This is a genomic window from Aeromonas sp. S9(2024) (genome assembly GCF_041403185.1).
GTDB lineage: Bacteria > Pseudomonadota > Gammaproteobacteria > Enterobacterales > Aeromonadaceae > Aeromonas > Aeromonas enteropelogenes.
This window is the reverse complement of the sequence record NZ_JBGLRE010000002.1, coordinates 113,592-228,934: the sequence shown is the minus strand read 5'-3', so window position 1 is coordinate 228,934 and position 115,343 is coordinate 113,592. Positions and strand designations below refer to the sequence as shown.

Annotated in this window: 100 protein-coding genes, 3 tRNA genes and 1 other annotated feature; of the genes, 56 read left to right on the top strand and 47 right to left on the bottom strand. The window is 56.4% G+C overall.

The features are described 5' to 3' along the window. Positions 1–132 precede the first annotated feature (132 nt). The gene (locus ACB028_RS04325; protein ID WP_223378539.1) at positions 133–612 is read left to right on the top strand and encodes a polymer-forming cytoskeletal protein; all 480 of its coding nucleotides are present in this window, start codon (positions 133–135) and stop codon (positions 610–612) included. A gap of 63 nt (positions 613–675) precedes the next feature. On the opposite strand, the gene ACB028_RS04320 is transcribed toward ACB028_RS04325, so the two are convergent. Continuing rightward, positions 676–1,224: a cytochrome b gene (locus tag ACB028_RS04320; RefSeq protein WP_042027676.1), complete on the bottom strand. Its 549-nt coding sequence runs from the start codon at positions 1,222–1,224 to the stop codon at positions 676–678. Positions 1,225–1,435: 211 nt separating this feature from the next. After that, entirely contained in the window at positions 1,436–2,140 is a 705-nt protein-coding gene (gene tsaA / locus ACB028_RS04315; RefSeq protein WP_371143599.1) for a tRNA (N6-threonylcarbamoyladenosine(37)-N6)-methyltransferase TrmO, read from the bottom strand. A gap of 269 nt (positions 2,141–2,409) precedes the next feature. Here tsaA and ACB028_RS04310 point away from each other — a divergent pair, with 269 nt between their 5' ends. Next, positions 2,410–3,396, top strand: a complete 987-nt coding sequence (locus ACB028_RS04310; RefSeq protein ID WP_042072957.1) for an NAD-dependent epimerase/dehydratase family protein — start codon at positions 2,410–2,412, stop codon at positions 3,394–3,396. Positions 3,397–3,489: 93 nt separating this feature from the next. On the opposite strand, the gene ACB028_RS04305 is transcribed toward ACB028_RS04310, so the two are convergent. The 4 genes from ACB028_RS04305 to cydD form a co-directional block, all read right to left on the bottom strand. Next, on the bottom strand, positions 3,490–3,879 hold the full coding sequence (locus ACB028_RS04305; RefSeq protein WP_042027672.1) for a DUF488 domain-containing protein: 390 nt from the start codon (positions 3,877–3,879) through the stop codon (positions 3,490–3,492). 3 nt (positions 3,880–3,882) lie between these two features. Beyond that, positions 3,883–4,251 carry an Rcs stress response system protein RcsF gene (gene rcsF, locus ACB028_RS04300; RefSeq protein ID WP_371143598.1) on the bottom strand — a complete coding sequence of 123 codons (369 nt, stop codon included), beginning with the start codon at positions 4,249–4,251 and terminating at the stop codon, positions 3,883–3,885. Positions 4,252–4,348: 97 nt separating this feature from the next. Next, on the bottom strand, positions 4,349–6,094 hold the full coding sequence (gene cydC, locus ACB028_RS04295; RefSeq protein WP_042072956.1) for a cysteine/glutathione ABC transporter ATP-binding protein/permease CydC: 1,746 nt from the start codon (positions 6,092–6,094) through the stop codon (positions 4,349–4,351). Continuing rightward, positions 6,087–7,856, bottom strand: a complete 1,770-nt coding sequence (cydD, locus tag ACB028_RS04290; RefSeq protein ID WP_371143597.1) for a cysteine/glutathione ABC transporter permease/ATP-binding protein CydD — start codon at positions 7,854–7,856, stop codon at positions 6,087–6,089. Before cydD ends, cydC begins: the two co-directional genes overlap by 8 nt. A gap of 201 nt (positions 7,857–8,057) precedes the next feature. On the opposite strand from cydD, the gene ACB028_RS04285 reads away from it, so the two are divergent. Together ACB028_RS04285 and ACB028_RS04280 are read left to right on the top strand one after the other, a co-directional pair. Then, positions 8,058–8,131: transfer RNA gene (locus ACB028_RS04285), tRNA-Gly, on the top strand. Positions 8,132–8,223: 92 nt separating this feature from the next. Next, positions 8,224–8,298 (top strand) — tRNA-Gly (locus ACB028_RS04280). Positions 8,299–8,490: 192 nt separating this feature from the next. Here the strand turns inward: ACB028_RS04280 and arcA are convergent. Then, complete coding sequence (gene arcA / locus ACB028_RS04275) at positions 8,491–9,210, bottom strand: two-component system response regulator ArcA (RefSeq protein ID WP_026456262.1); 720 nt, start codon at positions 9,208–9,210, stop codon at positions 8,491–8,493. Positions 9,211–9,607: 397 nt separating this feature from the next. On the opposite strand from arcA, the gene ACB028_RS04270 reads away from it, so the two are divergent. Then, positions 9,608–10,009 carry a DUF3293 domain-containing protein gene (locus ACB028_RS04270; protein ID WP_082043468.1) on the top strand — a complete coding sequence of 134 codons (402 nt, stop codon included), beginning with the start codon at positions 9,608–9,610 and terminating at the stop codon, positions 10,007–10,009. Between the two features lie 39 nt (positions 10,010–10,048). Next, complete coding sequence (locus ACB028_RS04265; RefSeq protein ID WP_042027665.1) at positions 10,049–10,528, top strand: putative 4-hydroxy-4-methyl-2-oxoglutarate aldolase; 480 nt, start codon at positions 10,049–10,051, stop codon at positions 10,526–10,528. 3 nt (positions 10,529–10,531) lie between these two features. Here ACB028_RS04265 and ACB028_RS04260 read toward each other — a convergent pair whose 3' ends face one another. Continuing rightward, the gene (locus ACB028_RS04260) at positions 10,532–11,011 is read right to left on the bottom strand and encodes a hypothetical protein (RefSeq protein ID WP_042027664.1); all 480 of its coding nucleotides are present in this window, start codon (positions 11,009–11,011) and stop codon (positions 10,532–10,534) included. A gap of 158 nt (positions 11,012–11,169) precedes the next feature. On the opposite strand from ACB028_RS04260, the gene ACB028_RS04255 reads away from it, so the two are divergent. From ACB028_RS04255 to ACB028_RS04225, 7 genes are all read left to right on the top strand, one after another. Continuing rightward, positions 11,170–11,565 (top strand): META domain-containing protein, encoded by a 396-nt coding sequence (locus ACB028_RS04255; protein ID WP_042027662.1) that lies wholly within the window; start codon positions 11,170–11,172, stop codon positions 11,563–11,565. A gap of 183 nt (positions 11,566–11,748) precedes the next feature. Then, positions 11,749–12,117: a helix-turn-helix domain-containing protein gene (locus tag ACB028_RS04250; RefSeq protein ID WP_342010112.1), complete on the top strand. Its 369-nt coding sequence runs from the start codon at positions 11,749–11,751 to the stop codon at positions 12,115–12,117. Positions 12,118–12,121: 4 nt separating this feature from the next. Then, complete coding sequence (gene arsD, locus ACB028_RS04245) at positions 12,122–12,490, top strand: arsenite efflux transporter metallochaperone ArsD (RefSeq protein ID WP_371143596.1); 369 nt, start codon at positions 12,122–12,124, stop codon at positions 12,488–12,490. A 46-nt stretch (positions 12,491–12,536) separates the two neighbouring features. Beyond that, positions 12,537–14,300 (top strand): arsenical pump-driving ATPase, encoded by a 1,764-nt coding sequence (arsA, locus tag ACB028_RS04240; RefSeq protein WP_371143595.1) that lies wholly within the window; start codon positions 12,537–12,539, stop codon positions 14,298–14,300. 101 nt (positions 14,301–14,401) lie between these two features. After that, complete coding sequence (gene arsB, locus ACB028_RS04235) at positions 14,402–15,466, top strand: ACR3 family arsenite efflux transporter (RefSeq protein WP_371143594.1); 1,065 nt, start codon at positions 14,402–14,404, stop codon at positions 15,464–15,466. Between the two features lie 61 nt (positions 15,467–15,527). Further along, positions 15,528–15,953: a glutaredoxin-dependent arsenate reductase gene (arsC, locus tag ACB028_RS04230; RefSeq protein WP_371143593.1), complete on the top strand. Its 426-nt coding sequence runs from the start codon at positions 15,528–15,530 to the stop codon at positions 15,951–15,953. Positions 15,954–16,301: 348 nt separating this feature from the next. Then, entirely contained in the window at positions 16,302–17,513 is a 1,212-nt protein-coding gene (locus ACB028_RS04225) for a NupC/NupG family nucleoside CNT transporter (protein WP_371143592.1), read from the top strand. 157 nt (positions 17,514–17,670) lie between these two features. Here the strand turns inward: ACB028_RS04225 and ACB028_RS04220 are convergent, their stop codons facing one another. The 5 genes from ACB028_RS04220 to ACB028_RS04200 all read right to left on the bottom strand — a co-directional run bounded on the left by ACB028_RS04220 (position 17,671) and on the right by ACB028_RS04200 (position 23,819). Then, complete coding sequence (locus ACB028_RS04220) at positions 17,671–19,305, bottom strand: FGGY-family carbohydrate kinase (protein ID WP_371143591.1); 1,635 nt, start codon at positions 19,303–19,305, stop codon at positions 17,671–17,673. 9 nt (positions 19,306–19,314) lie between these two features. Further along, on the bottom strand, positions 19,315–20,262 hold the full coding sequence (locus ACB028_RS04215; protein ID WP_342026214.1) for an ABC transporter permease: 948 nt from the start codon (positions 20,260–20,262) through the stop codon (positions 19,315–19,317). An 11-nt stretch (positions 20,263–20,273) separates the two neighbouring features. Next, a complete protein-coding gene (locus tag ACB028_RS04210; protein WP_026458385.1) occupies positions 20,274–21,257 on the bottom strand; it encodes an ABC transporter permease in 984 nt (327 codons plus the stop codon). Continuing rightward, positions 21,250–22,746, bottom strand: coding sequence for a sugar ABC transporter ATP-binding protein (locus ACB028_RS04205; protein WP_371143590.1), 1,497 nt, complete (start codon positions 22,744–22,746; stop codon positions 21,250–21,252). Before ACB028_RS04205 ends, ACB028_RS04210 begins: the two co-directional genes overlap by 8 nt. A gap of 98 nt (positions 22,747–22,844) precedes the next feature. Beyond that, complete coding sequence (locus ACB028_RS04200; RefSeq protein WP_042072935.1) at positions 22,845–23,819, bottom strand: autoinducer 2 ABC transporter substrate-binding protein; 975 nt, start codon at positions 23,817–23,819, stop codon at positions 22,845–22,847. 564 nt (positions 23,820–24,383) lie between these two features. Here ACB028_RS04200 and ACB028_RS04195 point away from each other — a divergent pair. Then, the gene (locus ACB028_RS04195; RefSeq protein WP_371143589.1) at positions 24,384–24,827 is read left to right on the top strand and encodes an inhibitor of vertebrate lysozyme family protein; all 444 of its coding nucleotides are present in this window, start codon (positions 24,384–24,386) and stop codon (positions 24,825–24,827) included. Between the two features lie 73 nt (positions 24,828–24,900). On the opposite strand, the gene ACB028_RS04190 is transcribed toward ACB028_RS04195, so the two are convergent. After that, positions 24,901–25,449, bottom strand: a complete 549-nt coding sequence (locus ACB028_RS04190; RefSeq protein ID WP_371143588.1) for a beta/gamma crystallin-related protein — start codon at positions 25,447–25,449, stop codon at positions 24,901–24,903. A gap of 198 nt (positions 25,450–25,647) precedes the next feature. Continuing rightward, positions 25,648–25,890 carry a DUF3297 family protein gene (locus ACB028_RS04185; RefSeq protein WP_005302916.1) on the bottom strand — a complete coding sequence of 81 codons (243 nt, stop codon included), beginning with the start codon at positions 25,888–25,890 and terminating at the stop codon, positions 25,648–25,650. Positions 25,891–26,031: 141 nt separating this feature from the next. Between ACB028_RS04185 and ACB028_RS04180 the strand changes: the two genes are divergently transcribed. Next, entirely contained in the window at positions 26,032–26,559 is a 528-nt protein-coding gene (locus ACB028_RS04180) for a metal-dependent hydrolase (protein ID WP_371143587.1), read from the top strand. A gap of 158 nt (positions 26,560–26,717) precedes the next feature. Here ACB028_RS04180 and ACB028_RS04175 read toward each other — a convergent pair whose 3' ends face one another. From ACB028_RS04175 to ACB028_RS04140, 8 genes are all read right to left on the bottom strand, one after another. Further along, entirely contained in the window at positions 26,718–27,770 is a 1,053-nt protein-coding gene (locus ACB028_RS04175; protein ID WP_371143586.1) for a hypothetical protein, read from the bottom strand. A gap of 330 nt (positions 27,771–28,100) precedes the next feature. Then, positions 28,101–28,976 (bottom strand): restriction endonuclease, encoded by an 876-nt coding sequence (locus ACB028_RS04170; protein WP_371143585.1) that lies wholly within the window; start codon positions 28,974–28,976, stop codon positions 28,101–28,103. 1,151 nt (positions 28,977–30,127) lie between these two features. After that, positions 30,128–30,934: a tryptophan synthase subunit alpha gene (gene trpA, locus ACB028_RS04165; RefSeq protein WP_371143584.1), complete on the bottom strand. Its 807-nt coding sequence runs from the start codon at positions 30,932–30,934 to the stop codon at positions 30,128–30,130. Beyond that, positions 30,931–32,139: a tryptophan synthase subunit beta gene (gene trpB, locus ACB028_RS04160; RefSeq protein WP_371143583.1), complete on the bottom strand. Its 1,209-nt coding sequence runs from the start codon at positions 32,137–32,139 to the stop codon at positions 30,931–30,933. Before trpB ends, trpA begins: the two co-directional genes overlap by 4 nt. A 48-nt stretch (positions 32,140–32,187) precedes the next feature. Further along, entirely contained in the window at positions 32,188–33,654 is a 1,467-nt protein-coding gene (gene trpCF, locus ACB028_RS04155; protein ID WP_371143582.1) for a bifunctional indole-3-glycerol-phosphate synthase TrpC/phosphoribosylanthranilate isomerase TrpF, read from the bottom strand. Positions 33,655–33,668: 14 nt separating this feature from the next. Then, a complete protein-coding gene (trpD, locus tag ACB028_RS04150) occupies positions 33,669–34,688 on the bottom strand; it encodes an anthranilate phosphoribosyltransferase (RefSeq protein ID WP_371143581.1) in 1,020 nt (339 codons plus the stop codon). A 14-nt stretch (positions 34,689–34,702) separates the two neighbouring features. Further along, positions 34,703–35,302: an aminodeoxychorismate/anthranilate synthase component II gene (locus ACB028_RS04145; RefSeq protein ID WP_042027643.1), complete on the bottom strand. Its 600-nt coding sequence runs from the start codon at positions 35,300–35,302 to the stop codon at positions 34,703–34,705. Continuing rightward, positions 35,295–36,941: an anthranilate synthase component 1 gene (locus ACB028_RS04140; protein WP_371143580.1), complete on the bottom strand. Its 1,647-nt coding sequence runs from the start codon at positions 36,939–36,941 to the stop codon at positions 35,295–35,297. The genes ACB028_RS04145 and ACB028_RS04140 overlap by 8 nt, the downstream gene beginning before the upstream one ends. Before the next feature lie 447 nt (positions 36,942–37,388). Between ACB028_RS04140 and ACB028_RS04135 the strand changes: the two genes are divergently transcribed. The 15 genes from ACB028_RS04135 to tesB all read left to right on the top strand — a co-directional run bounded on the left by ACB028_RS04135 (position 37,389) and on the right by tesB (position 47,759). Further along, positions 37,389–38,270 carry a PHP domain-containing protein gene (locus ACB028_RS04135; protein WP_371143579.1) on the top strand — a complete coding sequence of 294 codons (882 nt, stop codon included), beginning with the start codon at positions 37,389–37,391 and terminating at the stop codon, positions 38,268–38,270. Between the two features lie 104 nt (positions 38,271–38,374). Further along, positions 38,375–38,995, top strand: coding sequence for an L-threonylcarbamoyladenylate synthase (locus tag ACB028_RS04130; RefSeq protein ID WP_268855756.1), 621 nt, complete (start codon positions 38,375–38,377; stop codon positions 38,993–38,995). After that, the gene (locus ACB028_RS04125) at positions 38,988–39,872 is read left to right on the top strand and encodes a ScpA family protein (RefSeq protein WP_042072916.1); all 885 of its coding nucleotides are present in this window, start codon (positions 38,988–38,990) and stop codon (positions 39,870–39,872) included. Before ACB028_RS04130 ends, ACB028_RS04125 begins: the two co-directional genes overlap by 8 nt. An 86-nt stretch (positions 39,873–39,958) precedes the next feature. Beyond that, positions 39,959–40,561 (top strand): SMC-Scp complex subunit ScpB, encoded by a 603-nt coding sequence (scpB, locus tag ACB028_RS04120; protein ID WP_042027635.1) that lies wholly within the window; start codon positions 39,959–39,961, stop codon positions 40,559–40,561. 96 nt (positions 40,562–40,657) lie between these two features. Beyond that, positions 40,658–41,581 carry a 23S rRNA pseudouridine(2605) synthase RluB gene (rluB, locus tag ACB028_RS04115; protein WP_042072915.1) on the top strand — a complete coding sequence of 308 codons (924 nt, stop codon included), beginning with the start codon at positions 40,658–40,660 and terminating at the stop codon, positions 41,579–41,581. Positions 41,582–41,828: 247 nt separating this feature from the next. Then, on the top strand, positions 41,829–42,155 hold the full coding sequence (locus tag ACB028_RS04110) for a hypothetical protein (protein WP_223378488.1): 327 nt from the start codon (positions 41,829–41,831) through the stop codon (positions 42,153–42,155). 231 nt (positions 42,156–42,386) lie between these two features. Next, entirely contained in the window at positions 42,387–42,677 is a 291-nt protein-coding gene (locus ACB028_RS04105; RefSeq protein ID WP_223378485.1) for a hypothetical protein, read from the top strand. Between the two features lie 65 nt (positions 42,678–42,742). Beyond that, positions 42,743–42,871: a DUF6883 domain-containing protein gene (locus ACB028_RS04100; RefSeq protein ID WP_371143775.1), complete on the top strand. Its 129-nt coding sequence runs from the start codon at positions 42,743–42,745 to the stop codon at positions 42,869–42,871. Between the two features lie 10 nt (positions 42,872–42,881). Further along, positions 42,882–43,079 carry a DUF4926 domain-containing protein gene (locus ACB028_RS04095; RefSeq protein WP_216994070.1) on the top strand — a complete coding sequence of 66 codons (198 nt, stop codon included), beginning with the start codon at positions 42,882–42,884 and terminating at the stop codon, positions 43,077–43,079. Between the two features lie 30 nt (positions 43,080–43,109). Further along, positions 43,110–43,307, top strand: a complete 198-nt coding sequence (locus ACB028_RS04090) for a hypothetical protein (protein ID WP_216994071.1) — start codon at positions 43,110–43,112, stop codon at positions 43,305–43,307. Next, the gene (locus tag ACB028_RS04085; protein WP_371143578.1) at positions 43,294–44,478 is read left to right on the top strand and encodes a DUF637 domain-containing protein; all 1,185 of its coding nucleotides are present in this window, start codon (positions 43,294–43,296) and stop codon (positions 44,476–44,478) included. The genes ACB028_RS04090 and ACB028_RS04085 overlap by 14 nt, the downstream gene beginning before the upstream one ends. A 36-nt stretch (positions 44,479–44,514) precedes the next feature. Further along, positions 44,515–44,796 carry a CdiA family toxin C-terminal domain-containing protein gene (locus ACB028_RS04080; protein WP_371143577.1) on the top strand — a complete coding sequence of 94 codons (282 nt, stop codon included), beginning with the start codon at positions 44,515–44,517 and terminating at the stop codon, positions 44,794–44,796. Positions 44,797–44,814: 18 nt separating this feature from the next. After that, positions 44,815–45,198 (top strand): ribonuclease toxin immunity protein CdiI, encoded by a 384-nt coding sequence (gene cdiI / locus ACB028_RS04075; protein ID WP_268855759.1) that lies wholly within the window; start codon positions 44,815–44,817, stop codon positions 45,196–45,198. Between the two features lie 342 nt (positions 45,199–45,540). Then, a complete protein-coding gene (locus ACB028_RS04070) occupies positions 45,541–46,491 on the top strand; it encodes a transposase (protein ID WP_371143576.1) in 951 nt (316 codons plus the stop codon). 401 nt (positions 46,492–46,892) lie between these two features. Continuing rightward, positions 46,893–47,759, top strand: coding sequence for an acyl-CoA thioesterase II (tesB, locus tag ACB028_RS04065; RefSeq protein WP_042072908.1), 867 nt, complete (start codon positions 46,893–46,895; stop codon positions 47,757–47,759). 84 nt (positions 47,760–47,843) lie between these two features. Here the strand turns inward: tesB and aceK are convergent, their stop codons facing one another. Next, positions 47,844–49,571 (bottom strand): bifunctional isocitrate dehydrogenase kinase/phosphatase, encoded by a 1,728-nt coding sequence (gene aceK, locus ACB028_RS04060; RefSeq protein ID WP_225634435.1) that lies wholly within the window; start codon positions 49,569–49,571, stop codon positions 47,844–47,846. Positions 49,572–49,768: 197 nt separating this feature from the next. Between aceK and ACB028_RS04055 the strand changes: the two genes are divergently transcribed. From ACB028_RS04055 to thrC, 4 genes are all read left to right on the top strand, one after another. Next, complete coding sequence (locus tag ACB028_RS04055; RefSeq protein ID WP_371143575.1) at positions 49,769–50,461, top strand: tRNA/rRNA methyltransferase; 693 nt, start codon at positions 49,769–49,771, stop codon at positions 50,459–50,461. Between the two features lie 66 nt (positions 50,462–50,527). Further along, positions 50,528–50,660: a sequence feature (Thr leader region), on the top strand. Positions 50,661–50,708: 48 nt separating this feature from the next. Beyond that, positions 50,709–53,168 carry a bifunctional aspartate kinase/homoserine dehydrogenase I gene (thrA, locus tag ACB028_RS04050; RefSeq protein ID WP_371143574.1) on the top strand — a complete coding sequence of 820 codons (2,460 nt, stop codon included), beginning with the start codon at positions 50,709–50,711 and terminating at the stop codon, positions 53,166–53,168. A gap of 14 nt (positions 53,169–53,182) precedes the next feature. Then, the gene (gene thrB / locus ACB028_RS04045) at positions 53,183–54,151 is read left to right on the top strand and encodes a homoserine kinase (protein WP_371143774.1); all 969 of its coding nucleotides are present in this window, start codon (positions 53,183–53,185) and stop codon (positions 54,149–54,151) included. Then, entirely contained in the window at positions 54,148–55,422 is a 1,275-nt protein-coding gene (gene thrC / locus ACB028_RS04040; protein WP_371143573.1) for a threonine synthase, read from the top strand. The genes thrB and thrC overlap by 4 nt, the downstream gene beginning before the upstream one ends. 176 nt (positions 55,423–55,598) lie before the next feature. Here thrC and ACB028_RS04035 read toward each other — a convergent pair whose 3' ends face one another. After that, positions 55,599–59,375 (bottom strand): hypothetical protein, encoded by a 3,777-nt coding sequence (locus ACB028_RS04035; protein ID WP_156130596.1) that lies wholly within the window; start codon positions 59,373–59,375, stop codon positions 55,599–55,601. A 570-nt stretch (positions 59,376–59,945) separates the two neighbouring features. Here ACB028_RS04035 and ACB028_RS04030 point away from each other — a divergent pair. Next, entirely contained in the window at positions 59,946–60,299 is a 354-nt protein-coding gene (locus tag ACB028_RS04030; RefSeq protein ID WP_371143773.1) for a hypothetical protein, read from the top strand. A 145-nt stretch (positions 60,300–60,444) separates the two neighbouring features. Here ACB028_RS04030 and ACB028_RS04025 read toward each other — a convergent pair whose 3' ends face one another. From ACB028_RS04025 to ACB028_RS04005, 5 genes are all read right to left on the bottom strand, one after another. Then, positions 60,445–61,398, bottom strand: coding sequence for a DUF1848 domain-containing protein (locus tag ACB028_RS04025; RefSeq protein ID WP_371143572.1), 954 nt, complete (start codon positions 61,396–61,398; stop codon positions 60,445–60,447). Between the two features lie 75 nt (positions 61,399–61,473). Then, on the bottom strand, positions 61,474–63,489 hold the full coding sequence (locus tag ACB028_RS04020) for a BCCT family transporter (RefSeq protein ID WP_061475809.1): 2,016 nt from the start codon (positions 63,487–63,489) through the stop codon (positions 61,474–61,476). A gap of 276 nt (positions 63,490–63,765) precedes the next feature. Beyond that, entirely contained in the window at positions 63,766–64,812 is a 1,047-nt protein-coding gene (locus ACB028_RS04015) for an NADP-dependent oxidoreductase (protein WP_371143571.1), read from the bottom strand. Positions 64,813–64,987: 175 nt separating this feature from the next. Next, complete coding sequence (locus ACB028_RS04010) at positions 64,988–65,554, bottom strand: TetR/AcrR family transcriptional regulator (RefSeq protein WP_371143570.1); 567 nt, start codon at positions 65,552–65,554, stop codon at positions 64,988–64,990. Between the two features lie 184 nt (positions 65,555–65,738). Then, positions 65,739–66,776 (bottom strand): Mal regulon transcriptional regulator MalI, encoded by a 1,038-nt coding sequence (locus ACB028_RS04005; RefSeq protein ID WP_371143569.1) that lies wholly within the window; start codon positions 66,774–66,776, stop codon positions 65,739–65,741. A 287-nt stretch (positions 66,777–67,063) separates the two neighbouring features. On the opposite strand from ACB028_RS04005, the gene malX reads away from it, so the two are divergent. After that, complete coding sequence (gene malX, locus ACB028_RS04000; RefSeq protein ID WP_371143568.1) at positions 67,064–68,635, top strand: maltose/glucose-specific PTS transporter subunit IIBC; 1,572 nt, start codon at positions 67,064–67,066, stop codon at positions 68,633–68,635. A gap of 81 nt (positions 68,636–68,716) precedes the next feature. Beyond that, on the top strand, positions 68,717–69,919 hold the full coding sequence (locus ACB028_RS03995) for a MalY/PatB family protein (protein WP_371143567.1): 1,203 nt from the start codon (positions 68,717–68,719) through the stop codon (positions 69,917–69,919). Positions 69,920–69,947: 28 nt separating this feature from the next. Here the strand turns inward: ACB028_RS03995 and ruvC are convergent, their stop codons facing one another. The 5 genes from ruvC to ACB028_RS03970 form a co-directional block, all read right to left on the bottom strand. Further along, positions 69,948–70,469 (bottom strand): crossover junction endodeoxyribonuclease RuvC, encoded by a 522-nt coding sequence (gene ruvC, locus ACB028_RS03990; RefSeq protein ID WP_042027609.1) that lies wholly within the window; start codon positions 70,467–70,469, stop codon positions 69,948–69,950. Between the two features lie 131 nt (positions 70,470–70,600). Beyond that, positions 70,601–71,620 carry an efflux RND transporter periplasmic adaptor subunit gene (locus ACB028_RS03985; protein ID WP_371143566.1) on the bottom strand — a complete coding sequence of 340 codons (1,020 nt, stop codon included), beginning with the start codon at positions 71,618–71,620 and terminating at the stop codon, positions 70,601–70,603. A 54-nt stretch (positions 71,621–71,674) separates the two neighbouring features. Next, a complete protein-coding gene (locus ACB028_RS03980; protein WP_371143565.1) occupies positions 71,675–74,737 on the bottom strand; it encodes an efflux RND transporter permease subunit in 3,063 nt (1,020 codons plus the stop codon). 165 nt (positions 74,738–74,902) lie between these two features. After that, positions 74,903–77,227 carry an acyl-CoA dehydrogenase gene (locus tag ACB028_RS03975; RefSeq protein ID WP_371143564.1) on the bottom strand — a complete coding sequence of 775 codons (2,325 nt, stop codon included), beginning with the start codon at positions 77,225–77,227 and terminating at the stop codon, positions 74,903–74,905. 48 nt (positions 77,228–77,275) lie between these two features. Next, positions 77,276–77,929, bottom strand: coding sequence for a TetR/AcrR family transcriptional regulator (locus ACB028_RS03970; RefSeq protein WP_026456593.1), 654 nt, complete (start codon positions 77,927–77,929; stop codon positions 77,276–77,278). A 466-nt stretch (positions 77,930–78,395) separates the two neighbouring features. Between ACB028_RS03970 and ACB028_RS03965 the strand changes: the two genes are divergently transcribed. The 10 genes from ACB028_RS03965 to ACB028_RS03920 all read left to right on the top strand — a co-directional run bounded on the left by ACB028_RS03965 (position 78,396) and on the right by ACB028_RS03920 (position 85,522). Beyond that, positions 78,396–79,136 (top strand): phosphatase, encoded by a 741-nt coding sequence (locus tag ACB028_RS03965; protein ID WP_371143563.1) that lies wholly within the window; start codon positions 78,396–78,398, stop codon positions 79,134–79,136. Between the two features lie 87 nt (positions 79,137–79,223). Next, positions 79,224–79,299: transfer RNA gene (locus ACB028_RS03960), tRNA-Thr, on the top strand. 254 nt (positions 79,300–79,553) lie between these two features. Further along, the gene (locus tag ACB028_RS03955; protein WP_371143562.1) at positions 79,554–80,504 is read left to right on the top strand and encodes a DUF932 domain-containing protein; all 951 of its coding nucleotides are present in this window, start codon (positions 79,554–79,556) and stop codon (positions 80,502–80,504) included. A gap of 94 nt (positions 80,505–80,598) precedes the next feature. Further along, on the top strand, positions 80,599–81,588 hold the full coding sequence (locus tag ACB028_RS03950; RefSeq protein WP_371143561.1) for a YqaJ viral recombinase family protein: 990 nt from the start codon (positions 80,599–80,601) through the stop codon (positions 81,586–81,588). Next, on the top strand, positions 81,585–82,553 hold the full coding sequence (locus ACB028_RS03945) for a hypothetical protein (protein ID WP_371143560.1): 969 nt from the start codon (positions 81,585–81,587) through the stop codon (positions 82,551–82,553). Before ACB028_RS03950 ends, ACB028_RS03945 begins: the two co-directional genes overlap by 4 nt. Positions 82,554–82,815: 262 nt before the next feature. Further along, positions 82,816–83,364 (top strand): recombinase family protein, encoded by a 549-nt coding sequence (locus ACB028_RS03940; RefSeq protein ID WP_231721767.1) that lies wholly within the window; start codon positions 82,816–82,818, stop codon positions 83,362–83,364. A 75-nt stretch (positions 83,365–83,439) separates the two neighbouring features. After that, entirely contained in the window at positions 83,440–83,883 is a 444-nt protein-coding gene (locus tag ACB028_RS03935) for a hypothetical protein (RefSeq protein ID WP_082044144.1), read from the top strand. 42 nt (positions 83,884–83,925) lie between these two features. After that, complete coding sequence (locus ACB028_RS03930) at positions 83,926–84,369, top strand: IrmA family protein (RefSeq protein WP_371143559.1); 444 nt, start codon at positions 83,926–83,928, stop codon at positions 84,367–84,369. 87 nt (positions 84,370–84,456) lie between these two features. After that, positions 84,457–85,035, top strand: coding sequence for a lecithin retinol acyltransferase family protein (locus ACB028_RS03925; RefSeq protein WP_371143558.1), 579 nt, complete (start codon positions 84,457–84,459; stop codon positions 85,033–85,035). A 61-nt stretch (positions 85,036–85,096) separates the two neighbouring features. Next, a complete protein-coding gene (locus tag ACB028_RS03920; RefSeq protein ID WP_371143557.1) occupies positions 85,097–85,522 on the top strand; it encodes a DUF2787 domain-containing protein in 426 nt (141 codons plus the stop codon). Between the two features lie 412 nt (positions 85,523–85,934). Here ACB028_RS03920 and dcm (ACB028_RS03915) read toward each other — a convergent pair whose 3' ends face one another. The 6 genes from dcm (ACB028_RS03915) to ACB028_RS03890 form a co-directional block, all read right to left on the bottom strand. Then, a complete protein-coding gene (gene dcm / locus ACB028_RS03915; protein ID WP_279499818.1) occupies positions 85,935–87,215 on the bottom strand; it encodes a DNA (cytosine-5-)-methyltransferase in 1,281 nt (426 codons plus the stop codon). A 132-nt stretch (positions 87,216–87,347) separates the two neighbouring features. Beyond that, entirely contained in the window at positions 87,348–88,670 is a 1,323-nt protein-coding gene (locus ACB028_RS03910; RefSeq protein ID WP_371143556.1) for an LlaJI family restriction endonuclease, read from the bottom strand. Beyond that, entirely contained in the window at positions 88,657–90,600 is a 1,944-nt protein-coding gene (locus ACB028_RS03905; protein ID WP_371143555.1) for an AAA family ATPase, read from the bottom strand. The genes ACB028_RS03910 and ACB028_RS03905 overlap by 14 nt, the downstream gene beginning before the upstream one ends. Before the next feature lie 22 nt (positions 90,601–90,622). Then, the gene (locus tag ACB028_RS03900) at positions 90,623–91,546 is read right to left on the bottom strand and encodes a hypothetical protein (protein ID WP_371143554.1); all 924 of its coding nucleotides are present in this window, start codon (positions 91,544–91,546) and stop codon (positions 90,623–90,625) included. After that, complete coding sequence (locus ACB028_RS03895; protein WP_371143553.1) at positions 91,543–93,135, bottom strand: ATP-binding protein; 1,593 nt, start codon at positions 93,133–93,135, stop codon at positions 91,543–91,545. The genes ACB028_RS03900 and ACB028_RS03895 overlap by 4 nt, the downstream gene beginning before the upstream one ends. A gap of 5 nt (positions 93,136–93,140) precedes the next feature. After that, positions 93,141–94,931: a DEAD/DEAH box helicase gene (locus ACB028_RS03890; protein ID WP_371143552.1), complete on the bottom strand. Its 1,791-nt coding sequence runs from the start codon at positions 94,929–94,931 to the stop codon at positions 93,141–93,143. 495 nt (positions 94,932–95,426) lie between these two features. On the opposite strand from ACB028_RS03890, the gene dcm (ACB028_RS03885) reads away from it, so the two are divergent. The 5 genes from dcm (ACB028_RS03885) to ACB028_RS03865 all read left to right on the top strand — a co-directional run bounded on the left by dcm (ACB028_RS03885) (position 95,427) and on the right by ACB028_RS03865 (position 101,379). After that, a complete protein-coding gene (gene dcm, locus ACB028_RS03885; RefSeq protein WP_371143551.1) occupies positions 95,427–96,833 on the top strand; it encodes a DNA (cytosine-5-)-methyltransferase in 1,407 nt (468 codons plus the stop codon). A gap of 127 nt (positions 96,834–96,960) precedes the next feature. Continuing rightward, entirely contained in the window at positions 96,961–97,209 is a 249-nt protein-coding gene (locus ACB028_RS03880) for a hypothetical protein (protein WP_371143550.1), read from the top strand. A 459-nt stretch (positions 97,210–97,668) separates the two neighbouring features. Next, on the top strand, positions 97,669–98,112 hold the full coding sequence (gene umuD, locus ACB028_RS03875) for a translesion error-prone DNA polymerase V autoproteolytic subunit (protein ID WP_025327594.1): 444 nt from the start codon (positions 97,669–97,671) through the stop codon (positions 98,110–98,112). Further along, on the top strand, positions 98,093–99,352 hold the full coding sequence (umuC, locus tag ACB028_RS03870) for a translesion error-prone DNA polymerase V subunit UmuC (RefSeq protein ID WP_371143549.1): 1,260 nt from the start codon (positions 98,093–98,095) through the stop codon (positions 99,350–99,352). Before umuD ends, umuC begins: the two co-directional genes overlap by 20 nt. A gap of 455 nt (positions 99,353–99,807) precedes the next feature. Then, positions 99,808–101,379, top strand: coding sequence for a hypothetical protein (locus ACB028_RS03865; protein ID WP_224159573.1), 1,572 nt, complete (start codon positions 99,808–99,810; stop codon positions 101,377–101,379). 69 nt (positions 101,380–101,448) lie between these two features. Here the strand turns inward: ACB028_RS03865 and ACB028_RS03860 are convergent, their stop codons facing one another. From ACB028_RS03860 to ACB028_RS03850, 3 genes are all read right to left on the bottom strand, one after another. Then, a complete protein-coding gene (locus ACB028_RS03860) occupies positions 101,449–102,150 on the bottom strand; it encodes a Fic family protein (RefSeq protein WP_371143548.1) in 702 nt (233 codons plus the stop codon). A gap of 567 nt (positions 102,151–102,717) precedes the next feature. Next, positions 102,718–103,386: an inovirus Gp2 family protein gene (locus ACB028_RS03855; RefSeq protein ID WP_265776113.1), complete on the bottom strand. Its 669-nt coding sequence runs from the start codon at positions 103,384–103,386 to the stop codon at positions 102,718–102,720. A 428-nt stretch (positions 103,387–103,814) separates the two neighbouring features. Continuing rightward, positions 103,815–103,991, bottom strand: a complete 177-nt coding sequence (locus ACB028_RS03850; protein WP_081298732.1) for an AlpA family transcriptional regulator — start codon at positions 103,989–103,991, stop codon at positions 103,815–103,817. Positions 103,992–104,584: 593 nt separating this feature from the next. Here ACB028_RS03850 and ACB028_RS03845 point away from each other — a divergent pair. Then, on the top strand, positions 104,585–105,421 hold the full coding sequence (locus tag ACB028_RS03845; RefSeq protein ID WP_198505938.1) for a hypothetical protein: 837 nt from the start codon (positions 104,585–104,587) through the stop codon (positions 105,419–105,421). A 384-nt stretch (positions 105,422–105,805) separates the two neighbouring features. Here the strand turns inward: ACB028_RS03845 and ACB028_RS03840 are convergent, their stop codons facing one another. Then, positions 105,806–107,122, bottom strand: coding sequence for a tyrosine-type recombinase/integrase (locus ACB028_RS03840; RefSeq protein ID WP_371143547.1), 1,317 nt, complete (start codon positions 107,120–107,122; stop codon positions 105,806–105,808). A gap of 243 nt (positions 107,123–107,365) precedes the next feature. After that, positions 107,366–108,550 (bottom strand): ROK family protein, encoded by a 1,185-nt coding sequence (locus ACB028_RS03835; protein ID WP_371143546.1) that lies wholly within the window; start codon positions 108,548–108,550, stop codon positions 107,366–107,368. Between the two features lie 131 nt (positions 108,551–108,681). Between ACB028_RS03835 and ACB028_RS03830 the strand changes: the two genes are divergently transcribed. From ACB028_RS03830 to ACB028_RS03820, 3 genes are all read left to right on the top strand, one after another. Further along, positions 108,682–111,960: a DUF5107 domain-containing protein gene (locus ACB028_RS03830; protein WP_371143545.1), complete on the top strand. Its 3,279-nt coding sequence runs from the start codon at positions 108,682–108,684 to the stop codon at positions 111,958–111,960. A 73-nt stretch (positions 111,961–112,033) separates the two neighbouring features. Continuing rightward, positions 112,034–113,488 (top strand): sugar porter family MFS transporter, encoded by a 1,455-nt coding sequence (locus tag ACB028_RS03825; RefSeq protein ID WP_371143544.1) that lies wholly within the window; start codon positions 112,034–112,036, stop codon positions 113,486–113,488. After that, positions 113,485–114,342 (top strand): aldose 1-epimerase, encoded by an 858-nt coding sequence (locus ACB028_RS03820; protein ID WP_371143543.1) that lies wholly within the window; start codon positions 113,485–113,487, stop codon positions 114,340–114,342. The genes ACB028_RS03825 and ACB028_RS03820 overlap by 4 nt, the downstream gene beginning before the upstream one ends. 14 nt (positions 114,343–114,356) lie before the next feature. Here the strand turns inward: ACB028_RS03820 and ACB028_RS03815 are convergent, their stop codons facing one another. Beyond that, a complete protein-coding gene (locus tag ACB028_RS03815) occupies positions 114,357–115,169 on the bottom strand; it encodes a DeoR family transcriptional regulator (protein ID WP_042027597.1) in 813 nt (270 codons plus the stop codon). Positions 115,170–115,343: the final 174 nt, after the last annotated feature.

The following is a 115,343-nucleotide window of genomic DNA, read 5'->3' as shown; positions in this document are numbered from 1 at the left end:
GACCTTCTATATATCGTCTGGTTCTGCTGGGGGGCGGCCCTGCTGCTCTATGTGTTGGGGTCGGATAACTATTTATGGCCGGTGGCACCCATGCCGCTGGTTTTGCTCATTTGGTTGATGGAGAGAGTCAGGATGTTTGGACGAAAACGTGCGAGTCAGTCCGGTGACAGCGCATCGGCGGGCACTACCGTGATCGCGGCGGGAGCCCGCTTCAAGGGAGATCTGCTGCTTGACGGTGACCTGGAGGTGCAGGGGCACGTCAACGGTACCATCGAAATTGGCAAGGGGGTGCTGCGCATCATGCAGGGAGGCTTTGTCGAAGGGGAGGTGAGTGCACCCAGGGTCGTCATCAACGGCCTGCTGGACGGCACCTGCAGCTCGCAAGAGGTGGAGATCCTGGAAAATGGCCGGATGCAGGGCGTATTCAAGGGAGGCACCCTCTCCATCTGCAAGGGAGGCAATTTTATTGGCCACTCCCAACCGGCGGAGAGGGCGACCATCGAGCCGCCAAATAACCCGCTGCCCGATAGCAAAAGCGGTAAGCCCAAGGCAAAAGAGCAGGCCCGGGGAGCCGGGGATAAAGTGGCTGAGACGCTTGTCGCGCAGGCTTGAACCGGTTTGCCAGAAAGAGAGAGGGGGCCTTGTTGGCCCCCTCTCTCGTCTGTGCTGATGATGTCAGTCGCGCTGCTGCGGCAGCATCATGGTCAGGGTGTTGTCCTTGCGCACATGGTGGTGATAGAGGGTCGCCGCCGCATGCAGGGCGATCAGGGCATAGCCGATATTGCCCAGGGTCTCGTGTATCTCCTTGAACCACTTCTTGAGTTCGGGATCCGGGGCGACCAGCGCCGGGAGCGTCATGCCGAAGAAGGGGACGGGTTTGCCGCCGGCGCTCAGCAGCAGCCAGCCAAACAGCGGGGTGAGGATGATAAAGCCGTAGAGCGCGATGGGCGCCAGCTTGGCCAGCAGGCTCAGCATGGGTGGCAACTCGGGCACGATGCGGGGCGTCGGGCTGATGGCGCGCAGAAAGAGGCGGACCCACACCAGGGCGAAGATGAGCAGCCCCAGCATGAAGTGCCACTGTTTCATCAGGTCCCGTCCCGGATCTCCCTTGGGGAAGATGTCACGAAATTCGATCAGGGCGTAGACGGCGATCATCAGCAACAGGGTCAGCCAGTGCAGCCCGATATTGAGGGCGCCGTAGCGTTGTTCGGTATTCATCAGCATGATTGGTTTCCTTCAGTGAGAGCGTCACATCCGTGTGGCATAGCCGGGCGCGAGGTCGGGCCGGTTCCATGGGCGGCAAACGGCGGGTGGGTACTGCAGCCGTGGGCGGCCGGGGAGAGGGTAGCACCTGACCACACCGTTTGCAGGGCCATTAGGCGCCCGGGTGCGTGAAATGTTCGTGAAACCGGGCGCTGATGGGGCTCTGTTAGCCTCAGGCGGCTTCGATGGCCAACACCTGGCAAGCGGGTTCGCTGATGCTAAAGCGCACGTTGCAGTCAAACAGTCGCACCCCGTACACCTTGTCATCCGGCTTGCCTTTCTTGTAGGCGGGGCGCGGATCCTGGGCCAGCACCTCGCTCACCAGCTGGCGCAGCTCGGGATGGGCCTTGAGCCAGGGCTGCAACTGCTGCTCCGCCTCTGGCGTGAAGCTCACGCACAGGGGCGGGGTGGGGGCATCCGGGGCGAAACCGCCACGGGCATCCGGCAGGCTGTCGGCATAGGGGATGTAGGGCTTGATGTCGACGATGGGGGTGCCATCGAGCAAGTCCACCGCCCCCAGCTCCAGCCACAGCTTGCCGCGCGAGCGGCCAACCCCGTGCAACTCGACCACGGAGAGGCCGAGGGGGTTGGGGCGGAAGGTGGAGCGGGTGGCAAACACCCCGACCCGCTCGTTGCCGCCGAGGCGCGGTGGGCGCACCGTCGGGTGCCAGCCCTGATCCATCGTCTGGTGAAACACGAAGCTGAGCCACAGGTGGGAGAACTGCTCGATGCCGCGCAGCACGTCCGGCTGATCGTAGGGGGGCAGCAGCTCGAGGCGGGCGCGGGCCGATTTGACCAGACCGGGCTGGCGCGGGATGGCGAACTTCTCCTTGTAGGGAGAGCGGATGATACCCAGGGTGTCGATTTCGAACTTCATGGCGGATCCTGACTGAAAACCCCGGCAATTTAGCACAACCGGCCCCAAAACGCAGGCATGACCCGATAGCATCCCTGCGCGTCTGCTGCCGTGATCCCCGTCCCATCCCGGCGCTGCGCAGGCTGTGTCTGGCTGCCAAGTTGCGTAGGGTAGGGGCAGACAAGGAGCCGGCAGGATGGCGGCGCGGTCAGTTTGCGCAACATCAGCCGCAGAGGATGAACAGATCGGTGGGGAGACGGGAGCGCCTGTGCCGATCAGGAGGGACATGGATGAAATTGCTGATCATCGGCGGCACCGGGTTTCTCGGCCGCCATCTCACCGCGCTGGCACTGGACTGGGGGCACGAGGTGACCCTGTTCAATCGCGGCCACTACCAGCATCCGGACTGGCGGGATCTGGTTCAGCTCACCGGCGATCGGGACCGGGATTTGAGTGCGCTGCAAGGGGATGGTCTCTACTGGGATCTTGTCATCGACACCTGCTGCTATCACCCGGAGCAGGCAGCGCGCCTCTCGGCGGCACTGCTCGGTCGCTGCGAGCGGCTGATCTTTATCTCCACCATCAGTGTCTATCGCGACTTTGCCCAACCAGAGATGGATGAGTCGGCGCCCCTGCACGAGATCAGCGAGGATGAATTCCCCACCGACTATGGCCCGCTCAAGGTATTGTGCGAAGCCGAATATCGCGCTCGCTGGGGGGCACGACTCTGCATCCTGCGCCCCGGTGTGCTGTGCGGCCCCTTTGATCCCACTGGGCGCATGGCCTGGTGGGTAAAACGGGTGCAGCAGGGGGGGGCCTGGCTGCTGCCGGGGGATGGTCAGGATCGACTGCAATATCTCGACGTGCGCGATTGCGCCGAGTTTGTCCTGCGGGCCGCCGAGCGCCAGTTGGGGGGAGTCTTCAACCTGGTCAAGCCCGGCATCACGCTGGCGGACTGGGTGGAGCGGCTGGCCGCGAGACTGATACCGGCCAAGGTGCTACAGCCCGAGTGGATGCCCTGGCAAGAGATGCTGGCGGCCGGGGTTGAGCCCTGGCAGAGCTATCCCACGCTTTTGCCCAACGGGCTGGCTGAGTATGCCGGCTATGGCCGCATCAGCGCCGAGGCGGCCATCGTGCAGGGGCTCAACTTCCGTCCGCTGGAGGAGACCGCCATCGATCTGGCCCATTGGCTCGCCGACAATGGGGCTGTGCCTTTGGACGGGATGACGACAGCAGAGGAGGCGGCGCTGCGCCAGCGCCTCAGCGTGACGCAATAGCGCTTGCCATGAAACCGGACCCATGCAAAAGAGGGCATCCTGCGGGATGCCCTCTTTATTTCGGGATGCTGATGATGGTGCCCAGGAGCTTGCTTATGGGCGCAAGCTGGCGCCAGCGGCGACCAGCAGCTCCTTCAAGATGGTGCGATGGCAGCGGGACTCCTGCTCGCAGTAGCAGCCCACCGACAGGTTGGTGGTGTGGGAGAGGGCGGCCAGGAGCGCCAGATCGTGTCTGGCGGCGGGCGTTGCCATCTCGGCCTTGTACTGCTTGCAAAACGCCGCCCACTGGGCCTGTGTCTCGGCGCCCTGGCCCAGCTTCATGGTCTCGCTGCTGGGGGCAAGGTTGGGGAACCAGACGTCATACCAGTTCTGGCTGGCAAACTTGTCTTTGGGCACCCCGCGAGGGGGGCGGCGCACGGTACCCACCCGCAACCCCTCATCAGGGAGGCGGGGAGTGCCGAGGCGGACGATAGCCAGCGCCATGGCTTACTCCTCGGCGACTTTCAGTGCCTGGCCGTAGCAGATCACCTGCTTCAGGCAGCCCGGGGTGTCGCTGAATTCGGCGCACTTGTCGATGGTCACGCCATTGCCACCCATGTCGGCGGCGTGGCGGCGGGCCTGGGTACGGGCATCGCCAGCATTGGGCGGCGGCTGGTTGGTATCGGCCTGGCAGGACTCCCCCTCGACGGTGCCAAGGTAGAGATAGTTGAGGTCGGCCAGCTCGTTTTGTTCGTAAATACGAACACCGCCTGGCTTGAAATAGTCGTCGAAGTTCTCTTTATCCAGATTGCTGTTGAAGGCGTAGTTGGCACAGCCGGAGGCAATCAGGGGCATCATCAGGATCAGGCGTTTCATATCAGCATCTTGTCGAATAAGGAGAGGACATTATAGGGGCCAGTCGTCGGTGGCGACCAGCCCCCTCTCGCGCCATGGCGTCAGGGTGTGACCCCGGTCAGACCGGCGCCAGCCGCTGGTGCAGGCTGCGGTAGTAATCGTCGGCCAGCAGGGCCTGATGGGGGGCACACAGGCGGATCTGGCCCTCTTCCATCAGGGCGATCCTGTCCATCCGCTCCAGCCCCAGCAGGCGGTGGGAGATGAGCAGCAGGGTGCGATCCGCCCCCAGCTCGAACAGCAGCGCCATGATCTCCCGCTCGGTCTGGCTGTCGAGCCCTTCGGTCGGCTCGTCCAGCAACCAGAGCGGGGCGTCGTGCAGCAGGGCGCGGGCGATGCCGATGCGGCGCCGCTCACCGCCGGAGAGCGGTCGGCCGCCATCCCCGAGCCAGGCATTGAGGCCGGTATCGCTCAGATCTTCATCATCCTCCAGCAGGTTGCCAAGGCCTACCCGGTTCAGTACCTCGACCAGCTGTTCGTCGCTCGCGTCGGGGGCGGCGAGCTTGAGGTTGCCGCGCAGGGTATCGGCAAACAGGTGCACCCGCTGGCTCACCACCGAGATGGAGGCGCGCAGCGCCCCTTCGCTGTAAGCGGTCAGCGGCTTGCCATCAAGCAGGATCTTGCCCGCCTGCGGGCTCCATTCGCGGGTCAGCAGCCCCATCAGGGTGGACTTGCCGCAGCCGGTCTGGCCCAGCAGCGCCAGCTTCTCGCCAGCATGCAGTTGCAGGGTGCAGCCACGCAGCACCGGATGGGGGTTGCCGGGGTAGCCGAAATAGAGGTCGTTGATCTGCAGGGCGCCCTGGGGAGCGTGACGCTCCTCCTCCCCCCACTCGGGAGCCTTGGCCTCCTGCAGGACCTCGTTGAGGCGGCGGGCTGAGGTGAGGCTGGTGGAGAGGTGCTGGAAGGCGCCGGCCAGCGGCATCAGGGCCTCGAAGCTCGCCAGGGTGGCAAACACCATCAGCGCCGTGATGGGATCCGGCGTCGCTCCTGCCACGCCATGGCCTGCCAGCCACAGCATCAGGGTCAGGGTCCAGCCGCTGAGCAGCTGCACCGAGGCGTTGGCCAGTCCGCTCACCCTGGCCATGCGGGCCTGGGCGCGCAGCAGGGCCTGTTCTGCCTGTTGCAGCTCGCCAAGGGCCTTGGGGGCGGCGGCGAACATCTGCAGCTCGGCCTGACCGTCCAGATAGTCCACCATGCGGGTGCGCAGACTCGATTTTTCGGCGATCAGCGCCTGCCCGGGTTTGCGGCCGAGGAAGTAGAACACCAGCGGCAGGGCGATCATGCCAAACAGCAGGATAGCGCCCAGAGTGAGGGCCAGCTCGCTGTCAAAAAAGGAGAGGAAGAGCACCAGGCCGGCGCTGCTGAGCAGGGCCGCCCCTATGGGGGTGAGCAGGCGCAGGTAGACGTGGTCCATCGCATCGATGTCGGCCACCAGGCGGTTGAGCAGATCTGCCTGGCGAAACCCGGCCAGGGCGCCGGTGGCAAGGGGCGAGAGCTTTTGCCAGAACCAGACTCGCAGCCGGGTCAGTACCCGGAAGGTGGCATCGTGGCTGACTACCCGCTCACCCCAGCGTCCGGCGGTGCGGATGATGGAGAAGAAGCGCACCCCGCCTGCCGGCGTCATGTAGTTGAAGTGATCGCGGGTGGCGGCCGCCATCCCCGCCACGGCGGCGGCGGAGAGGAACCAGCCGGAGAGTGACAAGAGCCCCATCCCGGCCGCCAGGGTCACCAGTGCCAGCAGCAGACCGATGGATAGGCTGAGCCAGTGCTGGCGGTAGAGGCGCAGAAACGGCAAGAGATCAGTCATCGAGAGAACCCTCGTTACGTTGGGACAGCAGGCGGGCAAAGGGCCCCTGCGCGGTACTGAGTTGCTGGAAGCTGCCTTCTTCCACCAGCTTGCCGCGCTCCAGCACCAGGATCTTGTCCATCTTGGTGAGCTGATCGAGGCGGTGGGTGATCATCAACAGGGTCTGATCGGCCATGGCCTGCTCCAGCGTGGTCATGATGGCGCGCTCGGAGTGGCGATCCAGGCTGGCGGTGGGTTCATCCAGCACCATCAGCTGGGTGGATTTGAGCAGGGTACGGGCCAGCGCCAGGCGCTGGGCCTGACCGACGGAGAGGCCACCTGCCTGATCCCCCACCGGATAGTCGAGCCCCTTCTCCATGGCAAATTCCCACGCCTGGGCCCGTTTCAGGGCATCTTCCAGCTCGGCGTCGCTGGCCGATGGCTTGGCCAGCAACAGGTTGTCCCGCAAGGAGGCGTGGAACAGCTGGGGGTTCTGGGAGAGCCAGCCCAGCTGCAGGCGCCACTGGCTCATGTCGAGGGTAGCCAGCTCCTGACCGTTGACCTTGAGCTCGCCTCGATAGGGGGCAAAGCCGAGCAGGGCGTTGACCAGCGAGCTCTTGCCTGCGCCGCTGACACCGATAAGGGAGGTGCGTGAACCAGCTTCCAGGGTGAAGTCGAGGGGGCCGACCAGCACCTTGCCCTCGGCGCTCAACACCTCGAGGGCGCGTGCTTCCACCCGGATGGGGCTGTCTGCTTGAAAAGGCGCGTTGCCAGAGGCCGGTTCACTCACCTCGGCCTCGAGAAATTCCAGCAACTGTTCGGCGGCGCCGATGGCCTGCGCCTTGGCGTGATAGTGGGCGCCGAGCTCGCGCAGGGGCGCGTAGAACTCGGGGGCGAGGAACAGTACGAACAGGCCGGTAAAGAGGGTCACCTTGCTGCCATAGTGGCCGAAGTTCAGGTGATCGATATAGGAGAAGCCAAAGTAGACGGCTACCAGAGCCACCGAGAGGGCGGCAAAGAACTCCAGCACGGCGGTGCTGAGAAACGCCAGGCGCAGCACTTCCATGGTGCGCTCGCGAAAATCTTCCGAGGCATCGCGAATGGCTTCCCCTTCCGCCTGGGTGCGCATGAAGAGTTGCAGGGTGCGCAAGCCCTTGAGGCGATCGAGGAAGTGGCCGGAGAGACGGGCCAGTGCCTGGAAGTTGCGGCGGTTGGCATCGGCGGCGCCGACCCCCACCAGGATCATGAAGACCGGAATAAGCGGCGCCGTACCCAGCAGAATAAGGCCCGCGGCCCAGTTGACCGGGAACACGGCCACCAGGATCACTAAAGGTATAAAGACGGCGATGGCCATCTGCGGCAGATAGCGGGAGAAGAAATCCTGCATGTTTTCAATCTGTTCCAGCAGCAAGCTGGCCCAGCTGCCGGCCGGGCGGCGCTGGATATAGGCAGGGCCGAGCCGGCCGAGGCGGGTGAGCACCAGCTCGCGGATGGTCTGGCGCACCGCGCTGCCCGCCTGAAAACTGGTCACTTCGCGGCCATAGGCCAGCACTGCCTTGCCGAGGGTCACCAGCAGCAGGGTAATAAAGAGCGGGATGGATTGCTCCGGAGTCGACCCTTCGATGATGAAGCCATGCAGCAGGGTCGCCAGCAGCCAGGCCTGCGCCACCATCAGCACGCCCTGGCCCAGGCCAAATGCGATGGAGAGGCCGATCCAGCGGCGACCGTGACTCGATTGCTTGCGCAACCAGCCATAGAGACGTTTTTGCGTTTTTTTATCCATTACCACCATCCTCGCGTCGAGTGGCGCAAGACTATCCTTGCCGTTTGGCCTTGGCAACCTTGTAAATTATCTGTGTTCTAAATGTTTGGCTGAAAAAGCAACCGCCTGTTCAATCCTTGTCCGAACAGATTGATTTATTGAAAAAATTGACGGAGGTAGCATTGCGCTCGGCGGCAAAATGCATATAGTAGGAGCCCTGACGCGGGTGTAGTTCAATGGTAGAACGGTAGCTTCCCAAGCTGCATACGTGGGTTCGATTCCCATCACCCGCTCCAAATTCCAGATGGCAGCCAAGGCTGTTGTCACCCCAGCCAGCAGGCTGTCTGTCGTGGGTATTCCCTCACACCAGAACGAGTTTTGATGCCAGGCGGGCATCGTATAATGGCTATTACCTCAGCCTTCCAAGCTGATGATGCGGGTTCGATTCCCGCTGCCCGCTCCAGCTTCCAGTCAAAAGCCCACTCCTGCGAGTGGGCTTTTTGCTTTCTCTCCCATTGCTTCCAGACTTCACTGCCTGCCTTTTGGTCAGGGTGAACCATTTCCACTGATTGCTAGGTGGCGAAGGGATGAAATCCGGAGCGAAGAAATGAAAAAGGCGCCGAGGGCGCCTTTTTCTAATGCGTTGCAAAGAGCCTTATTCCTGCTCCAGCTCGCCACAGAAGCGGTAGCCTTCGCCATGGATGGTGGCGATGATCTCCGGGGTGTCGCCCACGCTCTCGAAGTGCTTGCGAATGCGGCGGATGGTCACGTCCACGGTACGGTCGTGGGGCTTGAGCTCGCGGCCGGTCATCTTCTTGAGCAGCTCGGCACGAGTCTGGATCTGACCCGGGTTTTCGCAGAAGTGCAGCATGGCGCGGAACTCGGAGCGCGGCAGCTTGAACATGTCGCCGGTGGGGCTGACCAGGGCACGGCTGTTGATGTCCAGCGCCCAGCCGTTGAACAGGTAACGCTCGACCAGCTTTTTCTCTTCGCCGCCAGCGGCCACATTCATGGTGCGGCTCAGCAGGTTGCGGGCACGGATGGTCAGCTCGCGCGGGTTGAACGGCTTGGTGATATAGTCGTCGGCACCGATCTCCAGACCCAGGATCTTGTCCACTTCGTTGTCGCGGCCAGTCAGGAACATCAGGGCGATGTTGTCGTTTTCACGCAGTTCACGGGCCAGCAACAGGCCATTCTTGCCCGGCAGGTTGATGTCCATGATCACCAGATTGATGGTGTGGGAAGTGAGGGCCTGGTGCATCTCGTCGCCATTGTTGGCCTCGAGCACGACATAACCTTCAGCCTCAAAGATGCTTTTCAGGGTGTTACGGGTGACCAGTTCGTCTTCGACGATCAGAATGTGTGGTGTTTGCATGAAAATTCCCAGATTCTTATCAGTTAATTATCTTAAATTTAACACTCTTTGGCGTATCAAGCCGAATTCCTGACTGATCCTGAAAATTAATTACGTCATCCTGGGTATGAGAGTCAGGTCGGAATATCGCGAATTTGGCATCAGCATTGGCAAACATCCCTGTGCCACATTTTGGCTCCCAACAAATCTGATAAAGAGAAGCCCGGAAAGGTCATCCATGACGGAAAGTTGCGGTATTTTATCAGTTAACAGGAGCATAACAACACTCTTTGCTGTCAGATAGCAACTTTTTAACTCTGTTTTGATATAGGTCAAACCCCAAGTTCACAGCATGATACTTGGCCTGATGACGATTTTTACCCCTATTAAATGTAATGGAATGTAACATGTGATTGACATGATTTTGTGGGAAAACTACAAGAAAATCCGCTTTATTGCGCCATTTGAGCCGCCTCCCTGGCCTGCTTTTGCCATTATCACCGCCTGGAATCCTGCCAGTCAGCCGATGAGTGAACGTCGCAACCTGCGCCGTGAAAGGGCCTTGTGGCGGCAACTGGAAGGGGAGAGCGTAGCCGGCCCCTTGTGGGGATCTTCCCCTGATGAGCAGTGGCGCGAGTCATCGCTGGCGGTGGCGTTGCCGCTGGCGCGGGCCTGCGAGCTGGCGGTCCGTTTCGGCCAGAATGCCCTCTACTGGGTAGAGGAAGGGCAGCTTTGGCTGGTACCGGTATTGATTGAAAACACAGCAGTTTGTTTGGGCAATATTGAATCCTACTGGATTGCCAGAACGCCAATCCGATGAAAGAATGAACACCTTCATGCATCTGAAAGGAATCAAATCATGCTGGATCTACTGCCCGACCTCTGCGATCAGCACGGTGATGTGCTGCAAGTGGCCGACCCCGTGTTTCAGGATTTTGGCGGTAAGGATATTTTTTACGGCCGCGCCGTTACCCTCTCCTGTTACGAAGACAACAGCTTGGTGCGGGAGCTGGTGACGCGCCCTGGCCAGGGGCAGGTGATGGTGATCGACGGTGGCGGCTCCTTGCGCCGCGCCCTGCTTGGGGATCAGCTGGCTATCAAGGCGGTGGAGCAGGGGTGGGAAGGCATTTTGATCCACGGTGCCGCCCGGGATGTGGGGACTCTGGCGACCCTGGCGCTCGGAGTCAAGGCGTTGGCGGCCTGTCCGGTCAAAACCGAGAAGCGGGGACTGGGAGAACTCGGCGCCGTGGTCAGTTTTGCCGGAGTGACCATTCACGAAGGGGATTATGTCTACGCGGATCGCAACGGCGTGGTAGTGAGTGCCACACCGCTGCTCTGATGATCAGAAGGTAAAGCCGACTCCCAAAGTGAGTGCCTGCTCGGCCGTAAAGGCGCCAATGCCATAGTTGGCGGTGAGGGAGAGTCTGGGGGTCAGCAGCAGGCTGGAGTTGAGTTCCAGCAGGGTGCTCTCTTGGTCGAGTGCCAAGTGGGTGATCTGGCTGCCAATATGGATGGAGGGGGAGAGCTGGTAGCGCACCCCCGAGCTCATGTTGAAGCCGGATTGGCGGTTCTGATCCGCCACCGCCGGGCCGGCCTCCATGAAAACAGTCATATCATCCATCACCGGGTACTGATAGCCGCTGTTGACCAGCCAGAGATCAAAACTGTCGCTGTGATGAGCCTGCTGATTGAGCAGCACCCCGGAGTAGCTCTTCATGTAAAGCGCGGGGTCCGACTCCTGCTTGAAGAGATCCCAGTCGGCGGCCTGAACGGCCATGCTGGCGCAGGATGCAAGCAGCGTGATGATGAGCGATCTGACCATTCGTTTCCCCTCCATGGGTCCGGAACTGGATCCAAGCATGGCACATGCCAGCTGTTAGTAAAGGGGACTCGGATCACAATAAATTTCGTTGGCCTGAGTCCCATACCGTGGTAAACAGGCGGTCGAATTGATGGTTCTAATCATTAAGAGGTGAATTCATGAGCAAGAAGCTGATATTACTGGCCGCTCTGGCCCTGGGAGGCTGCGCCGTGGCAACGGGTTCCAACATGGCTCAACTGCAGGCATCCGATTGGCAGTTGCAAGGTGCAACCGGCGATACCTTCACTTTGCATGTTGCAGACGGCAAGGTGGCGGGCAAGGGCGCCTGCAACCGCTTTTTTGGCGCCATCACCAAGCAGGGTGACGGTGTTCTGGCGCTGGGCCCCATGGGGGCTACCCGCATGATGTGCATCGGGGATCAGATGGGCAAGGAGATGGAGTACCTGCAGACTCTGGAGAAGGTTGCCAGCTACACCATCAATGGCAACCAGCTTACCCTGAGCGATGCCAACAAGGCGGAGCTGCTGACCTTCAACGCCGTGCCGGCCAAGTAACGGCGCCGGTTTTTCGGCCGTGGCAACGCCCTCCTTTTGGAGGGCGTTGCTGTTTCTGGCATATCTCGTCGCAACTGGGCCGCTTTGTTTCCGCGATGAGAGTCTTGTTTGGTTGTGTCGGCAAATTGATCATTTCAATAATTCTTGTATAGTTGAAATGAAGATTGCAGCCGAGGGTTCAAGATGAACAGAGAAGTGGCCACCAAGGTATTCGAATCGCTCGCATCCGGCATCCGGCTCGATGTGTGGCGCCTGCTGGTCAAGGCCGGGCTGGAGGGAAAGGTGGCCGGAGAACTGGCCAGCGAGCTCGACATCGCCCCCAACACCCTGTCGTTTCATCTCAAGGCGATGCTCAATGCCGGCCTCTTGTCGGTGGAACAGGAGGGGCGCTTCCTGCGCTACCGCGCCAATATTCCCCTGATGCTGGATCTTATCGGCTATCTCACCGAGGAGTGCTGCGCCGGCCACCCGGAGGCGTGTGGCGTGATGCGCGCCGAGTCTACTTGCTCCCCCCATGTTTTGCCCGCGCAGTCCTGCTGCAACAAGGAGTAATGCCATGTCAGTCATCCAGATATTCGACCCTGCGCTCTGCTGTGCCAACGGTGTCTGTGGCACCAAGGTCGATCAGGCCTTGGTTACCTTTGCCGCCGATCTGGCCTGGGCCAGGGAGCAGGGCGTTGCCATCGAGCGTTTCAATCTGGCCCAGCAGCCGCTGCAGTTTGCCGAAACACCAGCGGTCTGCGCCTTTCTGACCCACGCCGGAGAGGAAGGGTTGCCGCTGGTGCTGGTGGATGGTCAGGTGGTACTGACCGGCCGTTATCCGAGCCGCGGCGAGCTGGCCCGCTATGCCGGGCTGCCTGCGCCGCAGGCCACCATCAAGGGCATAGTGAAAGGTGGCTGCCGTCCTGGCAGTGGTTGCTGTTAAGTCCGGAGAGTTCCGGAACCATGCCCTTGAGCCGACAGGAGAGTCTATGTACCAGTTTCTAAGCAGTCCGCCGCCGTTTCTCTTTTTCACCGGCAAGGGCGGGGTGGGCAAGACCTCGCTGGCTTGCGCCAGTGCGGTCGCCCTGTGCGATGCCGGCAAGCGGGTGCTGCTGGTGAGCACGGATCCCGCCTCCAACGTGGGGCAGGTGTTTGCCACCGGGATCGGCAATCGCATCACCGCCATCGCCGCTGTGCCCGGTTTGTCGGCGCTGGAGATAGATCCCCCGGCGGCGGCCAAAGCCTATCGGGAGCGGATCGTCGGCCCGGTGCGCGGCAAGTTGCCCGAGCGCGTGGTGCGCAGCATAGAGGAGCAGCTCTCCGGCGCCTGCACCACCGAGATCGCCGCCTTTGACGAGTTCACCGCCCTGCTCACCGACCCGGCGCTGCGCTCGGAGTACGACCATATCCTCTTCGACACCGCCCCCACCGGCCACACCATCCGCCTGCTGCAGCTGCCGGGGGCCTGGAGCGAATTTCTGGCGCAGGGCAAGGGGGATGCCTCCTGCCTGGGCCCGCTGGCGGGGCTGGAGAAACAGCGCAGCCAGTATGCCGAGGCTGTCGCCGCGCTCTGTGACGGTACGCAAACCCGGCTGGTGCTGGTGGCGCGCGCCCAGCATTCCACCTTGCGGGAAGTTGCCCGCACCCATGAGGAGCTGGCGGCCATCGGTCTGGCGAACCAGCAGCTGGTGATCAATGGGCTCTTTCCGGAGTCGGCCATCGTTGGTGACGGGCTGGCGCAGGCCCTCTGGCAGCGCGAACAGCAGGCCCTTGCCGCCATGGCGCCGGGGATCAGAGGGCTTACGCAGGATCAGATCCCCCTCCTTGCCACCAATCTGGTGGGGCTAGAGAGCCTGCGCCAGCTGCTGCAGCCGCAGGTGGTTTGCGAGTTGGCCCCTGCTGCTTCATCCCCTCTCCAGGGCACCCGGCCCGAGCTCGGTACCCTGGTGGATGAGCTGGCCGCCGACGGTCACGGCCTCATCATGCTGATGGGCAAGGGCGGGGTGGGCAAGACTACCCTGGCCGCTGCGGTAGCGGTGGAGCTGGCGAGCCGCGGCCTGCCGGTTCACCTTACCACCTCGGATCCCGCCGCGCACCTCGGCGAGACGCTGGCTGGCACACTTCCCCATCTCGAGGTGAGCCGCATCGATCCCCACGTCGAGACCGAGCGTTATCGTGCTCAGGTGCTGGCCACCAAGGGGGCTGCGCTGGACGAGCAGGGGCGGGCGCTGCTGGAGGAGGACTTGCGCTCCCCCTGTACCGAGGAGATCGCCGTGTTTCAGGCCTTCTCGCGCATCATTCGCGAGGCGGGCAAGCGCTTCGTGGTGATGGATACCGCTCCCACTGGCCACACCCTGTTGCTGCTCGACGCCACCGGCGCCTACCACAGGGAGATTGCCCGCCAGATGGGGAGCAAGGGGCTGCACTTCACCACCCCCATGATGCAGCTGCAGGACCCCAAACAGACCAAGGTGCTGATCGTCACCCTGCCCGAGCCCACCCCGGTGCAGGAGGCGGCCAATCTGCAGGCCGATCTGCGCCGCGCCGGCATCGAGCCCTGGGCCTGGCTGGTCAACCACAGCTTGCAGCAGAGCGAGGTGAGATCCCCCCTGTTGCTGCGGCGGGCCGAGGGGCAACAGCCCCATATCGAGGCGGTCGAACGGCAGCACGCCAGCCGCTTTGCCGTAGTGCCGCTCTTGGCCGAGGAGCCGGTGGGGGCGGACGCCCTGCGCCGCCTCTGTCAGCACCACTGAACAGTCAGCATCACTGAACAAGGGCCCCGGCCGCGTGGTCGGGGCTGATGAACATTTGTCGTTAACGAAAGAGATGCGGGATGACCGCATCGGGAGCCCTCATGTCTGCAACCTGTGATGCCAAGAGCCAACCGGCGATTGGCTTTTTTGAACGTTACCTCACCGCCTGGGTGGCCCTCTGCATTCTGGTGGGGATTGGGCTCGGGCAGGGCTTGCCGGATCTCTTCAAGGCCATCGGCGCCATGGAGGTGGCCAAAGTCAACCTGCCGGTGGGGCTGCTGATCTGGGTGATGATCATCCCCATGTTGCTCAAGATAGACTTTGGTGCCCTGCATCAAGTGAAGGGGCACCTCAAGGGGATTGGGGTCACCCTCTTTATCAACTGGCTGGTCAAGCCCTTCTCCATGGCCTTCCTCGGCTGGCTCTTCATCCGGGTGCTGTTTGCCGACTGGTTGCCGGCGGATCAGCTCGACAGCTATGTGGCGGGGCTGATCCTGCTGGCGGCTGCCCCCTGCACCGCCATGGTGTTTGTCTGGAGTCGGCTGACCAACGGCGATCCCTACTTCACCCTGTCGCAGGTGGCGGTGAACGACCTCATCATGGTGTTTGCCTTCGCTCCGCTGGTGGCGCTGCTGCTCGGGGTCTCCAGCATAGTGGTGCCTTGGGATACCCTGCTCACCTCTGTGGTGCTCTACATTGTCATTCCGGTCATCATCGCCCAGCTGCTGCGCAAGGCTTTGCTGAAAAAGGGAGAGGCCCATTTTGACGGCATCATGACCCGCATCCAGCCCTGGTCGGTGGCGGCCCTGCTGCTCACCCTGGTGCTGCTGTTCGCCTTTCAGGGCAACGCCATCATTGAGCAACCGCTGGTCATCGCCCTGTTGGCGGTGCCGATCCTGATCCAGGTGTTGTTCAACTCGGGATTGGCTTACTGGCTCAACCGCAAGGTGGGGGAGAAGCACTCGGTGGCCTGTCCCTCTGCCCTTATCGGTGCCTCCAACTTCTTCGAGCTGGCGGTAGCCGCCGCCATCAGCCTGTTCGGCTTTCACTCCGGCGCGGCGCTTGCCACCGTGGTCGGGGTGCTGATCGAGGTGCCGGTCATGTTGCTGGTGGTGCGCATCGTCAACGCCAGCAAACCCTGGTACGAAGCGGGGCTAAGCCGTTAACAGATGGCCGCTAACTGATGCTATCCATTTTCTATCCACTTGAGTCATGAGAGACATGCCAATGAGTGCAATCACCATCTATCACAATCCGGAATGTGGCACCTCCCGCAACACCCTCGAGCTTATTCGCAACAGCGGCGTCGAGCCGACCGTCATCCACTATCTGGAGACGCCCCCCTCCCGCGATCAGCTGGTGGTCCTGATCGCCGCCATGGGGATGCCGGTGCGCGAGCTGCTGCGCAAGAACGTGCCCCCTTACGAGGCGCTCGCTCTGGCGGAAGATCGCTTCAGCGATGACGCACTGATCGACGCCATGCTGGCCCACCCGATCCTCATCAACCGCCCCATCGTCGTGACGCCCCTTGGCACCAGACTGTGCCGCCCGTCGGAGCTGGTGCTCGATATATTGCCCGATCAGCAAAAAGGGGCCTTCGCCAAGGAAGATGGCGAGCTGGTGGTGGATGAGCAGGGCAAGCGTCTCAAGTAACCCCTTAAACCCCTTCGACGGGCCGGGTTTTACCCTGTTTCGGGTGGGACCCGTGCTCTTTTTGAAAAAGTTGCCCCTGCCAATCGTTTTACCGCTTTTTCTGTGATGCCAATCACTGTACCATCGCCGCCCGACCTGCCACCCGGCCGCATTTCTCCTCGCGACGGCGCTGGCGTCACCCGATACATGCTGTCACCCGGAACGTGAATGACCCCAGGATGGGACCCGCCACTAACCTGTAGGTTTGTGGTCTGTGTGTCGCGTGGGTCGGCACGCCTCCCGCCTGACCGTCTCGCGACACCCGTCTGCAGACTTGCCGTATGAAACTCCTCTCTTCATAGGTGCAAGATGACACTGTTATTGAGTCTGGTCGGTATGCTGGCCCTGATGTTTATCGCTTGGCTGGCGAGTGAAAACCGCCGTGCCATCCGTTGGCGAACCGTGCTGGGGGCGCTCGCCCTGCAGACCGGTTTTGCCGCTCTGGTGCTTTATTTCCCCCCCGGTCAAATCATGCTCGGTGCCATGAGCAATGGCGTCTCCGCCCTGCTCGGTTTTGCCGACAGCGGCATCCGCTTCGTGTTCGGCGATCTGGCGACCAACGGCTTTATCTTCGCCGTGCGGGTGCTGCCGCTGGTTATCTTCATCAGTGCGCTGATTGCCGTGCTCTATCACTTCGGCATCATGCAGTGGGTGATCCGGGTGCTGGGTGGTGGCATTCACCACCTGCTCGGCACCAGCCGCGCCGAATCCCTGGTGGCCACCGGCAATATCTTCCTCTCTCAGGGGGAATCCCCGCTGCTTATTCGCCCCTTCCTGGCTGGCATGACTCGCTCCGAGCTCTTTGCGGTGATGACCTGCGGCATGGCCTCGGTGGCAGGCTCGGTGCTGGGCGGCTACGCCGGTCTTGGCGTGGAGCTTAAATACCTCATTGCTGCCTCCTTTATGGCTGCGCCGGGGGGCCTGTTGATGGCCAAGCTCCTGGTGCCCGAGCAGGAGCGGGTGCGCGAGCAGGACGAGATCACCCTCGACAAGAGCGACTACAGCAACGCCATTGATGCCCTGGCGGGCGGTGCCATGAACGGCATGAAGATCGCCGTGGCCATCGGCACCATCTTGCTGGCCTTCGTCAGCGTCATCACCATGATCAATGCCGGCCTCACCATGGTCGGCGAGTGGTTCGGCTGGAGCGCGCTCACCCTGCAGCAGCTGCTCGGTTACCTGTTTGCCCCGGTGGCCTGGCTGATTGGTGTGCCGGCTGACGAGATGATGGCGGCAGGATCGCTTATCGGTCAGAAGGTGATCATGAACGAGTTCGTCGCCTATCTGGACTTCGCCTCCATCAAGGATCAGTTGAGCGCCCACTCCCAGATCATCATCACCTTCGCCCTGTGCGGCTTTGCCAACCTGGGATCGATTGCGGTGCAGCTTGGCTCCATCGGTACCCTGGCCCCTGAGCGCCGCCACGATGTGGCCAGCATGGGCCTGCGCGCCGTACTGGCCGCCACCCTGGCCAACCTGATGAGCGCCACCCTGGCGGGGATCTTCGTCTCCTTGGCCTGATAGGGTCGTGCGCTATCACACCCCGCCCGTCACCCGACGCGGCGGGGTGTTGTTTTTGTGGAGAGGGTGATTCTTCATAACCACAAAAATAGAAAAGCGGCATGAGCCGCTTTTCTATTCCAGTAATGTCACTTTGCTGTTCGCTGACGTTAGTCCATCAAAATTCGGCCATCATGGCCTTATAGTGGCAATCGTCCTCATACATCTGCTGAAATACCCGGTACTTGGCATCGTAGTAGCGTTTGCTCTTGTTGGCCTGGGGAGTGACTGTTTTACCGATACGGCTCATGGCATTCATGGCATCAGGGATGTCAGCATAAAAGCCTGCAGCCACTGCTCCCAGCATGGCAGACCCAAGCAAGACGGCTTCACTCTCTTCCGGTAGTAACATGGCACACCCTGTTGCATTCGCATGTTCTTGAATGAAAACAGGGTTTTTGGTTCCTCCGCCACATCCCATGATGGTATCTATCTCGTAACCTGCCGCGTTTTTGACCTCAATGATATGCCGGGTACCCAAGGCGATAGCTTGAATCGTGGCTAGATACTGTAGTGCCATATCTTCCAGAGTTCGGTTCATGGTCAACCCTGTCATTGAGCCCGTCAGGTGTGGGTTGGCGCGGGGTGAGCGATTGCCGTGGAAGTAAGGAAGCACATGACGATCCTTGGTCAGGTAAGCAATATCTTCTTTACTGCCAGCTAGTTGGAGCAACAACTCATTGAGCAGTTCATAGATGGTGAGCCCGGCGGCATCAGCTTGTGAGACTGCTTGTTCGTAGCATGGATGGGCGGTGATGACATGATCGATAAGCGCACCGGTTGCGGATTGTCCCCCCTCGTTGAGCCAATACCCCGGGATCATGGCACTGTAATAAGCTCCCCAGATACCATCAATAAAGCGTGCGGTTTTTGACACTGTCATATGGCAAGAAGATGTTCCCCCGATCAATGCCAGACGTTTGTTGAAATCGGCGGCTTCTCCGGTGGTACCCGCGGCACCTAATACACCAATGCCTCCAGCATGAGCATCAATAATGGAGGTGCCTACCCAGGTACCAATGACCAGCCCCAATTCCTGAGCTGCTTGGCGGGTCAGACCATTACCAGCAGGCTGTCCCATGGGGCGAATATCCGAGCCTATTGCGTGCGCATTGTTGCGTAGCAGATCATCAAGGCCAATAGATTCAAAAAAGCTTCTGTCCCATCGTTCTTTATGTCCCATGTAGGTCCATTTGCATACTGTGGAGCATAGAGAACGACTGTTGTCTCCGGTCGATTTCCAGGTCAGAAAATCTGGCAGATCGAAGAAATATCCGGCTTTAGCCCAAGTCGATGGCATGTGTTGTTTCAGCCACAAAAGCTTGGGGGTTTGCATCTCGGGGGAAATGGTATTGCCGACGAAAGCCAGTACAGGATGCTTGCCAGCATTGATCCTATCTGCTTGTGCAATAGCGCGATGATCCATCCACATGATGATGTTTTGTTCTTGTCGCCCTGTGGGGCTGACGGTCAGTGGCTGGCCCTGTTGATCAAGTACGACCAAGGAGCACGTTGCATCAAAACCAATACCTTTGACCTGAATAGGCTCTATGTTGGCCTGGGATACGGCATCACGTACGGCCATGCAGACGCATTGCCAGATATCATCGGATGACTGTTCAACAAAATTGGCGCTGGGCTTGAAGACTTGAATATTACGTTTGGCCTCACCGGTCTTGCGACCATAGATATCGAATACGCCGGCCCGGGCACTGCCGCTACCCACATCCACACCGATAAAATAACTACTCATAACGGGTTCCTATGCTTTGTACTTTTGCAGGGCGATGAAAAGAATGAGGATGCCCCCCCAAAGGGCCATGGTCAGGTAACTTGAAACACCCAACAGATTGAGACCACTTTCCAGGGTCTGTAGCACGATAAGAGCCAGACAGATGCCTATGATGCGACCGAAACCGCCATCAGGGTTGATACCTCCCAATACGGAGGCCAGGATGGCAACCAGCAAATATGACTCGCCATAGCCTGCCTTTGCCGAGTTGAACTTGGCCATCATGATCAATGCCGCGACCCAGCACAGCACCGAAGAGACTACATAGACATACATCAGAGATTTCTGGGTATTGATACCGGAAAAGCGGCTGGCTTTTTCGTTGGAACCAATTAGGTAAATGGTCCGGCCCAATGGGGTATGCTCCAGCATGGCCCACAGGCCCAGAGCAAATAGGGCAAACAGCACGAGGGGCATGGGGATCCCGAGAATGGAACCATTGCCTAGCGTAAGCAAGGCCTCCGGAAAACCGGAGATCACGCTTCCCCCGGAGATCAGTACATTCAGGCCGTTGATGAAGGTCATCATGCCCAGGGTCGCCAAGATTGGTGAGACACCGATATAAGCAATCAAGAATCCATTGGCCAACCCTACCGCGATGGCAGTCGCCAAACCGGCTGCCATCGCGGTGATCAACACCGGGGTGTTTTCCGGGCCGCCGGTAATAATACTGGCCATCACCAATGCACAAGCGTTGGTCGTCGCGATGATCGACAGATTGATACCACCGGTCAACATGCACACCATCATCGCCAGTGCCAGGATCCCCAGCAGTGGCATCTGGGATGACATGGACTGCAAGTTGGCCATTGAAAAGAAGGTGGCTCCCGAGCTCAGGGCCATCAGGAGGAAGATGATGGCCATAATCACCAGCAGATAGCGGATGTTTCTGTCCGTTGGCAGCTTCAGGGTATTCATTAATGCGTCCATTAGGCCTCCTGTTGTGCCTGTCGTTTTTCATTCAGGGCGGTAATGCTGATACTCAGGAGGATGATCAAGCCGGTCACGACGGTGTGCCAGTAAGACGGAACATTCAGCAGCGTCAATCCATTCTTGAGAATGGCCAGCAAGGCGACCCCAAGGATGACACCTAACAAGGTGCCTTTGCCGCCAGTCATGCTGGCCCCACCCAATACTACCGCTGCCAGCACAGTCAATTCGAAACCCATGAGGGAGTTGGGCGCAACTGATTGCGTAATCTGGGTCTGTACAACGGCTGCTATGCCTGCCAAGGCTCCCATATAGCCATAGACAAACAGATGTAGAGCAAACAGGTTGATGCCAATGCGGCCTGCGGCATCGCTGTTGCCTCCCATTGCATAGATTTGTCGACCGATACGGGTTTTGTTCATCAGCAGGGAGGTGAAGATGATAGTGATCAGCAGTGCCATGATCGGCAGATTCAGGCCATAGTCGTAGCCGTCATTGCCAGTGAAGCTCAGCAATTCGGTCCCTTCCATAAACCATTCAGGGAAGCCATAGAGCCATTCACCGTTGCTGATGTATATCAGCAAACCAAAATAGACATTCAACATGGCGATGGTGATGATGATGGCGGGGACCTTGAGCCGGTATACCAGTACGGCGTTAAGTATGCCGAGGAGAGAGCCAACAGCCGCCGCAATGATAAAGGCAAGAGTGAAGTTGCCTCCGTTGGCGAGGATATAGCTGGCCATGACATATTGGGCAATAGCGGCAGTGGCGGGGAATGATATATCGATGCCTCCGGCGATCAGCACGACAAACAGACCACAGGCCATGATCCCCAAAATGGCTGAGCTTACCGTCATGTCAAAGATATTGCCCAGCGTCATAAAGTCTGTTGTGCCGACATTCAAACCCGTCATCAATAGCACAATAAGTACCGCCAGATAAAATTCGTGGTGCTTGAACAGGCTTCGTATATCAAGCATTGACGGCCTCCATAATCTCCTGCTCTGTACAATTTGAAGGTGTGAACTCATGAGTGAAACGCCCTTCTTTCATCACAATCACCCTGTGGCTGTTGTAATAAACCTCTGGAATTTCATCACTGACCATCAGAATGGCTATCCCTTGTGCGGCTAAATCCCGAGCGATTTGGTAGATGCTCTCTTTATTCGCAATATCGACGCCCACTGTGGGTGAATCCAGGATCAGGATCTGGGGATTGGCGGCAATCCATTTGGCGATGGCAATACGCTGGGCATTGCCACCAGAGAGACTGGTTACCGGCAACGCGGGGTCGGCAACCTTGATGGCAAGAGATTTGATGAGCTGGTTGACCAGCCTCTTGGCTTTATCATGATCCAGCATGCCATGGTGGGATAAGTCGGGAAGAATGGTTGCCGTCGTGTTATCGGCGATGCTCTGGGCCATCACCAGCCCGGTACTCATGCGGTCTTCAGTCACGTAACCAATGCCTTTGGCAATGGCGTCGCGGTTGTTGTTAAAGCTGACAGATTCGCCATTGATGGTGATGACACCGCTGTCAGGTTTGGTCATGCCAAACAACGACAGGCACAGTTCGCTTCGTCCCGACCCCAGTAGTCCGGTAATGGAGACAATTTCACCTGCACGTAGCACCAGATCGATATCGTAAAATTGCCCCTTTCTTGAGAGCTTGTCGGTCGTCAGGCGAACATCGCCACCATCAGATTTCGGTGTGAAATCTCCGATGGGCGTGAATTCGAAACGCTGTCCCGTCATCAAAAATGCCAGTTCATCACTATCCACTGCATTGGCTTCAAAGGTTCCAACGGTTTCCCCGTCACGGATCACGGTAATGCGATCAGAAATCTCCATGACTTCGTCGAGCTTGTGACTCACAAACACAACGGTAATACCTCTGGCTTTCAGGTCTGCCACAACTTTTATCAGGTTGTTCACTTCGCTTCGAGTCAGGGAGGCAGTGGGTTCATCCATGATCACCAGTTTGGCATCGGCAGCCATGGCTCGGCAGATGGCGACAAGCTGGCATTGAGCGATAGATAGTTGTTCCACCCGTTTGTCCAATGGTAAATCGACACCGACTGTGGACATGGCATGTCTGGCGATCTGCTTTAGTCGCGTATTGCTGGCAAATCCCCGATACCACTTCATATGATCCTGAATGGCTATGTTTTCGAACACGGTGAGATTGGGAAACAAGGAGAGATCCTGATAGATAACCTGCACACCATGTTCGAGAGACTGCTGGGGGGTCAGGCGATTGTATTCCTGTCCATCAATGATAATTCGGGCCCCGCTCTCCGGTGCATGAACTCCTGATATCACCTTGAAAAGCGTGCTTTTGCCGCAGCCGTTTTTACCTGCGAGACAATGCACTTCACCGCGCTTGAAACTGATATTGATATTGCTCAGTGCTCTGACGGAATCAAAGTGCTTGGAGATGTTTTTGAGAGTGATGAATTCGTTCGACATATATATCCTGCCGGTGAATATAGGGACGGCTACAGGTTTCACAAGAAGGTGAGTCAGACACCCCATTCCCCTGACTCACCCTTATGCGGAGAAGGGAGTTAGAATCCCAAGCTGCTGGCGTTGGTCTTGTCTACTTCCAGAATCTTGTTGAATTTGATGACCTTGGTATCAGCATTGACCTCGGCCTTGCCCAGGTTCTGAATTTCCAGACCCTCTTTGATCTCTTTGCCATCCAGCATCATTTTGGCCACTGAAACCAGGGCGTAACCGGCATCGGCAGGATTCCACAAGAAGCCTTTGTCTATCTCTCCACGGACCAGATAAGGAGCCGCCTGGCTTGGCATCAGGATCCCGACGGTGTTGATCTTGTCTTTGGCGCGCTTTTTCTTGATGGCTTCACCTGCACCGATCAGCCCCAGCGACCCATAAGAGACGATACCCTTCATATCCGGATGTGCTTTCATCAGGTCATTGGTAGTGGCATATGAGGCATCAACGCTTTCAGCGACAGGCATTCGGCTGGTGACTTCATGCATCTCTGGGTAAGCCTCTTTTTGATACGCGATGGCGAGGTCTGCCCAGTTGTTGTGTAGAGGAACGGTGAGAGAGCCTACATAAACAACGTAACCACCTTTATTCCCCATATGCTTGGCCAACTCATCCATAGTGGCTTTGGCATATGCGGTGTTGTCCAGTGTCTCTATGTCCCAGTCTGCGTTGTGTTTATCAGGCGACTCATGGGTTAACACCACGATTCCTTTTTCACGGGCTTTCTTGAAGACGGGTTCCAGTACAGTGACGTCATTGGGAACAACAGTGATGGCATCGACGCCTTTGGCGATCAGATCTTCAATGATTTTTACTTGTTGGGCTGGATCCGGGGTTGAAGGCCCAACCTGGCGAGCATTCACACCAAGGTCAGTCGCTGCCTGCTCTATTCCCTTGTTCATCTGATTGAACCATGGGATGCCGGACACCTTCACAACGTTGACGATCTCGTAATCTTTGGCCGCCACACCGGCAGATAGCATTGCCAGAGAGAGCGCACCGATCTTGAAAATGGATTTTTTCACCTTGGTTCACCTTATTTGCATGTAGGGTGGATAGAGCAGGTATTCCTCCTGCCTGGCTGCGCAAATATAAGTTTTGCAATAGTGGAAATCCGCCGGCCCCTCAATAAATGTGAGCTATGTCCATTAATGTTTATATGCAGAAAAATTATTGTTAAATTTAGGTTTTTAGTGGTCTGATGTGGAATTATAACTACTTGTTTTCTTGGTGGGTCAAACAAAAGTAAAACAAAAAACCACCAATAAGTTAGCATTCTGGGTTGGGTTAATTTTGAGACGCGCAGATAGATAGTTTCTTGCGTTCAAGAAATAATGGAAATGAGTGATTGATCACAAATAATGTGCTGGTTTATACCTACTTGATTATCAACAGGGCTCTAACAGCGCAAAAACAAGGAAAACGTTTTCCTTCTGAAGGGAACGATTGTTACTTTATTACGCCATAAAATGACGAAGTCTAATGTCGGGCTCCTGATGTTCTCGTGGTCGACAGGTAGCCGGGGAGGGAGTAGCGTGACGGTGCGCTCTGAGCGCGTTTTTCAGGCATTACCTAAGAAGGAAGTTTCCATGACCCGTCTCTCTCGTGCTTTTGCGATCTCCCTGCTGCTGGCCAGTGCCGTGCCAGCGTTTGCCGCCGACACCTATACCTCGGATCTGTTGCTCTCGGTGGACTTCAAGGCCCCCTGGGCCAAGGCGACGGACGGCATCAAGAACCTGCCCAAGTGGGTGCGCACAGGCAGCGGCACCAGTACGCCTCTTGAGGCGCTGGCCGGCACCCCCTATCAGAGCGGCTCGGTCTGCAAGCCCCACGACTGTGCCAGCCACTACATGCAGCTGCTGGTGGATGCCAAGGCCAAGCGGGTGTGGGGCGTGCTGATTGATCTGCCGGATACCGATGCTGCCCGCGAAACCCCGTCGAAGTTCGCCCGCTACACCTGGCTCGGCCAGCCGGACAAGGGGATGCAGGCCGCCCTGATGAAGCAGGTTGAGGCCGACCCCAACTGGCAGTAAGCATCGAAAATGAAAAAACCTCTGCCCGGGCAGAGGTTTTTTTTATGGTGCACGGAACGACGCGGCGCTCGGTCTAGCGGCTCAGGATCCGCACCGAGCGGATGCGGTTGTTGAAGTCGGTCGCCTCCTGCTCGCCGCCCTTGCGGGTGTAGTAGCCACCGCGAAAGTCGGTCTCCTCGTAAAAGCGCACCACCCAGCCAGTCGGCACGGTGAAGGAGGAGATGCGGTTGGCAAAGCCGTAGCGGGCCAGATCCGGGATATCCCGGTCGATGCTGAGGGATTCGCCACGTTGGCGAGCGCCATCGAACACCAACAGGGTGCTGGCACCGTCGCTCTCATCGAGTGTGGTAGTGATGCAGCTTGCCTTGGCCGCCTCGCAAAACAGGCTGCCGTTGCCCTGTTTTTGCTGGCAGCGGCGGCTCACCTTCTGGCGCGCCAGCCATTCGCTGCGCCCCGCATCGGCATAGACGCTGTTGAAGGGAGTCAGGGTGCAGACATGGATGCGTCCGCCCCCGTAACCCTGGCCACCATTGGCGACCACGATATTGGGGTTGATCAGGATATCGGCGCGGGTCATCCCCGCCAGGGTCAATAGCGTAAACAGGGTAAACAGTTTGTTCATGGAAAAGTCTTGGAACTGACAGAAGGGCGGCAAGGATTGCCGAGGCGCCAGAGCGATGCAAGAGGGACTTGGATGGGTTGCGACAACTCTTGCCCACCGCTTGGCGTGTCACAGGGGCCCTGAAACAAAACACCGGCGCAAGGCCGGTGTTCTGAACAGCATGGCAGCGGGCCCGGCGGGGCGCGCGGTCAGGGCCGTTTAGGCGTAGAAGGCCTCGACGGTGCCCTTGACGGTGATCAGCATGGGGTTGCCGTAGCGATCCTTGGCCTTGGGGGAGGGGATCTTCACCCAACCTTCGCTGATGCAGTACTCCTCGACATTGGTGCGCTCCTTGCCGTTCACGCGAATGCCGATCTCGTGCTGGAAGCACTCCGCCACATGGTGCGGGCTGCGCGGGTTGGCCGCCAGACGGTCGGGCAGGGCCGGTTTGTTGTCGCTCATTTTATTTACCTGAGTGTGATAAAAAGTGGGTCATTGTAGGCAATGCCCGTCATGGGCTCAAGGCTGGTGGCAAGCAACTTCACCTTCACTTCACCGAGCGAGGATAAGGTAGGCTCACGTTTTCAGTTGGAGCTTTTCGATATGCCCACCATCGTCACTCACGCCGCCGTCCCTCTCTGCCTTGGGGTCGGGTTGGGCAGCCGGATCATCCCACCGCGTTTGTTGCTTGCAGGAGTTGCCATCGCCATGCTGCCCGATGCTGATGTGCTCGCCTTCAAACTGGGGGTCGCCTACGGCCATGTCTTTGGCCACCGCGGCTTTACCCACTCCCTGCTGTTCGCCTTTGCCCTGCCCACTCTGGCCATGCTGTTTCACCGCCAGCTTAAGGCTCGCGCCGCCACCGTCTGGTCGTTTCTGCTGGTCTCTCTGCTCTCCCACAGCCTGCTCGATTCCCTCACCACCGGCGGCAAGGGGGTTGGCTGGCTCTGGCCGTGGCGTGATGAGCGTTTCTTCGCCCCCTGGCAGGTGATCCGTGTCGCCCCCTTCAAGCTGGAGGCCTATCTCACCGCCCGAGGCGAGGCAGTGATCCTCTCCGAGCTCTACTGGGTCTGGCTGCCGGGGGTTGTATTGATGCTGGGGTTGATGGGGTGGGGCAAGGGGCGGGATTGAGAATATCTGCTGGATGTATCGTTGCTGTTCAAACCCAAAATAGCGACATTGGGTCACCCATCTTTTTGAGAGCTGGCTATGCTGCAGCCTTGCTCAGAAAGATGGGACCTATTGTTTAAAAACTAGTTAGGCAATATATGATTGTTAACCTTTCTGTTTCATGACCTCTCAAAAATGTCATTAATAACGTCGACGCTGGATTCCATACTGTATCGCTGCTCTCTATATGCTTCGTATTGCTCTTCATCATGCATTGATGAGTTTATATTTGACTGAACGATATCATCAAAATCACAACTTTCACATACAGCATCAACGTCGGCTTCTTCAAAGGAAATCACCAACTCAGAAAATCTTTTTTTTACGTAGTCAGATATATCAGAATAAGTACACGTGTCAGCATCATATACATCACTTAGAATACCCTCCTCAATTATATCTCTTGTAATCCACTCAGATAAGTGTTCAATATACTGTTTTTTAAGATTCTCGGTCAGCGTAGATGGATTAATATCTACAGCCGAGACTAGCTTTGATATTGGAATAAACTCATTCATGTCTTTCTCGTATTCACAAACCCAACACTCTAACTGTTTCTTGAAAACTACATCATTAGCATCGATTAAGCCTAATGAATGAGCCCAATTAACAAATTCGAAGTAATCAATCCCGTAGGAACAAGGCCCAGACGATAGTGCTGATTTAACTAGATATTGGATGTATTCGAGCACTATTCCTTGTGGTGACAATATAGAAGATCCAAAAGATAGTATTCGAAGCTTATAGCTATCAATATCGTTACCATCATTCAACTTTGACAATCTAATTAATTGCGACTCAAGAATGTTTATGAAAAAGTCTTTGCCAACAACACCTGATTCTTTTAGGCTATTTATGTTTGAAATCGATTCAGGTGTTTTTAAACAAATTAGCAATTCATCAATGTAGTTGAATTCTACTAAATAGTTTGAAATGACAAAGTCTGCAATTGATGGATTGAATAAGTTATATAATATGTTGTCTTTGTCTATGACAATTCTATTAAGAAGTGCACCCACTAATAACTTGATAACAGATTCATAATCTTTACTTTCTTTTCCAAAAAAATTGCTAGAAACTAGACCGGAATAGAGAAACCTTAATCTCGGCTCGGTGATTGATTTTCCATGAAGTGATATTGCAACAACAATATGCTTACATATATTGTCCACTTGAACATCAAAAACATTCCGCCAAATGTCCTTAGGGTTCGATAAGGTTTTTTCGATATATTCCCAATACTCACTAGGCTTGATATTTGAGAGTCTATGATGATCGGTAATAAAGGATATAAGTCTAGGATTAAAGTTCTTATGATTTATAATTTTTAAATATCTTCTTTCCTCATAAATCTGATCAATATAATATTCATCTAGATTTCCAAACCATATATGGTTATATAGAATCTTTGCTTTATCGATGTCTGTCAGTGAGGAAATAGATAACTCGTACTCATTTCTGTTTACATTTTTTATATCAAAAAGGTCGCTAAGTCGTTTCCCTTAGTTTAATATATTTGATCGTGAAGTTAAAATAAATCTCTTCTTTTTGTCTCTCTCTATTCGTTTGATAAAGTTAATGACATGAGAATCTTGATGAGAGTCCAGAGCTAGCAAAAAGTTTCTACCTAAAAAGTCATCAAAATAGAAAACTTGATTAGAATTTTCTCGATAAATCTCCTCTGCTTCATTTAGTGAGTTCTCTATAAAGCAAAATTCGTATCCTTTAGCTGTATAATACTGGCATAGTTGATCGGCTAGAGATGTTTTTCCTACACCAGGAGAACCTGTGATTATTACAGAGTGTAAGTTTTCAAGCTTTTCCATTGCGTGAATGTGGCTCTGAGTTACTACATACTTTCTGGATTCTTCAACTATCTCTTCTAGTTTATATCTACTCCTGCCAATAATTGCAGAATTCAAAATCGTTGTAAGGACATTCGTGCTAGAAATCCACAGCTTGTAGTGCTTTCTTTCTACGTCGATATTCTTCGATAGAATGTCATTAAGATCTTCATTTCCAAAAATATCCGACTCAGTAAGAAGGTAAGGGGATAATAGATTCTTGATTTGAATTTTATTCGCTCTGGATAGCTCCAGTGATGTCACAAAAATATAGCGTTTCGGGTTTAGTTTTCTTACTTTTGCTGCTTCAGTATTTTCTATTGATCTGATTAGTGCTGGTAACCCAGATTTTAACCAATGCTTGCACTGGATAATAACCTCACATCCTTCGGAGGAAAAAAAACGTCCGTCCACGCCGCCATCTCGTCCAGCTTTGAATCTTTCAACTCTTTTCCCCAGATGGCAAGTCAAAAGATCTGAACATAGACTCTCGAATTCCTTATCATTCAAACTGCTAAAATCATAATCTGACATTGTGTTATTGGCCTTAGAATTGGATAGGGATTGGAAGTCTAACGCTTTAATTTACCGGTCTGTTTTGCTTTATTATGTAGGTCTGGTGGAATTATTTGTTATGCGCTGCATATATCGTATGTTGGACTAAAGATAGTAGTTCGGTGCTGAACGAAGTGAAGCCCAACGTTTACCGTGAATATATCTGTAAATCGGTTTACGGAGCTGCCATATCCATATTTATCCTGCTCTGGTTGGCGAAATAATGCTCGCCTGTTGGGCTTTGCTACACGCTGCGTCAACCTACAACAAACCACGCTACCGCCCCTGAATTACAGCCTCCAGTCCGCTGTTGTTAACCTGAGAGAACGCAACAATCGCAATCATGGTGTGCTCCAGAGATAGAGATTGTCATTCGGGTATCTTAAGGGGGAGGGGGGAGAGTTGAGAAGCGTGTTTTGGTGGGAATCTGTGTTGGATCAATAAATTAGTCATTAAGGCGTGTGCTGAGTGAGCATCTTGCTTGGCTGGAAATGCACTATCCCCTCACCCCAGCCCTCTCCCAAGGGGAGAGGGGGCATATCAGCGGTTTAGGCGGAAGCTGAGGGTTGGCACAGTTTTGATCCCCCTCTTGTTCGCTGAGGCGAGTCCTCTTGTCCAGGCCGCGAGGCAGGATGCCGAGCGAGCGGCGTTGGGCCATGGACGGCCCATCGGCGCGTGCCGTTGGACAAGAGGATGAGCCAAAGGTACCCGACGTCAGTCGGGCGAATAAGCGGGGGTGGCCTTTCTTTTGGTGACTTTTCTTTGGCCACGCAAAGAAAAGTCACTCGCCCAGGCCCGAAGGGCGGGCGAAACCCCGTCGAGGGCAGCGCCCTCGTGTTCCATGCGGCGAAGCCGCATCAAGGGGCCTACCGCTGGCTCGGGAATCCTGCGAGAGTCCGTCGTCGTGGAACGGACTATTTCCTGCGGTGCAATGCGCTGTGCTTATTGCACCCTACGGCAGTGCCACTGCGTGGCGAAGCTGCGCCACTACGTCAACTCCGCGACCGTCTGATTACGCTTCGCTAATCAGACCTACAGAGCTGCCCACCGCTGACGCCAGATAACAAAAGGGAACCTATCAGGCTCCCTTTCTGCAGAAATGGCCAATGGCATTTGACCAATGCCGCCCCTTATCGATTGGTCGCGGCCTTCATCCCTTCCACAAACTCTTTCAGACGAGTGAGCATATGCTCCGGGTTTTGGTGGTGAGTCTCGATGATCTTCACCACGGCGGAGCCGGAGATGGCACCGGCGGCGCCAGCGGCAATCGCTTCGCGTACCTGAGCCGGTTCGCTGATGCCAAAGCCGAGCAGGGCGGGGGGGGCATTGAACTCGCGCAGGGTATTGATCAGCCCCTCCACCGGCATGCCGGCCTTGGTCTCGGCACCGGTCACGCCGGCACGGCTCACCAGATAGGTGTAACCATTGCCGAGCTCCGCTACCTGCTTCAGGGTCTCGGCGTCGCCATTGGGCGGGGCGATAAAGATGCTGTCGATGCCGAACTTGTCGGCGGCCGCCTTGTAGGGGGCGCATATCTGCACCGGCACGTCGGCGACCAGCACCGAATCCACGCCCGACTGCTGGCACTTCTCGTAGAAGCCGTCGATCTTGCGCACATAAACCAGATTCGCGTAGACCAGCAGGCCAATGGGCAGCTGCGGGTACCTGGCGCGGATCTTGGCGAGCAGCGCAAAGCAGTCGTCCGGGGTGGTGTGGCTGGCAAAGGCGCGCAGGGCGGCACCCTGAATGGTGGGGCCGTCCGCCACCGGATCGGAGAAGGGAATGCCGAGCTCGAGGGCATCGGCGCCCCCTGCGACCAGCGCATCGACGATGGCCAGTGACAATTCGGGGGTGGGGTCACCCAGCATCACGAACGGCACAAAGGCGCCCTGATTGGCCGCGTCCAGACGGGAGAAGAGTTGTGCGTAACGGTTCATTTGCGGGTTCCTTCTTTCTCAAAGCTTTCTGTTTCCAAGATATCGGCAACGGTGAAGATATCTTTGTCGCCACGGCCGGAGAGGTTGACGATGAGCACCTGCTCTTTTTCCGGTTCACTGCGGGCCATCTTGAGGGCGTGGGCCAGCGCGTGGGAGGACTCCAGCGCCGGTATGATGCCTTCGGATTTGGCCAGCTCCTGGAAGGCGTCCAGCGCCTCCTTGTCGGTCACCGAGGGGTACTCGGCGCGGCCGATGGCGGCCAGGTGGGCGTGCTGCGGGCCGACGGAGGGGAAGTCGAGCCCCGCCGAGACGGAGTAGGACTCCTGAATTTGGCCCTGTGTGTCCTGCATCAGGTAGGAGTGCATGCCAAAGAAGATCCCCTTGCTGCCGTGACCGAGCGGCGCGCCGTGCTCGCCACTCTCGATACCGTGACCACCCGGCTCGACACCGATAAGGCGCACCGACGGTTCATCGATAAAGTCGGCAAACATGCCGATGGCGTTCGAGCCACCGCCGACGCAGGCGATCACCGCATCGGGCAGCCGCTCCTCCTTCTCGAAGCACTGGGCCTTGGCCTCTTCGCCGATCATCTTCTGGAACTCCCGCACGATAGTGGGGAAGGGGTGCGGGCCGGCGGCGGTGCCGAGCAGGTAGTGGGCCGACTCGTAGTTGGCAGCCCAGTCGCGCAGCGCCTCGTTGCAGGCATCCTTGAGGGTGCTGGAGCCGGAGTGCACCGGAATGACGGTGGCGCCCATCAGCTTCATGCGAAAGACGTTGGGCTTCTGGCGCTCGCAATCCTTGGCCCCCATATAAACCCGGCACTTGAGGCCGAGCAGGGCGCAGGCCAGCGCGGTAGCGACGCCATGCTGGCCGGCACCGGTCTCGGCGATGATCTCGTTCTTGCCCATCCGCTTGGCCAGCAGCGCCTGACCCAGCACCTGGTTGGTCTTGTGGGCGCCGCCGTGCAGCAGGTCTTCACGCTTCAGATAGAGGCGGGTCTTGGTGCCCTTGGTCAGGTTGCGAGTGAGGGTGAGTGGGGTCGGGCGACCGGCATATTCGGTCAAGAGCGCCTGAAACTCGGCGATAAAGGCCGGATCATCCTTGGCATCGACGAAGGCCTTCTCCAGCTGGAGCAGGGCGGGGATGAGGATCTGGGGCACATACATGCCGCCAAATTCACCAAAAAACGGGTTGAGCAGGGTCATGGCTTCTTCCTTGTAATTAGCTAAATCGAAACATCGAAAAGGGTTGCGTTACAGAGTGCGCAGGGCGGCAAACGCGGCCGCCAGCTTATGGGCATCCTTCTGGCCCGGGGCACTCTCTACTCCGGAGTTGAAATCAAGGCCGAGGCAGCCCACTTGCGCAGCTTGCAGGGCGTTGTCGGGATTAAGGCCGCCCGCCAGCATCAGCTTGGCTTTATCCAGATGGGCCAGCAGAGCCCAGTCAAACGCCTGACCTGTGCCGCCGCTCTGGCTGCCGACTTTCGTATCCAGCAGCAGCCGATCCGCCGGATAGTCGAGGTCGGGTAGCGGCTCGCCGCTTTCCTTGCCAAGAGAGACGCCGACCGCCTTCCAGATCTGGCAGCCAGCCGGCAGCAGCGGACGCAGCGTCTCGATATAAGTGGCATCCTCATCGCCATGCAGCTGCACCGCAGCGAGCCCCAGCGCCTCCACCGTCTTGACGATGGTGGCGGGCTGGGCATTGCGAAATACCCCGACGTAAGAGAGCGGCGCGCCCGCCATCACGGCGCGGGCGGCGGGGATGTCTACGTAGCGCGGGCTTTTTGCCACAAAGATGAGGCCGCCAAACACGGCGCCTGCCTGATGGGCGGCGACGGCGTCCTCGGGGCGGGTGAGGCCGCACACCTTGTTTTGGCCCAGCACAAGCTTGCGTACCGCCGCTTCCAGATCCGGCTCGGCCATGAGGGATGAGCCCACCAGGAAGCCCTTGGCATGGTGGCGCAGATCCGCCACCTGGGCGCGGTGGTTGATGCCGGATTCGCTGATCACCACCCGATCGCTTGGAATGTCTTTGGCCAGCTGTTTGGTGCGGGCTAGATCGACGCTCAAATCCCGCAGATCCCGGTTGTTGATGCCAATCACCGGCGCCCCCAGCGCGATGGCGCGGGTCAGCTCCTCCTCGTTGCTCACCTCGGTCAGCACGCCGAGGCCGAGCTCCTTGGCCACCTCGAACAGGGCGCGATAGCCCTCGTCGGTGAGCACCGAGAGCATCAGCAGAATGGCGTCCGCCTGATAGTGGCGGGCCAGATAGACCTGATAGGGGTCAATCATGAAATCCTTGCAGAGCACCGGCTGCGATACGCGACCTCGCACCCGCGGCAAAAAGGTAAAATCCCCCTGAAAGAACTTCTCGTCGGTCAGCACCGAGATGGCGGTGGCGTATTTGCCATAGATGTCGGCGATGGCCTCCGGGCTGAAATCGTCGCGGATCAAGCCCTTGGAGGGGGAGGCCTTCTTGCACTCCAGAATAAAGCGGGTGGAGCCCGCCTTGAGCGCCCCGACGAAATCCCGATCGCTTGGGGTCAGCGTGCTCTGGAAGCTCTCCAGCGGCTGGGCCAGCTTGCGGGCGGCAACCCACTCCTGCTTGGCCGCCACGATCTTGCCGAGAATGGTCTGGCTGATGGAGGCCATGTTGAGGAAACAGTCCGGCGAAATGGCGTGATCCTGCATTGTTGAGTCCTTGTTGCTAACGCTTGTCATGGGTCGCTCGGCGCTTATTGCTGTTCGGGTTGATGACTCAGGGTGGCCAGCCGGGCGGCGAGCTCCGCTGCCTTGCCGCTCGCCAGCACCGCCAGCACCTCTGCCGCCGCGCTCTTGAGGTCTGTCGCCTTGCCCGCCATCAGCAGCAGCGGCGCCACGTTGGCGGCGATGGCTGCGTTGTGGGCCGGGGTGCCACGCCCTTCCAGAATGGCGGCGGTGATGGCGCGGTTCTCTTCAGGCTCCCCCCCCTGAATGGCGCTGACCGGGTAGGTCTCGAGACCAAAATCAGCCGGGGTGAGCAAGTACTCGCGAATTTCGCCGTCACGGATCTCGGCCACCTGGGTCGGGCCGTGAATGGCAATCTCGTCGAGCCCGGCGCCGTGTACCACCATACCGGTTTTCAGACCCAGTGCCAGCAGGGTTTCTGCGATGGGGCGCACCAGCTCGGGGGCATAGACTCCCATCAGCTGATAGGTGGGGCGGGCCGGGTTGATAAGGGGCCCCAGCACATTGAACAGAGTGCGGGTCTTGAGGGCCTGGCGCACCGGCATGGCGTGGCGCACCCCGGCGTGATACTGGGGGGCGAACAGGAAGCAGATGCCGAGCTCGTCAAGGCAGCGGCGCGCCTGAGCCGGGCTCATGTCGAGCTTGATCCCCATTTTGTCGAGCAGATCGCTCGAACCCGACTTGCTCGAGACCGAGCGGTTGCCGTGCTTGGCCACTTTCAGGCCGCAGGCGGCGGCGACCAGCGCCGAGGTGGTGGAAACGTTGATGGTGTTGAGGCCATCGCCCCCGGTGCCGACGATGTCGCAGAAGGCGTAATCCGGATGCGGGAAGTCGCGCGCTTCCGCCAGCAGGGCCTCGGCGGCGCCGGCGATCTCCTCCGGGGTCTCCCCCTTGAGTTTCAGCGCCGTCAGCAGGCTTGCCAGCACTATGGGGTCCACTTCGCCGCGCACCACCTGGCTAAAGGCGTCACGGGCGGCGTCGCGGGTAAGAGACTGTCCCTGATAGAGGGTGTTGAGATGATGATGCATGGGGTCTCCTTACCTTAACGCACGCTGCTTTCGGGACGGGTGATATGGGCGAGGGCCTGGGTCAGCAGGCGGGCCCCTTCCGAGGTCATGATGGATTCCGGGTGGAACTGAAAGCCCAGCACCCGTTCGTCCGCCTGCTCGATGGCCATGGGCATGCCCTGATAGTGGGCAATCACCGTCAGCTCGTCCGGCACATAGGTGGCGACCAGCGAGTGATAGCGGGCCACCGGCAGCGGGGTCGGCAGACCGGCGAAGGCGCCGTGGCCGTTGTGCTCAATCAAAGAGCGCTTGCCGTGGACGATTTCGCCCGCCGCGCCGACGGTGCCGCCGTACGCTTCGCACAGTGCCTGATGACCGAGGCAGATGCCGAGGATGGGCACCTGACCGCGGGCCAGCTTGATAAGGTCAATCAGGCAACCCGCTTCATGGGGGGCGCCCGGCCCCGGGGAGAGCACCAGCACGGCATCGCCCTCGCAGGCGGCGATCTCGCTCATGATGCGACTCGCCGGCAGGCTGTTACGGTAGATCCGCACCGGATAGCCAAGAGAGCGGAACTGGTCGACGAGGTTGTAGGTAAACGAATCGAAGTTATCGAGCAGGAAGATGTTAGTCATGACTCACGTCCTTGTGTTGTTCCTGCTGGGCGCTCAATGCTTGCAGGGAGGTGCCATGGCTGGCGGCGATGGCGGCCAGCACGGCGGCCGCCTTGGCGCGGGTCTCGTCCGCCTCGGCCTGGGGTTTGGAGTCATAGACCACGCCGGCACCGGCCTGCACATGGGCCACGCCGTCTTTGACGAAGGCGGAGCGGATGACGATGCAGGTATCCATCTCGCCGGCGCCGTTGATGTAGCCGACGGCGCCGCCGTAGCTGCCGCGGCGCTTGCCTTCCACCATGCGAATGAGCTCGCTGGCGCGGATCTTGGGGGCGCCGGTGAGGGTGCCCATGTTCATGCAGGCCTGATAGGCGTGCAGGGCGTCCAGATCTGCGCGCAATGTGCCCACCACCTTGGAGACCAGGTGCATCACGTGGCTGTAGCGATCCACTTTAAGCAGCTCTTTGACGTAGCGGGTGCCGGGCTCCGAGATGCGGGCGATGTCGTTGCGGCCCAGATCCACCAGCATCAGGTGCTCGGCCACCTCTTTTTCATCCTGACGCAGTTCCAGCTCGATGCGGCCATCGAGATCCCGGTTGATGGTGCCATCCGGGTTGAAGCCGCGGCGGCGGGTGCCGGCGATGGGGTACATCTCCACGTCGCGGCTGGTGGCGCAGAATTTCACCGCACTCTCGGGCGAGGCGCCAAACAGGGTGAAGCCCTCATCCTGCACGTAGAACATGTAGGGGCTGGGGTTGGTCTGCTTGAGGCGGCGATAGGCGGCGACGGGGCTGGGGCAGGGCAGGGAGAAGCAGCGTGACGGTACCACCTGGAAGATGTCGCCGCGGCGGATAAAGCCCTTGAGCTTCTCCACCTCGGCGCAGAATTGCTTGTCGCTCTTGTCCACCAGCATGCCGCCATGAATGCCCTCGACCTGGGGCTGGGGAGCGAGTGCCCGCTCGGCCGCCTGCTGGCAGGCCAGCTTGAACTGCTCGAGGCGATCGCTCAGGCGGTTGTAGCGCTCATCCAGCTCGCGCTCGTCGCTGTTGCCGCCAAAGATGCAGGCGAGCAGCGCCGTGGTGCGATCGATATGGTCGATGGTGATGAGTGTCTCGGCCACATAAAAGCAGTAGTCGGGGCAGTCGTTGCTCCCCTCGGGGACCTCCGGTAGATCCTCAAAAGAGGCGATGAGGTCGTAGGCAAAACTGCCCGCCATAAAGAGCGCCTCTTTGCCCTGCTCGCACCCAAGCTCTTGCTGCAGGGTGCGCAGCACGTCCAGCACGCTGGTGCCCTTGAGGCGGCTGTCTTCATCAAGCGCCCGATCCGATGCCGGGAAGTCGAGTTGCAGCTCGCCAGCCACCTCGCTCTGTTTGATGGCGGTGCTGAGGAGCTCGCTCAGCAGGCGCTGCAGCTGGACGCCGTTGTCATTGAGGCTGCGTACCCGCACGGTGCGGCCACGACACTCGATGCGCAGGCAGGCATCCACCAGCAGCAGACTCTGTTTGCCCGCCTTGGAGTCGATCTCCACCGATTCCAGCAGCAGGTTGTTGGGGCGGCCCTGACAGAGCTGGCTGTAGAGCGCCAGCGGGTCGGCCACATAGGGGGCGTTTAACTTGAGGGTATCGAATTCACCCAGTGGCAGGCGATACGTGGCTGTCATAGTGCGTTCCCTTGCGTGTGATGCGTGTTACCGATGTTCATGACGTCTAATACCTTTGAAAAATGCCTTTGAAATTGAATGGGTCTGGTTGCGCTTGTCAGGGGCGCCATCGCCAGGTCGGTATGCTTGTCTGAATTCTCGGTTTCATCACAGGTCCATTTGCCGGATAATAAAAAAGCCCGCTGGGGTCAGCGGGCTTTTTCTTTGGTTCTTTGTTTGCTGTCAGATTACAGGTACAGCAACGACCACACGCCCGCATGTCAGGGAGTGTGCCACCACCAAATGGTCAGGATGGAAGTCGTTTGCATGATAAATTCCTGTAAAAAGATGTTTGCAATGAAGTGCCTACAGAAAACGATAAAGCCGCGGCCAAGTCAAGTCGCTTTTTAGCCTTCTTTCACCGAATTACTACAAACAGTGACCTGACCACGAGAGCGGAATAATCTGATGAGATTCGATCTTCACTGCCATACCACGGCCTCCGACGGGGTGCTGAGCCCGGCCGAACTGGTGCGCCGCGCCGCCGAAAAACAGGTGGAGGTGTTAGCAATTACTGACCACGATACCCTTGCCGGGCTTGATGAGGTGCGCCAGACCATCGCCGCCGAGCAACTGCCGCTTCGGCTGGTGAGCGGGGTCGAGATCTCCACCGGTTGGGAGCACCACGAGATCCATATCGTGGCCCTGGGCGTGGATGAAAAAAATTCACGTCTGGTGGAATTTTTGCGCGGGCAACAGGCTCGCCGCGAGGCCCGTGCCGAGGAGATAGGGCGCCGTCTGGAGAAGTGCCTCATCCCCGGCACTTATGAAGAGGCCAAACAGCTTGCCGGTGACGCCGCCGTGACCCGGGCCCATTTCGCCCGGGTGCTGGTGGCACGCGGGGTGGCCGACAACATGCAAAAGGTATTCAAAAAGTACCTGAGCCGCGGCAACAAGGGCTATGTGCCGGCCGAGTGGCCCGAGATGCGCGATGCCATCGCCGTCATTCACGATGCCGGCGGCCTGGCTGTGCTGGCCCACCCGAGCCGCTACGATCTCACCGCCAAGTGGATCAAGCGGTTGCTGGTGGCCTTCAAGGCGGCCGGTGGTGACGCCATGGAGGTCTCGCTGCCCCAGCAGAGTCCCCAGGAGCGGGCCAATCTCGGCCAGTGGGCCAAAGATCAGGATCTCTATATCTCGGTGGGGTCCGATTTTCACTTCCCCTCCAACTGGACTGAGCTTGGCCGCCACCTCTGGCTGCCCAAGGAGGGCACGCCGCTCTGGCTGGCCTATCCCGGCCACTTCGGCCTGAGCACCGAGGAGCATGCCGGCTTGCTGGCCAGCCGTTAATGAAGCGGGCGCCGCAACGCCAAACAGATTAAGGTAGTGTCATGGGGTTGCGTCCATGACCATCAAGCGGGCAGATGTTGCTGCCCCCATTGCGAGAACATGTTATGAGTCAGCACTTTTACGTACATCCGGAAAACCCCCAGGCGCGTCTCGTCAGCCAGGCGGTGCAAATTCTGCAAAACGGCGGTGTCATCGTCTATCCCACCGATTCCGGCTATGCCCTAGGCTGCCAGATGGGTGATAAGGGGGCGCTGGAGCGCATCTGCCGCATCCGTCGCATCGATCCCAACCATGACTTCACCCTGGTGTGCCGGGATCTCTCCGAGATCGCCACCTACGCCAAGGTGGACAACAGCGCGTTTCGCCTGATCAAGAACAACACCCCGGGTGCCTACACCTTCATCTTCAAGGCCACCAAGGAGGTGCCGCGCCGCCTGATGAACGATAAGAAGAAGAGCATCGGCATCCGGGTACCGGACAACAAGATCGCCCAGGCGCTGCTCGAAGCCCTCGGTGAGCCGCTGCTCTCCACTACCCTGATCCTGCCCGATTCCGAGATGGCGGAGTTCGACCCCGAGGAGATCTTCGACAAGCTGGGCAAGCAGGTGGATCTGGTGGTCAACGGCGGTTATCTGGGCGAGCAGCCCACCACGGTAGTGGACTTCTCCGACGACGAACCCGTGCTGCGTCGTCGCGGTGCCGGGGATCCGACTCCGTTTGAGTGAGACCGCTGAACCCGTGTCCGTGACGGCCACGACCATTCCCGGCGAGACGGGGGAGGGGGCTGCAGCCCTCACCCCCATCGCGAAAGTCCTGGGGCAGCCCTATCACGAGCTGCCCCAGGATCTGTTCATTCCGCCCGATGCGCTGGAGGTGTTCCTCGATACCTTCGAGGGGCCGCTCGATCTCTTGCTCTATCTCATCCGGCGCCAGCAGCTCGACATCCTCAACCTGCCTATCCTGCAGATCACCGCCCAGTACATGGAGTACGTGGAGCTGATGCAGGGGCTCAATCTGGAGCTGGCGGCCGAATACCTGCTGATGGCGGCCTGGCTGGCGGAGATAAAATCTCGCCTGCTGCTGCCCAAGGCGCCCGAGCTGGAAGATGATGAGGAGGGGGAAGATCCCCGCGTGACCCTGATCCGTCGCCTGCAGGAGTACGAACGCTACAAGGTCGGCGCCGAGCGGGTGGACGCGCTGCCCAGGGTGGAGCGGGAGATCTTCATCGCCGCCGCTCTGCCGCCGGATTTTGGCTCCCTCAAGCCGTTGACTCCCGATGTTTCGCTGGTTGAGCTCGCCCTTTACATGCAAAGTGTGGTAAAACGCGCGACTCATTTTGAACATCACCAGATCCGCCGTGAGCAGATCCCGACCCGGGTGCGGATGGCGGAGATCCTCGCCATGCTCTCCCTGGGCCAGACCCTGCGGCTTGAACAGGTGCTGCGGGCCGAAGAGGGGCGCATGGGGGTACTGGTGACGTTTCTGGCCCTGCTGGAGCTGTGCAAGGAACAACTGATCTGGATCCTGCAGGCAGAACCACTGGGTCCAATCCATTTCGCGTTGGCGGCAGAAGAGAGCGTGACAAGTGAACAGACCCATTGAGCTCGCGCCCTGTTTGCTCAGCGGTAGCCAGCGCCGCTGGGACAAGCTCCATTTCGCGTTGGCCGAGCAGAGCGAGGAGGGCAACCGTGGCGCTGCCCACTGAACGACTCAAGACGCTGATCGAAGCGGCGCTGTTCGTTGCCGGGCGCCCGCTCAACATCAGCGAGCTGAAAAACAGCGTGCTGGCCGACTATCCTGTCACCACCCGCTACGTGCAGCTGCTGCTGGCGGAGCTCAAGCAGGATTACAGCGAGCGTGGAGTGGAGCTCAAGGAGGTCGCCTCCGGCTGGCGCTTTCAGGCCCGCCAGGATTACGCCGAGGAGCTTTCGCGCCTGTGGAGCGAGCGGGCCCCGCGCTATTCGCGCGCCGTGATGGAGACGCTGACGCTGATCGCCTATCGTCAACCCATCACCCGGGCCGAGATCGAAGCGATCCGCGGGGTGGCGGTGTCGAGCCAGATAGTGAACACGCTCAAGGATCGTGGCTGGGTGCGCAGCATCGGCCACAAGGAGGTGGTGGGGCGCCCCGAGCTGCTTGCCACCACCCGGGCATTTCTGGACTATTTCAACCTGCAGAGTCTGGAGCAGCTCCCCGAGCTGGATCCCGAACTGCAACCCTCGTTGGCCACCATGGTGGATGAGGGGAGCGAGCCTGATGTCGGCGACAAAAATGCTGACCGGGTCTCTTAATCATGCAAACGGTGGCGGACTGCCCGAAGGGCCCCGTCACAGTGACAACCGTTGCCCCCATGCCGGTGGGCAGCGATCAACAATCAGGTAACCCCGATGAGTGAAAAACTGCAAAAAGTGTTGGCCCGCGCGGGTCACGGCTCCCGTCGTGAGATGGAGGCCCTGATCACCGCAGGTCGGGTCAGTGTGGATGGCAAGGTCGCCACGCTGGGGGATCGCGTCGAAGTGAACGCCGTGATCCGGGTGGATGGTCACCAGGTCAAGACCCGTGCCGCAGAGGAAGTGATCTGCCGCGTGCTGGCTTACCACAAGCCGGAAGGGGAGATGTGTACCCGTCACGATCCGGAAGGTCGTCCCACCGTGTTTGATCGTCTGCCCAAGATGGAAGGGGCCCGCTGGATTGCGGTCGGCCGCCTCGACGTCAACACCTCCGGTCTGTTGCTGTTCACCACTGACGGTGAACTGGCCAACCGCCTGATGCACCCGAGCCACGAAGTGGAGCGGGAATACGCGGTGCGTGTTTTCGGTGAGATCACCGAAGCCATGCTGCAGCGCCTGCGCAAGGGCGTCCAGCTGGAAGACGGCATGGCCAAGTTCAACAAGATCAAGCCGGCCGGTGGCGAGGGGCTGAACCAGTGGTTCAACGTCACCCTGACCGAGGGGCGCAACCGTGAAGTGCGCCGCCTGTGGGAATCCCAGGAAGTGCAGGTGAGCCGCCTGATGCGGATCCGCTACGGCGATGTGAAGCTGGATCGCGGCATCCCGCGCGGTGGCTGGCAGGAACTAAAACTGCCCGAAGTGAACTACCTGCGCGGCCTGGTCAATCTGCCGCCGGAGACCGAATCCAAGGTCGATCTGCAGCAGGATGGCAAGAGCAGCCGTCACAAGCAGGCCGCCCAGATCCGCCGCGCCGTTAAGCGCCACAAGGAGATGCAGGGCAAGGAGCCGCGCGCCCGCGCCACCACCGCCCGTCGCAAGCCGACCTCCTCTACCCGCAACTCGGGTACCGGCAGCAAATAAGCGCCCGCCATGGCGCAGGTGACCCGTCAGCTACCGGTGCCACCAGCAGTTATCAAAGCCCGCACCCCATGGTGCGGGCTTTTTTTCAGTGTCCGGCAGCGGCTCCTATCGGATATGCTGGTGATGTTATGCCTTTGTCAGAAAGATGGCTGTCCCAGTAATTGGTTTATAGATTTACTGTCAGGTACTCTATTGATGGTGGTCGTCCAGTGATCATTGATTTCAAAAATTCTCTAGGTGGTTTCTGATGACTGATCAAGAAATATATCAAAAAATTGGGCAACTCTTAGTGGATGCGGGACCTTCAGGTGCTCAGAGACTAATCGTTAGAGCAGAGCTGTTTCCTGAGGGGGATGGGGGAAAGTACGAATTTGATTATGTTGACAAGGCTGGCGAGCTGAACTGGTTTGATCCAGATGGTCGAGCTGTGGGGGAATTGACTGAGTTTTTGGTTCAGCTACGTGAATATTTTTACACCTATGAATTGACTGCTGGAGCCGGTATCTGGTCTGGGTGTGAAATAAATTTAACTGTTGAAGATATGAAGTTGGGGATTGAGTTTACGTATGGCTAATATATCCAATTTCTGTTCAACCAACATCAGCCTTGTGCTGGCATCGAAATTCTGGCGAAATTCTGGGACACCCACTTTTTTAGTTAGCAGATGCCCCGTAAACCCTCGCCCAATCGGGCGGGGATATAAGGGGAGCTAATCTGGTGTGTTCTGCGAGGCGACATACGCCTTGAGCGTTTCGATAGTGGCCCCGAAATCTGGGACACCCACCTGTACTTGGAAGCAATTACCATGATCAGATTGAGGCTAACGAATGAATATTTGGCTGGACCGATATTCTGTCCAGATGCCGATGTTATGGGGCATATTGATGTTAATGAGCTGCCCCTTTCTAAAGATCTTAAGGACAAGATTACTGCATGGGACAGTGAATATCAGGCGACGTTCAACAACGACTATCCGCCTGACTCTGGATTTAGCTTACCTGAGATGGAACGTCGGCACATCGCTGAGGGGCAGCAATTGGCCAAAAGGTTACAACTAGAATTAGGGCGTGGTTATAAGGTGGATTACTGCCCATAAGCGATATTTGTGATAAATGCCCTCAACCAGATGTTGGGTAGCCTTGCGAGAAATCTGGGACGGAAATCTGGGACACCCACCTTATAGATATGCCAATAACAGGGCCAAACGGTAATACAGTAACCGTTCGGACAGGCTGGATATATGATCCGGGCTCTGCCACACCTCGGATGACGACTCTCTATGTCAAGTAAGGAGTGCAAGGTGGATTATTCGCTTTTTGATATGGTTGTGTTAGTTGAAGATATGCCAGAGGCAGGGCTGCGAGCAGGAATGAAAGGGGTGATTATTGAGATATATAGTCAGCCAGTTGAGGGCTATGAAATAGAATTTTGTGACGATCAGGGAAGAACAGTTGTGCAGTTAGCATTATCCCCTGAGCAATTTCAGCTCGTCGAGTAGGTGCAAAAGGTGGGCTGGACAATCTATTGAGTGTCAAAGAGCTGGGACACCCACCTTAACCTGCCGGTCTGGTTCAACTGCCAGATTGTGCTCGCGCCCAAGCTCTATCTGGTGGAGGCCGATAAACGCCATCTCTCCGGTAGCGTCATCACCGCGGGTAACATCGACCTCAACGAAATCTGGGACACCCACCTTTTTGGCAACGGCGGGGGCCTTGACTGGTTTTAACGAATGGGCTGGCTTGTCAAGCGGTGCCCCCAACGCTCCCGCTCCCTATGCCCAGCCGGGGGCGACTAAAGTGTTCTCGTGGGATACCTTCAACCGGGTCACCAGCAACGCCGGGATTAGTGCCGGAATAGATAGCACCATCAATGGTTCCCACTTTGCTGATAGCTTCAAAGCCAGCCTGTTATCCAATATTCAGGGGGAAGTGGGTAAAGCCACGGCCAACTGGATAGGGGATCAAGGAATTAAATTTGATGCTGCCAACAGCCCGTTGGCAGAGGCAGGGAAAATCGCTGCCCATGGGGTGACCAGCGGTGCCATTGCCGAGATTACCGGTGGCAAGTTCGCTGCAGGCGGTGCCATGTCGGAGCTGGCCAGCAATTGGAGCCTAGGGGCCTTTGGCGGCAACGAGGAGTATCAGGTTGCCCTCAACAAGGTGTTGGGTGGCCTTGCAGCAGCGGCAGTTACTGGCGATGCAGCTGACTTCGATACCGGTGCTGACCGGGCAGAGACAGTGCATCGGTATAACTACTTAAGCCACCAACAGAAAGCGACCCGTGAACAGGATTTCGCCTCGTGTCAGGGAGAGCTGCTCTGTATCGCCCAACATGGCGCAAAGTGGGACGCCATCAATCTCTTGCAAGAAACCAGCTATGGTGCCGGACTGTTGGCAGGTGTTCCCGCTGGTATGGTGGATAGCGTACAAGGGTTGGTGCAACTGGGACTGAATCCTGTTCAGACGTTGGGTGCGTTGAAGGAATTAATCAACAGTGGCGAAATCCTTGGTAATGCAACGGAGGCGGTAAAGCAGAGTTATTTGGCTCGGATTGAGGCAGCAGAGGCCCAATACCAGAAGGCAGGAGCCAGCGGCTCGTTCAATGCTGGTGTGGAGTATGGCAAACTGCTGGCTGAGGGGGCTTCACTGGTCGCTGGGGGTGTAGGTGCAATCAAAGGCGGGGCGCTGCTAACCGAGAAAGTCACTGCCAAGTTGGTGAAGGAGGGGGGAGAATCATTGTTACCAGCGGTAGGTAAACCGGTGATGGTAACTTATCCCGATGGTATTAGCTTTCGTATTGATCAGCCAAAGCATCTGGCTACTGTAGATGGATTTACACAGAAATCAGGGATTTCTGGCGGACACAATGCGAATGCATTTTATGATGCTGCAAAATAATACAATGTAAAGATTGTCAGCGAAACGCCTACGGGAGTGAATGGCATCACTGAGGTGAGGTATTTAATCCCGACTAAAGACCGTGCTGGGAATCTTACAGGGGAGTACAAAGCAACACCTGAAACAAAAACTATCTATGACCCTAAAATATTTAATGATCAGAAAATGTTGGAGCTTGGGCAACAGGCTGCTGCTAAGGGCTATAAAGATGCACTAAACAGTCCTAATGGCGCCACTAATGTTAGTGTTGATGGGATTAGCTTCAGGATATATGTCGATAAATCAACTGGAACTGTAAGAAATTATCACCCTAATTGATTTGTTTCGGGAGCCGATATGAATAAAAACCTATTTGAAATGTCAGATGTGTACGCTGGTTTAGATGAAGTTATTATAGGGTATTTCAATGCCATGTTTTCTGGCCGAAATTTCTTAGATGTTATTGAGCACATAGTGAAAAGGCATGGTTTTAATACAGATGGCGCTTATTGTAACTTTCCAGATATGAATAGTTATGATGAAAGTGAGCATTTTGAAGGGGTTGAGTTTGCCGTTGGCTACCCCCCTTCTGAAGCAGATACTGTCATTGTTAGTGAAGAAACTTGCTATCACTACGTTCGTCTTGCGTGTGAAAGATTTTTAACGCTGCATCCTGAGCACTCATTAAAAATCAATAGCTTAATTGATAAAATCCCAGTCAAAGCCCGTAGGCTCGATTAGCAAGGCGTGATCGGGCGAACGAGAAATAAGATAACAAAGTGAGGCCAATATTAGCCTCACCGTTTATTCGATTTTTATATCTTTCACATAAGGAGCTTAGTCATCCCCTCATATGAGCCAAGCGTGGCGCGGGTTTGAGAGAAAATCTCGTATGTTGGGCTAAATCTTGTAGGTTGGCGCTGAACGCAGTGAAGCCCAACGTTTACCGCGAAGGTGATCTCTATTTTAAGGGCATTCGCGAATATCCACTTTGGGTCAATCAACAAAATCTGGGACACCCACCTTTTTGACAGTGGCGTAGTGCTGTTCTTGACTTGAGAGGTCACCGTTGAGGGATGCGCCATGACCATTGCCCGTTCACGTCAAATCAGCTTGCAGGATACGCCTTACTACCACGTGGTCAGCCGCTGTGTGCGGCGAGCCTTCCTGTGTGGTGGCGATGCCCATTCAGGCCAGAGTTACGAGCATCGGCGTCAGTGGGTGGTCGACAAGTTGGGGCAACTATCGCGGTTGTTTGCTATCGGCATTTGTGCTTATGCGGTGATGAGCAATCACTATCATCTGGTGCTCAAGGTGGAGCCCGATACCGCAGCCAACTGGAGTGAGCGGGAGGTGGCCGAGCGCTGGGCTGCGCTTTTCCAGTGGCCGCTGTTGGTTAGGCGTTGGTATCAAGGGGAGATGTTGATCGAGCCTGAACTGGCTGTTGTGCAGCAATTGCTGGCCCAATGGCGGGAGCGGCTTCACTCCATCAGTTGGTTTATTCGGCTACTCAATGAAAATCTGGCCCGTCAGGCCAATCAGGAAGATGGTTGCAAAGGCCATTTCTGGGAGGGCCGCTTCAAGAGTCAGGCTTTGCTCACCGAATCAGCCTTGCTGGCCTGTATGGCGTATGTTGACCTCAATCCGATACGAGCCGCGTTGACCGAGCGGCTAGAGCTGAGTGACTACACCAGTATCAAGCAGCGCCTTGACGAGCCTGCTACGACTGAGGTTTTGCCACCCCTTTTGCTGCCGTTTGCCAGCCAGGGGAAGCCTGAAAAATTGCCCTATGCCTTCACGGACTACCTAATGTTGGTTGATTGGACAGGTCGTGCAATTCGGCCCGACAAGCGTGGTCATATTCCGGCTCACCTTGGACCTATTCTGGAACGACTGGGCCTTGATGCTATCTGCTGGTTGAAGCAGGTGACGCTGTTTAGGCGACAAGGGATCAGAGTGGTGGGAGACAGAGAGCAATGCCAGCAGTTTGCTCGCCATTGTGGCCAGCGGCGATGCCATCAACCACGCCTTTGATTACTTGGCGTTCACCCTGTCGATAGCTCTGGGTATTGCACACAGTTCAGTGAATGACTGTGTAGGGGCTGTTGCTTTCTAAACCTGAAAATCTCTCTCACTAGCTGACTTTGCAGGTGTCAGTTCGAATTCACTCACCCTCATTGTGTCTGCAAGGTGTCTGCAAGCAGCCTGATAGTGGCTTACTCAAAAATGTGGGTGTCCTAATTGTTACTCTAATTGTTACTTTCAAGGCCCACCTCTTAGGTGGGCCTTTTCGTTGGTCCCTGCTGCGTCCGTTATTGTTCAATGTGCAGGATTGCTGAATTAATGGGGCCGGGCGGGTGGCTGGTGGGGGCCGGGGTGGTTGCCCGGCGTGGCCGGGCTTGTTAGCCTTTGCGGCTCTGACATAGGAGTGAACCATGAGCAAGGTACTGGACGAGCTGCTGGCGTTGCTGGCGCTCGAGAAAATCGAGGAGGGCCTGTTTCGGGGCCAGAGCCAGGATCTCGGCCTGCGGGCCGTGTTTGGCGGACAGGTGATGGGGCAGGCCTTGTCAGCCGCCAAGCAGACGGTCGCCGCCGATCGCCAGGTACACAGTTTCCACTCCTACTTCCTGCGCCCCGGCGATGCCAATCGCCCCATCGTCTACGACGTGGAGAACATCCGCGATGGCCAGACCGTCTCCACCCGCCGGGTCAAGGCCATTCAGGGCGGCAAACCCATCTTCTATCTCAACGCCTCGTTCCAGATTGAGGCCGAGGGGTTCGAGCACCAGGCGCAGATGCCGGCGGGGATCACTCCTCCCGAGCAGCTCAAGAGCGAGCTGGAGCTGGTGCGCCCCTACGAGCAGCAGATCCCGCCGGCGCTGCGGGACAAGATCATGTGCGAAAAGCCCATCGAAATTCGCCCGGTGACTCTGGTCGACCCGATCCGCCCGGATGTGCACGAGCCGCTGCGCCACGTCTGGTTCAAGGCCAATGGCCAGATGCCGGACGATCTGCGGGTACACAAATACCTGCTGGCCTATGCCTCCGATTTCCACTTCCTGTTCACCGCCCTGCAGCCCCATGGCGTCTCCTACTGGGAGCCGGACATGCAGGTGGCCACCATCGACCACTCCATGTGGTTCCACCGCGATTTCAGGCTGGATGACTGGCTGCTCTACGTGGTGGACAGCCCGAGCGCCAGCGGCGGGCGCGGCCTGGTGCGCGGCCAGTTCTTCACCCGTGATGGGGTGCTGGTGGCCAGCACCATGCAGGAAGGGGTGATCCGCCGGCGCGGCAGCTAGGCGTCGTCAATGGCCGGAAAGAGAAGGGGGTGGCATGGCCACCCCCTTCTGTTATCGCCGTGAACAATGAGTGAGCCTACCCCGTCATCCCCCGCGCTGGTATTTGAAACGCTTCTTGCGCCGGTAGGGGTAGACATCCTCGAACAGCCCCTCCTTGATATTGCCCTGCAGTTTTTGCCAGTAGCTGGCATCGAACAGCTCCTTGTGCAGCTGCATCATGATCTCCCGCACCTGGGGCTTTTGCAGCAGGAAGGTGGCGAACTCTTCGGGGAAGATGTCGTTGGGGGCCACCGAGTACCAGGGCTCGGCACTCCACTCGTCCTCCGGATAGCGCGGCGGCGGGATCTGGCGAAAGTTGCACTCCGTCATGTAGCAGATCTCGTCGTAGTCGTAGAACACCACACGGCCGTGACGGGTCACGCCAAAGTTCTTGAACAGCATGTCCCCCGGGAAGATGTTGGCCGCGGCCAGTTGCTTGATGGCGTTGCCGTACTCCTCCAATGCGAGCCGGGTCTGCTGCTCGTCCGCCTTGTCCAGATAGAGGTTGAGGGGGATCATCTTGCGCTCGGTGTAAAGGTGCTTGATCACCAGCTTGTCACTGGTGATGGTGAGCGCCGAGGGGGCCACCGCCTTGAGCTCGGCCAGCAGCTCCGGTGAAATGCGCTCCAGCGGGAACTCGAAGTTGGTGAACTCCTGGGTATCGGCCATGCGGCCGACCCTATCGTGCTGTTTCACCAGCCGGTACTTCTCTTTGACCTGGGCGTGGCTCACCTCCTTGGGGGGGGTGAACTCGTCTTTTATCACCTTGAACACCACGTCGTAGGAGGGGAGGGTAAACACGCTCATCACCATCCCCTTGATGCCAGGGGCGATGACGAACTGCTCCCGGCTCTGGGCCAGATGTTGCTGGTAGTGGCGATAGAGCTCGGTCTTGCCGTGCTTCTGGCAGCCGATGGCGTTGTAGATCTCGTAGTCCGCCTTGTGGGGCATGATCTGGCGAAGGAAGATCACGAACAGGGCCGGCACGGGGGCATAGACCATGAAGTAGGCGCGGGCGAAACCGAACACGATGGAGGCGATGGCCGGCTCGAAGATGACGGTATCCACATAGATGCTCTGGCCCGTGCTGAGCAGGGGCAGGATAAAGGGCAACACCTGTCCCTTCACCCGGATAAGCCCCACCAGATAGGCCCCCTTGTTGCGATAGAACACCTCTTTGAGCAGCTCTATGGTGAAGGGCTCCTCATGGAGTATTTGCGGGCCGTTCTCGGCAAGATGGTGGTGGATGTCGACAATATCCCGCTGTTTGTCCTCATAGGGCAGGGTGAAGCTGTAATCCCCCAGTAGCTGGCTCAGGGTCTGCGGCAGATGGGCCAGATCGGTGCGATAGACCCGCAGCAGGTTGCCCAGATCCGGGTGCTCCCCCCGGCTGAGAAACGGGTGGATATAGAGGTTCTCGTCACGGATGTTGCGGTGGCGAAAGATCCGGCGATAGACGGAGTTGAAGAAGGACTCGGCCACCTCGAAGTTCTCGCAGTGGGGCAGCAGGTCGCTGAAAGCCCCTTTCACCCGTTTGAGCAGCGCCTGGGTGGCGTGATGCTCCCCCATCATCTGGCGGATGGAGCTGGCGGTGGCGCCCACGTGGTGATCATAGAGGCGGATCCGCTCCCGTCCTGCGAGCTGGACTCCCAGCCAGTCACTGTTCTCGAAGCGGCTCTTGCTGCCGCGGGTGATCTCGAGAAAGCGGCTGTAAAACGACTCGAAGCGTTGCAAGATGGTCTCGGCGACGGCCTGTTCCAATGGCTGCGGCATCTCTCTCTTCCTTGTGCTGTGTCGGGCCGATAGCGCGGGCAAAGGTGCGCGTTTTCTGCGCACGTCTGGCCACTATGGCAACATTCAAACGTCTGTTCAAGTGGCAATTTTCGGGGATAAACGGTAGATTGCGCCCCTGTTTTACCGACTGTTTGCCGTCTGTTTTCGCAGCTCGGCCCGGCCCAAGAGGAAACCCAATGAAACTCTATTTTGTCCTGGTGGCACCCGCTCGCGCCGCGAACGTGGGGGCTGCCGCGCGCGCCATGAAAACCATGGGCTTTGACGCCATGCGACTGGTGGCGAGCCGGGTGCACGAGGAGGAAGAGGCGGGCTGGGTCGCGCACGGTGCGCAGGAGATTCTGACCAACGCCGAGGCCTTCGACACCCTGCCCGAGGCCCTGGTCGACATGGATCTGGTGATTGCCACCACCGCCCGTCAGCGTGGCCGCTACCAGCACTACCTCACTCCGGCGGAAATTCGCGATCAGATCCGCGCCAAGCCGTCGCTGGACAAAGTCGCCATCGTGTTTGGCTGCGAGGAGTCGGGGCTCTCCAACGAGCAGCTCGCCCAGGTCGATCTCATCAGCTACCTGCCCCTCAAGGTGGGGTATCCGTCGCTGAACCTCGGTCAGGCGATCATGCTGTATGCCTACGAGCTGAGCCAGCTGCTTGATGGGCCAGAGGCCGTAGCAGAAAAAGGGGATACCGTCGGACAGGTTCGCGTGCTGAAACAAAAAACAGCAGAAATTCTGGGTGAACTCGGAGTTTCACAGGATGAAAAGCTGCATCAATGGGTGATGGACCGGGTACCCATGCTGCCGCAGCGGGATCTGAATATGCTCCATTTGCTCTGCAAAGACCTGATCCGCAAGTTTGGCCAAGAGGTTTAGGTTGACAGCCGGGCGCCCGGCGCGGTATTGCTAAAAGCCAGCTTCGTTCAAGAGAGTTCGTCATGCCCCTTTTCAGCCACACCACCACCACCATTATTACCGGTACCACCACAGGTGGCACTGGGGCCGGTTGATGCGCTGACGAACAAGCACAGAAATCTGAAAAGGCCCGTACCCACCCAGTACGGGCCTTTTTTGTTGGGTTATTTTCATACCGTTTTTCAAGGGATTACAGGGAGAGAGTGCGATGAGAGTGTTGAAGTTTGGCGGTTCGTCACTGGCCGACGCAGAGCGTTTTTTACGGGTAGCCGATATCGCGGTGAATACCCATGGCCAGTCTCAGGTCGCCCTGGTGCTGTCGGCACCGGCCAAGGTGACCAACCACCTGGTGGCCCTGGTGGAGCAGACCAGTCGCGGCATGGATGCCACCAATACCCTGTTTGAAATCAACGGCATCTTCTCCCGCCTGCTGGCCGGATTGAAGGCGGCTTACCCGGCGCTGGATGACAAGGCGCTGCAGGCCCGACTGACCGGTGAGCTGGATCAGGTGGAGCGGCTGATGCAGGGGATCCGTCTGCTGGGGCTATGCCCGGACAACGTGCAGGCTCGCATCCTGAGCCGGGGCGAAAATCTCTCCATCGCCTTTATGCACGAGCTGTTGCGGGTGCGCGGCCTCGAGCTGGATCTCATCGTGCCGGAGCAGCTGCTGGTGACCGATGGCGGCTACCTGGAAGCCCATGTCGATATCGAAGCCTCCCGCCTGCGCTTTGCCGCCAAGGGACTGCGTAGCGATTGTCTCTATCTGATGCCGGGCTTTACCGGTGGCAGCGACAAGGGGGAAACCGTGCTGCTGGGGCGCAACGGCTCCGACTACTCTGCCGCCGTGCTGGCCGCCTGTGTCGACGCCGAGTGCTGCGAGATCTGGACCGACGTGGAAGGCTGCTACAACTGCGACCCGCGTCTGGTGCCGGATGCCTATCTGCTGAAGACCCTCTCCTACAAGGAGGCGATGGAGCTCTCCTACTTCGGCGCCAAGGTGCTGCACCCGAAAACCATCGCCCCTGTGGCCCAGTTCCACATCCCCTGCCTTATCAAGAACAGCTTCAATCCCCAGGGGCCGGGCACCCTGATCGGGGTTGAGCAGGGGGATGATGATCTGAAAGTGAAGGCCATCTCGGATCTCTCCGGCATGTGCATGTTCAACGTCTCCGGCCCCGGCATGAAGGGCATGGTGGGTATGGCGGGCCGTATCTTCTCCGCCGTTTCCCGCGCCGGGGTCAGCATCGTCCTCATCACCCAATCATCTTCCGAGTACAGTGTCAGCTTCTGTATCCACAGCTACGATCTGGACAAGACCCGCAAGGTGCTGGAGCGCGAGTTCGAGCTGGAATTCAAGAACCAGCTGCTGGACCCGCTCGAGATCATGCAGGATCTGGCCATCATCTCCCTCATCGGTGACGGCATGCGCACCAGCAAGGGGATGGCGGCGCGCTTCTTCACCTCGCTGGCCCAGGCCTCCATCAATATCGTCGCCATCGCGCAGGGCTCCAGCGAGCGCTCCATCTCTGCCGTGGTACGTGCCGGCAAGGTGGCGGAGGCCATCAAGGCGTGTCACCAGAACTTCTTTGGCAGCCAACAGTTCATCGATCTGTTCGTGGTCGGAGTCGGCGGTGTCGGCGCCGCCCTGGTGGATCAGATCGCGCGCCAGCAGCCGGTGCTGGCCGAGCAAGGCACCGGCCTTCGGGTAGTGGGCATCGCCAACAGCCGCCAGATGGCGGTCAACAAGGATGGGCTCAATCTTGCCAACTGGCGCGAGCAGCTGGTGGAAGCCCGTGACAGCTTCAGCCTGGAAGCGGTGCAGAAGCTGGTGGAAGACAGTCACCTCATCAACCCGGTGATCGTCGATTGCACTTCAAGTGAAGCCATCGCGGTGCAATATGCCGACTTCCTGGCCGCCGGTTTCCACGTGGTCACTCCGAACAAGAAAGCCAACACAGGGTCGCTTGATTACTACAAGGCGCTGCGCCGCACCGCCCGCCAGACTCGCCGCAAGTTCCTCTACGAAACCAACGTGGGGGCCGGCCTGCCGGTCATCGAGAACCTGCAGAACCTGATCAAGGCCGGTGACAAGCTGCGTGCCTTCGATGGCATCCTCTCCGGATCGCTCTCCTTTATCTTCGGCAAGCTGGACGAGGGGATGAGCTTCTCCGAGGCGACCAAGATTGCTCGTGGCAACGGCTTTACCGAGCCGGATCCCCGCGACGATCTCAACGGCATGGACGTGGCGCGCAAGCTGTTGATCCTGGCCCGCGAGGCAGGCATGGCGCTGGAACTCTGTGACGTGGAAGTGGAGCAGGCGCTGCCGCCGGGCTTTGATGTCAGCGGCGACGTGGAAGCCTTTATGGCCCGCTTGCCCGAGGCTGACGGCTGGTTCCGCGATCAGTTCGCCCTGGCCCAGAGTGAAGGCAAGGTACTGCGTTACGTGGGTTCCATCGAGGGTGGCAAGTGCAAGGTCGCCATCAAGGCGGTCGGCGCCGACGAGCCGCTGTTCAAGGTAAAAGACGGGGAGAACGCGCTCGCCTTCTTCTCTACCTATTACCAGCCGATCCCGCTGGTGCTGCGTGGCTACGGCGCCGGTACCGAGGTGACTGCCGCCGGCGTCTTCGCCGACGTGCTGCGCACCCAGAACTGGAAGCAGGAGCTGTAAGCATGAGCGCAGAGATGAAGCGAAACGAGAGCGTGGTGGCCTATGCGCCGGCCTCCAGCGCCAACCTGAGCGTAGGATTCGATGTACTGGGGGCGGCGCTCGCCCCCGTGGATGGTTCCCTTTTGGGGGACAGGGTCCAGGTCAAACCGGCAGAAGTGCCGTTTGCCCTCTCGGCGGTGGGCCGCTATGCCCACAAGCTGCCGGATGATCCGAAAAAGAACATCCTCTATGACTGCTGGCTCGCCTATGGCGAGGCGCTGGAAAAGCGCGGTCAGATCATGTTGCCGCTGGAGATGGTGCTGGAGAAGAGCCTGCCGGTGGGATCGGGCCTCGGTTCCAGCGCCTGCAGCGTGGTGGCGGCGCTGGACGGGCTCAACGCCTTTCACGGCAACCCATTGAGCGAGCATGAATTACTGTTGCTGATGGGGGAGATGGAGGGCAAGATCTCCGGCTCCGTTCACTACGACAACGTGGCCCCCTGTTATCTCGGTGGCATGCAGCTGGTGGTGGAGGAGGGCGGCGTTATCAGCCAGGGCATTCCGGTATTTGACGAGTGGTACTGGGTGGTCTGCTACCCGGGCACTGTGGTCTCGACCGCCGCTGCCCGCGCCATTCTGCCGGCCCAGTATCGTCGTCAGGACTGCCTCACCTATGGCCGCCGCCTAGCTGCCTTCGTCCATGCCAGCTACACCGGTCAGGAGCCGTTGGCTGCCAGCGTCTTGAAAGACGTGATTGCCGAGCCCTACCGCGCGGCGCTGATCGAAGGCTTCAACGAGGTGCGGGCCCAGGCGGCCCAGAACGGGGCCCTGGCCACCGGTATCTCGGGCTCAGGTCCCACCGTGTTTGTGGTGATGAAGGATCTGGCCCAGGCCGAGCGGATGAAAGATTGGATGGAAGCGCATTTCGTGCGCAATGAAGATGGATTTGCCCGGGTTTGCAAACTCGATATGGCCGGGGCACGGGTAACAGGAAGCGAGCTATGAATCTTTACAATATCAAGGACAAGAGTGAACAGGTGAGCTTCGCCCAGGCGGTGCGTCAGGGTCTGGGCCGCGAACAGGGGCTCTTCTTTCCAGAAACCCTCGAGCCGCTGGCGGACGTCGATGCCCTGCTGGATCTGCCGCTGGTGGAGCGCTCCGCCCGCATCCTCAGCCACTTGCTGGGGGACGAAGTGGCCGCGCCCAAGGTGCATGAGCTGGTCAGTGCCGCCTTCACCTTCCCGGCGCCGCTGGTGAAACTCAAAGACAATACCTATGCCCTCGAGCTGTTCCACGGCCCGACCCTGGCGTTCAAGGACTTCGGTGGCCGCTTTATGGCCCAGTGCCTCGCGGCCTTTAGAACCAACGACAAGATCACCATACTCACCGCCACCTCCGGCGACACCGGCGCCGCCGTGGCCCACGCTTTCTACGGGCTGGAGGGGATCGAGGTGGTGATCCTCTACCCGAAAGGCAAGATAAGCCCATTGCAGGAGGCGCTGTTTTGCACCCTGGGTGGCAACATACGAACCATCGCCATCGACGGCGACTTCGATGCCTGCCAGGCGCTGGTGAAGCAATCTTTCGATGACGAGGCGCTGAAAAAGGCGATTGGTCTGAACTCCGCCAACTCCATCAATATCAGTCGCTTGCTGGCCCAGGTCTGCTACTACTTCGAAGCCGTGGCCCAGTTGCCCAAAGCAGATCGCGCCAAAGCGGTGATCAGCGTGCCGTCCGGCAACTTTGGCAACCTCACCGCGGGGCTGATCGCCAAGGCGCTGGGGCTGCCGGTGAAGCGCTTTATCGCCGCCACCAACGCCAACGATACCGTGCCGCGCTACCTGAAAACCGGCCAGTGGGATCCGCACCAGACGGTGGCGACCCTTTCCAACGCCATGGACGTGAGCCGCCCCAACAACTGGCCACGAGTAGAGGAGCTGTGCCGCCGCAAGGGCTGGGCGCTGGAAACCTTGGGCTCCGGCATGCGTGACGATGCCCAGACTCGGGATGCGCTTAAACGCCTGCATCAGCTGGATTATCTGTGCGAACCCCACGGCGCCATCGCCTGGGATCTGCTGGGTGAACAGCTGGCCGAGGACGAGGTAGGGGTGTTCCTCTGCACCGCCCATCCGGCCAAGTTCAAGGAGTCGGTGGACGAGATCCTGAATCTGGATGTGCCGCTGCCGGGGCCCCTTGCCAAGCATGCCGCGCTGCCGCTGCTCTCCGTTAATTTGCCAGCGGAGTTTGCCCGGTTAAGAGCCTTTCTGTTGGCTTGAGCGCCTTTGCTACGACTTCACTGATACAAAATAAAAAACCCGCTAGCGGGTTTTTTATTTTCAGTATTTATACATTTCACAGTGGTTTATAAAGCATCATGAATCCATCTTTATAAGCTGTATGTTTTATTGCTTACGACTTAGCTAAATTGTTTTGAAAGAAAAATCATCATCTATTAGACAGTTAGTTCATTAAAAAATTGAACTGTAACCGGTATCTCACTACTTGAGTTATCGTGGGAAAGAGGAACAGTTTGCCTAAATAATAGCATCACCTTCAATTCACTTATAGATTCGAGATTCAAGTAATTCATTAGTTTGTCAATGTGTTTGTCCAAAATATGAAATCGATCTATATGCTTTCTTAGACGGTCAGGTTTACCATCTGATTTTATAACACCACGAAACTCATATATTTGCTTGGCTATTTCACCTTCAGTTTTGGAAAATTCTAAATCTTTACATTCAACTAGGTAGACAATCTTTTTGGAGGGGTGCCATGCCAGAACATCAACATCTCCAAAGTCTTTCTCAGTTCTTGTTTTAAGAATCTTACTGATTTTTACATCCGCTTCAACTTCCCAGCCAAAGCTACGAAACTTATCAGCGGCTTCATGGTTGAATCGGTGTCCTGATTTATTTCTTTGTTCTCCAATCCATTTTTTCATCGCGATTGTGTTGAAAAAAGAACCATCTAAAGTTGCATCAAATGAATTTGATAAGCAATATAAAATACCTTTTCGTATTAAACTTGGTGAAACAATGATGTCATCGCCAAGAACAATCAATGGCCTTGCTGTTAACGACAATCTACGTCGATATCTCCATGGAGATATATCGCTAACACGGAACTCTGAAGATAGTTTCATCCAGCCAGGTCTTTGTGGTAGGGTAAATCGGTTTAGAAAGGATTCTAACACTTGACTAGGTACACCGTGAGTATTCGAACGATAAAATAGTTCTGAGTAGGATATTTCATAGACAGCTTTATTTTTTTCAATCCCGATATCTTCAAATATATCTAAAATCTTTCTGGCTTCATCGATAGATATTCCAAATTCTTCACACCAAGCAGATTCGAACTCTTGACCTAGTAGGCCATCAACTTTTTCATGTATTTTAGGCTCAGAGAAATGATCATCATACTTTCCTGAGGCATGGTTCATCATCACTGTTTGAACGGATTTACCGTAAGGAGCTACTACAGTATCATATGCAGTGTGGTCGAATTGTACATCTCCATAAGTGGAAAGCCTTAGTAGGGGTTTAACCAACTCATACATTATTGCATCTGATAGATTTCCATATTGGAAAATAGCTGTTGCAAAAGTTATGAGCTTGGTTATATCCAGCTTATTTGGAACATTTCCTCCTTTGTCTAAGGATTCACAGATAGCCATTTCAATAAGAATTCTAGACCCTGTCAGTACAGAGTTATTTGATGCAATCCGATTCAGTGCGACTGAATAGACCTCGTTTTTATCATTATGAAGTCCTAACATAGCTTTGAAAGTTCGCTGCCAATACGTAATGTCTGCATCTACAGCAGCATGGTTTTTAAGCAAAAAAATAATTAACTCTTTTTTATTAAAAGATTTTAAATAGGACTGAATCTCCTTCCATAGATTTAAAGTTAAGTCTTGTAAATATTGTGTGCATTCAGTTTTTCCATAGATATGACAGGGTTCGGTATGAGAGTTAGATTTCCATGCTAAGCCGATCTTAATGGTGGCATCATCAAATCGGTCTAATACTAATGGTTTTGGTAGGCTAAATTTAACGTAATCAAGAAAAGACTGTGCAGTGAGCATATGCACTTCTTTACCATAGTTATCTGTAAAAACATGATTTAGAACAGTTTCAACTATCTTTTCATGATTATTACATGTGACGGACTCTTTGATAAAAGCCGTAAGCAATGACTTTATAATAGTTTTTTCGGCAATGTTATCTGCTCGATGAAATGCATGTAAATAGTTTTTCAAAAATTTACAGTTTATGTGTAAAATTCCGTTTTCTACGGATGTAGAATACTTTATTAACGTACTTAGGCTTTCAGGGTCAAGTGCGTGCGGCACGTGAGATGGGATGTCAATATCTTCAAAATCAATCGTTAAAAAAACTTTATCGTGTGATGAAGAGTAGCCAAGTTCAAATAAAGCTAAATCAGACCTGTATATCCAATTACAGACGCAACCCCACAATCTATATAAAAGATCTCTATTCTGGTTTTCATAGCATGAAGGAATACACCACCATGAACATAAATTACCTTCAATTAGACCAAGTAACTGACCATTTTCAACGTCATCTATTGATGCATAAATTGGTTTGAAACGATCTTCTTTAAAGTAACTGCTCGAATTCAATCTTCTAACAGAAACAAATTCACCATATGGATTGAAAGTTTTATGTGCATCTTCCTCATTTTGCACTTCCCAACGAACATCTAATAGGGCGTTTTGTGTGATCATCATGAATAATAATGGTGATTTTCCAAAATTTTCATCAAATGCTGAATGAGGGATAATGTTAAAATCATTCTCTTTAGCCCATCCATATAGATTGAGTAAGCCATTTATATTTTGGGTGTGGATACCTGCTTCAATAACACGGTGTTTAGCTTCAATCAATCGCCAGAAAGAAAATGGATCCATACTAGGGATGCGATTGAATGTATCGAAGTCAGGTGCGGGAACGAATTCTAAACGCCAGTTACTAGATTCTGGTTCGCATTCAAACGATATCATAACTGCGCGTCCCCAACCACAGCCGATAATAATGCTAAGGCCACTCTTAAAACCGTCTATTTTTGAAGAAAATCTATACGCCTTCTTAATTCTTTCTGTAATGGCATTTTTCAGATCAATGTTTGATTGAGATGTGCCATTAACGAGCCCTTTTTGATAGTCAAAAAAATCATCAAAAAACAATAAAAAATGCACGTACCTATGAGGATCAATGCCAACCAATGCATCTGCCCCGACAGTAATCCCATTGGAGTCTCTGAATGGTATAAAGGGGGTGTCTTTTATTTTTCCTAATAGGCATGATTTTTCACCAAATAAACTAACATATTTTACTTGCATAAGATGCAGTAGCTTATCTAATAATCCAAGACTATTTATCTGTTCGATTACAAAGAAGCGAATTGCAACACTTATTGCCGTTGGTAAAGCTAAGATATATGTACCATCTTGCGCCCTGTAAATAGGCTTACGTTCCAACGATGAACTTCCAAAAGCCTCATTAGGTAGTGCAATGAGATTTGGATTGTCAATAACAAATGGATTGAGGTCATTCTTATCTACGCCCAAGTCAGTTAGGTCTTCTAAGGAAAAAGTGGCTATATTAAAATTTGCATTAGATGTATAAGAATGAAAGTCCCATTCAGATTTTGGATAATCACTACCTTTTTGATAACGCTTCAATCTTTTCCTATTAATTGATTCGTTAGATAAGGTAAGTATTGCCCTTACTGCTCTCTTTATACCAAGAAACGGATTGATATCTGGCATTTCGTCTATCAGGTCGATAAATATTTGTGTGTAAAAATTGGAGCTTTCCCATAGCCCATTGAGGAACATATATGAGCCTTTAGCTGACTTTATTACACCAACCATCGTGTCTTCAGCTGGATCTTCCCATGAGCCAATATATGTAGAATGAATGCCATTAAATAATTGGCTTATATCGACATCAGTCATCACTTTCTGGCCATGTTGTGATAGGAAAAGCTGATGAATCATAGTTTCTGTAGTTACAAGATTGCTATGAAGCTCTTCCTCATATAGTAGGCCCACTATTTTTATAAGAGAATCTTCAAAGTTAAAATTATCAACTAGGTCACTGATATTGTAATCTGCTCTAAACTGGCCGAAAGTTGGTGTCATTATTTGATGGCTAGCACCCAATAGGTCTAAATCTGGAAAATCCATACTATCAATATTCATATACACAACTCTCAACTTTAATTATTAAAGTAACCATTTTTTAGCCTTCAGTGAAAACTAATGTTGATTAAGTATTTTAAGTTTTTCTCATGCATTGGAAATGGTTATTCGCATCTTTTGGTGATCGCTATATTCGATACCGACATACATATGTTGCCGTGTAAAACTCGTGCTACCGCCCGTGGATTGCAGCTTCCAATGCGCTCCATTAACCAGCGGGCGGGGCCCGGATGGTGCTGTAGGCGCCGAATGGCCAGCATAGCCTCAAGCCTCATACGCAAACCAGTCAAAAGTTGACGCAACTGTCGACAAGCGCTGAATTTTTGCGCCAGCTCACCAATCTAGCCTCTCGTCTCTTGGTGGAGCGGGGGCGGGCAGGGGGAAGGAAGGCTGTGCGAGCACGGCGGTACTTTGGTTGTCATCAAGCGGGGGGACTATAGTGCAGCGTGGCGAGGGTGCCTCGTTTGGCCCGCGTGAGTGTGGGCTAACCACAATGGATAGAGATGGATGGGAGTGTGACATATGAAGCGGATCCTGATGGTGTTGAGTCTGTGTGTGGCGGTGTTTGGCATGGGAATGGGGGTGGCCCAGAGCGCGACGGTAGCGAGCGATGGCTCGGGGGCGCAGCAGGGGTGCGAGGCGCAGGCTGCGGCCAAAAAGCTTAACGGCGCCGCCAAGACCAGCTTTGTGGGCAAGTGCGTGAAAGATGCCACCAGCGCCGCGACCGGCGAGTGCGAGAAGGCGGCCGCCGACAAGAAGCTGGCTGGGGCGGCCAAGAACAGCTTCGTACAAAAGTGCGTGAAGACGGGCGGGGCGAGCGATCCGGCGGCGAAGTGCGAAAAAGCTGCCGCCGACAAGAAGCTCGCGGGGGCTGCCAAGAACAGCTTTATCCAGAAGTGCGTGAAGGACAGCGCCGCCCAGTAAGGCGCTGTCCTTATCCGGTGTGTTTGCGGGGGGCCATCAGGCCCCCAGCTTTTTTGGGAAAAAGAGAGTGGCACGCGCGTGGGCACGGGCTGGCCACGGCTGGCTGGGGCGCATCACAGCAGCGGCAAGCCATCGGGGCCTGGGATTAAAAGAGCGGTCTCTGAAGGGGGTCGGCCACCAGAAGACGCGCATCCACCCCCTCCGTGCCGCCAATCAGGAAAGGGCTTAGAGGATCGTGGCGCTGCCGGTTCTTGATGACGGCGCTCTGGCTGTAGGTGGCGTAACAGTAGGCACAGCCATGCAGGCAGGTGTTGTAGGCGCCGATATCGATGCTCTTGACGCAGCCACAGGCCTCGCGCTGGCCGGGATCTTTTTTGCCGTCGACCCGGCGGTTGAAAAGAGCGTGGATCAACTCATCATCGATGCACTTGCCATGGGCGATGCCGAGATGGGCGAGATCCACGGCCTCGGCACAGGTTTCTATGGTCATGTCAAAACGGGCGGCGGTCTGCGCCATAAAGGCTGCCAGCTCATCCAGCGCATCATGGTTGTCCAGGTTGTTATCCAGCAGGTCGTGAAAGACAAGGTTCTCGACCGCGCGCAGGTTCTTCTCTGTCTTCTTGTAAAGGTCGGCAAAGCTGATGACGACCCTGTGGGTTTTACCGGCCAGGAGCGACGCAATCTTGTAAAAGAGCCGCTTATGCTCGGCCAGATCGACCAGGTTGCACAGCAGTATGGGGTCGTAGCGCCAGATGACCTTGTGGGGGCCAATTCTGTCTGATAACTCACAGAAGGTCTTGATGGCGTTATGGGGTCTGGGAACCCGGCTCTCCAGGGCTTTGGGGTAGCCGGTCAGGGTGTATTGAAAATAGTAGCGATGGCCGAGGGCATCGAGTTCATCCAGGTAGTGCATCAGCATGGCTGGCTGCCGGGTCCAGAATACGATGGCATCGACCTCATCCGGATGCAGTGACACCCGGGTGATTTGGTGGGTATTAAAGGGATTGCGGGTGAGTAAAAAACCGGCCCTTATCCGGTTTATCAACCAGGGGGTATAAAAGGCCGGGATATCGGTTCTTCTGCTTGCGCTGATGATCATGGCATTGCGGCACTCGCCCCGGGGATTGGCAAGGAGGGGATAGGCCGCTCCTTGCCAACCCGCGGGGCATGAATATCAGGCTCCGGATTCAGGCGGCGTGTGCTCCGGTGCGCCGCTTAGCAGATCCAGTCCCTCGTCCTGACTCAGCACCAGGTAGCGCTCGTACTGGCGCAAGACATCGGCGCTCAGCTCGTCGCGGGTCAGGTACTGGATGTCGTAGCCGGCGCGGCCGTCGGCAAAGTAGGTGATGGGCTCGAAGATGCGGGCATCCGGGTCGTGGTTGTGGGCCGCCTCCAGCGGGTTGAAGGCGGGGGCGGGGCGCGCCTCGATGCGCACCCCGTAGCAGAAGTCGCGCCGCCCTTCCTGGGGCACCAGCAGGTGGCACTGATCCGCATCTTCCTGCACCACCCGGCTGGCGAGGCCGCGCGCTTCGAACTCGCGGCACAGGGCGGTTAGGGCTGGCAGGGCTGTATCACGCAGGAAGGTGTGAGCATCGGCCTCGGTGGAGGGGCGCAGCAGGTGATCCATGCGGGTACGCCACTGCTTGCCGTTCCAGAAATCGGTGGCGGGGGAGAGGCGGCGCGCCGAGTGCTCCCGGTCGGCGACCAGCCCGCGCCAGAGCCCCAGGCAGAGCAGCACCATAATGATGGCAAACGGCAGGGCGGCGATCAGCGTCATGGATTGCAGCGCCGCCAGCCCGCCGGTGGCCATCAGGGTGCCGGCGGTGATACCGAGCAGCACGGCCCAGAACAGGCGTTGCCAGATCGGGGAGCGCTCCTTGCCCTGGGTGGCAATGTTGTCGATGACGAAGGCCCCCGAGTCGGCGGAGGTGACGAAAAAGACGCTGATGAGGATCACCGCCAGCGCCGAGGTGATGTCGGATCCCGGCAAGAGGTCAAAGAAGTTGAACAAGAGGGTGTCAACGTTGCCGACCGAGCTGGTCAGGGTCTGCCCCCCGGCGCGCTGGCTGACCCAGATGGCGGCGTTGCCAAACACCGTCATCCACAGCAGGTTGAAGGCGGTGGGCACGAACAGGACGCCGAGGATGAACTCACGCAGGGTGCGCCCACGGGAGATGCGGGCGATAAAGAGGCCGACGAAGGGAGACCAGGAGATCCACCAGGCCCAGTAGAGCAGGGTCCAGTTGCCGAACCAGCCCGCCTGGCTGGTCTCGCTGTAGGTAAAGGTGCGGAAGGTGAGCTGGGTCAGGGACGAGACATAGTTGCCGATGTTCTCGGACAGGGCCCCAAGCAGATACTGGGTGGGGCCGGCCAGCAGCACGAACAGCAAGAGCACGATGGCGAGGAAGAGGTTCAGCTCGGAGAGGCGCTTGACCCCCTTGTCGAGGCCGGTGACCGCCGACAGGGCGGCCAGGGCAATGACGACGCCGATGAGGCCGAAGCGAAACAGCTCCCCCGAGGTGTCGATGCCGGTGAGCCGGGTGATCCCCGCCGAGAGCTGCAGCACCCCGTAGCCCAGAGTGGTGGCGATACCGAAGATGGTGCCTACCAGGGCGAAGATATCCACGGCGTGGCCGAGCGGCCCGCGGATCCGCTCCTTGAAGATGGGGTAGAGGCCGGAGCGGATAGTCAGCGGCAGGTTGTAGCGAAAGCCGAAGTAGGCCAGCACCAGGCCGACGATGGCGTAGATGGCCCAGGCGTGAAAGCCCCAGTGAAAGAAGGTGGTCACCATGGCTTCGCGGGCGGCGGCTGGGGTGAGGGGCGCCGCCTGGGGCGGTGAGACGAAGTGGGTCATGGGCTCGCCCACCCCGAAGTACATGAGACCTATGCCCATGCCGGCGGCAAACAGCATGGCGAGCCAGGAGGTGAAGCTGAACTCGGGGCGCGCATCATCCGGCCCTAGGCGGATGTTGCCGTAATGGCTGAAGGCGAGCACCAGCAGCAGGATCAGGAACATGCCGACCACCAGCACGTAGAACCAGCTGAAGTGCTGGGCAATCCAGCTCTGGCCGTCGCCAAAGAAGCGGGCGGCCGCCTCCGGCGCCAGCGAGCAGACCGCCAGCAGGGTGATGATAAACAAGAGGCTTGGGATAAATATCGGTAAAGACAATGTGCAGCGCGGTGTGTTCATGGGACACCTTTGAGTAGGGAGGGCTTTGTCAAGATACTATAAAGCCATAGCACGCCAAACAGACAAACCCTGATTAATCCTTGGTCACTGTCACACCTTGACGCTAATCGTGGGTTAACGGGGGGAGGTGGCTCACAGGTCCGCATAAAAAAATCCGAAACTGCTTGAAGCAGTTTCGGATTTTTATCGTTAAGGAGCACTGTGCCTGTCGGCGGCGAATTCCCGGGAGGACGTTTGCATTCCCGTGTCAGATGCCGTTATGGCTGGCACCTCAACTCAGGCCAGCTCGTCCTGGCCGACGCGAATGACCAGCTTGCCGAAGTTTTTGCCTTCCAGCAGTCCCTTGAGCGCCTCGGGGGCGTTTTCCAGACCATCCACTATCTGCTCCAGATAGTGGATCTTGCCCTCACTCACCCACTTGCCCATCTGCTCGGCGAACTCGCCATAACGATGGCCGTAGTCATCGAAAATGATGAAGCCTTTCACGGTGGCCCGCTTGGTCAGTATGGTGGACCAGGCCCAGTCCAGATGATCGGGCCCCTGGGGCAGGGCGCTTGCATTGTAGTTGGAGACGGTGCCGCACAGCGGGATGCGGGCCTTGGCGTTGAGCAGGGGCAGCACGGCCTTGAGCACCCGGCCACCGACGTTCTCGAAGTAGATGTCGATGCCATCCGGGCAGGCGGCGGCCAGTTGCTGCTCGAAGTCGCTCGCCTTGTGGTTCAGGGCAACATCGGCGCCGAGCTCCTCGCGGGCCACCTGGCATTTCTCGTCGGATCCGGCGATGGCAACGACCCGGCAGCCCATGATCTTGCCGATCTGGGCGACGGTCGCGCCGACCGGGCCGGTCGCGGCGGCGACCACCAGGGTTTCACCGGCCTTGGGCTGGCCGATATCCATCAGCCCCATAAAAGCGGTGAAGCCCGGCATGCCGAGCACGCCGAGGGCGTGGCTGACGGGGGCCTGTGCCGGATCCAGCTTGAACAGGAAGCTGCCGTCGGAGACGCCGTAATCCTGCCAGCCCACCCCGTAGCTCAGTACCCAGTCCCCTTCCTGGTAGTCGGGGTGGCGGGAGGCGACGACCCGGTTGATGGTGCCGCCCACCATGACGCCACCAATGGCCACGGGGTCGGCGTAGGAGTCGGCATCGCTCATGCGACCACGCATATAGGGGTCGAGGCTCAGGTAGACGGTTCTGAGCAGCAGTTGCCCCTCCGCTATGCTCGGGACTGGGGTGGTTTTGAGGGCGAAGTGTTCGGCACCCGGGGTGCCGACTGGGCGTGCGGCCAGGGTCATCTGGCGGTTTTCGGTTCGGCTCTGGTTCATGGTATTTCCTCACATTACTGGGTGTCAGTGCCATTGCGCAGCTGGTTTGCCCGCAACGGCGCGAGTCGGGAAGGCGTCATCCTTATGACATGGTGAGCGCCTTCTTTTTGTAAAATTAGACCGGTCGTCTAGTGGCGATTGCCAAAAAAGCCCGACATCTATCGGGCCTGTTTATTCATGGGGCCAGCAGCTGGAGCGTCATGGTGTAGGCGTGTTCCAGCTGTTGCCCCTCCCGATCCAGTTTGCCAAGCAGGGCCGCCCCCAGCCAGAGCTGGTAGAGGTTGGTCGCCAGCGGCTGGGTCGCTCTGTGACTCAGGCTGCCATCGGCGATGGCCTCTTCGATGGCCAGCGCGAGGCGCCGCACGACCCTGTCTGTACCGGTCTTCAGGATGAGGCGCATGGGGTCGGAGAGATCCGCTACCTCGGCGCTCAGCTTGACGACCAGGCAGTCGCAACAGCTCCCTTTCCAGTGGACGAAGTAGCGTAGCAGGCGTTCGCGTCCCGGTTTGTCCTGGCCACCGAGCAATGCCTCCATCTCCACCAGATAGCTGTCGATGTAGTGACTGAGCAGGGCTTCGCCAAACTGCTCTTTTGACTTGAAGTAGTGGTAGAAGGAGCCCTTGGGCACCCCGGCTTCTTGCAGCAAAAAGCTCAGCCCCATGGCGTTGAAGCCGTGGGTGGTCAGTATGGTGCGGCCAGTGTCGAGCAGATGCTGGCGCGTGTCTTGGTATCTGTCGGTCATGGCGGCATGGTAGTAGTTACTAGACCGGTCGTCTAGAAAAAGATCGCCAATAATGCCTCTTTTTTGTTCAGGGTGTGGGCTCTGTATGTGTGCAAGCAGGGCTAACCCCTTGTTCGGGATGGCATTACCGGCGTATCAGGTCGAAACGAGAGGGCGGGGCTTTGTCTCGCTCGTTCCCGGTGATTTACGCCGATTCCCGCTTCTGCAGATTGGGGGTGATGATATGGCGGTTGGGGGCGAGCTCGGGTTGCTGCATCCGGGTCAACAGACGCAGGGCGGCCTGGCGACCGATCTCCCGCGCCGGCGAACTGACAAAGGTGAGGGCGGGGGCGGTGAGTTCGGCCTCTGCCACGTCGTCAAAGCCGAGCAGGGCCACCTGCTGGCCGATGTAGTTGTCCTTGCCCACGGTGCGACCGCTGGCTTCCACCCCGTAGATGCCGCCGAGGGCCACTTCCGGGTAGTGGCACAGAATGGCCGTTACTTTGGGATGCTGGAGCAACAGCTGGGCTATGGTGTCGGCTGCGCTGCGCTGGGTGCGATCGCATTCGAGCACCCACTCGGGTTTGAAGGGCAGGCCGTATTGCAGCAGGCTGGCGCAGTAACCACCGATCCGCTCGGCGCGGGTCAGCGAGTCGGCCCGTCCCCCCACATAGGCGATATGGCGGTGGCCCTGATCGATGAGATAGGTGGTGGCCTGCTGGGCGGCATGGGTATTGTCGGGGCCGATAAAGTCCACGTCATCGCGATAATAGGAGCGGGCGGCACACACCACGGGCAGCTCGGAGTCGAGCAGCGCCTCCATGGTTTTGGCGGCCGCGCCGCGCACCGGATTGAAGATGATGCCCGCTACCCCCTGGCGCGACAGGGACTGGATGCTCTGCTGCAACCGCTCCGGACTGTGGCCGCACTGAGTCAGAAACAGCAGATATCCCTGCTGCTCCAGCACCTCGCTCACCCCGGCAGTGACCTCGGTATAGAAGGGATCCGTGATGTCCCGCAAGATCAACCCCACCAGGTTGGACTGCTGGCTGCGCAGGTTGGCGGCGGCGCTGTTGGGCACATAGTCGAGCTGCTTGATCGCCTGCTGCACCCGCTCTGTGGTGGCAGGGGAGATGCGCCCCTTGCCCCGCAGCACCATGGAGACGGTGGTGACCGAGACTCCCGCCAGCTGGGCAACGTCGGTGATCTTGGGGTTTTTCGACAAGAGCGGTTTGGGGGACATAGGCGAACGGGCGACAGCAGATGGATACCGAGGCTCCAGCATACCCCCTCGTCTGCCCGAGTGAAACGTTACATCACCTTCGAGCCGATCTGGCTCACAGTTTCGCAACGCCTATCCTGCCAGCTCGGTCATTCTGTGATCATCTTGGCAATTGTGAGGTGATAAAACGTTTTATCATCCAGCAAAACCTGATGGGGGGCTGTCGCCCTTGCTTGCCAGCAAGGGAGTGGACAACGGCGACAGTGACCGACATCGGGCGTGCCCTTAACCTTACAAGGATCAGACATATGGCCAAGTCACCCGCCAAATCCACGATATGGGAGTTCCTGCAAAGCCTCGGCAAGACCTTTATGCTGCCGGTCGCCCTGCTGGCCTTCTCCGGTATCCTGCTCGGTGTCGGCAGCTCGCTCACCAGCGATGCGGTCAAGCAGAGCATGCCCTTCCTCGATAACACCCTGCTGCAACTGCTCTTCCTCTGGATGACCAAGGTAGGGCTGGTGGCCTTTATCTATTTGCCGGTGATGTTCGCCGTCGCCATTCCCCTCGGGCTGGCGCGAGAAGAGAAGGGAGTCGCGGCCTTTGCCGGTTTCGTCGGCTACGCAGCCCTCAACCTCTCTATCAACTTCTATCTGACGGTCGCCAACGTCATCGGTGACGCCGCGGCGGAGAAGGCCTACGGGGTGAAAGCCATCCTCGGCATCAGCTCCATCGATACCGGTATTCTGGGAGCCATCATCGTCGGGGTGATCGTCGCCAAGCTCCATGCCCGTTTTTACACCTACAAGATGCCGGATGCGCTCGCCTTCTTCGGCGGTGCCCGCTTCGTGCCCATCATCACCGCACTGGTACTGGGGGTGGTCGGTCTGGTGGTGCCCTTCGTCTGGCCCTGGTTCGCCGCCGGCATCAACGGCATTGGTGCGCTGATTTCCCACGCCGGCCCCTTCGGTCCCTTCCTGTTCGGTACCGGTGAGCGTCTGTTGTTGCCGCTGGGCCTGCACCACATTCTGGTAGCGCTCATTCGCTTCACTGAAGCGGGTGGCACCCAGCTTGTGTGCGGCAACGAGGTGAGTGGCGCCCTCAACATCTTCTATGCCGAGCTCTCCTGTGCCGATACCACCCAGTTCTCGGTCTCGGCCACCTCCTTCCTCTCCCAGGGCAAGATGCCGGCCTTCCTCGGCGGTTTGCCGGGGGCGGCGCTTGCCATGTATCACTGCGCCCGTCCGGAAAATCGTGGCAAGATCAAGGCGCTGCTGGTCTCCGGTGTGGTGGCTTGCGTCATCGGCGGGATCACAGAGCCGCTGGAGTTCCTGTTCCTGTTCGTGGCACCCGTGCTCTATTTCATCCACGCCATCCTGACTGGTCTCGGCTTTATGACCATGGGGCTGCTCGGCGTCACTATCGGCAACACCGACGGCAACCTCATCGATTTTCTGGTGTTCGGCGTGCTGCAGGGCACCGCCACCAAGTGGTACCTGGTGCCCGTGGTAGCGGGGATCTGGTTTGCCATTTACTACAGTGTGTTCCGCTTCGCCATCGTGCGCTTTAACCTCAAAACCCCGGGCCGGGAAATCGAAACCAGTGAGGCCGCGCAGCCGACCGGCAAGAAGGCAGGCAACAGCGGTTACAACGGCGAGATCATCCTCAATGCCCTGGGCGGTGCCGACAATATCCTGGCGCTGGACAACTGCATCACCCGCCTGCGCATGTCGGTGCAGGACATGAGCCGGGTCGATGACAAGCTGCTCAAAGCCAACGGCGCCATCGGGGTGATCAAGCTCGACGAGCACAACCTGCAGGTGGTGATAGGGCCTCAGGTCCATCTGGTGAAAAACCAGCTGCAGAGCCTGATGGGGGCCTGATCCGGCCCACCTTTTACCTTAATCCCCGGGGGCGTCACGCCCCCTTGTTCATTCGTATCTTTGCTGGCGAGAGAAAAAGAGATGCCCAACACAGACCCCTTTGATTTTGACCGCCAGGTCGATCGCCACGGCACCTACTGCACCCAGTGGGACTATGTGGCCGACCGCTTTGGCCACGCCGACTTGCTCCCCTTCACCATCTCCGACATGGATATCGAGACCGCCCCCTGCATTCGCCAGACCCTGGTCAAGCGTCTCGAACACGGGGTCTTCGGCTACAGCCGCTGGAACCACGACGACTTCAAGGGGGCGGTCACCGGCTGGTTCGCCCGCCGCTACGGTGCTCGCCTCGACCCCGAGAGTCTGGTCTACGGTCCTTCCGTCATCTACATCATCGCCCAGCTGGTGAGCCTCTGGTCCAAACCGGGGGAGGGGGTGCTGGTGCACACCCCGGCTTACGACGCCTTCGGCAATATGCTCAGCGCCAACGATCGGGTGTTGCTCCCTTGTCCGCTGATAAAGGGGGAGGGGAGCTATCACATTGACTGGGCCTGCTTCGAGCGTCAGACGGCCCGCCCCGATTGCCGCATCCTGCTGCTGTGCAGTCCCCACAACCCCACGGGGCGGGTCTGGACGCGGGATGAGCTGGGCCGGATGGCGGACATCTGCCAGCGCCACGGGGTCAAGGTCATCTCGGACGACATTCATATGGACATGAGCTTTGCCCCCTATCTGCCCTGGAGCGAGGTGGCCCTAGATGATGGCTGGGCGCTGGTCAGTTCGGGGTCGAAATCCTTCAACATTCCGGCGCTGGGTGGTGCCTACGCCTTTATCCCCAATGAGGGGGCGCGGGCGGATTATCTGCGGCAGCTTAAGGCTGCCCATGGCCTCTCGTCTCCCCCTATCCTCGGGGTGTTGGCCCATATCAGCGCCTATCGGGAGGGGGATGTGTGGCTCGATGCCCTGAAAGCCTACTTGCACGGCAATCTGGCGCTGGTGGCGGCGCGGCTCAACGCCGCCTTCCCCGCCATCGACTATCGGGTGCCCGAGGGAACCTACCTCGCCTGGATTGATTTGAACGGGCTCGGTATCGACTCGGCCGAGCGGATGGATGCGCTGCAACGCTTGCTGGTGGAGAAATACCGGGTCGCCATCATGCGTGGCGACACCTATGGCCCCGAGGGTAGGGGTTTTATCCGCTTGAACGTCGGCTGCTCCCGCCACAAGGTGGAGCAGGGGCTCGCTGCCTTGATCGGGGCGCTGACGGAACTGGTAGCAAAATAAAGCCCCGCCGATTGGCGGGGAGAGGGGGTCAGCGGTAGCGGCCGCGCACCGAGCCACTGGTGCGACCCGCCATCTTGATCAGGCTCTGGCGGGTGTGCAGGTGGCACAGCGCCACCCCGAGGGCATCGGCCGCATCGGCCTGCGGGGTGGCGGAGAGTTTCAGTAGATGGGTCACCATGTGCTGCACCTGCTCCTTGGCGGCGCCGCCTGTGCCTACCACCGCCTGCTTGATCTGGGTGGGGGAGTATTCGCTCACCGGCAGGGCCGCGTTGACGGCGGCCACGATGGCGCTGCCCCGGGCCTGTCCCAGCTTCAGGGCCGAGTCGGCGTTGCGGGCCATAAAGACCCGCTCGATGGCAAACTCGGTGGGCTTGAACTGGGTGATGATCTCGCACACCCCGTCGTAGACCTGCTTGAGGCGCTCCGGCAGCTCGCCGCAATCGGTGCGAATACAGCCCGACCCCAGATATTCGGCCTTGCCGCCGACTACCCGGATAACCCCGTATCCGGTGATCCGCGATCCCGGGTCAATGCCCAAAATAATGCTCATGGGTTGTGATTGCTCTGAACGCGAGTGATGGCCGCCAAGATAGCAAACTGTGGCCCGCTTGGCTGTACGTCTGCACTCAAGCGGCCAAACATTGCTCAGCCACGGGATAAAGAGGTGTCCCCGGCCGTCAATCAGCCCTCGAACAGGGTGACTGTGTCGCCATCGCGCAGGCTGCCGGCGCCGCGCACCACCACCCTGTCACCGGCCTTGAGGGCACCGCTCACCGCCACCTGCTGGCTGTCGCCAAACAGCACTGTGACCGGTATCCGGTTGACCTTGAGCCCTTTTTCTCCCTGTTCGACCCGGTAGACCACGCTTCCCTCGGTGCCGAGCACCAGGGCATCCCGTGGTAGCTGCATGCTCTGCTGCTCCCCAAGGGGCAGGGCCACTCGCACCGGCGAGCCTATGATGAAACGACCCGCATCGGGTTTGAGGCGCAGCTCGATGAGGCGCGATCTGGGGTCGGCGCTGACCGCCCGCTGGTAGTAGACGCCGTGGCCGCTCAGCTGCTCCCCTTCCACCCGCAGCCGGGTCTGGGGCGCCAGCCGGCCGGCCCAGACGATGGGGGCCTGCAGGCGGATGTCCGGTTGGTCCGGATTGACCAGCTCCAGTGCCCGCTCGCCAGCATCCACATGCTCTCCCGGCTGGATGAAGTGGTTGTTCACCACCCCATCGAAGGGGGCGAAGATGTGGCTGCGGCGCAGCTGCTCTTCAATCTGGCGTACTTGCACCCGGGCCAGCCGCTCGGCCAGCTCGGCCTGCTCCACGTCGTAACGGGCCTTGTCATACTGGCTCTGGGAGGCGCTCTTTTGCCGGTGCAGCGTCGCCAGCCGGCCAAACTCGGCCCGGGCGAAGCGCACATTGCTGTCCCACTTGGCCTGCTCGGCCCGGGCCTGCTCCAGCGACAGTTGCAGCGCCGCGTTGTCGAGGCGCAGCAGTTCGTCCCCCGCCTTGACCCGGCTGCCAAATTCGGCGATCCACTCCACCCGGCCACTCACCTCGGCGCTCAGCGCCGCCTGCTGGCGGCTCGCCACAGTGCCGCTGACCCAGATGCTGGCCGCCGTCTCCCCCTGGGTCACATCCGCCAGGGTGACCACCTTCTCCTGGGCCCGGGCGGTGCCCAGGCTCCCCGCCAGCAGGGCCGCTGTCATCAGCATCCTTGTAACCATTCTTGTAAAAACGGGTGTCATTGATGAGCTCCTTGCTCAGGCCCGCTGGCGCAGGGGAAGTGGGGTGTCGGCCCGCTCCCCCAGTCGCAGGAAGGCGGGTAACAGGATCAGAGTAAACAGGGTGCTGCAGCTCATGCCGCCGACGATGACGGTGGCCAGCCCCCGGTAGATTTCACTGCCCTCGCTCGGGCTCAGCATCAGCGGCAGCATGCCGAAGATGCTGGTGAGGCTGGTCATGGCGATGGGGCGCATCCGGCTTTGCAGGGCGTCGGTCACCGCTTGCGGGCGGCTCATGCCCTCCCGCTCGGCGGTGCGGGTCTGGTGCACCAGCAGGATGGCGTTGTTGACCACCAGCCCCAGCAGAATGACGAAGCCGATGATGGTCAGCAGATCCATAGGCAGGGGCACCAGCAGGCCACTCAGGTGGAGCGCCAGCACGCCGCCGACGGTGGCGAGTGGCAGGGCGAGCAGCACCAGGATGGCGTCTTTCAGGGAGGCGAAGACCCCCCACAGCAGGATCAGCAGGATCATCACGGCAAACAGGAAGATGGCCCCCAGGTTGTCCAGCGCCTGCTGCAGGCTGTCGGCGTTGCCGTCGATGCGCAGCTCGCCACCGGCGGGCAGCTGCGGCCGGATGGCGACGAAGCTCTTGTGCTGCAGTACTTCTAGCACTTGCTCCATGCTCATCCCCTCGGGTGGGGCTATCTGCAGGCTGATGCTGCGCCGGCCGTCGGCGCGAAAGATGCTGGCAGGGCCCATGTCGTGCTCCACCCGCAGCAGTTCGCCAAGGGGGACGATGCGCCCGGACGGGGTCGCCAGCGGCACGGCCCGCAGTTCGTCGGGATTGGCGGAGCTCTGTCCTATCAGCAGGATGTCGAGCCGCTCCTCCCCGTCGAAATACTCGCCGACCCGCAGGCCGTCACCGAAGGTCTGGATGATGGCGGGCATGGGGGTACGATCCCAGCCTACCTCGGCGAGGCGCCTGTCTTGTGGCACCAGGCGCAGTTCGGGGGCGGTGAAATCGAGATCGGGTTTTGGCCTCACCTGGGCGCCCGGCAAGTCCTGCTGGACGATGACCATGGCGGCGCGCGCCGCCTGGTAGAGGGCCGGCAGATCCCCCCCCTGCAGCAGCAGGGAGATGCCGTTCTCGCTGTCAAAGCCGCCAAACAGCGAGCCCTGGCCGCCAAAGGCCCGGGTGTCGGGGACACCCACCAGCAACTGCTTCATCAGCAGCTGCTCCAGCTCCTTGATGCGGTTCTCGTCCCTGGGCCTGACCCCGATCTGGGCGCCGCCCGGGTAGCGCAATATGTAGTAGTTCTTGAGGGCAGGCTCCTGCTCCCCCTTCATGTAGGGGGCGAGGCGGGCGATCAGGGTATCGATCACCTCCTCGCGCTGGGCCTTGAGGTTGACCCCGGGGGTGAAGCTCATCCAGACGTCCACCGCATCGCGCTTCACATCCGGCAGGTAGTTCATCCTGGGCAGCAGGGCCCAGGTTGCCAGGGCAGGCAGGCTCATCATCAGAGTGATGATGGTCCAGCGCCGGCGGGGCGTGCCGGTCCAGCGGATCACATGGCGGGTGGTGCGCTGCCACAGCGAGTCATAAGGGTCGATCAGCCGTTCTCCCCCCATCCAGCGCGCCGCCACGGCGGGCAGCACGATCACTGCCACCAGCATGGAGACTGTCACGGCGCAGGCGATGGTGAGGGCAAGGTCGGCAAACAGCTGCCCCTCCACGTCGTTGAGCAGCAGTACTGGCAGGAAGATGGCAACCGTGGTCAGGGTGGAGGCCACCAGGGCGGTCCACACCTGGCGGGTGCCTTCCAGCGCCGCGGCCGGCTTGCTCAAATCCCCCTTCTCGTGACGCCGGTAGATGCTCTCCAGCACCACGATGGCGGCATCCAGCACCATGCCGACCGCAAAGGCGATCCCCGCGAGCGAGATGACGTTGAGGGTTCTGTCCATCATTTTGAGCAGGCAGAAGGTGAGCATGATGCTGATGGGGATGGCGAGAGCAATCATCAATGTTGCCTTGAGCCGGCGCAAGAACAGCCAGAGGATGGCGCAGGAGAGCAGCACCCCCAGCCCCAGGTTGGCGGTCACCATGCTCACCGCCCGGTTGATGTAGAGGGAGGCATCAAACGACTGCTCCATGTGCAGGCCGACCGGCTCCAGCACCTCGCGGTTGAGCTCGGCCACCCTGGCCTTGATCCCTTCGAGTGCCGCCAGGGCGTTGGCGCCGCTCTCCTTGAAGATCTGCGCCGCGATGGCGGTGTTGCCGTTTTGAATGCGCAGTACCGGGTTCTCTTCCCGCGCCAGCCGGATCTCGGCGACGTCCCGCAGATAGATGGGCAGGCCGTCGCGCCAGTCCACCACCTTGTCTCCCAGACTCGCCACGTCGTAGCGGCCGGCGAAGCGCAACTTGTACTCCCAGCGGCCGATGTCGAGGGTACCGGCCGACACGTCCCAGCCGGTGCCGGCGCGGCTGGCGAGCACCGGGATCTCCACCCCCAGCTCGGCGGCGCGGTAGGGGTCGAAGCGGATCTGGATCTGGCGCTCGTTGATCCCCTGGATATCGACGGTCGATACCCCGGGGATCCGCTCCAGATCGGGTTTGACCCGAGCTTCGATCAGTGCCTGGTGGTCATCAATTTTCCCTTTGCTGCCAGGCAGTTGCTGGATGAAGAAGAAGGTGAGGGTGTCGTTGCTGCTGTAGTTGTTGACGTAGGGGCCGCCGATGTTGTCCGGCAGGCCGGAGACCCGGTTCAGGCGCGAGATGACGTCGAGCTGGGCCCGCTGCATGTCGGTGCCGAGGGCGAACTCCAGATCGATTTCGGTGAAGCCGGGGTAGCTGTTGCTGATGAGACGCTTGAGCCCCTGTACTCCCTGCATCTCCTGCTCGATGGGGTCGGTTACCTCCGACTCCATCTCCTGGGGCGAGGCCGAGCGCCAGTCCACCGAGATATTGAGGTGCGGGCGCTCTATGTCGGGAAACAGCTGGACTGGCAATCCCCGAATGCTGAGCAGGCCCAGCAGAAAAATCAGCACGATCGAGACCGCCACCCAGATGGGGCGTTCGATCGCCGTTTTGGCGAGGTTCATTCACTCTTCCTGAGTTTTGTTGTTATCGGCCATTCCGCTGGCCTTGCTTCCAAAGTCCCTGAAACAGGGACTCAAGCATTTAACTGGAATTCCCCCCGCTTGTAAACGCATGGTTAACAAACAAAAAAACCGGCCACCAGGGCCGGTTTTCAGGAGTCAACGGGATCAGGCTGCGTTGTCGACCCGGTTGGGCTGGGAGAGGCCTTCCAGCTCGCCCGGGGCGAAGTTGTCCACCTGGATGGCTTCATAGCGCAGGGCGTCGGCGGCCAGCAGCTTGTCCGCTTCATCCTTGCTCAGGATGGAGTGGGACAGGGCGGCGGCAACCAGCTCCGGAAGGGCCATCTTGCGGGGCAGCTTGCCCTCTTTCTGGGCCTGCACCAGCTTCTTCTCGTAGGGCTGAACCGCCACCATGGCCTGGAAGGCGCGCTCCATCAGGCCGACCGGATCCGCTTCGTCCTTGCCGACATAACACAGGGCGGTCAGACGATCGCGGAACTCACCCGGCTTCATCATGGCCAGGCAGATGGCGTGGCAGCGATCATCGGCCGGCATCTTGTAACCGACGCCGAACGGGAAGACCACGCGCTTGAGCACGGCGCCCACCACCTTGTTCGGGAAGTTCTGGAAGAAGCCCTCGAACGCCTTGCCAATGAGGTAGAGGTTGCGCTCCACCGCGTACTGCACAAACGGCAGATCGGAGACCATGCGGCCCTGATCCTCGTAGTGCTTGAGGGTGGCGGAGGCCAGATAGAGGTGGCTCAGCACGTCGCCAAGACGGGCGGAGATCATCTCCTTGCGCTTGAGATCGCCACCCAGCATCAGCATGGAGATGTCTGCGCACAGGGCCAGCCCTTTACTCATGCGTGACAGCTGCTTGTAGTAGCGAGCGGTTTCGCCGGCCACCGGGGCGCTGTTGAACTGGCCCAGGGTCAGCCCCTGGAACAGGGCACCGAAGAAGTTGCCGGTACCAAAGGCGATGTGCTTCATCAGCAGGGCGTCAAACTTCTCGAGGCCGCGCTCCACGTCGGTGTCGGCCGCCGCTTCCAGCTCGGCGAACACGTACGGGTGACAACGGGTGGCCCCCTGGCCGAAGATCATCAGGTTGCGGGTCAGGATGTTGGCTCCTTCCACCGTGATGGCCACCGGAATGCCCATGTAGGCGTAGCCGGTGTAGTTTTTCGGCCCAAGCTGGATGGCGCGACCGGCGTGGATGTCCATGGAGTCATCCATGATCTGGCGCGCCATTTCGGTCATGTGGTACTTGGAAATCGCCGTGACGATGGCCGGTGCCTGACCGAGATCCAGGGAGCCTGCGGTCATGCGGCGGGCCCCTTCCAGCTGATAGGTGAGGCCGCCGATGCGGGCCAGCGCTTCCTGTACCCCTTCAAACTTGCCGATGGACATGCCGAACTGCTTGCGCACGTAGGAGTAGGCACCCACGGTGCGGCTTGCCATGTGGCCACAGGCGGTGCCAAGGGCGGGCAGGGAGATGCCGCGACCGGCGGAGAGGCATTCGACCAGCATGCGCCAACCTCGGCCGGCGTAATCCGGGCCACCGATGATCCACTCCAGCGGAATGAACACATCCTTGCCGAAGGTCGGGCCGTTGAGGAACGCCAACCCCATGGGGTAGTGGCGATCGCCGACACGCACGCCCGGGTGATCGGTCGGGATCAGCGCACAGGTGATGCCGATCTCTTCCTTGTCGCCCAGCAGTTTTTCCGGGTCATAGAGCTTGAACGCCAGACCCAGTACAGTAGCGCGCGGTGCCAGGGTGATGTAGCGCTTGTTCCAGTTGAGGCGAATGCCGAGCACTTCCTCGCCCTTGTGCATGCCCTTGCAGACGATCCCCTTGTCCGGGATGGCGCCCGCATCGGAGCCCGCTTCCGGCCCGGTCAGGGCGAAGCAGGGCACTTCCTTGCCGTTGGCCAGCCCCGGCAGCCAGAAATCCTTCTGGGCCTGGGTACCATAGTGCATCAGCAGTTCGCCCGGGCCGAGGGAGTTGGGCACCATGACGGTGACCGCCACGCTCAGGCTTTTGGTGGCGATACGGGTGACGATGGTGGAGTTGGCAATCGCGGAGAACTCGCGGCCGCCATAGGATTTCGGAATGATCAGGGAGAAGAAGCCTTCCTTCTTCAGATAATCCCACACCGGCTCCGGCAGGTCCTTGGTCTCGTTGACGATCTTGAAGTCGTCGACCATGGCGAGCAGGGTTTCGACCTGGTTGTCGATGAAGGCCTGCTCCTCTGCGGTCAGCTCGGCCTTGCCGTAGCCATGCAGCTTTTTCCAGTCGGGGTTGCCGCGAAACAACTCGCCATCCCACCAGACGGAGCCGGCTTCCATGGCCTCCCGCTCGGTGGCCGACAAGGGCGGCAGTATCTTCTTGAAGATGCCGAATACCGGACGGGTTACCATCTTTTTACGGATGGAGGGTACGCCGAGCACGACGGCTATCGCCAGCACCAGCAGGATTAGCAATGTGATCATACCGAAGTTCCTTCTATTTCACTGTTTCCGTTGATTTATTGTTGGTTGTTACACGGCCAGGGCCTGCCTGGTCGACTCCACGGGCGCCCCGACTCCGGACGCCAGATAAGGAATAACGTTGCGCACCAGCCCTTCCACATCGAGCTGCTGGCCAAAATCGGCCTGGGCGATGTCGCGCAGGGCATCGGCGGAGGCCATGGTGAACACGACGGTGCCCAGGGTGAAATGCAGGCGCCAGAAGAGATCCGCTGGCGACAGGGCCGGATTGGCCTTGGAGATGGCCTGGGTGATCCGCTGCAACACGGCGCCGTAATGGGCGGTGATGAAACGGCGCAGGTGGCCCTGGCTGTCGATGTAGCCGCGTCCCAGCAGCTGCATGAAGAGAGCTGGGCCGTTGGCCCGCACGGCAACCAGTTTCATCAGGGGATCGACAAAGCTTTCAAACACCTGCAGCAGGCTCAGCTGATCCTGCGCCATCAGGGTACGCAGACGGGCGTCCAGTTCCGGCATGAACAGGCTAAGGTAGCGATCGAGCACCGCCTGGATCAGCTCCTTCTTGGAACCGAAGTGATAATTGACGGACGCCAGATTGACGTCGGCCTCACTGGTGATCAGGCGCAAAGAGGTATCAGCAAATCCCCGCTCGGCAAACAGCACTTCCGCGGCATCGAGAATACGGTTTTTGGTATCGATTTTACTCACTGTACACCTCACTTAAACGAATGTTTAAAAAGTACGTTTCATAAGGTCAAGTGTCAAGAGAGTGTGAACAAGTGTTAGCGAAATGTTTTTTGCGAAAAGTACAACGGAAGGGGAACTTAAGTCGCACGGCGGGACTCTATATCTATGCCACTGCAATTAAACATTAAGTCTCGCCCAACCTGCTTCATGCTAGTTGGGCATTTTTTTACCCGCTCCTTGCCGATAACGGACGGCAGGCAAAAAAAACCGCCGCAGGGCGCGACGGTGGGGAAAGTGAGTTTTCCTCATCCTGAGGCAAACTATCGATGCGAGTTCAGGCATTCATCGATGGTGCCAGTATGCCAGCCCGCGCCAGCCAGACTATGTCAGGTTCTCGTCATTTTGTGACAAAGTATGGCAAGGGGCGACATGGCCCCGACATCCGCCCTTTGTTATGCTGACGGCTCCAGTCTGAAGGGGAGAGAAGATGAAGTACCCGGTCGATACCCACACTCATACCGTTGCCAGTACCCACGCCTACAGCACCATCCACGACTATCTGCCCATCGCCAGGGCCAAGGGGATCAAGCTGTTTGCCACTACGGATCATGGACCGGACATGGCCGATGCTCCCCACTTCTGGCATTTCGTCAATCTGCATGTGCTGCCGCGGGTAGTGGACGGGGTCGGCATCCTGCGCGGCATTGAGGCCAACATCAAGAACATAGATGGCGAGATAGACTTCCCCGAGCGTTACGAGTCGCGCCTCGACATGATCATGGCGGGCTTTCACGAGCCGGTATTTCCCCCCTGCGATCAGGCCACTCACACCCAGGCGATGATCAACGCCATCAAGAGTGGTCGGGTCGACATGATTAGCCATCCCGGCAATCCGGCGTTTCCCATCGACATTCAGGCGGTAGTCAAGGCCGCTGCCGAATACCGGGTGGCGCTGGAGGTCAACAACTCCTCGTTCAGCCACTCCCGTGCGGGCAGTGAAAGCAACTGCCGCGCCATCGTCGAGGCGGCGCGCGACCTTGGCGCCTATCTCACCTTTGGCTCCGACTCCCACGTGGCCTTTAGCCTGGGGGATTTCGACCATTGTCACCGTCTGGTGACCGAGACGGGCTTCCCCGAGGAGCGGATCCTGGTGCGCTCACCCCGGGCTTTGCTCGATTTTCTCGAGAGCCGTGGCCGCGCCCATATTCCCGAGTTCGCCGATTTGTAAGTTTGCAGGTAACACCATGAGCCAACTCATAAAATCGTCTTGGCTCGATTGACTTGTAGGCCGTTTTTTCTGAATCTGAAGGCATTGGCCGGTATAGCTCAGTTGGTAGAGCAGCGCATTCGTAATGCGAAGGTCAGGAGTTCGATTCCCCTTATCGGCACCATATAAAACAAAGGGTTAGCTTCGCTGAGAAGCTAACCCTTTGTGCTTTTTCGATAAATACCCCTCCATATACCCCGCTTTTATTCTTCATTACCCTCCTGCACTTCATTTTCTGATTCAGCCATGTCCCGAATGCACTTACCTTTCCTCAAATAATGAATACGTCTCATTACATTCATTTACAGGTATATGTTATCTCCATGAACCTACCCAAGGGGCTGCTCTGTGCAGTCCCTTTTTCATTGGAGATTTCTCATGGCTCACCTGATCGATACGATGGCCTACACCGGTCAAACGCCCTGGCATGGCCTTGGCAATGTTTTGCCCTCGCAACAATCCCTCGATATCTGGCTACAGGCAGCCGGCATGGATTGGACCATCGAGCAGAGCGACGTGATGTTTAACGTCGCCTCCGATGCGCTGCATATTCGCCCCTACAGCGATAGCAAGGTGCTTTATCGCTCCGATACCCTCGCCCCCCTATCGGTGGTCTCAAGTCGTTACAACGTGGTACAGCCTCACGAGGTGCTGCACTTCTATCAAGACCTGGTGGAAGCCGGTGGCTTTGAGCTGGAAACCGCAGGCTCGCTCAAAGGTGGCCGCAAACTGTGGGCACTGGCTAAGACCGGCCAGGATCTAAAACTCAAAGGCAATGACTTGGTAAAATCCTATCTGCTGCTGGCAACCAGCTGCGACGGCACGCTCTGCACCACGGCACAGTTCACCTCGCTGCGGGTGGTCTGCAACAACACCTTGCAGATGGCACTGCGCGGTGCTAGCGGTGCCATCAAGGTGCCCCACTCCACTCAGTTCGATGCGGCGACCGTCAAAGAGTCGCTTGGGCTCGGGCTCTCCCATTGGGATGAGTTCAAAGTCCAGAGCAAGGCACTGGCACAGCGGCCCGTGGCCCCTGAAGAGGCGCTGCGCTTTTTCAGCGACTTGCTGGCGCAACCGCTGGATGAGGAGAACATCATTTTCACCAAGCCGGTACAACGGTTGCGTGAGCTCTATCAGGGCGCGGGTATGGGCTCAGAGCTTGCCAGCTCACGTAATACCGCCTGGGGGCTGGTCAATGCGGTCACCGAATACGTGGATCACCACCGTCGTGCCCGTAGCCAAGATCACCGGCTCGATTCCGCCTGGTTTGGTCAGGGGGCACAACTCAAATCCCAAGCCTTGAACCAAGCACTTACCCTGCTGCAGTAATTCCTCTTCCCTATCTAAACCGCATAACGACCTCACCCGGACTGGCGCAAGCCAATCCGGGCGTCGCCATTTATGCCGTCAACAAGGAGTCGTCATGAAAGCAAAAGCCAAATATGGCCAAGCCCTGCGGCTGGCCTCCACTACCCAATTAACCCGCGAGCAGTGGCTCGCTATCCGTAAACTCGGCATTGGTTCCTCCGATGCTGCCGTGGCAGTGGGGCTATCCCCCTACAAATGCCCGCTCAGCCTGTGGCTGGAGAAGACCGGCCGCAAGGAGCCGGAGGATATCTCCCATAAGGAAGCTGTGTTGTGGGGCATCGAGCTCGAACCTGTGCTGGCACAGGTCTATGCCAAGCGCACAGGCTACAAGGTGCGCCGGGTCAATGCTGTGTTGCAACACCCCGAGCAACCCTTCATGCTCGCCAACCTCGACCGAGAGGTGGTCGGCCATCCCGATGGGCCGGGCATTCTGGAGCTCAAGACAGCCAGCTATCACAGCGCCCCCCAGTGGGAGGAAGGGGTGCCGGTGGCTTACCAGTGTCAGGTACTCCATCAGCTGGCCGTCACCGGCCATGCCTGGGCTGAGGTGGCAGTGCTGATCGGCGGCCAGGATTTCCGGATTTATCGCATCGAGCGTGACGAAGAGAAGATCCAGGATCTCACCGAGCGGGAAGCGCAGTTCTGGCAGATGGTGCAACAAAACCAGCAGCCCGAGCCCGACGGCTCCAGTGATGCCGCCAATGCCCTGAGCTGGCTGTTTCCGCGTGACGATGGCCAGACGGTGGATCTCTCCGATTCTCCCGAGTTCAACGAGCTGTTTGGTGAACTGCTGCGCTTGCGTCAGCAAAAGGAAGCCGTCGAGCTGCAGGAGTCACAGCTCAAGCAGCGGCTGCAAGCGACCTTGGGTGAAGCGACAGCCGGGCTGTTTGCCAATGGCAAGATCACCTGGAAGCGCAGTAAAGACCGGCTGGCACCGGATCTCGAAAAGCTCGGGCAGGATCATCCCGACCTGCTCACCCGTTATGTCAAACCGGTGCCCGGCGTGCGCCGTTTCACCATTCAACCCTTGAGGAACACACCATGATCAAAGGGCTGGCGATTACCCCACCCGTGATCGGGCGGATCTGCATCGGCAAGCTGGTGCAAAAACAGGATAAGTGGGTGCCGGAGAAGGATGATAGCTTCACCCTCACCACCCAGATACAGCAAAAGGGGGGATGGTTGCTCCATCCTCTGCATCAACACTACTCATCGCAGAAAAGTGGCCAGGGGCAGGAGCAAACCAAGATCCGCGCCATTCCGGTGCGAGTGCTGTTCAACGATAGCGACTTGAATCTGCGGGCGGAATACAGCGCGTTTGACCGGCAAACCGGCAGGCCGCTGTGTGTCGGGAATGGGGAGGTGGCAAGACGCGTGGGGGCACAAGGCATGGAGGAGGTCAGCTGCTCTGGACCAGAGCGCTGCGCCTTTGGCGGGCAACAGGGCTGCAAGCTGTACGGGCGACTGAACCTGTTTGTGGAGGGGCAAGGGGATGAGCTGGGCAGCTTTATCTTCCGCACCACCGGCTACAACTCGGTACGCACCCTGGCGGCGAGACTGAAGTACCTGGAGGCAGTAAGCGGGGGCCATACCCGCTATCTGCCGCTCACCCTGCGGTTGCGGGCCAAGAGCACCACCCAGTCGTACCGCACACCGGTCTATTACGTGGATTTAACTTTGCGGGAAGAAACCAACCTGACTGAGGCGGTCAGGCAGGCGCAGGAGGCGGCACTGCGTGACCAAGAGGCGGGGCTCGCCATCGACCAGATGGAGCAGGCTGCTCGTGACTTGCTGCGTAATGGCCAGTTTGAGGATATTGATGAAGAGGTACCGATGCTGCTGGAGGAGTTCTATCCTGAGCCAGAAATGATAGCGTCATCTTCCACCTCACAGCCTTTGGCAACCGTAACAGCACCAAAACGCCTCAGCCCTCGTTCCTCGCCCCTGACCAGTAAACTGGGTAAAAACGCGGCCCCTTCACCGCCTACGCCTGAGCCACAAAGCCAATAACTTACATTGGCATCTTGTTACATCCAATCAAATCAATCAGTAGCACAATATTCTGCTACCCATCACGACGGGACGTTTATCACAAAGCGTCCCGTTATTTCTCTCCATCGCTGGTTTGGGGTCAATAGATCAAGCCCTAGTGACACTCACGAAATCGGCACTCATTTCATCTATTTCCCTCCATTTTCAGGTCAAGAAGGTCTCTTCGAGACTTTTGACCATGGGGGTCAGTGTACCTTGCCCTATTGACCGGGAGGAGACCATGGCACTGGTAGGTTACGCACGTGTTAGTACGGGAGGTCAGAGCCTTGAAGTCCAGCTTCGAGCACTGGCCGAATGCAATAAAGTTTTCCAGGAGAAGGTTAGCGGTGCCAGTGATGATAGGCCACAGCTTACTCTCCTCTTGGATTATGTGAAGGAAGGAGACGTGGTGATGGTTACCAAGCTGGATCGTCTGGCTCGTAATACTCGTCACCTATTGGAGATATCAGAATTTCTACAACATAAGCAAGTTGCATTACGGATATTGAATCTGGGGATCGACACCTCAACGCCTACTGGCAAGTTAATGCTAACCATGATCGGTGCTATCGCAACATTCGAACGAGAGTTGATGTTAGAGCGGCAAGCTGAAGGTATTGAGTTAGCCAAGCGACGAGGTGTTTATAAAGGCCGAAAGCCTACCGCAATGGCAAAAGGCAATGAAGTTCTGGCACTGGTCGCCAAAGGATTACCCAGAGCTGAAATTGCCAAACGCACGGGGATCAGTATCTCCAGTGTGCAACGCATTCTCAGATCTCAGAGCAACTGAAAAATAGTGAGATTTACCGTTTCTGACGATAGCCATACACATCTATTTGATCATAGTTATTCAGTGAGATAAAAAATGAAAAAGCTGACATTCTGCTTACTACTAACTCTTATGTCTGGAAGTCAATCAATACAGGCGGCGGAGCCATTCACAGGCTTTCTGCCTGCACTAGTGCAGGACAAAACAGGAAAGCCATTTTGGTGCAACGCACACTTAAATTTAAACAGAAAATGCATCGCAACTGAAATAAGTAATCTTTCTATGGTCATTGTGCGCAGTCAACCATTCGGTGACTGTGAAGCTGGTATGTGGGGATGGATCTCCACAGCTGGCTCTCCACACAAAATTGCCATTGGTTATACAATTACACCCGATGAAAAATTCAATCTTTCACTGAAAGATATGTGTCGACCTGGCACTGTTGTCAAATTTCAACCAAACAAGAAGTATAAAAATGAGGAAGACCTAGTTGGTTTTTACAATGGCAAAGAAATATTCAGATATCTGGGGCGTAAATAACCAGATGCTTTTAAGATATGAGTAAATGCTACGAGGATTTTTATGAAAGACATACATCGGTATTTATTGGCCTCGACTCTGATATTTTCGGCCCTAGCCTGCAATGCGCAAGAACAACGCTACCTCGCTATCCAGCACACTGACACCGTTTACGCAAACCAAGGCGTCTGTGCGTATCACTTCTCTTTAGATAGTGGCGGGGCAGACGAGTTTGGACATTTGTATATCACGCTGCAATTTAATGACAAGAAGGGCAAAGCACTGGCCGAATCAACACTGGAAGTTGAACCCTTCGGAGGGAGCTCCGCGACTCGTTATGGTGGCGGTTTCACGGAAGTTGATTGCGGACAAGTTGAACAAGCCAAGTCCATCGCCATTATTCAGGCGACCGAAGTCTTTGCACATAACCAAGTTACCCGGCTCCCCATCTCCACCTTCACCCCTGAGTTTCATCAACCACTGAAGATCACCGTAGGCGGCAGGTAGTACGCTCAGGAAAAATAAAGCCAAAGGGCGTCACCGTGATGGTGACGCCCTTTTTCATTTCCAACCCTTGATGAGGATCATCACCCCATGACACGACATTTCATTATCGGCGATCACTTGGTAACACCGCAGTTTGAAAGCCTGCATCATGGCATCTTTGTTGGCCATGACCAGGTCATTCACTGTCTACCAACATCTACCGGTGATCACTCAGGGCAAATGGCGCTGACCTCCCTAGCTGAATTCAGCCAGCACAACGCCATCGAGGTCAGGCCCCATGCCATGCGCCTGTTCTGTCGAGAGGAGAGCCTGACGCGGGCCTACGCACGACTCAGCGAAGGTGAACAAGGCCAACCATTTGCCACTAGCGAGCAATTTGTTACCTGGTGCATTGAAGGGGTTCAGCATCCCCCGAAGCTGCTGCAGACCGCGGTAGCAACGATAGTGGCAGCCGAAGTGGCCCGCCATACGCTGGGCAAGGCTGCCACCAGTGCAACAGCAGGGCTTGCTGCCAGCACCCTAGCCACAACAGCTGGAGGTAGTGGCGCTGCTGCAACAGTAGTATCGGTGACCGGTATTGCCACGGCCCCGCTGTTAGCACCCCTTGCCGTGGGCGCCGTCGCAGCCTATGGCGTCAGCAAACTGTGGGATTGGTTAAACGACTGACCCATCACTTCAAAGCAAAACGCAGGGATGCTCTCCTGCTTGAACTCAATGAGGAAACACCATGACCATTCCCTTTTTCCGGGACGGCTTTGCCCTGCCCGTTGACCAAGCATTGCTGGTTCTGCTCAATCAGGAAATCGCTAAAACTGAGCTCAATATTGAGCACTTAACCCAACTGACATTCAACTTTCGTAACCTCGGCTATAGCGCTGAACAGGGCGGCGTGCACCCAGTCGAGATCCGCCTGATTCGTGGTCTCGATGGCTGGCTGTTCGATTACGTCACCGACTTTAGCTACCAGGGTCTCGGCCAGGATGCTGAGCTCTGCAAGGCGCTCGATTTCAACTTCCTCGATGGGGAACACACCATGTTAGGCTGGGGACCATTGCGACTGACCGAAGCGCGGGAGTTGTTCGATATCTGGCAGTGCAACTTCATTGCCTACTGCCGGTTAGAATGCTTCAGCGTCACAGTCGCAGGAGATTAGGAGGACACCATGAGCCAGCCTAGTTATGAGATCTGCATCGACCCCGAACGTCGCTGTTTCTGGCGTTGCCAAGCAGGGCCAGTCCCACTCAACGAACAACCCCTCGTACTAGGCAACTTTCTGAACAACCTGCAACGTATCTGTACTCATCGAGGCTTAACAGTGGTAACCGACCCATTAACCTAAGAAGATACATAAGACGAGAATACCGGTGACGCGAGAAGTCGCCACCATGGCTACAGCCATACCGACGACCAACTTAAGGTCACTCAGCGTAAACCGATCGCCCTTTGACCCCAGCAGGCAACATGCCTGCTGGGGTCTTTCATTTTCTAGAGATTCTATGTTCTACCACAAACTCAAGGAACTCGGCACCTATATCGGCAGCTGAGCACAGATATGCTATGCGGATTTAGCATTTTTCAGCAGCTTTCATGGCTCTGACAAGCTGTTCTGCTATGGCACGGATCACATTCATACACACTGAGTTACCGAACTGCTTATAGATCTGCCCTTGCGATACGGCATCAACGATAAATGAATCGGGAAAGCCCTGTAGCCGCGCACATTCACGAGGCGTCAATTTTCGCGGATTTTTTCCCAAATGGGACTGATCAATAAGAATCTCAGAGCCGTCCTTGTAGTAGCGTGCACTGATCGTACTAGTATAGGGGCTGTCTTTATTGAAGAGAGAGTAACCGAAGCCATTTCCTTTTTTTTCGTGTCCGGCCTTACGCTTCTGATGTCCGGCCCATAACGTATCGGAAATGGTGTACTTATCATCGGCAGGCGCCAAATTGTCCAGATTTTCCAAGATATCGCCGACACGTGTAGGTGTCATTGGAGGCACCGGCCACTGAAAAACTTGGTCAAAATCGACATCAGAGAAATAATTTTTATCGAAGCCGACAATAAAAATCCGTTCGCGATTTTGCGGTGCACCGAAATCTCCAGCCCTCAGTACACGATAATCGACCCAGTAATTCAGCTTCTCGGACAACGCTTGGCGAGCATCTTCACTCATGGGTACATCGTCAGGGATTGAATGCGTGTCCGTACCGCGCAGGATATCTAGGATGGTTTTAAGCGTCCGTCCTTTGTCATGGCCCTGCAGCTGTTTCACGTTTTCAAGCAGGAACGCCTTGGGACGCTTTGCTGCCATGATGCGCTGGATCTCAAAAAACATCGTACCGCGGGTATCGCTGAAACCCTTCTTCAGTCCGGCCTGCGAGAAAGCTTGGCAAGGAAAACCGGCCAGCAGGACATCGTGATCTGGTATGTCGGCGGCAGCGATTTTGGTAATGTCGCCATGCGGCATGGCCCCGAAGTTGGTTAGGTAGGTTTTTTGGGAAAACTTGTCCCATTCCGATGTAAACACGCAACAACCACCTTGTTGCTGGAATGGAAGACGAATGCCGCCAATGCCAGCAAACAGGTCGATAAAGGTAAAGTCGTGCCCATCTTCTTGACGTTGGCTGAACGGGGCATTGGCAAGATACTCATCCATCCTTTTTTCCAGTGCGAGTATGTTTTGCCACTTGGCTGCCGAAGGCTCATGCTCTTCTTCTTCCCAACCCCGTATCGTTCTCTCGCCTGCGGCGCCAAGACCCAGCAGGTTGGCGAGTTCTGTACGGCCAATACCGAGTCTGTCTCTCAGCGACTTGATGTACTGGGGTTTATTCTGACTGCTCATCTAGGGATAACCTTATCCGGTTTTTAACCCGGCGAAGGTAGCACTGTGCACGCCAGCAGTCAATCTGCACGAGCCAGCCTTTCCGCTGCAATTGCAGGGACGTGGCGAGTGTCGCAGCGACCTCGGCAGCAATTAGGGGTCAGAAACCCTAGGACTGGTGGCTCTGGGCATGGCTGCGCCGGTGTTGAAAATCTGTCTGGTTAGGTTTGCCAGCTTTTCCCCAGTTGCGTACAGACGTAGTAACGCCAGCGGATCTTGGTAATGGCAATGTATCGGGCCGTACCCCAACGGACCGTTAGAAGTATCGGCTGGTTTGCTGTCCCGTTCTGCAACAAAAGCCGTTTTCAGGTTTCCCTCCCCATTTCCCGGAAAAATGAAGTGGTTGGAAATGTGCGTCCTCGGGTACAGGTGCTTGATGGCCTGCTGGTAAAAAAACTGCTTTACCAAGTCCGGCCAGCCCGGTGCACTTTGTGGTGAACGTGCGTCGTAATACTTGGCATCGATGACCGCGATATGCTGCATGCCAGAGTCCTGCAGCACCGTGTCGGTTCGTTGCCCCTTGCTGGCAACCAGCGCCACCTTGTTGTCGGTAGTGCGGTATGCTGGCACCGGTAAGCGATCATTTACTGTCAGCTTGCCGACCAAGCATTCATCCAGCATGGCCTCCCACAGACCATGAAACTTTTTAACGCCTACCAGCAACGGTCCCCGTGCAGTACCTTTTTCCTTTTCGAGATAGGCAATCAAGCTGCGGATCAGGAAGATATCTCTCTCCGAGTAGCTCAGCTGCAACTCTTTTCCGAGGTGTCTTATCCACGCAGCAGGTGTACCGGCTGGGGTGGGCATGCCGACCAGTCTCCGATCCACCACGTTCGATCTGCCCAGCCACAACATGCCATAGGCCGACAGCACCTCCCGCATGACTAATGCATGTATCCGCGCAGTCATGCAGTCGGTACTGTAATGTGTCCGCGTGGTGGAAAGGTCTAGATATACTGGTCCGCCTGCACTGGGATACGCTGTATTGCGGGCGATGGTTCTCGGCCAGTTGGTTTTGCCATTGTTGGTCGTTCGCACGCGAGCACGACGAACATACAGACCGCTTGCCAAGTAGTCCTCGATGAGAGCCACGGCAAGGGAAAGCGACTCGCCGCCGGTGACCATCGTCCCATGATCATTGGCCCGCATGCCACTATCCCGTGTTCTGTAGAACCTCACAAGAGCACGGAGCAGGTAATACGCCGAACGATCTGCCGGCTCGCTAGAGCCGGCATTATTGCGTGGCAAGAAGACGATAAGCCTGCAGCCAACCCTGAGCAGGCCACAGAAATATATACTCCCGCTATCTAGGTCAACCAGCCTGAGCTCCTTCAGCACTGCCGCCACACCATCCGGAATGTCTGAATTGTTCACATTCATGCGGTCTGAAAGATACAGAATGTCAACCGGCTGCATCTTGTACCGTTCCGTTGGCTGGGGCCAAGTTGTCCACTGCTGTTTCTGCGTTAACCCCAGCAGTTTCCAGAGCTTCTTCAATGGGCTGCGAAAAAACTGGCTTCCCCGCCCTGAAGGCTGCAGACAAGGCACCATAGGTCTTGTAGATAGAAGAAAAGATGCGGTCGTGCCCGTGATGTCTCAGTACATCATCCCACAGGTAAATGAACAGCTTACCTCCAAGCGCGGACCTAGCCGTTTCTTCGTCTTCAAGTTCTTTGGCGCTGAGGAAGAACGGCCCGAGCAGACGGTCTTCAGGCACATCGCAGTCAATCAGTGCAGCATTAATGCTCTCGGCAAGTACCGGCCAAGTGAGGGTAACCAGACCATTGGTGGTTACAAGCGTGAGCTCGGTCTGCGGAATGCCTGCGGCGCTGAAATCTATTGGTAGATACTCGAAGCGCCAACGCCGCTTAAATGCCGTATCAAGCGGCATAACGGCTTGGTCACTGCTGTTCATAGTAGCAAGCAGCGATAGGTTGGCCGGTATCCGAAGCACATCCAGTGAGGGAAAGCCTTTATCTTCAAGCACATGGTTGATGTAGCCAAGCATGTCAGGGTCGGCAGCGCGGATGCTGTAAGTGCTCCCGCCGTCAGGGTTGCGGTCCAGCAACTGGAACAGCTCGCCGAAAACTGCTGCCGCAGAGGCGCGGTTGATTTCCTCGATGACCAGAGTAACTTTCCGGTCTAGGTTCATCAGGGCATGGACCAGCGCATCAGTGAAAGGCCCAGGTCTGAAGCGATAGACAACACTGCCACTTTCGGTCACGGGCTTCAGGGAACCGACAAAGTCAGCATGTTGGGTATCTGGATGGAAAACGGTAACGAACGTGTCGGAGCTGACAGTGCATTCGTTGTGCACTCTGTAGCTTTTTCCAGTGCCGGGAGCGCCGTAGAAGATACAGTTTATACCGCCTGTTATTGGCTCCCCTATAATGCGATGGCGTTTTTCCGACTCCACGTAATAGTAACCGTCCCGTAGCCTGACGCACATGTTGGGCCAGAGCTCCGCAACCTTTGCCGATATAGCGTCCAGCGTTGTCGCTTTCAGCAGGTCCTTCCGGACGAAAACGTATCTATTGCAACTCTCTAGATAGTGAACAGGGCTCTGAATGTAATTGGGGTTACTGGGTTCCGGTGTCGGTCTCAACAAGAATGCATCGGAAATTCCTTCCCAGCTTGCTTTATCAGTATTCGGAATTCCATCCAGCTTTCTATCCCAACCAAGGGCGGACATCACTAGGAGTATTAGCTCCTCGCTGTTATCAGTCCGGAACAGCCAAGGTATTACATGGCTATAGCATTTCTGAAGATGAAGGAAAACTTCCTCATTTTCAGAAATGGATAAAAGTAGATCAGCCAGTGTGTTGGAGCTGGCATTGGGTACTGGCATGGCTGCCAGCAAAATAGACCCGAAGAAATCATCAAGTGTTCTGTGGGAAGTATCATCGTTGATGAATTTCTTGGCGCCAAGCCGAGCAGCTTCTTGATTAAAAATTTTGAAAAATTGCTGTTGGCTGTAGAGATCAAGTTTGCCGATTGCTGCAGATGTATCATCAGAGTTACGCAACACACTGATGAAACCATTCTTGGTGCTAATTTCTTTGCTCAGAGCTGTAAGTACCATCTGGTAGCTGCCAAGCAGCGTCATTAAGGGGCGCAGCTTCAATGCATAGAGAAAGTACTGCCCAGGAATGTAACTGCTATTACCGCTGCGTCCAATGATCTCTACTTTTGCCGAGTGACCAAATACCGTGATTTTTCTGTTGGACTGACTCAGGCCTGAAAGAACCTTCTGCGTTTCGGGATCGAATACGATTTCTTTGAAGTCCCAAGCCTCGCAAGGATCATTTTTGTACAAATCTCCTACCATCTTAAGTTCGGAAAGCATGGTTTCTACCTGTATTGTCTGTTCAGTCGTGCTTTATCCAGAGTTCCCTGGAAAGCGTCTGCCGCATGTTCTCGATGAACTTCTTGTTCTGGTCGGAAAACTGCGAGTTCTCAAACTGGGCTAGGAAGAACAAAAGCTCCGCCAGTGCGGGTGACTGCTCCTGTGACAGCCTCCTTATCAAGGGGTGCTTGTTGTTGATGGTAACGAAGTGGTCATCCTCGTAACCGGGCTCCCACAGCGAGCCATCGGTGGTAACGGCAAAGCGCACGTCCAGGTCTGTCCGCGTCGATGTGATCACACTGATCTTATGCAGCCGATTCCCCTTGCCGGAAAACAGCAGGCGGAAATCCAGCAGGGCGTTGAAGATGATGGCCAGTGCATCGCTGAAGCCAGAGCGATAGATGTTGTAGCGATCGGCAATGATGTTGCCGAACATATCGGTGTTGTCCTGCCCGATGGCGTCACACTCCGCGAAGCGCTCGACCAACTCCCTGACCGAGCTTGGCATGAACAGGCGGGTATACTTCTTGCCCTGATGAAGCAGTGCTGCTACGACACGGTCGGCGGAAAACTCGAACTCCGGCACGCTGAGCATTTCCGCGATTTCGTAAGCCATGCGGGCAATCGGACTGTTGGCGGGCAACTCGGCGGTGACCCAGCCCGACAGCGTAGCGAACTTCCGCTCCAGAACGTTCGTCGGCAGGTCGCTCACCGGATGCCCCAGTTTTTCCTCGAATGCCCCCGCCTTGTTGAATGCCAAGGTGCTGGCAGCAAGCTGGTAGATATAGTCGGTCACAATCTGGTCTGACTCATCGAAAATCCGGTTGAACAGGTCTATAGGGAGCGGAATCCTGTTCTGCCAGAAAATCAGGCCATCAACGCGGTAAGCCCTGTTCCTATCGTGCAGGTAGCGTTTGAAGTCGGCAAGGTCGTATTGGTAACTCATTCGACGTCCTCCTCCGGATCTGGCAGTTCAAGACTCAGATAGCGCAGGGTATTGCTGACTTTGTGCCTGAACCCCTTCAGTGTGTGCTGGTTGGCTTCGGAGTATTCTCCGTGCTCTGCGTTTGCCAAGCTCCACAGCAGCATGTCCAACGCCTTGACGGCCTCTTCATTGTCCTTGCAGACGTTGTACATCTTGGCAAAGTAGGGGTGCGACCTGCCCAACGTGACGCAGGTGTTACCTTGGGTATCGCACGAAGGCTCCCACAGGCTATCACCAGTGAGTGACTTCTCTTCATGAACACGTACTGTATTGTCCTCATAGACGCGGATATCAGGGACCGCCACGGGCTTTGTCTGATTCCGGTTACGGATGGTTACCGACTCTCCGTCAACCCTGATATCGGCATTCTTGGTGTGACCATCCTGCTTGCCGATTGCATTGTTCGCAGGTCCATGTAGCGTTGTACCTTTATCCGAACCTTTGCTGTCTGTTTGCTTTGACTGCGCACTGAGAAGCGCCTGCCGCCATGGCGCGATCATGCGTTGCAGCTCTCCGCGCACATCGATCGGGATGATGACGCGGCTCTTACGGAAGTCGATGCTGAAGACGTCGTCGAGTTCGTGGGTAAAATCAAGAACCACCCGCAATCGGGTAATCTTGCTTTCTTTCTGGTACATGCGGTGCGGCCAGCCATCATGCCAAATCAGCCGGCCTTCTCGGTAGATATAAAAGCCTTGGTTGTCCAGACCGTATCGAACAGCAGCCTGCTCTTCGGCGTTAAGATCATTCTGCGAGGGAATCAAACTTCCCTTGATGGTAAATCCATGCTGCTTGTCGTCGAGCAACACATGGACTGCTTTTTCTTTCAGCAATTGCGGACGAGCATCGCTGGCAGTGACTAGGCCAGAGCACAATGGGTCCCACCCTTTCAGTTGGATGTCAGGCTCGTCGATAATCTTGATAGAGATCGCTACCTCACCGGCTGCAAGAAACTTGAAGAAAACGGCACTCAGCTCATCCTCCAGCTCCTTGCCCAGTGCTTTGATCTGCTTGACAACTTGCTTATCGCTGCCTTGCTTGACCAGCCGGTCGATCTTTTCCCAAATGATCATGGTACCGGCATCGCCGGCAAACGCTTCAAGTGACTCGAAGTCCTCGTAATAGTCATTGTGGTCCGGCGTTTCCAGCTCCCACTTATCTTTCTTGCAAATGGTGTCCAGATCCCAACTGCGACCAACGTTGGAGCCCTCCTTGCGCGAGAGGACTACGAGGCGACGGCAGAAGGCCGTCGAGGCAGTTTTCAGGCCCATGCCGAACTTGCCAAGCGATTTCGGGTTAGGACGCTTGTCGGAGCCATAGCGCATGGCATTTTTCAGCTCGGCATCCGTCATGCCTTCGCCGTTATCGGTAATGATGACCCTGAATTCTCCCATCAGGTATTGCAGTTCGATGGAAATCTTGGTGGCATTTGCGGCGATCGAGTTGTCGACTATGTCGGCAAAGGCCGCCTTTTCGCTGTAACCGGTGTCCCGCAGGCTTTCTACCAGCCTAGCTGCGGAGGGGCGGAAGTCGTCTTCTTGGAGGTCCATGCTTGTCATTTCGTGAGTGATTCCAGGTAGTCCAGCATCAGCTGTTTATCGGTTTCCTTGTGTCCGGTGACGGTCACGACCTGTTCGCTTAAGGTTTGCTTCAGTCGTAGCCGTTCATCGATCATTTCTTCGATGGTGTCCGCGTAATACAGATAGTGCACACTGACCACCGATTGCTGTCCGTTCCGCCAAGCGCGGGCTGTTGCCTGCGCCTCAAGAGCAGGGTTCCATTGCCGGCAATAGTGGATGACATGCGTGGCTGCCGTGATATTCAGCCCCATGCCAGCAGTCTTCGGGTGTAGCAACAATACTGAAAAGCCGGCAGAAGCTGAGAAAACGTCAATCAGGGGCTGCCGTTCTTCATTGGGCGTGCGCCCATCGATGACACCGGCTGTCACACCGTATTTTTCGCGGATGGCCGAGTGGATCAAGTCAATTGCCTTCTGGAACGTGGCAAATATGATCACTTTTTCACCCAATACAGCGATGTCATCCAGCGTCATTAGCAGCAGTTCAAACTTGGCACTATAGGCTGCCAGTGATTTTACATCGCGGGGTATTGCTGCATCGAGCAGCGCTGGGTGCGCCGTGTACTGCTGTAGCTTGTTGATCAACTGCAGGATGCCGCTACCACCTTTGGCCGCATCCTGTTGTATTTCATTGATGAGGGCATCGTAATTCTTTCGTTCCCGCTCACCTGCAGTGATCGCTGTGTGGATATCGATCTTTTCTGGCAGCTGCGCCAAGACATCCTTCTTCATACGTCTTAGGGTGATCTGTCGCAGGCTCTGCTCAAGCTCATCAAGATTAGTTTCGATTGTGTCGGTAATGTCCCGATGAACATACCGTGACCGGAAGTCCTGCTCGTCGCCCAGATAGCTGGGGAAAATAAGATCACAAAGTGCCCATGCATCCATCAGACTGTTTTCAACTGGCGTGCCGGTCATCGCTACGGATGCAAAGGTATTAAGCCGTCTGGCGGCCAGTGATCTTCCGGAGCGGGAATTCTTCAGCATGCTGGCTTCATCGTAGAGAACGAGATCAAAAGACAGCTCCTCCAGCATCGCAATGTCGGAAGTCAAGGTGGTGTAGGGAGTCACAATGATGTTGTGCTTTTCCAGCACCGTGCTCAAACCCTCCCTGTATGGTCCGTAGTGCAAATATGGGTGTAGCTCTGGGGCAAAAAAACGGAATTCCCTGACCCAGTTATCAAGCAGGGGGTTGGGGACGACGATCAGAATCCGACCATCCGGATTGTTCTGCAGAAGATCGCAGCACAAGGCAATAACCTGCGCGGTCTTACCTAGGCCCATGTCGTCAGCTAGTAAAGTCCCTATGCCGTTGCTAGCACAAAATACTAACCACTCAACACCATATTGCTGGTAAGGGTAGAGCTCGCGTACGAAGAGCTTGCCGTGAGTGCAGGCCTTTTGCTTCTTGGCCCTGAAGCGGTCAACGAGGGCAACCGGAATTTCGCTTATCAGACCTTCCCTGCGCAATTCTCGCAGCAGACTGAGCAAGCGAGGCAAATGCAGCTCGTTAACCGCGGCAATCACATGTTGCCGCAGGCGGTCGCTGATAAAATGGACCCGTTTGTTGTCAGCTATGAAATAACCGTGTTGCGCTACGGTTTTCACTTGGCAAGCATCAAGCAAGGCGTCCCTGAAATGCAGAGTAAAGCACGGGGTGACATCGGGGTTGAATCTAAAACTCAACTCAGCAGGACGGCGCGAGACGACCAAATCGATTTCGTTGCCATCCATCAGAACGGTGAATTTACCAAGTTTGAACAGCATAAAGGGCTCTAATGGAACCCCGCTTGCAAGAATCAAACCGTCGTGAGCTGTGTAAACCATTCTTTATCCTATTGCAGGGATGGTTCCTATTGAAATCACTCTACACAAACGTCCATCTCTGCTTATCGACACAAATCCATGCGACACATTCTAAAGATTTAGAATTGATATGTCTCATCAGAAACCGTGATGTGGCCTATTTTTTAGTTAAAACAACCCCTTAAACCTGCTTCGTCTAGCCTTGTTGTTTAAATCGAAGGGTGGGGAAATTCAGGAGAGCAGTGGCTATAGCGGTCAATTGCGGAATCTGCTCACAAGCAAAAACCTCTTGAGAGCCAAGGAAGCAAAGGTCTCAGACACCCAGTGATATGTCGACTCTGACTATGGAATGGTGACCTCTACGACAAAAGCACTGTTTTTCCTTACAGGGATATTGTGCCTCTGGGTCAAATGAGTGATAGACTCCGCACAATTTTTTCAAGACTGGATTCAACCATGAACAGTGCATTGCAACTCAGCTCTCTGGATGAAATCCAGAACTATCAAAACCCTAGCCTCAAAGAAGACCGTCATCTGATGGAGATGGTCCTTGAAATCTATGATCAGAAACAAATCGCGGAGAAGTTGCGTGAAATGGGCGACAGCGAGTGGACCCGCGAGGCACTCAATCGCTGGCTTAATAGAAAAGTTGAACAAAAGCCACTGACGCATCACGAAACCGAAATGCTTAAAGGACTGTTGCCTTCACCACCCAAGCATCACGGAAGATACGATTTCAAGTTTATCGATCTATTTGCCGGCATTGGTGGCATCCGCAAAGGATTCGAGGATATTGGCGGCCAGTGTGTATTTACCAGCGAGTGGAACGAACAGGCAGTCAGGACCTACAAGGCCAACTGGTATTGCGACAAGAAACATCACAAGTTCAACTCGGATATCCGTGAAATCACTATGCCGGACAATGAAAACCGTGACTTTGTTTATGCTCATATCGACAAGGAGATCCCAGATCATGATGTTCTGCTGGCTGGTTTCCCATGCCAGCCATTTTCCTTAGCCGGTGTATCCAAAAAGAACTCGCTTGGTCGCGCCCACGGTTTCGAATGCGAGGCCCAAGGGACCCTGTTCTTTGATGTCGCTAGGATCATCGATGCCAAGCGGCCAACTGCGTTTGTCTTGGAAAACGTCAAGAACCTTAAAAGTCATGATAAGGGAAATACCTTCAGAGTAATCAAAGAGGCTCTGACAGAACTGGGTTATTGGATCGCGGACCTTGATGCAAATGGTTCAAGTGACCCCAAAATTATCGATGGAAAACATTTTATTCCACAACACCGAGAACGTATTGTCCTCGTGGGTTTCAGGAAAGATTTGAATCTGCACGAAGGTTTTTCACTAAAGGATATATCCAAGTTATTTCCAGCAAAGAGAGTTACTTTCGCTGACTTGCTTGAACCAGTTGAGCAGCTTGACCCTAAATACATCCTGACACCCAAGCTGTGGGCGTATCTTTATCAATACGCCAAGAAGCACCAAGCAAAAGGTAATGGCTTTGGCTATGGGCTCGTCAATCCTGAGAGTCCTGCAATCGTTGCTAGAACGTTATCTGCCCGCTATCACAAGGATGGCTCAGAAATCCTGATTGATCGTGGCTGGGACATGCAGCTGGCAGAGGTAGACTTCAATAATGAACAAAACCAGCAAAAGCGCCCACGCCGTCTTACACCTAGGGAATGTGCCAGATTGATGGGGTTTGAACAGCCGAGAGAATATAACTTCAGGATACCAGTCTCCGATACACAAGCATATCGGCAATTCGGTAATTCGGTTGTTGTCCCTGTGTTTGCAGCTGTAGCCAAGATGATGAAACCGATTTTATTAAAGTCTAAAAACAAGACATAATACATTTCACTATTTATATCTATTGTAGTGTCCATCAATTTCATGATGGGCATTTTTTTGACTAGATAGTTAAAAATGACGCCAGCCTTATATTTATATACAATTACCTATGATAATGGAGTAAATCATGGAAAATTCAAAAACATTAGATGTATTAAATTCTCGGTTTCGCATGATCGGATTATCAGCAGATTGGATTTATCAAGCGTGGTTAATCACAGGCACTCTAAATAGAGGGGTTATTATTTTTGAAAACGAAGATATTTCTACATATGAACTCGTTGAATTTTATTATGAAGATGAACAGCGTGTAGAGAAAATTTTATTCTCTGGCTCGTTAGGAGACGTTATAGAATTTTCTTCTTGTTTAAAATAATAGGCAAGACCACCTCTGAAATACCGTACCGTTCAAAAGTCAGGCAGCCTTTGGTAGCTCATCCAACATCATCTAAGGCTGCCGAAATCCCAAACATATCCCAGACCAACCACTCAACTACCGCTTGCAGCCACAGGATATCCAGCAACACTAAGCTCAAAACGCGGATCCTCCAGCATACTGTCCGTCAAGCCATTACTGCTATCGTTCCCATGAGTAATAGGGATGTGCACTACAAGGTAGTGCATCGACATGCTGAAGATGTTGTCAGCCAACAAACTACTTGCCATGTCTTGATTGCAGCCTGATTCCTTTAGATGAAATGTACATATTTTGTACTTTTGAAGAACATTTTTGATGTCCAGTAAGACCAAGGTACGCCACTCTTGGTTTGCAAGACTTGCGCTGGTTCAAAGGTGGTGCGCTATAATGGCTGTATATAAATACAGGTGTTTTGCCATGAAGTTGTTAACCCCAGACCCATCACCCGCCGAGGTGACCATCCCGCTGTTCTTGCACCGCGCCTCTTGCGGCTTTCCCAGCCCAGCCAGCGACTATCTGGAAGGGAAGTTGGACCTCAACACCCACTGCGTGGCGCACCCTGCAGCAACCTTCTATCTGCGTGCCGAGGGGGAGAGCATGACCGGGGTCGGCATCTTTCCCGGTGACTTGCTGGTGGTCGATAAGAGCCTCACCCCGCGCCATGGTGATGTGGTGATTGCACTACTCGATGGCGGCTTCACGGTAAAGACCTTGCAGCTCAAGCCGAGGTTGCGGCTGTTGCCAGCCAATCCGGCGTTCGCGCCTATCGACCCTTGTATGAGTCTCTCCCTGGAGTTGTTCGGAGTGGTCACCCATGTGATTGGCAATCTGAGGCAGCGTGATGGCTATAGCGCTCGTTGATGTAAACAACTTCTACGCCAGCTGTGAGCGGTTGTTTCGCCCTGAGCTGCGTGGCCGCCCGATCGTGGTGCTCTCGAACAACGATGGATGCGTGGTGTCACGCAGCCCCGAGGCTAAGGCGATGGGTATCAAGATGGCCGGGCCCTATTTCAAGATCCGCGAGCAGTTCGAGGCGCATGGCGGTGTGGCATTCAGCTCCAACTACGCGCTCTATGGAGACATGTCTGGCAGGGTGATGAGCACGTTGGAGACCATGGCCCCCGAGCTGGAGGTCTACTCCATCGATGAAGCATTCCTGTCACTGTCGGAGTCGTTTGCCGGGGACCTGACAGCCTATGGACAACAGATCCGGCAGCGAGTGTGGCAGTGGACCGGCCTAACGGTAGGGGTTGGGATCGGCCCCACCAAGACCCTCGCCAAGCTGGCCAACTATGCAGCCAAGAAGTGGCCTGCCACGGGCGGCGTCGTGGACTTGCGTGACGAGCTGCGCCGTGCCCGGCTGATGGCCATCACCCCGGTGGATGAGGTGTGGGGCATAGGGCGGCGCTTGGGGGCCAAGTTGGTGGCACAAGGCATCAACACCGTTGCTGACCTGGTGGCTAGCGACGCCAAAGGGTTACGCGCCCAATACGACGTGGTGGTCGAGCGGATCGTACAGGAGCTGCGTGGCCTACCTTGCGCAGAGCTGACCGTTGAACCGGCGGCGAAGCAGCAGATCCTCTCGAGCCGTTCTTTTGGTGAGCGCGTGACTGACCGTGGAGAAATGGCCCAAGCGTTGTCAGGCTTTATGGCTCGCGCAGCCGAGAAGCTGCGGGCCGAGGGGATGTGTTGCCAACGGGTGCACCTGTTCGTGCGAACCAGCCCCTTTGATGAACGAGCCCCTTACTACAGTGAGCAGGCTGGCATCCGGCTGGTCTGCCCTAGCGATGATACCCGGTTGCTGCTGCAGCAAGTGAACGTGCTGCTACCGCAGATTTGGCGCGATGGTTACCGCTATCAGAAGGGTGGGGTCATGCTGAGTGAGTTCACCCCCAAGGGGCAGCAACAGGCTGACCTGTTTGCCCCGTCCTCCGCTCAATCAGATGCGCTGATGGCCGTGATGGATCAGATCAAAGCCAAGGGATTGGGGCGCGTAGGCTTTGCCAGCCAAGGCACGGGGTCGCCTGAGTGGATGATGCGACAAGAGCACCTGAGCCCCTGTTACACCACACGCTGGGAGGACCTGCCGGTGGCTAGGTAAGCGAAGGTCTGCTCACAAGAAACTAGGGAAAGTGCGAACAAGTATCCCAAGAACAAAAAATGAAAATTTTAGTCATTTAATATCAATGGGTTACCAGTAAATGCTCTCGTGCCATATGACTTATTCGCACCTTCCCTAGTGTAACGCGTTATGGTTGATCATCTTTGACAAAAAAGTACGTCTCCAAAAATCCTAGATACTCGTCTAGGTCGAGTGGATAAGATTCAACTGCCTTACCAACTCATTAGGAGACTGATATGTCAAAACAGCCCACTTCAAGCAATCAGCAACGCCCACAGCAAAACGATAGAGCTAATGCGCTAAACAACAATCGCGGCTCTTCTGGAACCAACCCGACTAATGCCCATGTTCACGGCAACCGTGGCAAACAATTGAACCCGAACCAGCGCTAGGATACGCCCCAAGGCTTTAAACTGGGAAAACAAGGATTCGATATGAAGACAAAAGTTTGCTTCGCCACGCAAGGAGAGCTGGTCAAACTAGCTTACGATGCATTAGGTGTTCTTCCCCGGAAAGAAGATCCCTATCATGATTTTGATGAAAAAACCAAAAAGGCTATTCAGAAGCAGTTGGGAAGGCTAGCCAAAGAGGAGGGGCATCTTGAAGCGAACTTCGACCGAGCCATTCAATCGCTTAGCTTTATCCTCACCGGCTATCTACCCAACACCCGAATCATGAGTGCTATTGGCGACACGTTAGCTGATCTTCACGATGCGTATAACAAGTTGGTACGCAGCGAGGGCACGTATCTGGATAAAGCGGAGACTCTCCGTTACTTCATTTCGGTCAAGGCCGTTCCTCTGCTCGTAGTGTCGCTGAACCAGAATCTGCTTTATTACAAAATTTCTGATTTTGAACTCGATACGCCGAAAGACGAATTTTGGTTCCTACCATCGGTAACTGATGACGGCACGTTGACGCTACCGTTAGAGAAGGTGATGCGCTGGGCTTACCAACTTTGCGCCACCTCTCAGACACAATTCCATTACCCAGGAAAAAATGCAAAAAGTGACAGTGCTGCGCGTCAGCATAATCTTGATAATGCGATCAACTGGATCCAGGGCGCTACACTCCCAGCTCTGCCGGCACTGATTAAAAACTTTGAAGACTCATTCCTCAACATGGCTGAGAACGGTCAAGAGATCCCTAAACCAGTACAGACAAGTATCCTGACTGCCTTGGTGTTTGCACGGGTCACGAGCTATGTAACGAAGGAAATCGTCCGAGCATACGATGTTTCCTACTTGAAAGATGTCTGTACTCAATTCCGAGAATACGCCTTGTGGATTGCTGATGATGTGAATGAATTCAAGGCTGAGATTCAGCCCATCATTCAGCGGCAAGAGTCGCCTGAATCAGCGTTGGCGATCTGGATAGATGCCTGTGGCGATTACTGGAATTTCTTCAACAGGAAAGTAATGATGGTGGCTGATACGCTGCAACGTCTCCACGATGAGAAACCGGATCAGCCGATGCGTGAGGATGTAATTGCAGCACTAACCAGTAAATATGGTCGCTTTGCCTTATGCGTTTGCATGGACACCTCCAAGCGGAAAATGTCTTTTAATCCGCCTGAAGGTTTCGTCAAAATGGCGATGCTAGGGTTCTCACTCAAACGAGATGCAGACACCCAATGGGACCAGATAGACGAATATGCAGAGCAGGTAAAAACTTACGGGCTAGATGAGCATCTTTGTTGGATGGAACCTTGGTTACGTGCTGTATACCACTACCGTAAAGATAACTTCAAAACAGCCATGGGCTACTATCAGATTGCCTTTGACCACGCCAAGTATCGGGCTGGTAAGAATCAATATGATCTAGTAAATCAGTACGTTGAAGTAGCTGCCAAAAACGACAAGCGGCAATGCTTCAAAAAGGGTATTGAATGGGCGCAGTACCTAGGTCTCAAAGTACGCTGGCTGCGAGATGATGAACCGACTGAAGAAAAGTTAGACTTCGTTTATGGGATGTTGAAGATGGCCAGATACGATCACCAGATGTAGTTCTGGCCCTTGCTCCCCACTTCAGTAAGTGGATAGTTTTTAAAGAAATCCAAAGGGGTAACTTGCCAGTTAAAGACCTGCGCCTAGGCTCAAAAACAGTATGATGGCGTCCATATACCATCGGCAGGCAGGGAAGACCTGCCGGTGGCGAGCTAGTCCTGAGTCTGTTAGTTGCGGGGCTAGATGGTTGACGCGTTCAGAATCCAATACCTTCCAACGTCCGCTCTTACGCGGCCCAACAAAGCGTAATCGCCCCTCTTTGACCAGCACGGCAACAGCTCTATCCACTGTACTGGTCGATTTGCCAATCCGCTCTGCGACTTGTTTGAGCCTTATGGCCAGCTCAGCCACCAGTTCCGCCAAGATAGCCAGGGGGGGGAACCGCTTTTCTACCTGCGTTTCAACCTTCATTTCTACCCGCATTTTCACCTGATGAGGTGATACTGCTGCAGGTTGAATCGCAATCGCTTGGACCAGCGCATCGCGCAGTGCTTCCAGTAAAAAAAGGATAAACTCGGTACAATCACTGCGACTATCAGCCTGACTTAGCTGCTGATTGTAGTGATCTTGCTGTGCCTTAATGACCGTCTCCACGGGTAAGAAGGCCATTACAGGCTGCCAGCGGCTTAACACCACAGTCTGCCACAGACACCTCATCCGACCATTACCATCAGCAAAGGGATGAATAAGCTCCAGCTCGTAATGCAAGGCACAGGAAGCGATCTGCGGATGAGCTTCGCTCTCTGCCTGCCACGTCAATAGCAGTCCCATCAGACGAGGGACCTAGTTCGCAGGGGTTGCCATATACACTAACTGCTCGCCTCGATAGATACCTACACCACCGCTACGCCAGTGACCCTCATCATCACAGAGTCCACGCATCAGGAGTCCATGAGCACCTGGTAAATCTTCCGCTGAAGCAGGACCCCAATCAGGCATTGCCTCATAGGCCGCAAACGCATTACGGACCTCTTGGATTTCCCGTGGAAGCCCAAGCACCGTCTTCCCCTCAACCACTGCCGTCACCTGCTCGACACTCAAGGTATTGTGCTCTATAGCCAAGGAGGCTTGGATGGTGCGGATCCGGTTCTCTCGACGCAGCATCGGCACCTGGGAACTCTGAGCAAACCGCCACTACCCCACCAAGTCTGCGATGTCCGCCACCCGACTCAACATGGCGTAGGTCAGGGTGAAGGGAGGGGAATAAGCTGCCATGGGTTACTCCAACTGATGTGATAACAAATGAGGGTTAGCTTAACAGATCCGGGAGCAGAAACTCCCGGATCTGATGCCATCTAAAACTGCAGTAAAAGTCTTTTTATCAACACCAATAAGCCTTCAAATGTTACTCCCCCCGAAACAGCGGTATCCTTCTCCGCGTCTCTTTGTCTCGTTTTTAGCCAGATAGGCTGTCCGCACAAGCATCTTCTTGAGTGACTCGGTATCATTCCGCTCAATGAGATACTCAGCATTCTTGGGGAAATGCACCAATCCCATTTTTTTACAATCTTGCAGAGAGATATTTTCATCACTCACAGCGCTGTGCCACGCTACTCTTACTTTATTAGCAAGGTTCATTCTTTCAGATTCATAATTACCTAATTTGTAGTAAGCATCCCTATTTAAAAAAAACATCATGTGATAGTGAGGACAGGGAGCACCTGCTGTTTGCTCCTTAGCCCAAACGTATCTAATATCAGTCGAATGAACCCTTTTGCCTTCATAACGTCGTTCTGACTCATCGCACTCAATGAGCCGTTTAAGCCTAGAGAAGAACTCTTTAATTATCCTTGAGCCCGCCTCAGGCTTTAATGCTAAATACATTCCAAAAGCAGGGTCTTGTTGAAAACGGAGATCAACTCGAAAGGAAAACACTCTGGGGTAATGCTTAAAAGCGCTCTCCGATACAGAGAGGATTTTCTCTAAATTATCCACATTAAAGCTATAGTTCCGACCTTCGTAGAACTGCTGAGCAAGCAGGACATACTCTTCTATAGAAATAGACATTTGAACTCTCCCAATAGATTTTTGATAGACATTGAAGGTTTAAATCGTGATGGATGTATTTTGTGGATAGTGCCGTAGTATGTTTCAGACACGGTCTATTAACTGGTGTAATCACCAGGATAGTTTGTGTATAGATGCGATTAACACTTTCTTTGAATACGGAATAGAGTAATTAAACTACCATGATAAACGATGGCTATTGCTTAGCATGGTTCAAGCAGGCAGCTTCATAAGCTTTCAATATACCACCAATGAAGATGTCATTGAGTTTAAATATACACACTCATTCAACTTAAAACATATATTACTATTACCTACACAAATGCATTGAATATCAAACCAGCTTGAAAACTCTTATCCCAGATAGAACAAGACTTGTAGCATGAGCAACAAGCTAATTTGTTCAAATTATTATTCAGAAATTAGCCCTAGCGAAGATTTATTTTCTCTTCAATCCATGACTCTATTTCAGAGCTAACCCAAGCAACAGATCTTGGGCCGATCTTGACTGATGCGGGAAATTTCCCGTCCTTCATCTGACGATAAACTGATGCCTTAGATAGTGATGTCATTGCGATGACATCTTTCAATTTAAGTAGTTTCATGATGAGCTCCTTTGTCGTCCATAAGACGTGGTGCTCACGTAAAAAATAGGTGTGGGGGATAAACCATAGTCATCTGTTAAGTGGATTCTCGGTTCCTGCTAGTAGTGCGTTGAACGATAGCTAGCTGGCGTGCTCTCATGGTTTTTCTTAGGGACTCTATCTAGTAATCACTGATATCTCGATGGAGCCATAACATTCAGCCACTTCCAATAGGTAACACTGCCAAAAAATCAAGGGCGCCCTCCAGCTTACACGAAGCTTCGATTGACGCCTTTTTTCTGCAGGTATAAATGTGTCTACCCCGCCCTACAGAGATTCCAACCCAACCTGACTGGTACGTTGTTTTTTTGTTAAATATCAATGCTTTGAAATTTTTATTGTTCATTTTTTTATTTTTGCACAAGTAAGGTAAGGTGTAGGTACGCTGGGATTGCTTGTACTGAAGTGTTAGATTACTGTCGTGAACAACACCATCTCATTGAGGTACGATTAATCCAGTCTGATGACATCATGTGATGTTGTAGTTCTGATTAGTAGCCAGATCTAGCTGGTAATAGAATTTTTTAAAGCTGACTTTATAGGTAGATTTAAATATGGCTAAACGCCCAGATGATTATAATCGAATAAATATAAATCTAGATAAACTAGAGACATTGCATGCACTAGATAATTACAAGAGTATAAAAGGTATTTCCCGTTCAAGGGCAGTAAGTCAAATACTAGATGCCTGCGTACCTATTCTTAAAAGTATTACTTATCACCATAACAGTGCAAATGAATTAGAAAATCGACTCTTAAATAAAATTTATCAGCGTGACATTCCACTCCAACGAGCTGAAGTTGCCGCAGAAAAGCATTGCCTCAGTATCTGGCATGACAAACTTCAGTCAGCTAAAGGATTTGATTTTGATAGTCTACATGGTTTAGATAGTATTAAAGAATATAAACGTCACACACGTAGAGACAATGGTATCGGGAAAGTTGAACGTCGGCATATTGAGAGCATTTGCCAAAAGATGATGATGTACAGCGATGCAAAATACGCTATCTTTATCTACTTTGAACGAGATGTTTTTGAGCACAAAGAACCGATAGTTACTAACGGTTCTCCATCAATAAAAAAAGGAAAGGTAGCAGCTGGAAATGGTATTATTTTACTGGCAAAGGATTGTTTCTATGATGAATATTATTTCAATTTTGAAGAGGCTATTTTAATCAATGTGCTTGACCTTATGCCTTTAGGTATTAGAGGCATTGAACGTGCGAGTAAAAAGCTAGGTGTTTTTTGTTGGATACCTATCATAACTCATGAAAATAAAACTGTGATTGTGCCAGTATATAAAATAAATCCATATACAAGACCGACACACAAAAAACCTAATAGTATTACCATAATTAATAGTGATATTGTTAGTCAATTTTTGTACTGAATGGCATTTAGAAAAAATTTAACTGTCTGGCTTAATAGATTGCTCCTTTCACAATTAAATGCCTCATTTCTCCGCTTTTAAAAGTTATATCTCTTCAGCGGTGGATTTTTATGCCAAAAAAGCCATATTTGCTGGCAATAAATTCTGATTGGATTGTTGATTTTGGATTGATCATCTGCCTTGGGGTGGTAAATCGGATTGCCTCAGCCGTTCACCGAGAACATCTTGAAAACGGCGAACAACGCAGAGCTGCCTTAGTAAAAAAGTCTGAAATCAGAGATATTGTGCTAGTTTTTTATTAATCTAAACTTAGTTCTAATTTTCCATGTATTGTAATTTAGTGATGAAACATAGAAGAGAAATGTAACTTTTAGAGGTCGCCAATTATTTTTTTCGAAATTCAACGGTAACCACATTCCTTGAATTCCTTTCTTCTGTTTTACCTGTAATCTCTGACTCCAAAAATCGCCCCCAGGATAAGAATAATCCCCGCAACTTATCTGCCATACCTCCAACTTGGTATGTTCTAATCAGGCGATCTTTTGGCACGTGATTTAGTAGCAATTCAATAAGGCGTTCTGGGGCATCTAAATACTCAGCAACCCCAGTCGCAACACTTCGACGTAGGTCATGTGGACTGAATGGTTCTAATTCGGCGAGATATTTTAGCCGAACCCGCTCTAATGCTCTGGTAACAGCATCACCAGTTACTGGGTTGCCCGTTTTACTAGTAGACTCGAATACAAATGGACCTTGTGATAGTACCTTTTGTCGTTCAATGATCTCTAACGCCAATGGGTGAAGCGTCACCACATGTGCACGTCCGTTTTTAGTCACTGGTATTGTCCAGCGATCTCCTGTGACTTGATCAAAACGCATTGCCACAGCCTCAGAACGCCGTACACCAGTCAAACATATCAGTCGTAAACAATCAGCAACGGCAAGTGATAAAACCACGTTAGAGGCGATTCCACGCCCACCAGCGGCAATAGCACCAGCCCCCTGAGTTGCTTTCTCCAATGCCACCCACAACAGCCTTAACTCATCCTTTGTCAGCCATCGTTCACGGGGGGGCGGCATGGACGCACCAAACATCGCTGGTTTGAGTAACCGAGCTGGGTTGATTTCTATATGTCCCTGAAGAACAGCGTGGTCTAAGCACTGGTTCAACACGATCAATCCTTTGCGCGCACCTTCTTTGGTCTCTATATTGCGAAAATGCTCATACAAGATGGCACGAGACAAATCACAGACTCGAAGGCTACCTAAAGATTTTTCAATATGACGTGAAAAAGTTCCCTCGTAGTCAGTTAGTGTTCGAGTCCCTATAGGCTTTGATTGGGCCCGCATAACCAACCAATCACTGTACACGTCTCGTAATGTTGGCATCTCAGTGTTCTTGAGCTTGGCCTTTTTCGCAGCTTGGCGCGGATCAATACCCTGTTTCACCAAAGCAACAGCATCGGCATGAGCGAGTCTAGCGGAGGCTAGGCTCATCGCGGGATGACTCCCCAGTAACAACTCTCCTTCCTTTGCTGCCAATTTGTAACGATAGATATATCGCTTTAAGCCATTTGCTCTAATCTCCAACTTCAAGCCACCGCCATGTTTGGACTGAACAGCAAACCGCTGCACTATTGCCCCCTCTTTCAATTTCGCTGCAGAGACTTCTGTAGCTGTATTGAGTAGCTTGATCACCATGTTTCATACCCCTCTACATACCCCGCTTTTGTGATGATATGGCGTGGAACTGAATGAGACAATCTGAGGCTTTGGCTTTAATGTAATCAATTGATTTTAAATTGTTTTTTATTTTACCTTGAATCTTCGTGAAACGTGATGACTCTCTAAAGATCTGGATTCGTAATGCGAAGGTCGCGGGTTCGACTCCTGTTACCGGCACCAGATGACAAGGGCTGGCTTCATCGTGAAGCCGGCCCTTTTCTATGCGTGGTTTTCCAGGGCTTGCTCCACATAGAGATAACCAATCCCCATCACCTGCTGGGGGCGGGTGAGTTCGCCGAAGCGGATGTGGGTGGCATTGACCGCATCGCTGCAATCGAACGGATTGGCGCCAGTCTGGTGGATGATGGTCTGCAGCCATGGTTCGCCAAATTGGCAGCTGCGGCCATAGAGCCAGATGCGGTTGATGTTGAGGATATTGAGGAAGTTGTAGAGGCTCAGGCCGATGGCGCGGGCCCCTTCATCGACCAGGGTTCGGATCATGACATCCCCCTGATGGTAGAGGGCGAGCAAGCGGGCCGTGTCGAGCTCTCCGCCTTCCGGCGCCGGTTTATCGGCACTGGCCTGCTGCTTGAGAAACACCCGGGCCCGCTTCTTGATGGCAAAGAGGGAGGCGACCGTCTCGAGACAGCCGTAACGGCCGCAGGCACAGGCGCTGCCATCCGGGTTGATGATGGTGTGGCCTATCTGGCCGCTGCCAAACAGGGCGCCCCGGTAGACCTGGCCGTTGATGATAAAGGCCGAACCTATGCCGTAGTCGACGTTGATGACGCAAAAATCCCCGTTTGCTTCCCGGCCCTGCCACTTCTGCGCCAGGGCCAGCATGATGCAGTCGTTGTCCACCATCACATCGCAGCCGAGGCGCTCTTCCAGCAGATATTTGAGCTCGACCGGTGCATGCCAGGGGGCCTGCGGCATGGTCTGGGAGACCCCGGTGGCGGGGTTGACCTGACCATGTATCGCCAGTGCCAGGCGGATCGCCACTCCCTTGTGGCGGCGCTTGTGCTGGTAGTAGCAGGCTTCAATCAGGCTCAGTAACTCCTCCGGCGTTTGCGGCGAGATTTTCTGACCTGAGTAGTCGCCGAGCGGGGTGATCAGATTGTCCACCAGTATGCTCTCCAGGCTGGTGGGGCTGATGTTGAGGCAGAGGATCGCCCCCTGGCCGCTGGCGATGCGATAGCTGCCGCCACTGATGCCGCGTGCAGAGAGATTCTGCTCGCTGTGGTTGATGGCGCCGTCGGCGACCAGTTCGTCGAGGATCTTGCTGACCGCCGGGATGGAGAGTTCGCAATGGCGGGCCAGGGTGGACTTGCTCGCCTCCTTGAGCTGGTAGAGCAGGGCCAGCAGCACCTGTTTGTTGTGGTGGCGGACCTTCTGATTGTTCAAGCCGGCGTGTCTCATTTCACTAAACCCCGCTTACTGTATTGCGTGATCTTTGAGCGAAAATCACTGAAAACCCTATTCTAAACTGGCCTCATCGAAACGTTTACTAATTAATGTTGAGTGAGGCGAGATAGATGAGATCGGATGTACGAGTCTGGGAAGAAACCGTCACCCTGCCGACCTACGAGGTTGGCCCCGAAGATCCCAACCCCATGTTCCTCGAGAAGCGGGTCTATCAGGGCTCCTCGGGAGCCGTCTACCCCTATGGCGTGATAGATACCCTCACCGGGCAGAAGCAGATGAAGCCCTATCAGGCGATCTGGTTGGAGAACGACTTCATCAAGGTGATGCTGCTGCCCGAGCTGGGGGGCCGCATCCACCGCGCCTATGACAAGGTGATGCAGCGGGATTTTGTCTACTACAACGAGGTGATCAAGCCCGCCCTGGTGGGGCTGGTGGGGCCCTGGATCTCCGGCGGGATCGAGTTCAACTGGCCGCAGCACCACAGGCCCACCACCTTCATGCCGGTGGACTTCACCATTGCGGAGCGGGACGGCGGAGCCAGGACCGTCTGGCTCGGCGAGGTGGAGGCGATGCGTGGCTTGCAGGTGATGGCCGGTTTTACCCTCTATCCGGACAGGGCGCTTATCGAGATCACCGGCAAGGTGTTCAACGGCAACGACACGCCACGCCACTTCCTCTGGTGGTCCAACCCGGCAGTCAAAGGGGGGGATGATCACCAGAGCGTCTTCCCGCCGGATGTGACCGCCGTCTATGACCACGGCAAGCGCGATGTCAGCGCCTTCCCCATCGCCCGTGGCACCTACTACAAGGTGGACTACTCGAGCGGGGTCGATATCTCCCGCTATCGCAACATTCCGGTGCCCACCTCCTACATGGTGGACAAATCCGGCTACGACTTCGTCGGCGCCTACAGCCATGACGAACAGGGCGGGCTTTTGCATGTGGCGGATCACCACGTCTCCCCGGGCAAGAAGCAGTGGACCTGGGGCAACTGTGATTTCGGCCTTGCCTGGGATCGCAACCTGACCGATGACAATGGTCCCTATATCGAGCTGATGACCGGGGTCTATACCGACAACCAGCCCGACTTCACCTGGCTGGATGCGGGTGAAGAGAAGGTGTTCGTCCAGCACTTCCTGCCCTACAACACCCTGGGCACTGTGCAAAACGCCAACACCCGCGCCGCCCTCAAGCTGGAACGCACCGATGGCGGGTTCTTGTGCGGCGTCTATGCGGTGGCGCCGTTATCCGGTGCCCGTGTCGAGGTGAGCGACGAACAGGGCGTACTGTTCACGAAAGCCCTTGCACTGCAGCCGGGCCAGGCCTGGCTGGAAGAGAGCGTAGCGAGCAGTGAAGGGCGCCTGCGGGTGAGCCTGCTTGATGAGCACGATCAGACGATCCTGAGTTACCTCGAACACCAGCCGGCAGGCGAGGCGCTGCCGGATCCGGCCACGGCCCCTGCACCTGCCGCCAATCTCGACTCGGTCGACGAGCTCTATTTCATCGGTCAGCATCTGGAACAGTACCTGCACGCCAGCCGCTCTCCCTTTGATTACTACCTGCGGGCGCTGGAGATCGACAGCGGCGACTATCGCTGTAACCTGGCGCTGGCGACCCTGGAATACAACCGCGCCAATTATGAGCAGGCGCTAGAGTATGCCAATCGGGCGCTGGATCGGGCCCATCGCCTCAACAAGAACCCCCAGTGCGGCAAGGGGAGCCTGCTGCGCGCCCATATCGAGGAGCGCCTCAGTCGGCTCGACGCCGCTTTCGATGACTTCCACAAGGCGACCTGGAGCGGCAACTGCCGTGACAGCGGCTTCTTCGGGCTGGCCCGCATCGCCATGGTGCGCCGTGACCCCGCGCAGGCGCTGCAATTTGTCGAGAGGAGTCTCGCGGTCAACGGCACCCACTATGGCGCCATTGCCCTCAAGGGGCTTGCGCTGCTGGAGTGCGGCGAGCGGGAAGCGGCATTTGCCTATCTCGACGAGCAGCAGGCGCGCCACCCTCTTCACTATCAGTTGGCCTTGCTGCGCTGGCTGGGGAGCGAGCAGGCGGCGGATCTCGAGGCGCTGGCACGTCTTTGCAACGGGCGCGGGGTCAATCTCTGCTTCCTTGCCACTGCCTTGCTTGAGCTGGGGCGCCCCGAACTGGCTCGCCAACTGCTGCAGACCCTGCCGGTGGAAGAGAGCCTGCCGCTCTTGTTTCAGGCCAGCCTGCAACCACAAGGGGCGCAGCAGGAGGCGCTGTTGCGGCGGGCCGAGCAGGCCCTGGGTCGCCGGGTGCGCTTTCCCAACACCCTGGGAGAGGTGGCCATGCTCGAGCGGTTGCCACACAGCTGGTTTGCCCGCTATCTGCTGGGCTGCTTTCACTACAGCAAGCGCAACTACCAGCAGGCAGTCGCCCTGTGGCAATCGGTATGCGAGCAGGCCCCCGAGTTTGCCGCGGCCTGGCGCAACCTTGGCATCCATCACTTCAACAAGGGCGGCGATCTGGCGGCAGCAGAACAGTGTCTGAGCCGCGCCTTTGCCCTCAAGCCGGACGATGCCCGCCTGCTGTTCGAGCTCGATCAGCTGCACAAGCGCTGCGCCATGGCCCCCGCAGAGCGGCTGGCCCTGCTGGAGGCGCACCGGGCGGTCGCTCTCAAGCGCGACGATCTGACCGCCGAGCTGCTCAGCCTCTACCACATCACCCATCGGCTGGAAGCCGCGGCCGAGATATTGCGGCTGCGCGAGTTCCACCCCTGGGAGGGAGGCGAGGGCAAGGTGACCGGCCAGTACCTCATCAACCAGCAGCGCCGGGCCCTGGCCCTGATGGCAGCAGGGCGTCACCAGGAGGCCATCCCGCTGCTGCAACAGGCGCTGCACTATCCCCTCAACCTGGGGGAGGGGCGTCTGGTGGGGCAAACCGACAACGATATCCACTACCTGCTGGCGCTCTGTCACCTCGCCTGTGACGACCAGAGCCTTGCAAGCCAGTGCCTGCAGCAGGCCTGCCTCGGTCAGGCCGGGTTGGGTGCGAGCCGTTACTACAACGATCAGCCGGTGGATTACCTCTTCTATCGGGGGATGGCGCTGGCGCAGCTTGGCCGGGGGCAGGAGGCAGAGCGCCTGTTTGAGGGCATGGTGGCCTGGGCTGAAGAGGCCATGAAGGCCCCCGTGGAGGCAGATTTCTTTGCCGTGTCGCTACCCGATCTCATCGTGCTCGACGACGATCCGCAGCAGCAACACCGCCAGCACTGCCTGCTGGTGCGGGCGCTCGGCCAGCTGGGGCTGGGACAGCGGGAGGCCTGCGAGCAGACGCTTGGCGAGCTGCTTACCCTCAACCCGGCCCATGACAAGGGGCATCTGTTTACCCTGATCTGCCGTGAGCTTGTGCTCACCCCATAACAAAAACCGGCGCCCCGCCACTGTGAGGGGCGCCCCTGCACCCTACAATCGATAAAGATGATAAGGATGAGTCATGGAACGCACGAAAAATCAATCAGATACGAATGGGCTCAATATGAGCTACGTCTGGATGATCTGCCTGGTGGCTGCCTGTGGTGGCCTGCTGTTTGGTTATGACTGGGTGGTGATTGGCGGGGCCAAGCCCTTCTATGAAGCCTATTTTGCCATCACGGATCCGGCCCAGTCCGGCTGGGCCATGAGTTCGGCCTTGGTGGGCTGCGTGCTGGGGGCTGCCATCTCGGGTTGGACGGCCGATCGCTTCGGTCGCAAGAAGCCGCTGATCCTGGCGGCCATCCTGTTTACCATCTCGGCCTGGGGCACCGCCGCCGCCGGCAGCTTCGATCTGTTCGTGGTCTATCGCATCGTGGGGGGGATCGGGATTGGCTTGGCCTCGGCGCTCTCGCCCATGTACATCGCCGAGATAAGCCCGGCCGACAGGCGCGGCAAGTTCGTGGCCATCAACCAGCTCACCATCGTCATAGGCGTGCTGGCGGCCCAGCTGGTCAATCTGATGATCGCCGATCCGGTGGCGAGCAACGCAACCCAGGCCGATATTCTCGCCACCTGGAATGGCCAGTCCGGCTGGCGCTGGATGTTTGGCGCAGAACTGGTGCCGGCTCTGGCCTTTCTGGTGCTGATGTTCTTCGTGCCGGAGTCACCGCGCTGGCTGGCCAAAGATGGTCAGTATGAGCAGGCGTCCCGCATGCTTGGCAAGATTGGCGGCGATGCCTATGCCAAGCAGACCCTGGCCGAGATCCGCCAGACCCTGGTGGGGGAGGAGGCGCATCGGGTGTCGCTGGCGGAGCTGGGCAAGCCCTCGGTGCGCCCCATCCTTATCATCGGCATGGTACTGGCGGTATTCCAGCAGTGGTGCGGCATCAACGTCATCTTCAACTACGCGCAGGAGATCTTCGCCTCCGCCGGGTTTGACATCAACAGCACCCTCAAATCCATCGTCGCCACCGGCCTTATCAACCTGCTGTTTACCCTGATTGCGCTGCCTATGGTGGACAAGATAGGGCGCCGCAAGCTGATGCTGATTGGCTCGGCCGGGCTGACCATTATCTACGGCATGATGGCGGCAGCCTATGCCAGCGGCGTGTTGGGCTTGCCGGTGTTGCTGCTGGTGCTGGCAGCCATCGCCATCTATGCCCTGACCCTGGCGCCTGTCACCTGGGTGTTGCTCTCGGAGATCTTCCCGAACCGGGTGCGTGGTCTGGCGATGTCGGCCGGCACCCTGGCGCTCTGGATTGCCTGCTTCGTGCTGACCTATACCTTCCCGCTGCTCAATGCCGGGCTGGGGGCCTCGGGCAGCTTCCTGCTCTATGGCCTCATCTGTTTCGCCGGGCTCATCTTCATCTACCGCAAGGTGCCCGAGACCAAGGGGGTGACCCTGGAGGCGCTGGAAGCCCAGCTGGCCCGGGGCAAGGTTGAGCTGACGTCGACCAGGGCGAGCGCCTCCGCATGACGGTTTACACATTGAGCAACCCGCATCTTCGGATGCGGGTTTCAACACAAGGGGCCTGTTTGCTGGGGCTGGAGGATGAGCAGGGGCGTCCACTGCTGCGCGAGAGTGACCCCGATGCGCCTTGTGATCCCGGGCAAAGCGCCCTGTTTCCCATGGTGCCGCTGGCCAACCGGGTGGCGGGCAACCGTTTTGAGCTATGGGGGGAGGAGCATGGCTTGCCAGAAAGCCCCGTCGATCCCGACTTCTTCCTGCACGGCGATGGCTGGTTGCGACAGTGGCAACCGGTGGCATTGAGTGGCAGCGCCGTGACGCTGCAGCTCATCAGCGACAACGACCCTTTTCACTACCAGGCAGAGCTCGACTATCGGCTGGAAGGGGCCAGCCTGATGGCGCGCATCACTTTGACTCATCTGGGAGAGAGCCCCTGCCTCTATGGCGCCGGTTTCCACCCCTTCTTCTGGCGAGATACCCTGACCCAGGTGCGTTTTCTGGCGAGCGGTGTCTGGCAGGAGGGGGCGGATCATCTGCCGACAAGCTGGAGCGGTACGCTGGCTCCCCACCTCGACTTTCGTCGTTGGCGACGCCCGCAAGGGTGGCTAAACCACTGTTATGGCGGCTGGTGTGGCCGGGCCGAGCTGGCACATCCCGCTCGCCGGCAGCGGCTGACATTGACCAGCGACAGTGCCTTCCTGATGCTCTATCAGCCCGATGAGGCGAGTGGATTCGTCTGTCTGGAGCCCCAGAGCCATGCCGCCAATGCCCACCACATGGCGGGCCATCCCGGTTTGCGGTTGCTGGCACCAGGTGATCAGCTGGCGCTCGTCATGACGTTGACGGTGACCGAGGGGGCTTGATGCCCCCGTGGCCTCTAGGGGGCGTCAGCCGGTACCAGCAGCACGTCGATCCCGGCATGGCGCAAGCCGTTGAGCAGTTCGGCGGGCAGGGCGTCATCGGTGATCAGGGTGTGGATGCGATGAGTGTCGATGATCCTGTGCAGGCTCAGGCGCCGGAACTTGCTGGAGTCGGTGACCACTATGATCCGTTCGGCCACCTGGCACATGCAGCGGTTGAGGCGGGCCTCATCCTCGTGGTGGGTGCTGATGCCCCGTTCCAGATCGATGCCATCCACCCCGAGAAACAGCAGGTCGAAGTGATAGTTCTGCAGGGACTGCTCGGCCTGGGCGCCATAAAACGAGAGCGATTTGCGGCGCAGATGCCCCCCCGTCATCAGTAATTCGACCCCTTCGGCCTCCAGCAGGGCATTGGCCACGTTCATGCCGTTGGTCATCACCAGAATGTCGTGATGGGCGCGCAGATGGCGTGCCACCTCGAGGGTAGTGGTACCCGAATCGAGCACGAGGCGACAGCCGGGGTGGACGAGCGTCGCGGCCAGCGCCCCAATGCGCTGCTTGACCGGTGTGTTGAGTACGCTCTTGTCGGCGATGGTGCGCTCGGGCACCGCCTGCGCCTGATTGGGCTCGCAGAGCAGGGCGCCGCCATAGGCGCGCACCGCCACTCCCTGGCGTTCCAGAAAGGCCAGATCGTTGCGAATGGTGACGGTAGACACCTGATAGTGATTGGCCAGATCGTTGACCTGTACGCTGCCATTGGCGCGCAGTTGCTGAATGATTTTTTCCCGCCGCTCGCTGGTACCGAGCACGCTCTTTTCGGTTGTCTGCATAAGCTCTTCTGCCGGAGTGTCGTGGTGAGCCCACCACTTTCGTTATTTTTCGTTTTTCATATTAATGCCCAGGGGCCTTTGCAAAGCAAGCTTTCACTCATCGCACCTAGCCTGGTCGCGCTCCTTTCCCCTCTTTTAGTCTTTCAATACCTTTCCATTCGTGATCCTGTTCAT

Bases quoted from the DNA above. Each gene is read 5' to 3' on its own strand.
- ACB028_RS04325 (WP_223378539.1), top strand. From the start codon at position 133: ATGTTTGGACGAAAACGTGCGAGTCAGTCCGGTGACAGCGCATCGGCG.
- ACB028_RS04320 (WP_042027676.1), bottom strand. From the start codon at position 1,224: ATGCTGATGAATACCGAACAACGCTACGGCGCCCTCAATATCGGGCTG.
- tsaA (WP_371143599.1), bottom strand. From the start codon at position 2,140: ATGAAGTTCGAAATCGACACCCTGGGTATCATCCGCTCTCCCTACAAG.
- ACB028_RS04310 (WP_042072957.1), top strand. From the start codon at position 2,410: ATGAAATTGCTGATCATCGGCGGCACCGGGTTTCTCGGCCGCCATCTC.
- ACB028_RS04305 (WP_042027672.1), bottom strand. From the start codon at position 3,879: ATGGCGCTGGCTATCGTCCGCCTCGGCACTCCCCGCCTCCCTGATGAG.
- rcsF (WP_371143598.1), bottom strand. From the start codon at position 4,251: ATGAAACGCCTGATCCTGATGATGCCCCTGATTGCCTCCGGCTGTGCC.
- cydC (WP_042072956.1), bottom strand. From the start codon at position 6,094: ATGACTGATCTCTTGCCGTTTCTGCGCCTCTACCGCCAGCACTGGCTC.
- cydD (WP_371143597.1), bottom strand. From the start codon at position 7,856: ATGGATAAAAAAACGCAAAAACGTCTCTATGGCTGGTTGCGCAAGCAA.
- arcA (WP_026456262.1), bottom strand. From the start codon at position 9,210: ATGCAAACACCACACATTCTGATCGTCGAAGACGAACTGGTCACCCGT.
- ACB028_RS04270 (WP_082043468.1), top strand. From the start codon at position 9,608: ATGATTTTGTGGGAAAACTACAAGAAAATCCGCTTTATTGCGCCATTT.
- ACB028_RS04265 (WP_042027665.1), top strand. From the start codon at position 10,049: ATGCTGGATCTACTGCCCGACCTCTGCGATCAGCACGGTGATGTGCTG.
- ACB028_RS04260 (WP_042027664.1), bottom strand. From the start codon at position 11,011: ATGGTCAGATCGCTCATCATCACGCTGCTTGCATCCTGCGCCAGCATG.
- ACB028_RS04255 (WP_042027662.1), top strand. From the start codon at position 11,170: ATGAGCAAGAAGCTGATATTACTGGCCGCTCTGGCCCTGGGAGGCTGC.
- ACB028_RS04250 (WP_342010112.1), top strand. From the start codon at position 11,749: ATGAACAGAGAAGTGGCCACCAAGGTATTCGAATCGCTCGCATCCGGC.
- arsD (WP_371143596.1), top strand. From the start codon at position 12,122: ATGTCAGTCATCCAGATATTCGACCCTGCGCTCTGCTGTGCCAACGGT.
- arsA (WP_371143595.1), top strand. From the start codon at position 12,537: ATGTACCAGTTTCTAAGCAGTCCGCCGCCGTTTCTCTTTTTCACCGGC.
- arsB (WP_371143594.1), top strand. From the start codon at position 14,402: ATGTCTGCAACCTGTGATGCCAAGAGCCAACCGGCGATTGGCTTTTTT.
- arsC (WP_371143593.1), top strand. From the start codon at position 15,528: ATGAGTGCAATCACCATCTATCACAATCCGGAATGTGGCACCTCCCGC.
- ACB028_RS04225 (WP_371143592.1), top strand. From the start codon at position 16,302: ATGACACTGTTATTGAGTCTGGTCGGTATGCTGGCCCTGATGTTTATC.
- ACB028_RS04220 (WP_371143591.1), bottom strand. From the start codon at position 19,305: ATGAGTAGTTATTTTATCGGTGTGGATGTGGGTAGCGGCAGTGCCCGG.
- ACB028_RS04215 (WP_342026214.1), bottom strand. From the start codon at position 20,262: ATGAATACCCTGAAGCTGCCAACGGACAGAAACATCCGCTATCTGCTG.
- ACB028_RS04210 (WP_026458385.1), bottom strand. From the start codon at position 21,257: ATGCTTGATATACGAAGCCTGTTCAAGCACCACGAATTTTATCTGGCG.
- ACB028_RS04205 (WP_371143590.1), bottom strand. From the start codon at position 22,746: ATGTCGAACGAATTCATCACTCTCAAAAACATCTCCAAGCACTTTGAT.
- ACB028_RS04195 (WP_371143589.1), top strand. From the start codon at position 24,384: ATGACCCGTCTCTCTCGTGCTTTTGCGATCTCCCTGCTGCTGGCCAGT.
- ACB028_RS04190 (WP_371143588.1), bottom strand. From the start codon at position 25,449: ATGAACAAACTGTTTACCCTGTTTACGCTATTGACCCTGGCGGGGATG.
- ACB028_RS04185 (WP_005302916.1), bottom strand. From the start codon at position 25,890: ATGAGCGACAACAAACCGGCCCTGCCCGACCGTCTGGCGGCCAACCCG.
- ACB028_RS04180 (WP_371143587.1), top strand. From the start codon at position 26,032: ATGCCCACCATCGTCACTCACGCCGCCGTCCCTCTCTGCCTTGGGGTC.
- ACB028_RS04170 (WP_371143585.1), bottom strand. From the start codon at position 28,976: ATGTCAGATTATGATTTTAGCAGTTTGAATGATAAGGAATTCGAGAGT.
- trpA (WP_371143584.1), bottom strand. From the start codon at position 30,934: ATGAACCGTTACGCACAACTCTTCTCCCGTCTGGACGCGGCCAATCAG.
- trpB (WP_371143583.1), bottom strand. From the start codon at position 32,139: ATGACCCTGCTCAACCCGTTTTTTGGTGAATTTGGCGGCATGTATGTG.
- trpCF (WP_371143582.1), bottom strand. From the start codon at position 33,654: ATGACAAGCGTTAGCAACAAGGACTCAACAATGCAGGATCACGCCATT.
- trpD (WP_371143581.1), bottom strand. From the start codon at position 34,688: ATGCATCATCATCTCAACACCCTCTATCAGGGACAGTCTCTTACCCGC.
- ACB028_RS04145 (WP_042027643.1), bottom strand. From the start codon at position 35,302: ATGACTAACATCTTCCTGCTCGATAACTTCGATTCGTTTACCTACAAC.
- ACB028_RS04140 (WP_371143580.1), bottom strand. From the start codon at position 36,941: ATGACAGCCACGTATCGCCTGCCACTGGGTGAATTCGATACCCTCAAG.
- ACB028_RS04135 (WP_371143579.1), top strand. From the start codon at position 37,389: ATGAGATTCGATCTTCACTGCCATACCACGGCCTCCGACGGGGTGCTG.
- ACB028_RS04130 (WP_268855756.1), top strand. From the start codon at position 38,375: ATGAGTCAGCACTTTTACGTACATCCGGAAAACCCCCAGGCGCGTCTC.
- rluB (WP_042072915.1), top strand. From the start codon at position 40,658: ATGAGTGAAAAACTGCAAAAAGTGTTGGCCCGCGCGGGTCACGGCTCC.
- ACB028_RS04110 (WP_223378488.1), top strand. From the start codon at position 41,829: ATGACTGATCAAGAAATATATCAAAAAATTGGGCAACTCTTAGTGGAT.
- ACB028_RS04105 (WP_223378485.1), top strand. From the start codon at position 42,387: ATGATCAGATTGAGGCTAACGAATGAATATTTGGCTGGACCGATATTC.
- cdiI (WP_268855759.1), top strand. From the start codon at position 44,815: ATGAATAAAAACCTATTTGAAATGTCAGATGTGTACGCTGGTTTAGAT.
- ACB028_RS04070 (WP_371143576.1), top strand. From the start codon at position 45,541: ATGACCATTGCCCGTTCACGTCAAATCAGCTTGCAGGATACGCCTTAC.
- tesB (WP_042072908.1), top strand. From the start codon at position 46,893: ATGAGCAAGGTACTGGACGAGCTGCTGGCGTTGCTGGCGCTCGAGAAA.
- aceK (WP_225634435.1), bottom strand. From the start codon at position 49,571: ATGCCGCAGCCATTGGAACAGGCCGTCGCCGAGACCATCTTGCAACGC.
- ACB028_RS04055 (WP_371143575.1), top strand. From the start codon at position 49,769: ATGAAACTCTATTTTGTCCTGGTGGCACCCGCTCGCGCCGCGAACGTG.
- thrA (WP_371143574.1), top strand. From the start codon at position 50,709: ATGAGAGTGTTGAAGTTTGGCGGTTCGTCACTGGCCGACGCAGAGCGT.
- thrB (WP_371143774.1), top strand. From the start codon at position 53,183: ATGAAGCGAAACGAGAGCGTGGTGGCCTATGCGCCGGCCTCCAGCGCC.
- thrC (WP_371143573.1), top strand. From the start codon at position 54,148: ATGAATCTTTACAATATCAAGGACAAGAGTGAACAGGTGAGCTTCGCC.
- ACB028_RS04035 (WP_156130596.1), bottom strand. From the start codon at position 59,375: ATGAATATTGATAGTATGGATTTTCCAGATTTAGACCTATTGGGTGCT.
- ACB028_RS04030 (WP_371143773.1), top strand. From the start codon at position 59,946: ATGGGAATGGGGGTGGCCCAGAGCGCGACGGTAGCGAGCGATGGCTCG.
- ACB028_RS04025 (WP_371143572.1), bottom strand. From the start codon at position 61,398: ATGATCATCAGCGCAAGCAGAAGAACCGATATCCCGGCCTTTTATACC.
- ACB028_RS04020 (WP_061475809.1), bottom strand. From the start codon at position 63,489: ATGAACACACCGCGCTGCACATTGTCTTTACCGATATTTATCCCAAGC.
- ACB028_RS04015 (WP_371143571.1), bottom strand. From the start codon at position 64,812: ATGAACCAGAGCCGAACCGAAAACCGCCAGATGACCCTGGCCGCACGC.
- ACB028_RS04010 (WP_371143570.1), bottom strand. From the start codon at position 65,554: ATGACCGACAGATACCAAGACACGCGCCAGCATCTGCTCGACACTGGC.
- ACB028_RS04005 (WP_371143569.1), bottom strand. From the start codon at position 66,776: ATGTCCCCCAAACCGCTCTTGTCGAAAAACCCCAAGATCACCGACGTT.
- malX (WP_371143568.1), top strand. From the start codon at position 67,064: ATGGCCAAGTCACCCGCCAAATCCACGATATGGGAGTTCCTGCAAAGC.
- ACB028_RS03995 (WP_371143567.1), top strand. From the start codon at position 68,717: ATGCCCAACACAGACCCCTTTGATTTTGACCGCCAGGTCGATCGCCAC.
- ruvC (WP_042027609.1), bottom strand. From the start codon at position 70,469: ATGAGCATTATTTTGGGCATTGACCCGGGATCGCGGATCACCGGATAC.
- ACB028_RS03985 (WP_371143566.1), bottom strand. From the start codon at position 71,620: ATGACAGCGGCCCTGCTGGCGGGGAGCCTGGGCACCGCCCGGGCCCAG.
- ACB028_RS03980 (WP_371143565.1), bottom strand. From the start codon at position 74,737: ATGAACCTCGCCAAAACGGCGATCGAACGCCCCATCTGGGTGGCGGTC.
- ACB028_RS03975 (WP_371143564.1), bottom strand. From the start codon at position 77,227: ATGATCACATTGCTAATCCTGCTGGTGCTGGCGATAGCCGTCGTGCTC.
- ACB028_RS03965 (WP_371143563.1), top strand. From the start codon at position 78,396: ATGAAGTACCCGGTCGATACCCACACTCATACCGTTGCCAGTACCCAC.
- ACB028_RS03955 (WP_371143562.1), top strand. From the start codon at position 79,554: ATGGCTCACCTGATCGATACGATGGCCTACACCGGTCAAACGCCCTGG.
- ACB028_RS03950 (WP_371143561.1), top strand. From the start codon at position 80,599: ATGAAAGCAAAAGCCAAATATGGCCAAGCCCTGCGGCTGGCCTCCACT.
- ACB028_RS03945 (WP_371143560.1), top strand. From the start codon at position 81,585: ATGATCAAAGGGCTGGCGATTACCCCACCCGTGATCGGGCGGATCTGC.
- ACB028_RS03940 (WP_231721767.1), top strand. From the start codon at position 82,816: ATGGCACTGGTAGGTTACGCACGTGTTAGTACGGGAGGTCAGAGCCTT.
- ACB028_RS03935 (WP_082044144.1), top strand. From the start codon at position 83,440: ATGAAAAAGCTGACATTCTGCTTACTACTAACTCTTATGTCTGGAAGT.
- ACB028_RS03930 (WP_371143559.1), top strand. From the start codon at position 83,926: ATGAAAGACATACATCGGTATTTATTGGCCTCGACTCTGATATTTTCG.
- ACB028_RS03925 (WP_371143558.1), top strand. From the start codon at position 84,457: ATGACACGACATTTCATTATCGGCGATCACTTGGTAACACCGCAGTTT.
- ACB028_RS03920 (WP_371143557.1), top strand. From the start codon at position 85,097: ATGACCATTCCCTTTTTCCGGGACGGCTTTGCCCTGCCCGTTGACCAA.
- dcm (WP_279499818.1), bottom strand. From the start codon at position 87,215: ATGAGCAGTCAGAATAAACCCCAGTACATCAAGTCGCTGAGAGACAGA.
- ACB028_RS03910 (WP_371143556.1), bottom strand. From the start codon at position 88,670: ATGCAGCCGGTTGACATTCTGTATCTTTCAGACCGCATGAATGTGAAC.
- ACB028_RS03905 (WP_371143555.1), bottom strand. From the start codon at position 90,600: ATGCTTTCCGAACTTAAGATGGTAGGAGATTTGTACAAAAATGATCCT.
- ACB028_RS03900 (WP_371143554.1), bottom strand. From the start codon at position 91,546: ATGAGTTACCAATACGACCTTGCCGACTTCAAACGCTACCTGCACGAT.
- ACB028_RS03895 (WP_371143553.1), bottom strand. From the start codon at position 93,135: ATGGACCTCCAAGAAGACGACTTCCGCCCCTCCGCAGCTAGGCTGGTA.
- ACB028_RS03890 (WP_371143552.1), bottom strand. From the start codon at position 94,931: ATGCTGTTCAAACTTGGTAAATTCACCGTTCTGATGGATGGCAACGAA.
- dcm (WP_371143551.1), top strand. From the start codon at position 95,427: ATGAACAGTGCATTGCAACTCAGCTCTCTGGATGAAATCCAGAACTAT.
- ACB028_RS03880 (WP_371143550.1), top strand. From the start codon at position 96,961: ATGGAAAATTCAAAAACATTAGATGTATTAAATTCTCGGTTTCGCATG.
- umuD (WP_025327594.1), top strand. From the start codon at position 97,669: ATGAAGTTGTTAACCCCAGACCCATCACCCGCCGAGGTGACCATCCCG.
- umuC (WP_371143549.1), top strand. From the start codon at position 98,093: ATGGCTATAGCGCTCGTTGATGTAAACAACTTCTACGCCAGCTGTGAG.
- ACB028_RS03865 (WP_224159573.1), top strand. From the start codon at position 99,808: ATGAAGACAAAAGTTTGCTTCGCCACGCAAGGAGAGCTGGTCAAACTA.
- ACB028_RS03860 (WP_371143548.1), bottom strand. From the start codon at position 102,150: ATGGGACTGCTATTGACGTGGCAGGCAGAGAGCGAAGCTCATCCGCAG.
- ACB028_RS03855 (WP_265776113.1), bottom strand. From the start codon at position 103,386: ATGTCTATTTCTATAGAAGAGTATGTCCTGCTTGCTCAGCAGTTCTAC.
- ACB028_RS03850 (WP_081298732.1), bottom strand. From the start codon at position 103,991: ATGAAACTACTTAAATTGAAAGATGTCATCGCAATGACATCACTATCT.
- ACB028_RS03845 (WP_198505938.1), top strand. From the start codon at position 104,585: ATGGCTAAACGCCCAGATGATTATAATCGAATAAATATAAATCTAGAT.
- ACB028_RS03840 (WP_371143547.1), bottom strand. From the start codon at position 107,122: ATGGTGATCAAGCTACTCAATACAGCTACAGAAGTCTCTGCAGCGAAA.
- ACB028_RS03830 (WP_371143545.1), top strand. From the start codon at position 108,682: ATGAGATCGGATGTACGAGTCTGGGAAGAAACCGTCACCCTGCCGACC.
- ACB028_RS03825 (WP_371143544.1), top strand. From the start codon at position 112,034: ATGGAACGCACGAAAAATCAATCAGATACGAATGGGCTCAATATGAGC.
- ACB028_RS03820 (WP_371143543.1), top strand. From the start codon at position 113,485: ATGACGGTTTACACATTGAGCAACCCGCATCTTCGGATGCGGGTTTCA.
- ACB028_RS03815 (WP_042027597.1), bottom strand. From the start codon at position 115,169: ATGCAGACAACCGAAAAGAGCGTGCTCGGTACCAGCGAGCGGCGGGAA.